This window comes from Parasphingorhabdus sp., assembly GCF_036963805.1.
Taxonomy (GTDB): Bacteria; Pseudomonadota; Alphaproteobacteria; order Sphingomonadales; family Sphingomonadaceae; genus Parasphingorhabdus.
In genome coordinates this window covers 1-115,343 of the sequence record NZ_JBALUN010000003.1, presented here as the reverse complement: position 1 = coordinate 115,343, position 115,343 = coordinate 1, and the positions used below count along the sequence as shown (strand labels likewise).

Below are 115,343 nucleotides of genomic sequence, written 5' to 3'. Positions count from 1 at the left end.
CCGGCGTCGATATGAAAGGCACTTGGGTGGTCAATCATGGCTTTGGTGCTGGTGGCCGTGTCGGTCTGGGCACAGCAGTTAGTCCGGCAGGAACCTATGGATGGGGTGGTGCAGCCGGGACATCTGCCTTTGTCGATACCAGTAATGGTTTTCGCGCAGGTGGTTACACGCAGTATATGCCGTCCAACAGCTATCCGTTTCAGGCGGATTTTCCGAAATATGTTTATGCCGATTTGATCCAGCAAATGTCAGCTGGCGGCGGAAAGACAAGCCTATGAGTGATCTAGTAAGCCCGATTATGACGACTGATCTCAGCGCCATTATCCCGACCTTTGCAGGCGGTACAATCGACCGAGCCGATCAGGTCCGTGTTAATCCAGAGCGGCTTAAAGAAGCGATGATGCGACCGAATGCGCGCTTGCTTAAGCTGGACGGATTGAGTCCGGTTTTTGATGAATTGGGTGATCTGGCTTGGGGATCGCTATATGAGGCGTCGCCCGATAATGATCTGCTGCTGCTGGGGATTGATGGCGATACGCCTTGCTTTGCCGAGCTTAATGGAGCGGGCAGTGCGATGCCAACCGCCGATCCGCGGTTGTGGCAATCTTTAGGTGTCTTGCCGCCGGATCAGGCGGCTATCTATGCCACCGCGCGCAGTTTGGTCGATTGGCATGCTCGCCACCGCTATTGTGCCAATTGCGGCCAGCCAACGGAATCTCGAAAAGGCGGGTGGGCGCGGTTATGTGATAAAGAAAAACAAGGCTGCGGAGCAGAACATTTTCCCCGCACCGACCCGGTTGCGATCATGCTGGCTGAATGTGACAGCAAAATACTGCTTGGCCGACAGCCTGGCTTTCCACCCAAAAGATATTCGGCGCTTGCCGGTTTTATCGAGCCGGGAGAAAGCATCGAAGGCGGCGTCGCGCGCGAACTGTGGGAAGAGGCTGGAATCAAGGTCCATAATGTCCGTTATATTGCCAGCCAACCGTGGCCTTTTCCCTCATCGCTCATGATGGCCTGTACGAGCCAGACTGATGATCCGACATTGACGTTGGACGAGGAAGAAATTGAAGAAGCCGCATGGTTCTCGCTGGATGAAGTGAAGTCAGCGATGAACGGCGATGCCGATGCGCTGTTTATAGCGCCGCCGCCATTCGCTATTGCCTATAATTTGCTTAAATATTGGGTGGATGAGCAGGAACGCTGAGCTTTGATCTGAGCGAGGGTTAAACCAGACCGAGTTTGGACAATTCGCCCAGCATCTCGGCGGGCATTTCCTCCGCCCCTTCCGCGCCTTCGCCAAGATCAGCGGGTGCGTCTTTCTCTTCGAGATAGCGCCAGCCTTGATGCGCGCGGCGAGGGATGGTCTGAACCGCAATAAGCTTCGGTTCCAGCCTGATCCATTGCCGGCCTTCGCCATTTTCCTGAAAGCCTATAATCGGACTGCGGCCGACTATTGTTTTTGCTGTGAATCCAATAAAGCGATCCACCGAACATTTCGGCATGTCTTTTTGGCAGATAGCGGGTGGTTAGTCGTGCTTCGCCATTGGTCGCCCGATTTCCAATATGGGATTCCAGCCACGCCCGCAACGTCGCGGGGCTTTCGCTGCGAAAAGCAATTTTTGTCATATTGAGCGGCATGGACTTTATGTGTGGGTCGGGGCCGGATTAGTCAAGCGGCGTTGCGTCAGCACTTCCTTTCTTAAGCAAGCATGGGTTCTTGCAATTCGGTTTTTCTGCATTTCAGCGACGTTTTTTATTGCAAATGATTATCAATAACATATTGTCGACCTTCGATTCTGGAAGAGGAGAACGATAAATGGGTATATGGTCTGGAAATCTCGCGAAGCTGGTGACGCCCTTGCCGGACTTGCTATCACTCGCATCCGCGGAGGCGCGGATCATCATGGCACTACGCGTCGCAGTGATGAGTCAGAAATGCTATCATGATGCGCGGCCTTATCTACAAGACCGATTGGGGAGTGATCTGGCGGCTAGCCGTTTTCTTATCTTGGTCGAAGCCATTGGCGGCGCTTGGCCGGAAACTGTTAAAATTGGCCGTGCTTGTTGTCCACACACCATGCCGGACGAAATATTGCTGATCAATATGTTGCGCTATGTGGTGCAGGGTGATCGGCCATGTTTTGATTCGCTGATCTGTGAAATGATTTCGCCTTGCGGCCGTGACCGAATTTATCTGGATATGGCCAATTTTGCCGCAGCCTATGCGGTAAAGTCGGAAGATAGTTTGCAGCGTTAGGGTTTATCGGCCGGGGCGCTGGAACATAACGACTTCGTTGTCCTTATAAATTCCCATCCCGCTTTTTTGATATCCCAGCTTGCCCGCAAGTCTGATCGACGGCGCATTTTCAGGATTGATGATACAAACGGTTTTTTCGGGAAAAAATTGCTTTTCCAGCCAAATATGCGCGGCGGACATAGCTTCAAAGGCATATCCTTTATTTTGGCCCGCCTGTGACATAACCCACGCAGCTTCGTGAAAAGGATCGAAATCTGTGCCGAGGCCCCGACGAAAATCGCCGAAACCGGCATTGCCGACCCATAGGCCGGTTTCCTTTTCAATGATCGAGAAAAGACCGTAATCCAATAGCTCCCATCGACCAAAATGTTCGAGAAACTTTAACCAAATCTCGTTGTCGGTAGATGGTTCCCCTTCAAAATATCGCATGACCACTGGATCTTGTAACATGGCCTTGAACGCAGGAAAATCATCGATGATATGGGGGCGGAGCAATAGCCGTTCTGTTTCGATCATGTGTTACCGCCTATAAGCTTACCAGTCCGCTCACCACTGCCAGGCTAAGAAACGCCAGAAAACCCATGGTGTCGGTGATCATTGTTACGAATACGGATGATGCCAGTGCCGGATCCTGATCCATGCGTTCGAGCATGACCGGGACAAATATCCCGGCAAATCCGGCAATAACAATATTGATCATCATCGCGGTCCCGATAACACCGCCCAATATCGGGTTGCCAAATGCAATCGCCGTGCCGATGCCGACCAGCACAGCAATGGTTGCTCCGTTAAGCAATGCCACCCGGAATTCGCGTCCGATAATTCTGCGGGTATTGGACCGTGTCAGTTCATTCATAGCGAGCGCGCGAACGGAAACGGCCATCGTCTGGGTGCCCGCATTGCCGCCTATGGAGGCAACAATCGGCATTAATACCGCTAGTGCTACCATCTGTTCTATCGCGGCGCCGAATATAGAAATTACGAAACTGGCAACCATCGCTGTCGCCAGATTGGCGATGAGCCAGCGCACACGTGCTTTATAGCTGTCGCGGATCGGTTCGTTAATATCGCCTTCACCGGCACCGGAAAGCAGCAGGACATCTTCGCTAGCCTCATCTTCGACAATGTGGAGAATGTCATCGACCGTGATCATACCGATCAGGCGGCCATCTTCATTGATCACAGCGGCAGAGATTAGATTATATTTCTGGAAACGCAGCGCTACTTCTTCCTGATCCATATCGACAGGGATCAACGTCTGTTCGCGCTTCATAATATCGGCAACGGCAATGTCGCGCGGAACCCGCAAAATCCAGCTTAGCTGGCAGGTGCCAACCGGCTTATGCGCCGGATCGACAACATAGACTTCCCAAAATTCGGTCGTTAGGTCGCCATGCTCGCGCAAATAGTCGATCAACTGTCCGACATTCATATGTTCAGGCACCGCGACCAGATCGCGCTGCATGATCCGTCCGGCGGATTCTTCAGGATAGGTGAGGGCGCTTTCTATCGCCGCGCGGTCTTCCGGTTCCAGCTCGGCAAGGACGGCCCGTTGTTCGTCTTCCTCCAGATCCTCGATAATCGCCACGGCGTCATCGGTATCCAGCTGCTCGGTGAAATCGGCTATCTGACTGGGATCAAGTCCTTCGAACAAATCGTCCCGGACGTGCTCGTTCATTTCTGCCAAGACGTCCGCGCTGACCAGATCGCCTAGTGCACTGGCCAGCGGCGCCCGTTCATTCGCGTCGATCAGTTCGAACAGATCGGCAATGTCGGCATTGTGCAGCGGATTGACCAATTCCTGAGCGAGGATGTCATCGCCCGCTTCGACTGCATCGGAAACCGATCGAACAAATTCGTTGGTTAGCCGGTTATCTTCGTCGAGGCTTGGCGCCGCGACATCTTCCATCTCGGGAGCGTTAGTCATATCCGCCATGTCGATGCTCCCTTTTTTCGATAATGGGCGTATTGTTCGTCTGGTTTGTAGTAGCTGTGAGGCCTGAATTGCAATCTTTTGTGACATTTATCGAAAGCAGCGGGTGATTTTTCTGAATAGCGACCCTATATGCAGCAGCAGAAGATTCATCGTCCAAAACACAAATTATAAGGAATAGCCTATGGCGCACGAAAAAATGACCCTCCACCTCGACACGGGTGATGTTGAAATTAAATTACGCCCTGATCTGGCCCCCGGCCATGTTGAGCGCATTACCGAACTGGCTGCGGACGGCTTTTATGACGGTGTTGTTTTCCACCGCGTGATTGACGGATTCATGGCGCAGGGCGGCGATCCAACCGGGACCGGTATGTCCGGTTCTGACAAACCAGATATTCCAGCAGAGTTCAGTAAAGAACCTCATGCACGCGGCGTATGTTCCATGGCCCGTACGCAGGACCCGAACAGCGCGAACAGCCAGTTTTTCATCTGTCTGGATGATGCAAGCTTTCTCGATGGGCAATATACCGTCTGGGGCGAAGTGACGAGCGGCATGGATGCGGTTGACGCTCTGCCTAAAGGCGAGCCGCCAGCGCAGCCCGGTGCGATCAAAAGCGTAACATTGGGCTAGTCCCGACGCAGCTATCTGTGAAAAGCATATTATATTCCGGCCTCATAGGAACCAGCTTGTTGCTGGCATCCTGTGCGGCCGGAGATGATTCAGCGGATAGTGCAGTAAATGAGGTGACGCCAAATAAGGTCACGGGCCCCATTGATCCGGCCGCTGCCCATATCGGTTATCTAGCAGAAATGCAGGGCCGATGGACGTCCAAAGAGGATGCCGCACAGACCATCGAGATAGAGGGCAGCGGCTTTCAAACTCTTCATGATGGCAAACCGCAAGATGATATGGCGATTATTTTCGTCGATAGCTGCCAGTCCCGCGCACGCGATATGAACGGTAAAGCATTCGTTTTGCGCGGCAAAGAAAAACAAACCTGCTATTTGCTCTACTCAGTGGCAAAAGAAAACCTAAGCTATATTGATGGCACCCGCGGGAGGACATCGCGTTTCACCCGGGAAAATTAGATTGATCTTGGAGACACGCAAAATGACCGATAATTTGTCCAAATACACACCGCCAAAAATCTGGAAATGGGATTCCGAAAGCGGCGGGCGTTTCGCCAAGATCAATCGTCCGATTGCAGGGGCTATCCATGACAAGGAATTGCCGGTCGGTAAACATCCGTTTCAGCTCTATTCGCTCGGCACGCCCAATGGCGTGAAAGTCACCATCATGTTCGAAGAGCTGTTGGAAGCTGGTGTCACAGCAGCGGAATATGATGCATGGCTGATCAATATTGGTGAAGGCGATCAATTTGGTAGCGGCTTTGTCGATATTAACCCGAACAGCAAAATCCCTGCGCTGCTGGACCATAGCACCACCCCGCCAACCCGGCTGTTCGAATCCGGTTCGATGCTGGTCTATCTGGCTGAGAAATTTAAGATGTTCATTCCAACCGATCACGCGAAGCGGACCGAGGCAATGAACTGGCTATTCTGGCAAATGGGCAGCGCGCCGTTCCTCGGCGGCGGCTTTGGGCATTTCTATGCTTATGCACCGGAAAAATTCGAATATCCGATCAACCGCTATGCAATGGAGGTGAAGCGGCAGATGGACGTGCTGGATCGCCATCTCGCGGACAATGAATATTTCGCGGGGGACGAATATAGCATCGCAGATATGGCGATATTCCCTTGGTATGGCGGTCTTGCGCGCGGTGTTCTTTATGAATCTGGTGAATTTCTGCAAGTGCAAGAATATAAAAACCTTCAGCGCTGGACAGCGCAAATAGGTGCTCGTCCGGCGGCTAAACGCGGTATGATGGTCAATCGCACTTTTGGCGAACCAGAGACGCAGCTTCGCGAACGACACGATGCCAGCGATTTTGAAAATAATAGACAGGATAAAAGGATCGCGCGCGGAGAGTTCGAGGCACCGGAATAATATATTCCGATCGGCGGCGCATCTGACGATATTTGGGAGCTATTTCCGGATTGGCCGCCGGAGACGGCAGGAAAATCTAATCCGGAATATATCCAAAGGGTACAATTTTATTCCCGACATCATGACCGATATCTGCGTCGCCAAGATAGGGGATGGCAAAGCGGGTACATAGGCGCTGAACGATTTCTTCGGCTTCTTCGCCAAATGGCCGGTTATTTTCTGGTATGTCGCTAACACGGCCTAGGCGAATTCCAGCTAGCCCTTTATCGGCCAAATGACTGGTGACGTTGAACAAAGCCCGGTCGAAAGCATAAAGATATTCTGCGATCTCCTCGATCATCAGCACATGGCCTTTGAGATCGGGAAGTAGCGGTGTGCCGACCATCATCGCCAAGGTCATCAGATTAAACGCGGCATATTTTTGACCGGCCTCGACGTGCTGTTCTAGCGCGGTTGGATCGCGGCGGACTAACCAATCAAGTCCCCGCCGGACAGCTACGTCGCCGCCGTCGCGCCGTATGTCCACTGGCATCGGCCCATGCACGTGCGTGCCGATTCCGGCCTTATAAAGCGCACCAAGCAGGTTTCCGCCGTCGCTATAGCCCATATATATTTTATTCTGCGCGGCTGTTTGTAACTGCGCCAAAATGGCATCTGCAATCCGCGCCGCACCATATCCGCCGCGGGCAAACCATATGGCATGAATAGTGGGATCATTGGCCAAAGATACGAACGCGGAAGAGCGTAGATCATCTGCGCCAGCAAAATGGCCCGCTATGGCAAAGCATTGATCGTGAAAGACGAGTTCCGCCTCAGGATGGCTTGCGTGGGCAAGACTGATCAGCTGTTCCGCTTCTTCTTCATATAGCGGCGTTGATGGTGCGCAAATGCCGATCCTGACCCGTTCCACAATATTTTTATCCCTCGACCTTATTTTTACACCAATGCAATTGCCAAAATGCTGTCGAGGCCATAGCTGGGGATTATGACTAATGACAAATCCTATTATTTTTGCGGCATAGGCGGTTCCGGCATGCTGCCTTTGGCGATGATTGTTCGGGAAAGCGGCGCTACGGTGTCGGGTTCCGACCGTGCGCTGGATCAGGGGCGGTTGGCGGCGAAGTTTAAATGGTTAAAAGCTAAAGGTGTCGGCCTGTTTGCACAGGATGGCAGCGGGCTTATATCTGGAGACCAGATTTTGATCGCCTCTGCTGCGATTGAAGATAGCGTGCCGGATGTGGCGAAGGCAAAAGCGCTTGGTTGCGCGCGAATGACGCGTGCGGAATTGTTGGCCCAGCAATTTAACGCCTCGCCGCGCAGCATCGCCATTGGCGGGACCAGCGGCAAGTCTACAGTGACCGGCATGATTGGCTGGATTTTGACCGAGGCGGATTTTGATCCGACGATCATGAACGGCGCAGTCATGAAGAACTTCGTTGCGGATGACGCGCCCTTTGCCAGCTCACGGGTTGGTGATGGCGGTATCATGGTTAGCGAAGTTGACGAGAGCGATGGCAGTATCGCTTTATTCAACCCCGAAATTGCGGTGCTGAATAATGTCAGTCTGGACCATAAGAGTCTTGAGGAACTGCGCCAGCTTTTCGGTGACTTCGCCAGCAAGGCGCAATATTGCGTCTGGAACAGGGACGACGCCGAAACCGCTGCATTGGTAAGCGGGCTTGATTTGGAAAATGCTATCAGTTTCGGCTTTTCGGAGGGTGCTGAACTGCGCGCGGTTAATATTGAAGAAGCGCCGCTTAGCTCAAGCTTCATATTGGAGGCCGAAGGCGCAGAATTTCTGGTCGAATTGCAGGTTCCCGGACGGCATAATATCGCCAATGCATTGGCCGCTATAGCTGCGTCCATTGCAGTGGGCGTTCCCATGACAATAGCGATTGCGGCCATTGCGAATTTCACTGGTCTGGCGCGTCGCTTTGATGTTGTCGGCACGGCGAATGAAATTAGTGTGATTGATGATTTCGGACATAACCCAGACAAGATTTCTGCAACCCTACAAACGATGAAAGCTTTCCCCGGGCGGATCATCGCTTTTTTCCAGCCTCATGGTTTTGGACCAATCCATAAGATGGGTGCGGAACTGGCTCAGGTTTTTGTGGATTTGTTAGATGGTGATGATCGCGTGATCCTGTGCGATCCCGTCTATTTCGGCGGTACCGTGGATCGCAGCATCGGCAGCGAATCTATTGTCGACGCCGTGAATGCAGCAGGCGGAACGGCTAAACATATAGCGGACCGTGCGGATTGCGGCGCTCACATGATTGATATTGCGCAGCCCGGAGATCGCATTGTGATCATGGGTGCGCGCGATGACACGTTAAGCCTGTTTGCATCCGATATTTTGGCAAAACTGGCGGCCAAGCAATAGACTGTTTTGAATTAAGCCGGGCTGACCGGTCACCTTAAAGTCCGGCCTTCAGAACCCAATCGTGGAAAATCCGCACGGCGCGGTTTTTCTTTTCCCGTTTGCGGCAGACGAACCAATAGGAATAGGGGCTGTCGATATCATAATCGAATAATCGGACGAGTCGCGGATCATTTGCACCTGAGAAATGGGTGTCATGCATGATTGCAACGCCCAGACCCTGCGCAGCAGCTTCCAGCATTAACGGGCCGCTATTCATTTGATCGACGTTGGTGGGGTCAAGGTCGGGCAAACCTACGGCTTCTTTCCAGCTATCAAAGGCTTTGGTCATATCGCTATGGATAAGGATATTATGGTCCTTCAAATCGTCCGGCGTAGTGATGGCATTGGGGCCACTGATAAGGTCAACCGAAGCAATCGCATAAACTTTGTTGGTATCAAGCTTTACGGCATAAAGATTGGGGTCAACATGATCGGAGATGATGATCGCTGCATCAATGGAATCGCCTAGCATATTCTCGGCATTGGAGGACGCGTCGACGTCAATATGGAGCTTGGGGAAAAGTTTCCGCAATTCCGTCAAGCGCGGCAATAATCGCGTGGCTCCAAAAAGCGGCGGGACGCCCAGACGTAAGCGCAAGTCGCCGCCGCTAACCGTCATCTGGTCAACCGCTTCACCGATAGTTTCCATGGCAGGTGCTATGGCGGCCAGCAATGTTTGACCATCTTCATTCAAAACCATGGACTGGTTACGGCGTTCGAATAGCGTTTTGCCAATATGCTCTTCCAACGACTTGATTCGGCGGCTTAGTGCCGGTGCCGATAATGCCAGTTCAGCCGCCGCGGCCTTTGACGAGCCCAGTCTGGCAACACGAATAAATGCTTCTAGAGCACGTAGGGGGGGAAGGCGTCTCATGATTATCTGTCATCCAGGCTAAATAATAATGGTGTGATGCAAAATTGTGTAAATATTTAATAGATCAGCTAAATTACGTAATCCCTATACATGGCTAGTTGTGAATTATGCAACTATCAATGTTTATTTCGCACTTGCAACATAATTGATTCTGGCCCAATTAGAACTCGCCTTTCAGGCATCCTCTCCTAAAAACTTTTACAGGCCAGTCCTTCGGGATTGGCCTTTTTTTTTGCCTGAAATCCGGTCCTGTTCCTTGCTCAGTATAAATTCGGGGTCGCATCTTGGTGGTTGTCTCCCTATCTTGATGGAAACAATAAAATGGCAGGAGTCCATACCGATGTCTGATCCCAAGTCCGAGCCAACGCCTGATCCGAAATCTGATTCACCGATGATAAAATTACAGGCCGCCAATGCGCGCCCCGAAGATAGCGGCCGGGGACTGGCTCGTCTGTCTCGCGATAATCTGAGTAAATTAGGCCTAATGGAAGGGGATGTTGTCGAGATATGCGGTAAGCAGGCAACGCCGGCCCGCGCGGTCTTGCCCTATCCGGAAGATGAGGGGTTGGATTTTGTCCGGCTTGACGGTTTGCAGCGCGCTAATGCCGGTGTCGGTTCGGGGGATTTTGTTGAAATACGCAAAGTCGAATCCAAACCGGCCAAAAAAGTAATTTTTGCGCCGGCACAGAAAGATTTGCGCTTGCAGGGCAGCGGGGCCGGTCTGAAACGCAGTTTCATGGGGCGGCCCTTAAATGCCGGTGATTTTGTCGCCACCCACGGTCAACAACAGGTCGATCGCAGTGATATGCCGCCGCAATTACAGCAGATGTTGGCGGCTCCCGCCTTTTCACTGACGCAGATCCGCCTGATGGTGGTGTCCACTATGCCAAAAGGCTTTGTGCATATTGACGAGAATACAGAAGTCGAATTGCGTCCGGAATATGAAGAATCAACCGAGCATCGGCGTGCGGATGTGACCTATGATGACGTCGGGGGTCTGCATGAAACCATCGATCAACTGCGTGAAATGGTTGAACTGCCGCTGCGCTACCCGCAATTATTCACCCGCCTTGGCGTTGATCCGCCACGCGGCGTGTTGCTCCATGGTCCTCCGGGTACAGGCAAGACCCGTCTGGCCCGCGCTGTGGCGAATGAGAGCGATGCAGAATTTTTCTTGATCAACGGCCCTGAAATCATGGGGTCCGCCTATGGCGAGTCGGAGAAAAAGCTTCGCGAGATTTTTGAGGCCGCGGCCAAGGCGGCGCCATCTATCCTGTTCATTGATGAAATCGATTCCATTGCCCCCAAGCGCGGCGAAGTGCAGGGCGAAACTGAAAAGCGTCTGGTAGCGCAATTATTGACCCTGATGGACGGTCTTGAATCGCGTCTCAATCTGGTAGTTATCGCTGCCACCAATCGTCCTGAGGCGATTGATGAGGCATTGCGCCGTCCGGGCCGGTTTGACCGCGAGATCATTGTTGGCGTTCCCGACATGCGCGGCCGCAAGGAAATTTTGGGCATCCACACCCGCGGCATGCCTCTGGAACCGGCAGTGGATCTGTCGGAACTGGCACGCACGACCTATGGGTTTGTTGGTGCCGACTTGGCTGCTTTGACCCGTGAGGCAGCGATTGAGGCGGTTCGCCGGATCATGCCCAAACTTGACCTGGAATCGGAAACCGTTCCGCCGGAAATTCTTGAAGAGCTAGTGGTACGCCGGGATGACTTTGTCGAGGCGCTGAAACGTGTGCAGCCCTCTGCCATGCGCGAAGTAATGGTACAGATGCCCGATGTGCGCTGGGAAGATATTGGCGGTCTGGATGATGCTCAGATACGTTTGAAAGAAGGCATAGAGCTGCCGATGAAAAATCCGGAAGCATTTATCCGATTGGGTATTAGGCCAGCCAAGGGGTTTTTGCTCTATGGGCCGCCGGGAACCGGTAAGACATTGCTTGCCAAGGCCGTCGCGCGAGAGGCGGAAGCCAATTTCATTGCGATCAAATCCAGTGATCTTTTGTCTAAATGGTATGGCGAGAGTGAGCAACAGATTGCGCGGCTATTTGCGCGCGCGCGGCAGGTCGCTCCCACTATCTTGTTCATCGATGAAATTGACAGTCTGGTCCCTGCGCGGGGACGCGGCATGGGCGAACCGCAAGTGACGGAACGTGTCGTCAATACGATTCTGGCTGAGATGGACGGATTGGAAGAAATGCAGTCGGTAATCGTCATCGGTGCAACCAACCGTCCTGGTCTGGTTGATCCGGCCTTGTTGCGGCCTGGCCGTTTTGATGAACTGGTCTATGTGCCGGTTCCCGGAAAAGATGGCCGCCGCCGCATCCTTGCTATCCACACGGCAAAAATGCCGATGGCCAAGGATGTCGATCTCGACGATATAGCCGATCGGGCGGAACGCTATTCTGGTGCTGATCTGGAAGATTTGGTGCGCCGTGCTGGGCTTTATGCCTTGCGTGAATTTGGTGGACTGGTTGAAACCGTGTCGATGAAGCATTTTGAGAAAGCGCTGAAAGACAGCCGTGCCTCGGTCACGCCGGAAATGGAGGACGAATATTCCAAAATGGAAGCGGAGCTGAAACAAAATGCCATGCGAGCGGAGCCAATCGGTTTTGTTTCCCCCGGTATGCTGACGCCCGTTCGCGGCAGTAAGCATGAATTCTAGTAATTATGAACTTTAATGATTTAGGTCAGGGGCTTCATCCAGTTTCAATGTTTTGAAGCCCCAGCCGAAGACGAACAAGCATAGGGTCACTGCAATCCAGAAGGGTAGAGCGCTGAAATAGGTGTATATTAAAACACCCAGTGCCGGTGAAGCAATGAATGCCATGCCGTTCACGGATGTGACTATGCCTGCGACGCCATTTTGTTCGGACCGGTCCACCGCCAATGAGGCTCCTGCAACAAAGCCTGGGCGGAATAAACCAAAGCCCAGCGAACTGACTGCAAACCCGATGATGATTCCGTAAAGATCGTCAGACATGCCGATGATGAAACAGCCTAATGCGGCGAGTAGCATGCCCCATAATACCGATGATCGTGGACCCATTTGCAGGAGGGGGATTAATCCCCATTGGGCAAGCAATGTTGCGGCGGCGCCTGACATCAGCACAATGCCGGTCATTTCAATTGCTGTTTCCGGATCGCTGCGTAGACCCAACCGGTCGAGCACCAGAAAGCCGATCACGCCCAATATGATAGCATGGGCATTGCCGCCCATGATTCCGGTAATGAGCCACGGCTTAATGCGATCATCGCTCCAAAGTAGCCGCGGTGGCAGGCTTTCGGTCGATTGTTCTCCGATGAGGTGATCTTCGTGGCCATCATCCTTCAAACTGTTAGAAGACGACGCTGCACTATAGGGCTCAGAGGTTACGACCCCCCGCGCTTCAAAGCCGGGGTCATCATTGGGCAGTTTGAGCGCCAATGCGATCATCACCATGATCCCGATAATTGCAAAAGCAAACATCGGGCTCGACAGACCTAGTACCGGCAGGATCAGCAACGGTGCGATGGCCGGTCCGACAATCGTACCGAGGCCGAAAGATGAAGAGATAAGCGAGAGGGCCTTTGTGCGTTCTGCACGCGGGGTGCGGGACGCTACATAGGCTTGCACCGCAGGCGGTGCGGCGGAGCCTAGTCCGCCGTAAAGGGTTCTGAATAGGGCGAATAATATGAACGTCCACAATGCGCTATACCATCCCAAAAGCCCTAGGAATAACGCCAAACCAGCCAAAGCCATGGATGTCGTAAAGCCGATCATCCCCAGCCGCATCAATGCTTTGCGTCCGCGATGATCGGACAGGCGCGCCCATTTGGGTGCGGTATAGACCCACAGCAAGGCGGACCAGCTAAATGCTGCGCTGACCCAGAAATCCGGAATATGCAATTGCGTACCTATTGTCGGCAGAATGGATTGCATGGCGGTATTGCCAGATGCAGTGACGAGCATGACAAGGAATAAAACCGTCATGCGTCCACTATCAATTGGTTTGTGCTTTTTCGCGGCAATCGCGGACGCGGGAGAATGAGCCATATCTATCCTATGGCACGCTATTTTTGCCAATCCTAGATTTTTTCCGGATTTTCAGTTTTTCCTGACTTCTCTGCTTTTTCCCACGCATAGCTGCGTTCGACGCGGGCGACGTGGAGCGTGTAGCTTTCATACCATTTCCCGCGTCCCTGCTCCCGAATAGCGCGGTGAACGGGATGATCGCGCCATGTTTTTGCGGCTGCGTCATCTTGCCAATAGCTAATCGTGATGCCCAGACCATCGGGTGAACGGCTGCTGTCCTGACCCAGATAGCCGGTTTGTTGGGTAGCCAGTTTACTCATAACGCCAGCGGCGGCTGTATAAGCGTCGTCATCGGCTTTAGTGCGCTGGGCGCAAAAGATTACGGCGATACAGCCGGTGTCGTGCAAGTCCATATTGTTCTTTTAAACCTCTGCTCGCCCCGGACAAGCGCGAAGATGTTTGAATATGACACTGTTATGACCTAATAGCACAGCTAGATGAAACTAGGAGATTAGGTTTGAATAACAGCCTCGCAAAAGCGCCATTCTGGGGCCGAATCAAATTGCGTGCGACCCGGACATTCGGTGCATCGGGCGTCTTTTTTAAGGGATTTTTGAAGCATCCGGTTATGGTTGGATCCATCATTCCATCCTCGGCAGTCACGATCAAGAAGATGTTGGAGCCGGTTAACTGGAACGAATGCGATCTGTTTGTCGAATATGGCCCCGGTGTAGGGACATTCTGTCGGCCAGTGTTGGAGCGGCTGAAACCGGATGCCACGCTGATCGTCATCGACCTCAACCCCGATTTCATCGATTATCTCAGCAAAAGCATCCACGACAGTCGTTTCTATGCGATTCACGGGTCTGCCGCGGATGTTCAGCAGATCATCCGTGATTTGGGGCATGAGAAGGCGGACTATATTTTGTCCGGCCTACCATTTTCTACATTGCCTGATCAGCTCGGTCCCAAAATAGCCAAAGAAACTTATGACGCCTTGCGTCCGGGCGGCGCATTTCTGGTCTATCAATTCGTAAAACGTGCACGCGATTTCATGGCGCCGCATTTTGATCATATCGATAACGGCTATTCGCCGTGGAACATATTGCCCTGCTATTTATTCTGGGGTTGGAAAAAATAATAGGCCCTACATTTGCATCGTTAGTCGGCACGGATGCTACGTTGATCGAAGACCAGACAGACCTTGCGCGACAAGTCCGCATGCGCATAATAGTTTCCGTATAAATAATATTTGAAAAGGAATAATGGATGTCACGTTTTTCCCGCACACTGGCGATCGCGCTGGGTTCTGTAGCATTTGGCTCTATGGCTATGGGTTTTACTACTCCCGCCTATGCCGAACACCACAGCAGCGCGAAACCTGCACCGGTGAGCGAACTGGTTAAGACTGTCGACATCCCTTATGAGCGTTTCACACTCGACAATGGTCTGAAGGTTCTGGTGCACACCGACCGTAAGGCCCCGATTGTCGCGGTATCTGTCTGGTATGGCGTCGGGTCGGCCAACGAGCCTAAGGGCAAGACTGGCTATGCTCATCTGTTCGAGCACATCATGTTCAATGGCTCTGAAAATGCACCGGGCGATTATTTTGAGCCGCTGCGGCAGATCGGCGCGACCGATTTAAACGGCACCACCTGGTTGGACCGGACCAACTATTTTCAGACGGTTCCAAAATCTGCGCTGGACGTCGCCTTGTTCCTCGAAAGCGACCGCATGGGCCATTTGCTTGGCGCGGTAACGCAAGAGAAGCTCGACAACCAAATTAGTGTTGTTTCCAATGAAAAGCGTCAGGGTGATAATCAGCCTTATGGACTGGTTGGCTATCGTCAGACCGAATTGCTCTTCCCCGATGCGGGGCACCCTTATGGTCATGACACAATCGGTTCACTCGAAGATTTGGAGGCGGCTTCGCTGGATGACATGAAGCAATGGTTTACTGACCATTACGGCCCGAACAACGCTATATTGGTGCTGGCCGGTGATATTGATGTGGCTGCTGCCAAACCGCTCGTACAAAAATGGTTTGGTGACATTCCAAAGGGCAAACCGATTGCGCAGTTAAATCCGCAATTACCGACATTGGAAAAGCCTGTATTCGAGGTGATGAAAGACAAGGTCGCGACCACACGCATCTATCGCAACTGGGTGGTGCCGGGTTTGAATGATGCCGATTATACACCACTGGATGTCGGCATGACTGTGCTTGGCGGTCTTGCCAGTTCGCGGCTGGACAATATCATGGTGCGTGAAGAGAAAAACGCGGTTGCAGTTTCCGCATTTGTTTTGCCCTTCGTCCATGGCAGCTTGGTCCAGATACAGGCAGATGTGAAACCCGGCGAAGATGCGGATATCGTTGCGAAGCGGCTCGACGAAATTGTCGCAGACTATATTCAAAATGGTCCGACCGAAGATGAAGTCCAGCGAGTGGCCACCCGTGATGCAGCCTCGCGGATCGCAGGGCTGGAACAGGTTGGCGGATTTAGCGGCAAAGCGACGGCGCTGGCGAAGGGTGAGCTTTATTCCGGCGATCCTGAATTTTATAAAAAGGAACTGGCCCGTCTCGCCTCCGCGACTCCCGCGTCAGTGACTGCAGCGATGAAAAAATGGCTAACTCGGCCCGTGCTCGGTATCCGTGTTGTCCCCGGTAAACGCGAAACCTATCAGGAAGTGGATTCCGGAAAAGGCGCACGGACGGGTACGCTGACATCCCCGGCCTTTTATACGCAAAGCGAGGGTGATGTCGTTACATCAGTGAAAGTCGACCGGTCATCGCTTCCGCCGGTTGGTGAAATTCCCAATGTTGATTTTCCGGATGTTGAAACTTCTACCTTGTCCAACGGGATCAAAGTCTATTTTGCCCGACGTGACGCGGTGCCAATGACCCGTGTGGCTTTATCCTTCGATGCTGGAGCGACCGCCGACCCCGCTGATAAAATCGGCCTGCAGAATTTTGTGACCTCCATGATGGAAGAAGGCACGACAAGCCTGACCTCCATACAAATTGCTGAGCAGCAAGAGCGTTTGGGTGCCAATGTCAGTGTTGGCGGTGGACGGGATCGCACCAGTGTCAGTTTGAGCGCGGTCAATCCCAATCTGGATGCGTCTTTGGATCTCATGGCGGATATTGTGAAAAATCCGGCGTTTAAAACCGATGATATCGAACGCATCCGGGTTCAGCAACTCACCGCGATTGATCGGGAAGAAACTGATCCGCAAAGTGTCGCGACCAACGCCTTGCCGCCGCTCTTATTTGGCGATGTTCATCCTTATGGACGGGGGCTTTCGGGGAATGGTACTAAAGAATCCGTTGCGGCAATTACCCGCAAGGATTTGGTCAAGTTTCACCAGAACTGGATGCGTCCGGAAAATGCGAGCCTTTTTGCTGTCGGACAAATTGACCGGCAAACTCTGCTCGATAAGTTGGAAATGCACTTTGGTCGGTGGAAAGCCTCTGGCAAAGCTGCGCCCGTCAAGAATTTCGATGCGGCCATTCCCGCAGCGCAAGGAAAAATTGTCGTTATCCACCGTGCTAATTCGCCGCAATCGATGATTCTCGCGGGGCAGGTCCTGCCTTTCAAGGGAACGGATGATCTGCTGACACTGGATGCTGCCAATGAAATATTGGGCGGTGATTTCCTATCCCGGATCAATATGGATCTGCGCGAAACCAAAGGGTGGAGCTATGGTACGCGCAACACGATTTTGCGCGGTGAGCATGCTGTTCCCTATATTATACGTGCGCCGGTACAGACCAACCAGACCGGTCCGGCTGTTGCCGCAATCAAGCAACAGATCGAGAGTTTCCTTGGCGATAACGGCGTAACCGACGCTGAACTGGAGCGTACGGTTAATGGTAATGTGCGGCAGTTGCCCGGGGAATTTGAACAGTCCAGCCGGGTATTGGGCCAGATGCAAGGGGATGTGATGTTCCATCGTCCCTCCAACTATGCTGAAACCGTGGCGGATCGTTATAAGGCTTTGACGAGGGATGATCTTAACAAAGTTATGGCCGGGGCGATTAATCCCGACAAGTTCATTTGGGTGATTGTCGGTGACGCGGACAAAATCAAAACCCAACTGGAAGCATTGAATATGCCAATAGAATATCGCGACTATGAAGCTGGTAACACCGATGTTAGTAAAGAAGATGGTTCGAATGATTCGGCAGTCAGCGAAGACTGAGCGCAGTGTCAGGGTTTTGATTTAAAAGGAGAATATATATGTCCCTAGATGGTTCTTATGATTGCGTAACCAAGTCCCCCATGGGTGACCAAGCCTCTGTTGTAACGATTGTCACTGATGGCGACACGTTCACCGGCATGAATGAAGGTGCCATGGGTTCTATGGCACTGGAAGATGGCAAGATTGACGGCAACACGCTGACATGGGTTATGAACATGACCGTGCCTATGCCAATGAAACTGGAGGGCAACGCAACTATTGTTGACGGCGTTCTGACCGGTTCTGTCAATGCTGGCGCTTTTGGTGAAATGGCGATGAGCGGCACCAAAAAATAGGCTTCGTCTCAGATATAAAAAAGGCCGCTACCCGATGAGGTTAGCGGCCTTTTTTTTGCCCTTCGTCCATTGGGTCGAAGAATAATCAGATTTTATCTAACCACTACGCTGACGGCGCGGCGGTTTTGGGCCCATGAGGATTCATCTGAACCCAATGCATCGGGGCGTTCTTTGCCATAGCTGACTGTGGTCATGCGGCTTGGGCTGACACCTAATGACGCGAGATAGTTTTTTGCGGCATTGGCGCGGCGTTCGCCAAGTGCAAGGTTATAGTCGCGCGTACCGCGTTCGTCGGCATGGCCTTCAATCGTGATCTGTGCGTTGGGATGCTGGGCCAGCCATTTGGCCTGACTTTGCAAGACAACCTGATCTTGCGAATCAACATTATAGCGGTCTGTATCAAACAAAATTCGGTCGGACATAGTGTTGGCTAGAAAATCGCCCTGAGATCCGCTTGTATAGCCCGGTCCTGTTGGTCCGGTCGGCCCTGTTTGAGTTGTTCCAACCGGCGGCGGTGGCAACTCTTCGGGTGCTTTTTTTGCACAGCCGGCGAGAACCAGTCCGGTGGTAATCAGGAGGGGGGTCGCATATTTCAACATATTTCTGCTCCTTAAATTTGCCCTTGGCGGGCTTGTTATAACCTGTTTTCAGTGACTTGTAATCTAATTTGAATCAGCTGCTAAACTATATATGTTGCCTTTCGTTTAGGGCAGTAAGGGACCCCACGCCGGGTCAGAACCGTTTACCGGCGTCGGTAACTCTCGTTCGTTCCGGCCGGTGAGATCGACCTGCCAGATGCCCGCATCGCCGCTGCCGCGCTTGGTACGGAAATATTGAATAACGCGGCCATTGGGGGCCCATGTCGGTGCTTCATCCTGCCAACTGTTGGTGAGCAAGCGCTCTCCGCCGCCACTTGGCGTCATGACACCAATGCGGAAGTTGCCAGCCATTTTCGTATAAGCGATCAAATCGCCGCGCGGGCTCCATTCGGGGGTAGCATAGCGGCCACCACCAAAGCTGATCCGCCGTTCACTGCCGCCATTGGCACCCATGATATAAAGTTGCTGGCTGCCTGAACGGTCGCTTTCGAAAACGATTTGGCTGCCGTCGGGTGAAAAGCTGCCGCCGATATCAATACCCGGGGCAAAGGTTAGACGCGTTGGTTGGCCGCCTTGCGATGATACTTTATATATATCGGTGTTACCCGCAATAGCCATCGAATAGAGTATCCACTTGCCATCGGGTGACCAGCGCGGCGCAAAAGTCGGGTTCGTGCTCTGGGTGATCAGCCGTTGGCTGCCTGTCCCGATTTCATAAACATAAATACGCGGGTTGCCGTCCAGAAAGCTTAAATAGACAATTTTCTTATAATCGGGTGAAAAGCGAGGAGTTAATGCTGTGGCCTGACCATTGGTGATGAACCGGTGGTTTGCACCATCACTGTCCATGATCGCGAGCCGCTTGCGCCGGTTACCTTTGGGTCCGGTTTCGGCAATATAGGCAATCCGGCTGTCAAAAAACGGCGATTCACCGGTTAAACGGGAATAGACAAGATCGGAACATTTATGCGCGGCGCGCCGCCAGTCACCGGGATCGACGACAAAGCCCAGACGGGTTAGTTCTGTTTGCAAGGCGACATCATAGAGATAACAGCCGACAGTCAGCTTTCCGTCACCATTGGCGCGCACAAAGCCCTGAATCAGTGCGGAAGCGCTTGTGCCGCTCCAGTAAGGAAATTGCGGCTCGGTCACTTCGTTGAAACTAATGCTGCGGACCTGATTACGACCAATCGGCTTGAATAGCCCGCTCGAGCGCAAATTGCTCACGATAACATCGCTGATCTTGTTGCCGAGTTCGGCAGTCGATCCGGCAGGCGTATCAACGCTTTGCTGGGTTGGAAAGCCGGGTACTGCAATTACCAGATCATCGGCCGCGCTGTTGTCGACATCGACGGTCAATTGAGCCTGTGCGGGTACGGCCAGTCCGACCGACAGGGCAAGGCCCATCATCCATGCGTGGAATTGTTTGCGGGAAATTCGTGAGATCATGTTTCGTCTCCTATATTCCGAGATAGAGTATCGGTTCAATCACCTGCCACTCATCATAAAATTTCTCGGGAAATGTTGTATATGGTGCGGCTAGCCGTACGGCGGCTATGGCGCGCTCTTTGTGGACATCGGCCTGCGATTGATTGCTGGCGGTGATGCCGGACGTTGTGGCGGACGGTGTGCCGACTATATTGCCGCTGCGGTCTAGCCGCGCTGTGACTTTAGTCCGCAGCAGTTCAGCATCAGCTCCGGTAGGCGGCTTCCAATGTTGTTTGACCTGACGGTATAATTCCCGCTGTAAGGAAGCCACGGCGCTCGCCGATACTTTTTCAGCAGTAATATTCTGGTTCCGGCTAACGGACGTCTCATCGGTCACGCCTTTGAGGAAATCTTTGCCAAGCCGCGATCCCTTGGGTTTTGCTTTGGGTTCTTCCTGCGGTTTGGCCTTTTCCGCCGGTTTGGCTTGGGGCGGGGCTTTTGGTTTGGGCTTCGCTGCGGTCTTTTCCCGCGGCGGGGTTGGTTTTACTTCGGGTGCCTTGGTCAGTTTGATAGGTTCTGGTTCACTCAGTTCCGGCTGCATTTGGTCCAATGGATCAGGATCACCAAGTTCGGGCGCTACGCTGGTTGCAGGAGGCACCATCGCAGGGTTGGGCGACGCGCTTTCCAATCCTACCTCGTCGGCAATCATGACTTCGATGGATTTGGGTTTATAAGCCTCATCCGGCTGGGAAATCAGGCTGAGCGAAAGCAAGCCCACCAGTGCAATATGCCCAGCAGCCGCTATTCCCAAGCCAATTTTTTCAGCCTTCTCCATAACAGCCTTTAATATCTAAATTCACTCAGATGAACCAGTTGTGACTAAGGACACACGGTTCAAACCTGCCCGGTTCAGTTCGCCCATCACACCCATCATAAGACCATAATCCAGCGTTTTATCGCCGCGCAGCATGATCTGGCGTGGGTCTTCGGCATTCTGGTTTTTGGCAATTTCGTCCAATCTCGCGGCCAAGCCATCGCGGCTCATTTCTTCATCATCAAGATAAATCACGCCCTGTTGATCGATCGATATTTGTACCGGTTCCTGATCCTGTTCCAGCGCATTGGCACGGCTTTCCGGCAGGTCCACCGGAACGCCGGTTACCAATAAGGGGGCAGTGACCATGAAGATGATCAGCAACACCAGCATAACATCGACAAAAGGTGTGACGTTAATCTCTGCCATCGGCGCGCGGCCCCGTTTGCGACGGCCATTTCCGGGAGCAAGGTTCATTGCCATGACTTATTTCCCCAATTCGAGTTCACGGCTCAATGTCGCGTGAAATCCATCGGCAAAGCGGCCCATGCGGGATTCAATCTTGTTCAACCGGTGAGAGAAGCGGTTATAAGCGATAACCGCCGGAATAGCGGCAAAGAGGCCGATGGCCGTAGCAAAAAGCGCCTCTGCGATACCGGGGGCAACCACGGCCAGCGAACTATTCTGTTCTGCCGCAATGGCCGAAAAACTGCGCATAATGCCCCAGACCGTACCGAACAGCCCAACAAAGGGAGCAACGCTGCCCACGGTGGCAAGGAAATTCAGGCGGTCAGCCATTTTATCGACTTCCTGCTCGATCGTTGCGTTCATCGCGGTGGCGAGGCGTTGGCGGGTGCCTTCCCGATCAATCGGTCCGCGTGCGGTCGAACGCCGCCATTCGCGCATGCCTGCGGCCAAAACCTTGGCCATGGGAAGGTTGGATTTGCCGTGATCATCGTAAAATTTGTCGACATTGTCAGCTTTGGAAAAAGACTGTTCAAACTTGTCTGATTTGCTCGCGATGCGGCCAATTTTTACTGCAAAGCTGACGATGATCGTCCATGTCCAGACACTGGCCAGAAGCAGTCCGATCATCACCAGTTTAACGATAATATCTGCTTGTAAAAACAGCGCTAGTGGCGAAAATCCACTGGATGCTGCGTGAATGGAAATACTGTCTAGCAAAGCTAAATCCTTTTAATTTTTTCGATCATTATCCAAAGTCGTCATTTATCGCTGTTCATTATTGCGGCAAACGCTTTTATCCATGCTTCCGGTTGCCGCCTTGGCCGTCCGGCGGGCGTAAGATAGGCTACCTGAATGTTGGCTGACGCGATTTTATCGTTTCCACGCAATATGTTCTGTTCGATTTCAACGCTGGCTTTACGCAACTTATGCACTTTACTTATGACAAGCAGATTATCCTGTAATTTTGCTGGCGCAATATATTTTATATGCAAATCGACCACTGCATAGGTGCCGTCCCCGGCTTCAAATGCAGCGCGCTGATCCATTTCAAGCTGATGGAGCATGTCGGAGCGGGCCCTCTCCATATATTTCAGATAATTTGCGTGATAGACGATACCGGAAAAGTCGGTGTCTTCGTAATAGACACGGCACGCAAAATAATGGCGTCCCTCTCGAAACGCGCCATCATGCGGGGTAATATCTAAGGGTAAATTGCTGATGGCATCCATCGGCAAGACTCCAGTCGTTCAATTGAACCGGCGATAGCGGGAAACGTTCCGTTCAGCGTAATTTTGAGTCTTTTTGACGGTTGTGCGGGGGGGGGGGGCATTTTTAACGGATTTACAATATTACCCGTGAAATAGTTTCCTACACGCGTTAGACAAGCTACTATAATCTCGCTTCTTTCTCATTCCGGAAATATTATATCATCTATTTTACACGCCAGAAAGCGGAGCAGAAAAACACGTGTGATTTGTGTGAACTTTGGAATGGATTTATGGAGTACAGGCGCCAGCATCTGTCTTATCGACAGTGCTGACGCGCAAGCGTGTATATCCGATCGCAGTTCTAACCCCCCATATTCATTTTGCAGATGCACAGCTTGTTGCCATCAAGATCACGGAAATAGGCACCATAAAACACATCAGGCATGCGCCAACCCGGTGCGCCTTCATCCACAGCACCCAGCTCCAGAGCCTTTGCATGAAGCGCATCAATTTGCTCGTTACTGTCAAAGGAAAGCGCGACCATTGTGCCATTGCCAAAACAAGCTTCGTTACCGTCATAGGGGCTGGTGATGCAGATCATCGGTTGTCCGGGCGTCTTTCCGTAAAATTGACCACCTAAGGGTGTTTCGAAAAGCCTTTTGACGTCTGTTCCTTCAAAAAGTTTATCATAAAATTTCAGGGCTTTGTCTTTGTCATTGGTGCCGAGCATTGTGTACGCAATCATTTGGTTCTCTCCTAGTGGGGGATAGTTGATTCGATTTCGGAGTGAAACCTATCACCCATCGCGCGAGATGCAATGATCAGAAGAGTATGAACCAGCCAAGGCAAAAGAAAACGGAGCAAAAGCGTGTGGCCTTTGCTCCGTTTTATGGTGTTTAGCTGGAGGTGATTAGCCAGCGGGGCAGTTGCCAATCCGCTTGCCGTTGCTTTTGGCAGAAATGTTCATTTTCATGCCGCCGGCTCCGCCGTTCATTTCCATTGTCATATCATAGCTGCTCGGACCATATTGGCCGTTCATGACCATCGTCATGTCACCGGGTGTTCCCGGAGTGGCACAGGACATTTCTGAGGCGATCGCGCCGCCGCTCATGTCAAATTTCTTGACCTTGCAGTTGGTTTTTTCCTGAGCCGCAAAGAATTCCGCGCCCGGGTTTTTGGCTTGTTCTTCCGTAATACAGCTCTTGCTGACCGTTGTTGTTTTCATGCGGTCCATCATATTGGCTGGCGCGCCTTTTGGGAGGCCGTCAATTTTGACGTCGGTGATTTCAACTGTGTTTTCCCACTCGCCGGGTTCCAGAGTGACTTCGTTCATCACCTTTGCGACTTCATCGGCGCTGATATTGCCATCACCGTCTGTATCTGCATGGTTGTTAGAGCAGCCTGCCAATAGCGCCACTGCAGCTACCGATATCAGTATTTTCTTCACGTATATTTCCCTCAATTATGTACTGCACCTCTCTTCGCCATAACGTGAATGTTCAATGTTGTAAATTTTCGAAGTGTAATGTCTTCTTCCTTCCAAGATTGGGGGTGACAATGGACCTGTTTTGTTCCATATCCTCATCATGGCGAAGCTGGTTATCAGAGAAGGTTTGGCGGAACCGCAGACGGATGAAAATTTCGTCCCCCATAAGCCCGTTCGCCCCGATAAATCGGAAGGCGGTAGAGCCTTCGAACTTGTCAGCGATTTTGAGCCATCTGGTGATCAGCCGCAGGCGATTAAGGAACTTGTTGCCGGAATTTATGAGGACGAACTGGATCAGGTGCTGCTGGGTGTCACCGGATCGGGCAAGACCTTCACCATGGCCAAAATTATTGAAGCGACCCAGCGCCCGGCTTTGATATTGGCACCAAATAAAATTCTTGCGGCACAATTATATGGCGAGTTTAAAAATTTCTTTCCCAATAATGCGGTCGAATATTTCGTCAGCTATTATGACTATTACCAGCCGGAAGCCTATGTCGCCCGATCAGATACATATATTGAAAAGGAAAGTTCGGTAAATGAAGCGATAGACCGGATGCGCCACAGTGCCACCCGTTCGCTGCTGGAACGGGATGATGTGATTATTGTCGCATCGGTATCCTGTCTCTATGGTATCGGTTCAGTCGAAACCTATTCTGCGATGATCTTTGATCTTAAAAAAGGGCAGTCGGTCGATCAGCGGGATATAATCCGTCAGCTGGTTTCTCTCCAATATAAGCGCAATGATCAGGCTTTCGCTCGGGGAACCTTCCGGGTGCGCGGCGATAATCTGGAAATTTTTCCGTCGCATTACGAAGATACGGCGTGGCGCATTTCCTTCTTTGGTGACGAGATTGAGGAAATTGTTGAATTTGATCCGCTGACCGGACGGAAAGCGGCGAGCCTTGATCGTGTACGGGTTTTTGCCAATTCCCACTATGTGACACCCGGGCCGACGATGAAGCAGGCTATGGAGGCTATTAAGCTGGAACTTGCCGTTCGCCTGAAAGAATTGGAGGCAGAGGGCAAGTTGCTGGAGCATCAACGGCTGGAACAGCGAACCAATTTCGATCTTGAAATGATTGCCGCTACTGGCAGCTGTGCTGGGATCGAAAATTACTCTCGCTTTCTAACCGGCCGCTTGCCTGGTGAACCGCCACCGACGCTGTTTGAATATCTACCGGATAACGCATTGCTATTTGTTGATGAAAGTCATCAGACCGTGCCGCAAATCGGAGCCATGTCAAAGGGGGATCATCGCCGCAAAATTACCTTGGCCGAATATGGGTTCCGGTTGCCAAGTTGTATCGACAACCGCCCACTCCGTTTCAATGAGTGGGATGTTATGCGCCCTCAGACCGTCAGTGTATCGGCCACTCCCGGAAAATGGGAAATGGAACAGACCAGCGGGGTCTTTGCCGAGCAGGTGATCCGTCCGACAGGACTTATCGATCCGCCGGTGGAGATTAAGCCGGTTGATGATCAAGTCGATGATTTGATCAATGAATGCAGGAAGGTGGCAGAACAAGGATACCGTACCTTGGTGACGACACTGACCAAACGCATGTCAGAAGATTTGACCGAATTCATGCATGAGTCAGGCCTGAAGGTTCGCTATATGCATAGCGATGTCGAGACGCTTGAACGGATTGAACTGATCAGGGATTTGCGCTTGGGCGTTTATGATGTTTTGGTCGGGATAAACCTGCTCCGCGAAGGTCTGGATATTCCGGAATGTGGATTGGTAGCCATATTGGATGCCGACAAGGAAGGTTTCCTGCGTTCCGAGACGTCGCTTATCCAAACCATCGGCCGTGCGGCTCGTAACGTGGATGGGCGCGTAATCCTTTATGCTGACCGCATCACCGGATCGATGGAACGCGCACTTAATGAAACCGGGCGGCGGCGCGAGAAGCAGGAAGCTTATAATAAGCTTCATGGAATCACTCCTGTTTCGATCAAGAAAAACATCGGTGATATTGTCGCTCATGTTGCAAGCAAAGACCAAGTCACGGTGCCAATCGATGACGACACCGCCCACCTCGTCGGTCACAATTTGCGCAGCCATATCGAGAGTCTGGAAAAACGTATGCGCGATGCGGCTGCTGATCTGGAATTTGAAGAAGCCGGACGTCTGCGTGATGAAATTCGCAAACTAGAAGCAGATGAATTGGGCTTACCGCCCGATTTGCAATTGGCAAAACCCAAAGGCCGCGCCACGGAGGGGAAGCCCGGAACTCGGAAAATGGGCTTTGGCCGCACGCAAAAGAAATTTTGATCTGAATATATTGATTTTTGGCGGGCATCGTAACCAAATTTTCAGCATCGTTCTCGATCAACGACATTCATCGATAGACGAACGGTTTCGGTCCGCCTTGAACATGCCAGCATAGGGGTTCATGCTGTTCATGATCATATTCGGGGATAGATGTTATGCGAGCAGTATTTTTGACGGCATTGGCAAGTTCCGCCATGGCGCTCAGCGCCTGTTCTTATGACAATGGCGATACCGCATCTGCTTCGTCCGAGGCGGCAATCAAAGCTGGCCCTGATTTTACTGCCGCTGTCGCTGCACCTGGCCGCGAGGAAACCGATCTGGCGTTGGATGCCAGCCGTCAGCCAGCCGAAATTTTGGCTTTTATGGGACTTGAAACTGGTGATGCGGTAGTCGATATCTTTGCGGGCGGCGGCTATTATAGCGAGATTATGGGTGCGGCAGTCGGTGCAGGCGGGTCAGTTGTCGCCGTGAATCCACCGCAATTTGTGTCGAGCGATGCGGCGAAGGGAAAATGGGCAGGCATAGTCACGCGGCAGCCCGGTGTGTCCCTGTTTCCTTCCCAATTGGACGATTTTACGCCTCAGCCTAGCAGCTATGATTTCGCCATGATGCATCTCATCTATCATGATCTCTATTGGGAAAGCGAAAAGTTCAAATTTGCCCGGATGGATCCAGCCGCCTTTCTGACCAAGCTATATGCCGGTATGAAGCCCGGCGGTATCGTGGCTGTGGTTGATCATGTTGGTAATGCTGGAGATACCAGAGCCGTGGTTGAAAAAAGCCATCGGATTGATCCCGCCACGGTGAAAGCCGACTTTGCGAAAGCGGGTTTTGTGCTGGAAGCACAGAGCGATATGTTTGCCAATCCCGATGATGATTTTGAGAAAAATGTCTTTGACCCGTTAGTGCGCGGAAAAACTAACCGTTTTGTTATGAAGTTTCGTAAACCCGCTTAGTTGTACGATTGATAATGTGGTCTGAAACGGTCTAAATTGCGGTTCGAAAACGCGGCGATCGCGAATCGATTTTTCGTCGATTTTTGTGCGACGCAGCATTTTTTAGTCTACGATCGACAAATGTGGATAAAGTTACAAAAAAATGTAATATAATTTCAAAACGTTACGCGAGTTTACTATAGTTTACAAGACAGTTCATGTCCCGTTCGGGTAAAGCATTCTATACAAGTTACATATCTACCAACTGACGCGGACCACCGTACTGGGTTCAGCGGTTCAGTTCTAAGAAGTGATATTTTTATGTCGCTTATTGTGGACGGTAAAAACAAACGAAGTCAACGAGTATAAGATTATCGCGGGTATCGTGTGGCCTTCTACCTAGTGGTTTATCAGTTTGTCCGGCGGCGGCTTAGGGTCGCAGGCCGTCGGAACGAAGAAGAGGGGCAGATTTCAGTTGTGTATTAAATCTGTCCCTCGTTTTGCTTAAGAGCCACGATATTGTTGTTGTTAGTTTATGTCCGGCATTCCTTTACGGGGCTTTCAGGGGGTTTGCGAGCCGCCGGACTTTAGGTGAGTAGGGCTGGCGCGCTCAGTTGAGTATCGCGCGACGGCTCTACTTATCCATTCTTCCCATATTTGCATCTACCCGGCATATTTGACCGAGCAACCATAAGGCCGGGATTGGGCAACACTAATGGCTTTACCTGCCTTAAGTTCAGCCAAGGCAGCGGTGACGTGATTGCGCGCATCCTTGATATCAGCTATATTTGCCGTGGGCTTATCATCAATGCCGCCTTGATAAACCAGCTTTCCTGAATCATCGATAATATACATATGGGGCGTCGTTCTGGCTGAATAGGCTTTGCCGACGACGCCTTTGCTATCGAGCAGATAATGATCCGAATTGATGCCCTGTTTCTTAACCAATGCCTGTGATTCTTTGCCATTCATGTAGCCCTGTTTGCCTTTGGCTCCGCTATTGATGGTGAGCCATATGACCCCCTGTTTACGGGCAGCGGCCTGGGTCGCTTGCATATTACCGCTGCTATAGTGTTTCGTCACAAACGGACAACCTGGGTTGTGCCATTCCAGAACCACAGTCTTTCCTCGGAATTGCGATAGTTGCACGGTTTTCCCGTATATATCTGTCAATTTGAAATCCTGAGCGACGGCACCAATTTTCTGCGCGGCGGCCAGCGGCATCGCAATGCCTAGAGCGGCAATGGCGGTAATTGATACCGCGGTGGATTTAAACAGCATTGCAACGTCCTTTTTGTTCAATCAATATTGAGCCCCGGGAAGTTATGCGACTAAATCGGTCAGTGTCCCGATGGTCAAAATCTGGGGCAATATAACAGGTTCTTTGCCGGGCGCATAATATAGATAGAGCGGTACACCGGCGCGGCCATGCTTTTCTAAAAATCTGCTGATTTCCGGATCAGGTCGGGTCCAGTCTCCCATCAACACTGTAACATTTGCTTTGGCAAACGCGTCGGCGGTCTCCTGACGCTGGACGGCAGCAACCTCATTGGCTTTACAAGTAATGCACCAGTCGGCGGTGAAATAGGCGAAGACCGGTTGATCGGTTGCGCGCAGTTCGGCTAACCGTTTCTCGCTAAATGGTTCACTCGGTAATGTTGCAGACGATGCGGTAGCCGTTTTCTGGCTTTCCATTGCCGTGTCATCAGGCAGGAGCAGCACGCCGCCAATAACCGAAGCAGCTAGGGCGGTTGTTGCGAGTGGGCCGCGCGAGAGGCCTTTTATTTGGCCGCCACCAAACCACCAAAGAACCAAGGCCACGAGCAGCAGGAAGACCAAGGATAGCGCCAATCCGTCTTCTCCGATTTGCCGCCCGAGCAGCCAGATGAGGCCGATGGCGGTGACAAACATCGGAATGGCCATGGCCTTGCGGAAACTGTTCAGCCAAGGCCCGGGTTTCGGCAAACGACTGCGGATCGCAGGGATGAAAGCGATGAGCAGGAAGGGCAGCGCGAGTCCGACGCCTAAGCCTGCAAAAATGACTAATGCGGCAATGGGGGGGAGTACGATGGTTGCGCCCAATGCGGCGGCCATGAAGGGGCCGGTGCAGGGGGTTGCGACAAAGGCAGCGAGCGCGCCGGTCCAAAAAGAACCCGCCGCCCCATTTTTCTGGGCGAGCTTGTCGCCGAAGTTGACATTAGGTAGCTCAAACAGGCCTGCAAGGTTGAACCCTATGGCAGTAACTAGTGCCAATAGTACGAAGATGATCCGTGGGTCTTGAAGCTGGAAGGCCCAGCCAACCGCTACCCCGCTTGCCCTGAGTGCTAGCAGCAATCCGCCTAAGGCCGTCGCGACCAGAACCACGCCTGCGGTATAGGCTAAGGCATCCCGGCGTACGACAATTTCATCGCCACCCGCTTTAGCAAGGCTGATCGCTTTCAAGCTCAGGATTGGAAAGACACAGGGCATCAGGTTGAGCAGCAAGCCGCCGATTATCGCACCGCCAAGGGCCAAAAATAGCAGAGACGTTTTAGACTGGTCGTCACCACTGATAAAATTTTCGTTGTCACCACCGCTGTTTAAAGGAACACCAGACATTTCCACGTTGCCGCTGGCGGCGTCTAAGGAAAACCCCATATGCGGCCCGATTTTGAGGACACCGGAAATATTCTGCAATGCATCGCCGCGGGCGCCTGTTTCGATGACCAGCATGTCGCCGTCACGGTTGACTTTTTGCGACGCGGCATAGTCCACAATCCCGTCTTGCAGAATGAAGAAATAGGGTGCGGCGACGTCGCTATCTGCCGGAAACGGAACGGAGATGCGGAACAGGTCATCCTTGACCATGAAGGTCGCCGCGCTGCCCAGCGGACGCGGTAAGGCTTTGCGATAGTCGTTAAAAGCTTTGTTCAGCTTAATCGCTGTGTCCTTACCAACGACTTCCAGAGTGATCGAGAGTCTATCTTGCTCGGGTACGCAAACTTCGTCGGTGCAAGCAAGCCAATCGGATTTTACCGAGATACTCAGCGGCCCCGGCTTTGTATTCTCAGGCACTTTCAAATCTACAAGAACGGCATAATCGCCCTTGTATATATAGTTCATAATACCGGAAATGAGTAATGTATCGGGAACCGGATATCGCGGCCCGCCAGCGGTTACGCCCTCGGGCAATTTCCACGCGAAACTCATGCCGATGCCGGCATCACCGGGATTTTCCCAATAGCCGTGCCATGTTGGCTTGGGTGTCATTACAAAAGCGAGCGTAACGCTTTGTCCGGCCTGTACCTGCTGTGATTCCGCGACCAGATGCGCGGGCACGTTTAATTCACGTTTATTCAGTTCTACCTGCGCCCGCGCGGGAGTGATGCTCAGCAGCGCCGCGAAAATAAAAGCGGTGAAAACCATCTGGATGATGGCGCTGATTTTTTGCCGAGACCAAATAGTTGTCGAAGAAATGTCAGATGTCATAAAAAATCACCAATTTCATTTTACGCTGCCCGTCTATCCGCGGTTCACTTGCCACAGCCGCTCTATACCATGGGGATTATTCGTGCACGCCATCAAATATGTTACAAGCTTCATAGCTTTTATCGCAATTTCCACCACAGCCAATGCCGAGCATCACACCGCGCCGAAATCGGGTAAGCCGCAACTGGTTGTTGCCATTTCTGTCGATCAATTTTCGGCCGACCTGTTTAGTGAATATCGTAGCAGTTTTACCGGCGGATTGAAGCGACTTTCTGATGGCGCGGTTTTCCCGTCTGGTTATCAATCCCATGCCGCGACGGAAACATGCCCGGGACATTCTACGATCATGACCGGTGTCCATCCCGGCCGGGCCGGAATTATCGCCAATAACTGGATCGACCTCAGTGTGAAGCGCGATGACAAGACCGTCTATTGCGCGGAAGACGAGCGGATTGAAGGAACCAGTTTTGGCAGCATCACGGCTGAAACCCAGGGTGATTATATCGCCTCGGCTTGGCATTTGTTGGTTCCGACCTTGGGCGAACGGTTAAAGAAAATCTCGCCGAAATCGCGCAATGTCGCGGTGTCGGGCAAGGACCGCGCGGCGCTGATGATGGCAGGTAAAGAAGTGGATGCCATATATTGGTGGAAGGGCGAGGGCTTCGTGACGCTGAAGGGGCGAGACATTGCCCCGGCTATAAGCGCGCTGAACACTAAAATTGGAGAGTCGATCGACAAGGCGAGCCCAGCGCTGAAAATTCCGGCCCAATGTGCGGCGCGGAACAACAAGATTGTGATTAACGATAAACAGTCCGTCGGCGATTATGCCTTTCAACGTCCGGAAGGAGCCAGCCGGATTTTCCGGGCGTCGCCCGGTTTTGATGGTGTGACTGTTGATGCTGCTCTGGCTTTGGTGAAATCAATGAAGTTGGGGCAGGGTGATGCAACGGATATTCTGTCCCTCGGCTTGTCCGCCACCGATTATATCGGACATTCTTTCGGTACGGCTGGTCTTGAAATGTGTATCCAGATGAGTGAACTGGACCGCAATCTGGATGTGTTTTTCAGCGATTTAGACGCGCAAAATATAGACTATGTGGTGATGTTGACCGCCGATCACGGGGGCCATGATTTGCCAGAGCGCCTGAAAACGCAGGGCGTTCCGGACGCGCAGCGGATTGATCCGAAATTGAACGCCAAGGATATTGGCGCGCAAATCAGGCAGTCTCTCTCTGTTTCAGGTGACGAGCCTTTGCTTTATGCCGATGGTCCATTTGGCGATTATTATCTGAGCCTGTCGCTTGACGCTAAAACCAAGGCAAAGGTCAAAGCCGAAGCCATGAGATTAATAGCGAGCCATCCGCAGGTACATGCGGTTCTGGATGGTGTTGATCTCGCGGCCATGGAAATGCCGCGCGGACCTGTTGAGGAGTGGAGTTTGGCGGAACGTGCGCGCGCATCCTATCATCCTGATCGGTCCGGAGATTTCATTGTGTTGCTGGACAAAGCGGTTACGCCCATTGCCGATACCGGCCGTGGCTATGTCGCCACCCATGGCAGCCCATGGGATTATGACCGGCGCGTGCCCATGTTATTTTGGCGCAAGGGCATGAGCCATTTTGAACAGCCTTTGTCGGTGGAGACCATCGATATAGCACCGACATTGGCAGCGCTCATCGGGGTGGATATTCCAGCGGATCAGAGGGACGGCCGCTGCCTTGATCTTGACGGCGGTGCTGGCGACACGTGTCAGTAATTTACGCGCGGCGCGGGAGACCGAAGAGCGTTTATCGTTTTTGGTAACGGGTTAAGCCCCGACCCAAACTGTTATTCGCAATCCGCATTTGATCGCCGCTCCAGTCCGCAACAAACCAAGTGTTGCGCTGCACGCCTTGGGCGAGAGATGCACTGTTGGAATGGATATTGAGGCCAGTGGAGCTATGGTTTTTACCTTCGGCGGCGATGGCAATGAAAGCGCTCCAATTTTCCTTGTTCTGGCCCTGAACAAAAACATTGCCGTTGATCACACCGGAGGCACCAGCGGGCAGGTCGATCATATAGTTGGTGGCGCGTCCTTGCGTGTCATCAAAACTGCTGTTTGTGACTGTCACCCGCGGTGCGCGGCTTTTGATATAGTGACCGCCATTACCCTTTTCAAAGCGGCTGTTGGTGACCCGCAAAGAACCATAATCACCAATATAGATACTATGTGCGCAGGAAAGACCCCGGTCACAGCGGCCCAGCCGCTGAAAGGTTGAACGATCAATGACAATACTGCCATTTGCATCATCAGCGGTTAGCAAGCCCTGTTCGCTATTACGGAACAAGGCATTACTGATAGTTAAATTGCCGCGTTCCAGCCGGATGCCGGCACCATTACCATCGGGCACGCGCTGGTTTTGAAAGATAATACCATCGACCACTGCGGATTGGCCGCGCAAAACCAAAGCGGCCTTGCCTTCGCAAACGCCCCCATCCAGTATCGCTTTGCCCGGAACCGCAGAGCGATAAGTAATCTGGCCTTCGGTCTGAACCGCACAATCACCATATGCGCCCGGTGCGATGATGATGGTGGCGCGGCGTGCCCCGATAGATTCTACCGCAGCCGACAGGCTGTGAAATGTCCGGCCATTTTCCGCAACCGTGAAGGGCGCATTTTTCTGGGCTAATGCTTCGGGACCAACCATGATGGCAAGGGTGACGGCGATAAGTGTCGGGACCGAAAATTTCACGTGTGAAACTCCTGAAAATAGGGGGTATCTCAGCTTTCTCTTAGAGGGATGCACTATTCAAAACAATATCAACGATCGCGCTGTCCCAGAGTGCATCATTCCCGGCGCTATAAGTTAATGGTCAGGAAAAATTCCTCGCCGAGAAAGCTATTCGTTCAAATTTGGTCTGAGCCATTGGCGTGCCTGATCAAGCGAAATATTACGCCGCGCGGCATAATCCTCGACCTGATCTTCGCCAATGCGCGCAACCCCGAAATAATCCGCTTGCGGGTGGCCGAAATAGAAACCGGAAACCGCAGCGGTCGGTGTCATTGCAAAATTGCTGGTTAGCTCCAGTCCGGTTTGGGCCGTTGCATCCAGCATATCGAATAATATCGGTTTTAAACTATGGTCAGGGCAAGCGGGATAGCCGGGTGCTGGCCGTATACCCTGATATTGTTCCTTGATCAGTGCTTTGCAGTCAAGTTGCTCGTTTGCAGCATATCCCCACAGGTCTTTGCGGACATGCTCATGCATGCGCTCTGCAAAGGCTTCAGCCAGGCGGTCGGCAAGGGCTTTTAGAAGGATGCTGTTATAGTCATCCTTATCCGCTTCGAAACGGGCGACATGTTCGTCAATGCCATGGCCTGCCGTGACAGCAAAGCCGCCTATCCAATCGTCTGATGTGTCGATAAAATCGGCAAGGCAATTATTGGTTTTGCCTGACCGTTTGCTGACTTGTTGCCGCAGCATCGGCAGGGCGATTTCCACATTATCGGGCGAAACCATAATGTCATCGCCATCACGCCGCGCGCGCCACAGGCCAGCGACGCCTTTTGCCGTCAGCCATTTTTCTGCAATGATCTGGTCAAGCATGGCCTGCGCATCTTTGAACAGATCGCTGGCGCTCTCGCCGACCACTTCGTCGGTCAAGATCGCGGGATATACGCCTGCCAATTCCCAAGCGCGGAAAAACGGTGTCCAATCAATATAGTCGCGCAGTTCCGCAAGATCCCAGTCTTCATAGACATGAAGGCCGGGTTTCTTCGGCGCGGGCGGCTTTTTGCTCATGTCGACGACGGCGCCATTGGCGCGTGCAGCTTCGAGCGAAGCCAGTTTCTTTGCGGTTTTGCCTGCACGGGCAATGCGGACTTGCTCATAATCAGCACGGGTGCTGGCGATAAAGCCCTCAGCCTGCGTATCGCTGACCAGTTGAGAGGCGACACCAACGGCGCGGCTGGCGTCCAGCACATAAATGGTCGGGCCGGAATAGGCGGGTTCAATACGCAAAGCGGTGTGGGTTTTTGACGTGGTCGCGCCGCCGATGAGCAGCGGCATTGTCATCTTGGCGCGCTCCATTTCTTCGGAGACCGTGACCATTTCATCAAGCGAGGGCGTAATGAGACCAGACAGGCCGATCATGTCGGCGTCATTTTCGTTCGCGGCCTTTATTATGTCCGGCCATGCAACCATTACGCCCAGATCGATGACTTCAAAGCCATTGCATTGCAGGACGACGCCGACGATATTTTTGCCAATATCATGCACATCGCCCTTCACGGTCGCCATGATGATCTTGCCCTTGCCCTTTGCACCTTCTTCTTTCTCCGCCTCGATATAGGGGAAGAGATGCGCGACGGCTTTTTTCATCACGCGGGCGGATTTAACGACCTGTGGCAGGAACATTTTGCCGGACCCAAACAGGTCACCGACGACATTCATGCCGTCCATCAATGGACCTTCAATCACCTCTATCGGACGCCCGCCTGCGTCTTTGACCGAGAGCCGCATTTCTTCGGTATCTTCGATAATATAGGCATCAATGCCTTTGACGAGCGCATGTTCTAGCCGTTTGGCAACTTCATAGCCGCGCCATTCGGCAGCGGCTTTTTCAGCCGCAACATCGGTTCCGCGGAATTTTTCGGCCAGCATGATCAAGCGGTCGGTCGCATCATCACGGCGGTCGAACACGACATCTTCGCAATGTTCCCGCAGTTCCGTATCGATATCGTCATAAATGTCGAGCTGACCCGCGTTGACAATGGCCATATCCATGCCGGCCGGAATCGCATGATAGAGGAACACACTGTGCATCGCACGGCGCACGGGTTCATTGCCGCGAAAACTGAACGACAGGTTGGAAAGTCCGCCGGAAATATGGACATGCGGACAGCGTTTCTTGATCTCCGCTGTGGCTTCGATAAAATCTAGCCCATAGCGGCGATGTTCGTCAATGCCGGTCGCAACGGCAAACACATTGGGGTCAAAGATAATATCTTCGGGCGGAAAGCCGATGCCCGTCAACAGCTTATAGGCGCGCTCGCAAATTTCGATTTTGCGCTGCTTGGTATCTGCCTGTCCGGTTTCATCGAACGCCATGACTACAACAGCCGCGCCATAAGCCATGCATTTGCGCGCATATTTCAGGAATTCCGCTTCGCCTTCTTTCATCGAGATGGAATTGACGATGGGTTTCCCGGACACACATTTCAAACCAGCTTCGATGACCGACCATTTGGAGCTATCGATCATCACGGGAACGCGCGCGATATCAGGCTCGGCAGAAATTAGTTTGAGGAAGGTCGTCATCGCCATTTCGGCATCGAGCAGACCTTCATCCATATTCACATCAATAATCTGCGCGCCGTTTTCGACTTGCTGCCGCGCGACTTCTACCGCTGCTTCATAGTCATCGTTGAGGATGAGTTTTTTGAACCGAGCGGAACCGGTAACATTGGTGCGCTCGCCAATATTGACGAATTGCGCGGAAGAAGGAGCTGTTGTCATTGTTTCTATTTTCTCGTCACCCGGAACTTGTTTCAGGGTCTTTGGATGTTATGGTCGAGATGCTGAAACATGTTCAGCATAGCGAAATTTTGGGATCAGGCCGCCATGGTAAAAGGTTCCAGCCCTGACAAGCGCGTCCGGACAATGGGAGAAGCAATCGCGCGGGGCTTTGCTCCGGCAACTGCTTTGGCAATGGCTGCAATATGTTCTGGCGTAGTGCCGCAGCAGCCCCCGACAATATTTACCAAACCGTCGTCCAGCCACTCGCCGATGAGCGCAGCGGTCTGATCCGGCAATTCGTCATATTCACCCAGTTCATTGGGCAGGCCAGCATTGGGATAAGCCATGATCAGCGTATCGGCTTCCTTGCTCAGCATCGCAAGATGTGGGCGCAACTGATCTGCACCAAAGGAGCAATTGAGGCCGATGGTGAGCGGCTTCAGGTGGCGTATTGCGTGCCAGAAAGCTTCGACCGTATGGCCCGATAAATTACGTCCCGACAGGTCAGTCAGAGTCATGGAGATCATCAATGGTACGTCGCGGCCACTTGCTTCCGCGGCTTCCTGTGCTGCCATCCCTGCGCATTTGGCGTTAAGCGTGTCAAAAATCGTCTCGATCAACAGAAAATCGACGCCACCTGCAATCAGCGCATCACATTGTTCGCGGTAAACATCTTTCAGATAATCAAAATCAATCTCGCGAAAGCCGGGATCGTTGACGTCTGGTGACATGGACAGGGTTTTATTGGTTGGCCCGATGGACCCTGCCACAAAGCGTTTTTTGCCGTCCTTGGCTTCTGCCTTATCGCATGCACGCCGCGCTATTTCTGCCGATTTGACGTTGAGGTCCCATACCAGATGTTCGCAGCTATAATCGGCCTGACTAATCTTGGTTGAGCTGAACGTATTGGTCTCGATAATATCTGCACCAGCGTCAAGATAGGCGGTGTGAATGCCTTCGATAATATCGGGCCGGGTCAGGCTGAGCAGATCGTTATTGCCCTTCTGATCATCGGTCAGCTCCAATGTGCCGCGATAATCGCGTTCACCCAAACCATGATTCTGGATTGCCGTTCCATAGCCACCGTCAAATACCAGAACGCGTTCTGCCGCTAATGCGCGGAGCTGTTTGCCCGGACCCGTCATGCTGCTATCTCCTGTTGACCGCTAACCGGACGCTTGCCCAACAAATGGCAGATCGCATAGCTGAGCTCTGCCCGATTGAGCGTGTAAAAATGGAACTGGCGAACGCCGCCGGCATAAAGCTTGCGGCACATTTCCGCCGCCACGGTGGCCGCGATCAATTGCCGGGCCGAAGGATGATCATCCAGCCCCTCGAACAGATCATTCATCCATGTGGGAATTTCTGCGCCGCACATACCCGCAAACTTCCGCGTCTGCGCCACATTCGAAACTGGTAAAATTCCCGGAACCAATTCGGCATCAATCCCTGCTGCTCCAGCCGCATCCCTGAACCGGAAAAAGGCCTCCGGTGAAAAGAAAAACTGCGTAATTGCGCGGCTGGCTCCGGCGTCCAGTTTGCGTTTCAGGTTATCGAGATCTGTCTGGGGGCAATTGGCCTCAGGGTGGGTCTCAGGATAGGCGGCTACGGAAATCTCGAATGGAGCAATATCTTTAAGCCCTGCGACCAGTTCGGCAGCACTTTGATATCCCTGGGGATGCGGCTCAAATGGCTCGCCCTCAGATGGCGGATCGCCGCGTAGAGCAACAATATGGCGTACGCCAGCATCCCAATAGGATTGGGCTACTTCGGCTATTTCCGCTTTGCTGGCACCCACGCAGGTTAAATGTGCGGCTGCCGGAATTTGTGTGTCCTTCACAATGCGCGCAACGGTGGCATGGGTCCGTTCCCGCGTTGAACCACCCGCACCATATGTTACCGAGAGGAAACGCGGATTGAGGGGTTCGAGCGTCAGCACGCTATCCCATAAGGTTTTTTCCATTTTTTCGGTTTTGGGCGGAAAAAATTCGAAGGAAACGTCAGCATCGCCGCTTAATCCGGCGAATAAAGGAGTGTCCAGCGCCCGCTTCGCTTCCTCCAATTCTTTTAAGCCTAAAGGTCTGGTCTGTTCGGTCATAAGGAAGCTCTTTTTTGCGAGATATTGTCGAGGGAAGCAGAAGCGCTGCCGGGGTGAATTTTGGACAGGCCAGACTTGCGCCCAACCCATATTTTGACGGTTAGCTTCCCGCCATCCAGCGTCCGGCATTGCACCAGATCAATTTGGGCAGCGGTAAACCAGCGCTTAATACTGTCATCAGAAAAGCCAAGCCGGGCATGGGCGTGAGCTGTTCGTAATTCTTCGTGGTCGTGCGGAGCGAAATCAGTGATCATCACCGTTCCCCCGCTGCGTAACACTCTTGAAACTTCTGCGAGAACGGCTTCGGGATGCTGGGCATAATGCAAAACCTGATGCAGTAAAACGCTATCCACCCGGTTATCGCCAATAGGGAGGTTGTTGAAATCACCGAGTTTTAGCTCGGTCTTTTTTGCCAAGGCCGCTTGATCGCCCTTATCAGCTTCATCACCCAATATTTTAGCGCGGGCGAGACGCAGCATTTCGGGGCTTTTATCGAGTGCTGTGATTTTTTCGGATTTTGGTCCGAATAGTTCAACCATCCGGCCCGTTCCCGTACCGATGTCGAGCATATGTCCCAGATTAATATCTTTGAACAAGGCTAGCATAGCCTGCTCCACATCATTTTCCGGAAGGTGGAGTGAACGGATCTCGTCCCATTCCTTTGCATGTGCCTCAAAATATCGTTCTGCCATTTCAGCCCGGGCTTTCCGGACGAGAGACAATTGGGCGTGATCATTAATTGCCTGTTCTGAGGAAATTACATTTTCTGCCCGGAAAAGTCGACGCAGTATTTCAAGCTCAGCCGCCTGACCGGGGCGCAGGAAGACCCAGCTTCCTTCTTTCCGGCGTTCTGCCAGACCTGTTTCGTCCAAAATGCGGATATGGCGGGATATCCGGGGTTGGCTTTGCCCCAATATCTGTGCCAACTCGCCTACGGCCAGCTCCATTTTGAGCAGCAATAACATGATTCGAATCCGGGTAGGATCAGCCAAGGCTCTAAATATGGTCAGGATTTCATTCATCTGATTAATGATATAAAGAATTCTTTATATGTAGTCAATCCATTAGATTTGCTTGCTTTGCACTCTCTTTTTTCTGAAATATTACGAAAAAAAGTCACTCTCGATCAAAGGGCATCATGTTCTTGATTGCTATCCTTTTTGCATAGCGGTAAAGGACCAAACCGTGGGCAGGTTAACGGAGAATATCCTCTGTTCGCGTGGTTTTTGAGGAAATGTAAAGGGTTTACCCAATGAAAAAAGTTACAACATCAATCGTTCTTGCTGCTGCGCTTGGCCTAGCTGCATGTTCAGGTGCTGCTGATAATGCAGAAGCTGGTGCAGAAGAAGCTGTAGAAGGCACAGAAGCAACTGCTGAAGAAGCTGCTGGCGAAGCAATGGATACTGCTGAAGGTTCTGCAGACGCCATGGGCGAAGCTGCTGCTGACGCAACTGCTGCTGCTGACGCAACAACTGCTGCTGCAGATGCGACAACTGAAGCTGCAACTGCTGCTAAAGATGCCGCTGAAGCTGCAAAGAAAGTAGCTGAATAAGTCTTTTCGACATATTTTGAAAAAGGGCTGCCCTACGGGTGGCCCTTTTTTTTGTTCTGCAAAATGCTTTAGATGATATTATTCTGCCAAGAGAAGTCGAGTGACGAAAGGTCATCATCATGAAGAGATTTAATTACGCCCTTGCAATGCCATTATTACTTGTAGCCTGCGGCCCTTCTCAAAATGATCCCGGACCGGGCGGCGTTACGGTCGGCGAAGCACAGGCGCTAGATGATGCGGCCGAAATGTTGGACGAACGCAATCGTCCGCTGGTAGATGTTTCGGAAGCAAGAGACGTTACGCCGCAGCCTTAATCAGGTTAGCAGTGGTTCGGAAAATTACCGACGGTGATAACGGCTGACGGCACGTGTTACCGATTGCATAAGACGCATGCGTTCGGGAATGGAAGCCGTTGTATCCCCTAGCATTACTGCCACTGCATATCGGCTGCCATCAGGGGCGGTCATGATACCGACATCATTATAGCCGGTTGAAACCGCTCCCAGAATTTGGCCCGTGCCTGTCTTGTGGAGAAACTCCCAATCCGAGGGCACTCCTGCTTTCAGGCGATTGGGTCCGCTGTGGGTCCGTTTTAAAATGGTTTGTAGCAATTGGCTCGAGTTTGCGGACAGCAATTCTCCACGGGCGAGCCGGTCCAATGCATTCACAATGGCTTCGGGGCTTGCGCCGTCGATGGGGTTGGCAAGATAATCGGCCAGCGCCTGTTTGCGGGTTTCAATCGGCAGGTTCGCGCGCGCGGTATAGAATTTCCGGCCTTCCGAAAGACTTTGGTTCCATTTTACACCGGCAATCTGGCTTTGCATCAATCTTTCACCGGGGCCGAATTTGATTTTTCCGAGGTGCGAGCGGCGAATAAAATCATTCACCGCATCCGGTCCTCCCGCATGACGCAGCAAAGCATCATTGGCGGTATTGTCACTATAGGCGAGGGCTCTTTCAAGCAGCGTATATACGCTTTTGACCACGCCGCCTTGGCTTTTTACTTCGGCAGCCAGCGGCTGATGGAAAAGCGTGAGGTCATTCGGACCGATACGGATAGAATCGGATAGGGAAATGCGGCCCTGATCGACTTTATCGAGCACTGTCATCGCAACCCAAAGTTTTGATACGCTCTGCTGGGGGAAATTCTGATCGGCGCGGTGACCTATGTTCCAGCCGCCGTCGATGCTCCTTACCGCTATGCCTGTTGTTCCCGGAAAGCTACGCCACAAGTCGGCTATTTCCTGCTCTAGCATAGGGTCGGGACGATTTTGTGTCTGTGTAGGGGATTGTGTCGGTGGGGGGTTATTATAGCGCGGACGCTCCGTTTTCCCTTGGTCGTTTGCGGATACCGGCCGCCCGTTAGAAGGGGCGACGCAGGCCGTCAAAATACTGACGCAAAAAAGGATGACTAGAAAGCGCAAAGATTGCATAAATTAAATACCGTTCCCTGTTTGAATGTCATCGGGCAGCAGAAACCCAGAATATCACGACATATTTCTATTTTACTTACTACTATATTTTACTTACTACTATAAGCCTGAACAGGGGCAGAACCGTTGTTTGCGATGAACGATTCTGCTTGTGCGACCAAATGCGGCGTTTATTTTTTGACACCAAAATTCAACCGGCGGGTTACAGTATAGTCCAACATGTTCACGACGAAATAGGATAAGATCCAGCGCAGGCGATTGAGTAGGCCAGCGCGGGACTTGTGTAGCTTTTTAGAGATGGGCAGAGCATTTGCGCTCATGTCATCCACAATCTTGCGGGCATGATCGGCAAAGGCCCGGTCTTCAATCCGCACCATCATTTCGACATTGATGAAGAGGCTGCGCAAATCAAAATTTGCAGAGCCAACATAGACCGCATCGTCGACTATTACTAACTTCATATGGAGTCGTTTGGGTTGATATTCAAATATCCGGGCGCCTCGTTTCAGCAAATAGGAATAGAGCAGACGACTTGCCCCGATGGTGGCAGGATTGTCGGTTTTCCCCGCAAGAATGACCCGGTTTTGGCCGCCACGTTTAGATAAGCGGGCAATCCGGCGCAACAGACCTTGCCCGGGAGAGAAATAGGCGCTCACCAGATCCAACCGTTGGCCGAACTCGAGATCCGATTTAATCGCCGCCGCCCACCGACTCAGCTGATTGCTAGGACCGCCAAGCAACCAACGAAAATTTCCATTACCGGCATCCCACCGACGTACCATTTTCTGCAGCATCCGGATATTGCCGTTATTATAACGCACCCAGTTTGAGAGCAGGGCGTAATAGTCGCTAAGCCTTATCACTTGAGGTCCGTCGACAATGATACCCAAATCTTCCCAGCAGGTTTCGTCATCCTCGCTTTCGGCGTTGGTCGCTTGCCGATCGAAATAATGGTCGGCAATATTGAAACCACCAATCATGGCTCGGCTGTTATCGGCAATGACCATCTTTTGATGATTACGGACAAAATAGCCGGTTGAAAATCGCGGACTAAATACCGCAAAACTGCCACCGGCGTCCTTGAGCGGATCGAAAAACCCTTTTGGCGCGCCGTTGGAACCAAAGCTGTCGACCATAAGCTCAACCGCCACCCCGCGGCTACAGGCGTCGATCAGCTTGTTCAGAACCATTTGTCCGATATCGTCGCCTTCGAACATATAAAAAAATAGCTTCAACGTTTCTTCGGCCTGTTCGATGAGATTGACCAGTGCCCGCAATCGATCGGCAGGGCGTTGGACCAGTTTCAATCTGTTGCTGTCGACCTCAAACCATTGGCTGTCATGGGCATCGCTAACAGATATATTGTCGGTATAGGGTACAGAAGCAGGGGGAAGCATATTTGGGGCATAGGTTATTCGCCTTGAGGCGACAATCACTTTACTTCCACTTACTTTACAAAGGACCGGCGGCATGATCCAATTTGTTGACAAAATGGCGCGACAGCCTTAGATGCAGGCCTCTTTCATGAATTTTAGAGAATCAGGAGCGCCTTATGGCTCGCGTAACCGTTGAAGATTGCGTTGATAAAGTTACCAATCGTTTTGATCTGGTCTTGTTTGCTGCGCAGCGTGCACGTGAAATTTCCGGCGGCGCTGAACTGACTATTGACCGCGACCGCGATAAAAATCCGGTTGTTTCGCTGCGTGAGATTGCAGAAGAAACAGTCAAACCAAAAGATTTGGAAGAAAGCCTCATCCAGTCACTGCAGAAAGTGCAGATTGACGATGATGATACGCCGGATGAGATTGGTTCGATCAGCCAGTCCGCTGAAGCACTTCGTTTGACGGCTGCCGCGCCACCGCGCAGTGCAGGTGTTTCGGGTGAGTATACCCGGCGTTAAACCGCTAGATATTTAATCTGATTTTAAAACCGGGCGGCGCTCTTTTGAGTTGCCGCCTGTTTTTATTTCGGCGCCATTCTTGCGAGAAAATGGTAAAAGCAGGCTCCAGATAAGATGGGCCGGTTTGCTATCTTGATATTCCGACAAGCCAATCACCATGCCATCATGCCCCTTTTCAGGTTGCGCGATATAGGTTCCGAAAACCCGGTCCCATAGCGTCAGGAAAAAGCTGTAGTTGCTGTTGGTTTCCCGTTTGATGACGGAGTGATGCACGCGGTGCATGTCAGGTGTGACGATAAACAGGCGGAGTAATCTATCAAACCCAAGCGGCAATCGCACATTGGCGTGATTGAACATGGACGCGGCGTTTAATATGACCTCAAATAGGAAAACTGCGAAAGCGGTTGGCCCGATTAGTATTATACAGATAAGTTTATAGGCCATAGAGAGTAGGCTTTCCACGGGGTGAAAGCGGGCTCCGCTAGTCACATCCAGATCGCGGTCGGCGTGATGAACCTTATGAAATCGCCAAAGGAGCGGGATTTTGTGAAAGGCAATATGCTGGGCGTAGATGAGCATGTCGAGTAGCAGGAACGCGATAATAGCCTCTATCCAAATGGGTAAGTCCACCCAGTTTAATAGACCCCAGCCCCGTTCGGCGGCATATCCAGCCATGGCGACAGCCAATATCGGCATGGCCAAACGCAGGGTCAGCGTATCGATAATGATTAGTGATATATTGGTGAACCATCGTGCACCCTTGGCGAGCACTGGCTTTTTGCGCGGCGTCGCAATTTCAAGCACAGCCATGAGCAAGAATATCCCGGCAAAGACACTAAGCCTTGCTATGGTTTCATATTGTTCCAGAAAGGACATTCATATTTGTCGCAGCTAAGCTCGTCCGACGCAAGGGATGGACGATATGATGCGTTATCAAAGATAGGCCTTGGTCAAAATGCAAAAAAAAGGCCTCCTCCAAATTCTGAAGAAGGCCCGGTGCCATTCATTCCATGAGCGGCATTTTAGTCGTGTTTCAAGCGCCTTGGGGCTTCGGGTCGCCAAATGGACCTTTCCGCTTCTTGCCTGCTTTAGGAATCGAGGTGCCAACTGTTGGAATGGAAGATGGCTTGATTACACCTCCATCAGGGCGTTCGAATTTCCCGTCTTCGATCAGCGCGTTAATTTCATCGCCGGACAAAGTCTCAAATTCCAGCAGCGCATTGGCAAGCAAGTGAAGTTGATCTTCATGCTTGGTCAGCAGACCTTTGGCCCGATTATAGCCGGCATCGACAATACCGCGAATTTCGCTGTCAATTTTCATGGCGGTTTCGTTGGACATATGCATGCGTTGGGATTGTGAATAGCCTAGGAAGGTTTCGCCTTGCTCCTCTTCATATTGCAACGGACCCATTTCATCCGACATGCCCCATTGTGTGACCATGTCACGGGCCAATTTGGTGGCATATTGAATGTCGCTCGATGCGCCGGATGACACTTTGTCATAGCCGAAGATAATTTCCTCGGCGACGCGGCCGCCCATAGAAACGGCGAGGTTCGCGTGCATTTTATCACGGTGATAGCTGTAGCTGTCGCGTTCCGGCAAGCGCATCACCATACCAAGAGCGCGGCCGCGCGGAATGATCGTCGCCTTATGGATCGGATCAGAAGCAGGCTCGTGAACTGCAACAATCGCGTGACCGGCTTCGTGATACGCGGTCATTTTCTTTTCATCCTCGGTCATAACCATGGATCTGCGCTCTGTGCCCATCATGACCTTGTCTTTGGCCGTCTCAAACTCATCCATAGCGACCAGACGTTTGCCGCGGCGGGCAGCCATCAGGGCGGCTTCGTTGACAAGGTTCGCGAGATCCGCACCGGAGAAACCGGGCGTTCCACGTGCAATGGTACGCGCGTCAACGTCGGGAGCCAGCGGCACTTTCTTCATATGGACCTGAAGGATTTTTTCACGGCCTTCAATATCGGGGCGCGGAACAACAACCTGACGATCAAAACGGCCTGGACGCAGCAGGGCAGGGTCAAGAACGTCTGGACGGTTGGTCGCAGCGATGATGATGATGCCTTCATTGGCTTCGAAACCATCCATCTCAACCAAAAGCTGGTTGAGCGTCTGTTCCCGTTCGTCATTGCCGTTGCCAAGGCCAGCACCACGGTGACGACCAACAGCGTCAATTTCATCAATAAACACGATACAAGGGGCGCTTTTCTTGGCTTGTTCAAACATATCGCGGACACGGCTGGCACCGACACCAACAAACATTTCAACAAAGTCGGAACCGGAAATAGAGAAAAACGGCACACCTGCTTCACCGGCAATGGCACGAGCCAAAAGGGTTTTACCAGTACCCGGTGAACCGACTAGCAATGCACCTTTGGGAATTTGCCCACCAAGCTTCGAAAAGCGTCCGGGGTTTTTCAGAAATTCTACGATTTCTTCTAATTCTTCGCGCGCTTCATCAATGCCGGCGACGTCACCAAATGTAACCTTGCCTTGCTTTTCGGTCAGCAATTTTGCTTTGGATTTGCCAAAGCCCATTGCGCCCGATCCACTGCCTTTTTGCATTTGACGCAAGACGAAAAATGCTATGCCGAGAATGAGCAGGAACGGGAGTGATTGGATCAACAGATATTGCCAAATACTAGGAGTTTCTTCGGCTTGGCCGCTATATTCAACGCCTTTTTCATCAAGCAGTTTGACGAGGGTTGGGTCATTGCCGACAGGTGTCGTACTGAATTTATCGCCATTGGTCAGTTGGCCGGTAATCCGGTCAGGAGCGATGGCGACAGTTTTGACGCTACCTTCGGCTATTTTTGCGCGAAAGGAGGAGTAGCTGATTGCACTATTGGCATCGGTATCCGTGCCTGCTCCAAAAATCGACACAGTCAGCAAGAGCGCGACGATGACGCCTGCCCAGATGAGCATGCTTTTCATCCACGGATTTTCCTTGGGATCCTGTTCGTCATTCATGATGTCTTGCGTCCTATGTTGGTGTCGCTTGAGATAATATTATGCCTTAAAGATAGGCGTTTTACGCGGGATGACAATATCAGCGGCAATGTTTTTGCCAATCAGTCTCATAGAATATGGACATATCGGAGCAAAAAGCTGATAAATTTAGCTAATGTTGCGTTTTGGTGCGGGGGAAAACGTCCAGACATTTCCACCTTTGCACAATATATTACCAATGGTCAGGGTCTCGCCGCTTGCGAGTCCGTTCATTATTGGTTCCAACTGACTGCCCCGAGGCGAGAGTGCTGGATCACAAATATGCAGGCATTTTAACAAAAGCCGCCGGACAATTTCGTTCGGAAAGTCGAATTTATCCAACGTACATCCATTTTCCGTCCGGCTGATGTGGCCCGTTGCAAGCTGATCCACTGTCCAGTGGATCGCTGCGCGGGCATCATCAAGCGCCGCCGCGCTCTGGCTGGCGAGACTGATATCAAAGCCCGTTAACTGGGCCAGCGCTTCGCGCACCCGCACCCGGTCATAGCTTTGATCTTTGTTGGATGGATCATACACTGGCTTGATGCCCTGTCCGGTGACATATTCTACGAGCATATTCTTTGAATAGGAAAGCAACGGGCGAATGATATGGCCCCGTTTGGCGCGGATTGCCGACATGCCGTCGATACCGCTGCCACGTAATATACGCATGATAAGGGTTTCCAACTGATCATCGGCATGATGGGCCGTGGCTAGCCAGGTGATGTTACGATTTTCCACCCAAGTGTTGAGCAAAGAATATCGCGCCTTGCGTGCCTCCGCCTGCATGCTACCGCGAATGGGGGTGGTGGGTGTTAAAATATGGTGCGGGATGCCGCGTTCCGCGCAAAGCGCCGCAACAAATTCGCATTCGGCGCTGGCTTCTGGCCGAAAACCATGATTGACGCTGGCGGCGCTAATTCGGTCAGGAAAGCAGTCATGGGCCAGCAATAGCAGGGCCAGACTGTCAGGTCCGCCGGACACGGCGAGGCCCAGTATAGCTTCGTTATTTTCAAAGCCGGGCACCAGCGCTGCCATGGCTTCGCGAAAGCGATCGGCAAGCGCGCTGAGTGTCATTGCCCTTGCGGCATCGTGTGCCGGCCTATTTGCAATTTGCCGCTGCCTTCCCGCGTGCCACCTGTCCGTTCAGACGGCCTGCCGCTTCGTCTGGATAAACATCCTGCAATTCGCCCAATACGCGGCAAGCATCAGTTTTTTTGTTGAGTTGGACTAGCGCGGTGCTGAGATAATAGAGGCTATCCGGTGCACGTTCCCCGCGCGGAAGTTCCTGATAATTTTCATAGAGTGCAACAGAGGCAAGGGCCGGTTTTTCATCATCAAGATAGGCGCGGCCTAACAGGTTTTTAGAGAAGCTTGCCCGGCGATGTTTGGGATAATTTGCGCTGGCCTTCTTTAGTTGGACCTGCGCTTCTGGATAATATCCTGCCTCCCATAGCCGGTACCCATAAATATAAGCATCTTCCCCAGCATCACCGCTATTTGGCATAACAATGGCCGCAACGCCCGATACGCGTTCCGGTGCGGGTTTCGCCGCAGGTGCTGGCGCCGCATTGCTGGTAGAACTTCCAGTGGTCGTGCTCGGCGGTGTGACGGGAGTGGTGCTAACCGCCGGCGTCGCAGCGGCCAGTTTATCCTCAATCTTTCGCAAGCGGAAACCATTTTGTTCGACCTGATCGGTGAGGGACGCGAGGCTGCGTTCCAAAGTGTCCACGCGGGCTATTAGATCGGAAACCGCGGAAGTGGTGTTGTTGGGCGTTATCGGCGCTGCTGCATCGGGTTTAATATCAGGCTCAAAATATTGCGACGAACCACCGGGAAATACTTTTCGTTGCACCGCCCGCATTTCTTTTTCCAGCCGATTTACCCGATTGTCGACATTATTGTCTTGAGCGGCAAGCGGCGTTGCGACCAACGTGCTGGCCGATAGGGTAGTGAAGAAAATTGAGAACAGGACGGATTTCATAGATAGCCTCCAAATATATGGATGGTGTTAACCATAAATACCGTAGGAAAGTAAATAGTATTACGGCAGATGATAGCGGCAACGAGCGGTCGAACGGTCCGTCTATTCTGGGACATCCTCATCACCTGCCGCGGTGCCGGCATTGTCGGTTGTCGATCCGCCGGGATTGCTCCGGGCGAGCAACGCGGCTGCGCTAATGCCAACATCTTTGATCGTGCGATCCGCGGCACCGAGCGGGGGAACCACTTCGCCGTCTATAGTGACAGTTAATGCATCAGGCCGACCAGTGAGGATTTGCGGTCCCTTGGCATCGGCGGGCACGGTATATTTCTCTCCGGTCGCCATTTCTTTTTCAAATAGCCGTTCGCCATCTTCGTCATATATTTTGAGCCAGACAGTTTCGGTTGCGGTCAAGATGACCGTGCCCGTGACAGATGGAGCCGGACCTACGGGCTCAATCGCCCCGTCGATCACGCCATCATTGGCGCTATTATCGACAAATTCCGTTTCTGACCCGGCATTAATGAAATCATCGGGTTCCAGAAATAATGTCCGCCATACCAAAAAGCCGATCAGCAAAACGGCGGCGATGCCAGCTGCGGTAAAAGCCAGATATTTGGGCGGCATATTGCTGGGGTTGGCAGGGGAATAGCCGCTGATTTCTGGTTCATAGGCGTTATGCCCTTGATCGTCCATTTCTTCGCGGATCAGGCTGCCTATCGTGACCTCGCTCAGGCCCACGGTACGGGCATAGGACTTTGCAAAACCGATGGCATATGTACGGCCGGGCAATGCACCGAAGTCACCGGATTCAATTGATTCTAAATGACGTTGCGGAATACGCGTGGTCTTTGCGATATCTTCGACGCTCAGGTTTTTCTGTTCCCGCGCATGACGCAGCATCTCTCCTGAACTGTGCAGGCTTAACTCGGCATTTTCGGCCTCTGTTTCTTCTACGTTATTGTCTTCGGCCACTATACTCTCCTCCGGCCGGTCCGCGGTGCGACCCCGATGTTACTGATAGCATAGAGAGCCATTGGATCGTTAAAAAGTCAATGATTATCACTAGTATAGCCCTAGCTTTCAAATAGTAATTACCGGACTGCGCGGGCTTTTGGAATAATCTGATACCAGTTGTTACACGCTTTGGTTAATCAAGGGCCACTTGTTGATCGTGGGCCCATTGAAGCAATACAACTCTGGGATCGTCCGGCGGAGAAGCTATCATGGCCTGAAGCTGCTCTTTGGCTGCGTCCAAGTTTAGGGAGCGGACCATTGCTTTGACCGGACCAACGGAAGCCGGCGTGATCGACAGGCGTTTGATGCCCAGCCCCAATAAAGCGAGCGCCTCAAGCGGGCGTCCTCCCATTTCACCGCATACGCTAAGCTGGATATCGAGTTCATCAGCCTGTTTGGAAACGCGGCCGATGAAGCGCAGGACGGCAGGGCTCAGCCAGTCGAAACGTTCGGCCAGTTTCGGATTGCTCCGATCGGCGGCAAACAAAAACTGGGTGAGATCATTGGTGCCAATAGACAGAAAATCGAGCCGCGGTGCCATCAGGTCCAGACATTCTGCCAAAGCTGGAACTTCAAGCATAGCGCCATAGCGGATCTCCAGCGGCAATTGCTTTTTTCGGCTGCGCAAATAATCAAGCTGCTTTTCGAACACGGCCTTGGCCTCGTCAAATTCCCAAGGTTCGGCAATCATCGGGAACATGACGTTGAGTTTCCGTCCGGCCGCTGCCAGAATAAGCGCGCGCGCCTGAACTTTCATTAGGGCATCACGCTCCAGCCCAATCCGCAACGCGCGCCAGCCCATCGCGGGATTTTCTTCCTTAACTTCGCTTGCCTGAAAATAGGGTAATGGCTTGTCACCGCCAATATCAATCGTGCGGAATATGACCGGTTTTTCGCCAGCGGCATCGAGGACATCGCGATAGAAACGCAGTTGTCCGGAACGGCCCGGCATATTTGCGGCGACGAGAAACTGAAACTCTGTACGGAACAAACCAATGCCATCTGCACCCGTTAGATTCAGCATGGCCATATCGTCGCGGAGGCCCGCGTTAATATTAAGCGTGACGCGCGTGCCGTCTTTTGTGACCGGTTCCTTATCTCTTAACTCAGTATAGGCCGCCCGCTTTTTCTGGGTCAGCTCAATCTGGGTCTCAAACGCATCTTGCATAGATTGGCTGGGACGGACGAACAGCGCATTATCATCGACATTCAGCAGTAAATGGTCATTTTCACGCACAACCTGATGCACATTTTTGACCTGGCCCAATATCGGGATGTCCATCGCCCGGGCAATGATTGTGACATGTGCGGTTAATGATCCGCCTTCCAGCACTACGCCTTTCAGGCGCCTGCGATCATATTCGAGCAATTCTGCTGGACCAAGGTTGCGGGCAACCAATATGGTGTCCTGACGAAGCCCCATGGTCGCGGCAGTACCCATCTGACCAGAGACAATCCGTAACAGCCGATTGGCAAGATCTTCCAGATCGTGCATCCGTTCTGCGAGCAATGGATCATCAATCTGGCGCATGCGCATACGGGTATGCTGCTGCACGCGCTCGATGGCCGCTTCGGCGGTCAGACCGCTGTCAATCGCTTCATTTATCCGGCGGCTCCAGCCTTCGTCATAGGCGAACATCTTATAGGTTTGCAAAACCTCTTCATGTTCGCCGCCCACACCGAATTCGGCCTGATTGGTCATTTGATCGATTTGATTGCGCATCTTGTCAAAGGCGGAATAGACTCTGTGGCGCTCAGCCTCCGTATCTTCAGCGACAGTATGTTCAATCTTCACGCGCGGCTGGTGGAAGACGACAAATCCACTGGCTTTGCCCTTCACCAGTTGCAACCCGCTGAGCCTATCCGCTCCGTCATTATAAGCCGTTGGATTCTCGGGGGAGTCGTCGTCGATCAGTTCGGCGTTGGAAATTAATTCAGAGAGCACCATGGCAGCGGTCTGGAAGGATTCGATCTCCGCTTCGGAATATTTGCGTGGATCCATATGTTGAACGCATAATACGCCCACTGCCTGTTGGTTCCGGATGATTGGGACGCCAGCAAAGCTATGGAATTTTTCTTCACCTGTTTCTGGACGATATTGGAAATCCGGATGGCTGGCGGCTTCGTCCAGATTCAAGGTTTCAACATTTTTCGCGATATAACCGGTTAGGCCTTCGCCAAAAGCCAATTTGGTGACATGGACAGCCTCCTGATTAAGTCCGTGTGTGGCGAATAGCTCCAGCACACCTTCACGGCGCAAATAGATGGAGCAGACCTCGCTGCTGACTGCCTCGGCAATGGTTTCCACTACATGATTAAGTTTTGTCTGCGCATTGCCGGGGGAGGCCATGATGGATCGCAGTCCAGCTAATATATTACGAGCGGTTGCAAGACTGGGGTTGGTTTTTATGTCCATGTTGATGATCTAGCAGAAACCGTGGGGAGGCGCGATATGCAAAACCGGCCAGGAGTTAGAAATATGGAAGGAGGTCTGTCCTGTTGTTTATTCCAGGTATTCAGGGCGATTCAGGCTGATACAGTTCCTAATGGCAAGCAAGCTTGTCCAAATTGGAGCATTTTTAGGGGTGTATGTCTTAGTGCTGTGCAAGCGGGACAATATATCCCGTTATGAGGCCGAAATCCCCGTCGGCTATTGTCCCGACGGGGCGTTTTCGTACCTATTAGTTCCCTTTTGAGGTCCAGAGATAGTCCTCTCCGATAAGCATGTCCAAGATTTTGGAAAACCGGTGAGTAAGTCAATGACCGGTATGATTTAGTTTAATTTGCGGGTGTCATTAGGCCCGATTAAATATCGGTCCAATTTTATACTAAATCAAAAACAGGGATTAGGCATCTGTTAGTAACTCGTCCTTCAATCGGAGCTTCTGTTTTTTCAGTTCATGGAGTCGAATAGTGTCTGGAACCGGTCGAGCCTCTTCGTCGTTGATTTTGCGGTCTAGGGCTTCGTGCTTTCCACGCAGGGCTGACACATAATTCTGATCCATAATATTCTCCTGATAATTATAGGGATACTGAGTTGAAAGTGGTTGCGATTGTCCCTTTCATCTTGTCTGGGCTTCTGATTAAGCCACAGACTATGTTCACGGATAAATTGTCTTGGTTTCGACATATACCGTGAATAGAGTGAAGATGACAAATTTGTTGCAAGCATGCAAGGGGCGAATGGATCCAATATGGCGATAAGCGATCAAGAGTTGCTAGAGCGGCTTGAACTGCTGAAATTGGAGCATCGGGACCTTGATGATGCGATCATGGCACTGGTCGAAGCAGGGGGGCACGATCAGCTGAGTGCGGCGCGCCTCAAAAAAAGAAAATTGCATTTACGCGACAGGATTATCCAAATTGAAAACCAGTTGATTCCGGATATTATTGCTTAAAGCCCCCTGCGTTTGGCGCATGTCCGCCATGTTAACTGTTTTTATGCATCAATTAACCCCTTGCCGTGGGACGTGTCACATTGAAACATCTAGCAAATTAACCCTGTCGCTTCCGAATTTTAACTGTCCTTGATCATATAAAATTTGCTACACATTGCTGATGGCTGACAACGAAACATTGATGACACCCAAATTACTGGATGCACTTTATACCGAGTCTATGGTGCTCGCGGATGAGGCGCGCTCCTATTTTGAATCCGGTCGGTTTAATGACGAATGTCAGAATGAAGCGACGCTATCAGTGGCATTTTCGTGTGAATCTCTGAAGGTAACCACACGGCTAATGCATTGTATTGCATGGTTGTTAAATCAAAAAGCACTTCATAGTGAAGAGCTTACTGATGGCGAGGCATGGAACCATGATCGGGAACTAGGCTATGCTGCCACCAGTGACGATTCGATGGTGAAGCTGTTCCCGGAAGAAGCCCGTCAGATTATTTACGCCAGTGAAGAGCTTTTTCTGCGGCTCGAACGTCTTTCGGATCGGCTGGAGTATCTGGAAATATCAGAGCCACCGGTCCATAATATGTTCCGGCGACTCCAAAGTTCATTTTGATTTTATAAGCTATTCGCCTCAAGCGGCTTCTTTATCCTGTTCCATTGTCGGATAATCCACATAGCCTTCAGCACCCTGACTATACCATGATGGCGTAAAGTCGATGGAGTTGAGCTCTGCGCCAACGCGGAAGCGTTCTGGTAGATCAGGGTTGGTCATGAATGTCCGGCCAAAGCTGATGGCATCGGCCTTGTCATTTGCCAAAGCCTCTGTCGCGTTATCGTAAAAATAATCGCTGTTGAGCACGAGTGGTCTGTGAAAAACCGGACGAATGTCGGGGCTAACCGCCGGTATGTCGGTATTGCCATAGGTGCCATGTGCCGGTGGTTCGCGCAGCTCTAGAAACGCAATGCCAATGCTGTCGAGCAATTTTGCCGCAGCGGTAAATGTTTCTATCGGCGTCGCATCGTCGGCCCCTTGTGAATCGCCATTGGGAGAAAGTCGGACGGCGACACGGTCGGGGGCCCAAATATCGACCAGCCGTTGCGTCACTTCCCCGAGCAAGCGGATGCGGTTTTCGATGGAGCCGCCATATTCATCGGTACGCAGATTGGTGCCAGAACGGATAAACTGGTCGATTAGATATCCATTGGCAGCATGCAATTGCACACCGTCAAAACCGGCCTTTTTCGCGTTTTCAGCAGCATTGGCATAATCATCGAGCAAGCCCGGAATTTCGTTCAACTCCAAGGGGCGGGCTTCTACATAATCACGCTTGCCCTGATATGTGCGCACGCTGCCGGGGGCAGTTGTTGCAGAAGCCGAAACGGGCTTTTCTCCGCCGATAAAATCGGAGTGGACGATCCGGCCCATATGCCAAAGCTGGCAAATGATCCTTCCGCCGGCTGCATGGACTTGTTCGATAATCGGTTTCCACGCTTCCGTTTGTTCGTTGTTCCAGATACCTGGCGCAAAGGGTGTGCCCAGCCCTTGTTGGCTGATACCGGTGGCTTCGGAGATTATTAGGCCGGCACCCGCACGCTGCGCATAATATTCGCCCATGATTGGAGTTGGCACATGTTCCATTGTCGCACGGCAACGGGTTAGGGGAGCCATGAGCATACGGTTGGGCGCTTCGATGGCACCCAGTGTGATAGGGTCGAATAATTTGCTCATATATCGGGCCTTTCGCTCTGTTTAATCGCGTGATGAATAGCTAATCAGGCCAGTGGCGCTTTGCAATGCAATGGTTTGAAAATCTTTTCTTTCAGCCTATATCGCTTTTGTTGATCGACCGACATGCAAGGAAAACATGACATGCTGCCCAAAAATCGAGAACCGTTACGCGAAGACGCGACTTTGGACGAGGTTCGCGATTATCTCGCGCCGCTTTTGGCATCACAAGCAGCCTTTGATGGCTGGAACGAGCAGGCGGTGACGGCAGCGGCACGGCAAGCCGGTGTTGATGTCGATATGGCGGGCTTGGCGTTTAATGACGGCCCTGTTGACATGATTGATGCGTGGTTTCAATCGGTTGACCAAGCTATGGCGGCAAGGTTTTCCGAAGAGCAACTTACTGCAATGAAAATTCGGGAGCGGATAACGGCGCTTGTCGCCGCGCGGTTGGAAATATTGAAACCGGAGCGTGAAGGGATGCGCAGGGCGTTGGCCATCCTCGCTGCACCGCCTAACCTGCGAAAGGCCGCCAAACTGGGCTGGCGAGCAGCAGACAAGATGTGGCGGCTCGCCGGGGATAGCGCGACCGACTTTAATTATTATACGAAGCGAACAACTTTATCGGCCGTGTATGGCAGCACAATCAGCGTGTTTCTTGACGATGAAAGTGATGATTATGCTGAAACCCTTGCGTTTCTTGACCGGCGGATAGAAAATATCATGCAGTTCGAGAAGGTGAAAGCCAAGATTATTCGGCCCGGCGGTGACCGTTTCAGCATGGCCCGTTTCGTCGGGCGGCTGCGCTATCGCGGGGCATGATCGTTGGCCTATAATGGCTGGATCTATTAAGAGGATCGACAAAATATCGGGAATTAAAAAACAAAAGACTCGCCATAGACAATCAATATTGATAATCAGTCGCAACTGAGGTTATTGAGTTTGTTTATGAATGCACCCGTGACATTTGCAATTACGCTGGATCGCCTGTCGATGCACCAGCCAGCCGAGATTCTATCCGTCGATTGGGAATCCATGTCAGAGAATGAAGGCGCGCGGCTCCGTGCCTTGGGCATTGATGAAGGAGTCTCGGTGGAAAAGCTGCATAAAGGTATGTTCGGTTTTAATGATCCTATTGCTCTTAAAGTCGGAAGAATGATGATTGCTATTCGCAAATCCCATGCGTCGGCCATATCGGTGGTCATTCCGGCCTAATATATGAGTGAATCAGAGCCTCTTATTGTCCTCGCGGGCAACCCCAATGCCGGTAAAAGCGCTTTGTTCAACGCGCTAACCGGTGCGCGTCAGAAAATCGCAAATTATCCCGGTGTTACGGTCGAACGTAAATCCGGCCACTTCAAATTGCCCGGTGGCCAGCATGTCGAGCTGGTTGATTTACCCGGCAGCTATAGCCTTGATCCGACTAGCCCTGACGAAGCGGTAACGCGCAGTGTCGTCATGGGCGAACAAAAAGGGGAGCGAAAACCGGATGCGATTATTATCGTGCTGGATGCCGCCAATCTCGACAATCATTTGCGTTTTGCGCTGGAAGTCATCGCACTGGGCCGACCGGTCATCGTTGCGCTCAACATGATAGATCTCGCCGAACGGGATGGATTGACGCTTGATGCCGAGAAGCTGGAAGCGGCGCTGGGCGTTCCGGTTGTACCCACGGTTGCTGTGCGTCGCCGCGGCCTTGACGAATTATCTGCTGCGATCGAAGAACGGCTTGCTCAGAAAACTGACCAGCAGAATATCGTAATTTCCAAAGAACGCGATCACGGTCTACGCGCACAGGCCAAGAAAATAGCCAATTCGGTAGTGATTTCGGAAACGGCCGGTCGCCGATGGTCCGAGCGCGCCGATGCTTTGCTCCTGAATCCAGTTGCTGGCCCTATCATTTTGATCGCGATTATGTTCGTGATGTTTCAGGCTGTATTCGCTTGGTCCGACGCGCCGATTGGCTGGATCGAACAGGCAAGCGAATGGGTCGCTGCCGCTGTCGAAGCTAATCTGCCAGAGGGCTTCTTGCGCGATTTCATCATCGAGGGCGCAATTGGCGGCGTTGGATCGGTGGTGGTCTTTTTACCGCAGATTTTAATCCTGTTCCTGTTCATATTATTGTTGGAAGCCAGCGGTTATATGACCCGTGCGGCCTTTATCATGGATCGCTTAATGGCCAGTGTGGGCCTGTCAGGGCGCAGCTTCATCCCTCTACTTTCCTCATTTGCCTGCGCCATTCCGGGCATCATGGCAACGCGCAGCATCGCGGATCCTAGAGACCGGTTGACCACCATATTGGTCGCGCCGCTGATGACGTGTTCGGCGCGGTTGCCGGTTTACGCGATCATCATCGGCGCGTTCATCCCTGCACGCGACGTGGGTGCGGGGATCGGATTGCAGGGATTGGTTCTGTTTGGACTTTATATATTTGGCATTATCGGCGCGATGATTGTCGCGCTGGTACTGCGCAGCACCGTGACCAAGGGACCCAATAGCGGTTTCCTGATGGAAATGCCGAAATATCAATTACCGCGTTTGCGCGATGTATTACTAGGCCTTTGGCAGCGGGCGTGGATCTTCCTGCGCCGTGCGGGTACGATTATTTTCGCGGCAACAGTGGTGTTGTGGGTGATGCTAAGCTATCCGAAAGTTCCGATTGATAATCCGATGAGTCAGGTGGATTATTCCGCTGCGGGCCGGATTGCCAATGTGATCGAACCGGTAGTCGCGCCAATTGGCTTTAGCCGCGATATTGCTCTCGCTTTGATTCCCGCCATGGCAGCGCGTGAAGTGGCTGTTGCGGCTCTCGCGACAACATATGCGATTGATGCACCCGATGAGGAAGCCGAAGCCAAATCGCTGACTGAACGACTGCAAAGCCGCTGGTCGCTGCCAACGGCGCTGGCTTTCTTGGCATGGTTTGTATTTGCCCCGCAATGCATCTCGACCATTGCTGTGACCCGCCGAGAAACCAACGGATGGAAATGGCCCATTTTCATGCTCGCTTATCTTTTTGCGCTGGCATATGTTGCGGCAGGTATTACATACTGGACTGCGGTCGCACTGGGCTTGTAAAGACCCCCAAGAGACTCGCAAACATCACAAAAATTCCAAGGGGAAAAGCATATGGCTGGCGGCATTAACAAGGTTATTATTGTAGGAAATCTGGGTGCCGACCCTGAAGTGCGTACGTTTAGTAATGGTGGCAAGGTCTGCAATCTGCGCATCGCGACTTCCGAAAGCTGGAAAGATAAAAATACCGGCGAGCGTAAGGAAAAGACGGAATGGCACAGTGTTGCTATTTTTCAAGAAGGCTTAGCGGGTGTCGCTGAGAAGTATCTGCGTAAGGGCAGCAAGGTCTATATTGAAGGCAAGCTACAAACCCGCAAATGGCAAGACCAGTCTGGCAATGACCGTTACTCGACCGAGATTGTTTTGCAGGGCTTTGACGGCAAGCTTGAAATGCTCGATTCTCGTCCCGGCGGCGGCATGGGTGGATCAGGCGGCGGCCAAGGTGGCGGTGGCAACGACGGTTGGAGCGGCGGCGGTTCGGGCGGCGGATCAGGTGGTGGTTCCAACGATGGTTGGGGCAGCACAGGCGGTGGCGGCGCGCCAAGTGGTCAAGGCGGCGGGGCTTTTGACAGCGATCTGGATGATGACGTACCGTTCTAGAGGTCAGCACTTGTCGGATTTGAACCGGCAACTTGGCACCTAATCGGCGAATAGTGGAAGGGCTTGCCCTGACAACCGACGAAGGCTACTGATCCATGATGACAAGTTGCGATCAATGCGTTGTAAAAAATAAGGCGATTTGTTCGGCACTGGACCCGGATGAATTGATCGCGATTAACCGACTCTCCCGTAAAGTTTCGATAAAGGCTGGCCAAGCGCTGATATGGGAAGGGGACGATTCCCTGATCGTAGCCAATGTCGTCGAAGGTGCTTTCAAGCTGACCTCGTCATTAGAGGACGGGCGGGAACAGATTATCGGTTTGCTCTATCCATCTGATTTCGTTGGGCGGCCTTTCGGAGATAAAAATGAATTTTCTGTCACCGCACTGGCCGATTCCAAAGTTTGTATTTTTTCTCGCTCCGACTTTGATCATTTTGTGCGCGAACATCCGGATCTAGAGCATAAGCTTTTGCAACGCACTTTGGCGGAGCTCGACCGGGTTCGGCGCTCGATGTTGATGCTGGGCCGGAAAACTGCGGCCGAACGGGTAGCTTCTTTTCTTTTGGAAATGTCAGAACGGCTTGCTGACGCGAGCTGTAGTGTAGTGGGCGGCAATGTGAGTAATTTTGCCCTGCCATTCGGGCGGCAGCAGGTGGCGGACATATTGGGCCTGACTATTGAAACAGTCAGTCGGCAAATGACCCAGTTGAAAAAAAACGAGGTGATAGCGTTGCCAGATCACCGAAATGTACAGATTCTCGATACGCCGCGTTTGCTGAATATCGCTAATACCGGCTCTGCCTAAGCCCCTTTTAGCTGGCGCCAGGCGTTATATTCTCTGCCGTAAAAGCCGAGTGGCTTTAGCGTTACCACTATCCGGTCATTTCATCGCTTTGATCTAGATCAATGTGAATGACAGGGCGTCCTGCCATGCCCCACCTGTTGAAGACGGTTTTACACTGTCGACACAGGGAAGGACATTATGGATACGCTCTTATTAAAGGCTGGCGGCTGGCTGGTCGTGGTATTTTTTGCATTTATTGCGATGGTTATGGCCGCGGATGCTGGCTTTGCCGTGCATATGGGGATTATCGCGATTGCGGCGGGGATTGTCCTTTGGGTGACGATCAACAAGGCCGATTATGCAGCAATTGGTCGCGGCATATTAAAAGCGCCTGAAGATCCTGGTATCTACGATGATGACCCGATTCGCTGGGGTGTGATCGCGACAATTTTCTGGTGTATCGCCGGCCTATCGGTTGGACTGATAATCGCCCTGCAACTGGCGTTCCCGGTTCTCAATCTCAATTCGGAATTTACGACATTCGGTCGATTACGGCCGCTTCATACATCGGCAGTAATTTTTGCATTTGGAGGCAATGCGCTGATTGCGACAAGCTTTTATGTCGTGCAGCGCACGTGCCGGGCGAGGTTGGCCTTCCCTGGTCTCGCCCGTTTCGTCTTCTGGGGTTATCAGCTTTTCATCGTGCTGGCGGCCACGGGTTATCTGATGGGTGTCACACAGTCCAAGGAATATGCCGAACCGGAATGGTATGTTGATTTATGGCTGACCATTGTCTGGCTTTGTTATGCAGCGGTATTCATCGGCACTATCGTACGCCGGTCGGAACCGCATATATATGTTGCCAACTGGTTTTACCTTTCCTTTATTTTGACCATCGCGATGCTGCATGTTGTCAACGGCCTGTCCATGCCGGTCAGCCTGTTGGGATCAAAAAGCTATTCCGCATTTGCGGGTGTACAAGATGCACTGACCCAATGGTGGTATGGCCATAATGCGGTCGGATTTTTCCTGACCGCCGGTTTCCTCGCGATGATGTATTATTTCGTTCCAAAACAGGCGGAGCGGCCGGTTTATAGCTATCGTTTGTCGATCATCCACTTCTGGTCGCTGATCTTTCTCTATATCTGGGCAGGACCACACCATCTGCACTATACGGCGCTGCCTGATTGGGCGCAGACGCTGGGCATGGTGTTCTCGATCGTGTTGTGGATGCCAAGCTGGGGCGGGATGATAAACGGCCTGATGACGCTGAACGGCGCTTGGGACAAAATACGTACCGATCCGATCATCCGGATGATGGTCCTTGCGCTTGCTTTTTATGGCATGAGTACCTTTGAAGGGCCGATGATGTCGATCAAGGCAGTCAACAGTCTGTCCCATTATACTGATTGGACGATTGGCCATGTGCACAGCGGCGCGTTGGGTTGGAATGGCATGATTACCTTTGCCGCACTTTATTATCTGGTCCCGCGTCTGTGGGGCAAGGAACGGCTTTATTCTTTGCGGATGGTGAACTGGCATTTCTGGCTCGCGACGCTCGGTATCGTACTCTACGCCGCGTCCATGTGGGTTGCTGGTATCATGCAAGGCCTGATGTGGCGCGAATATGGTGAAGATGGATATCTGGTCTACGCATTTTCCGAGGTCGTCTCGGCGATGTGGCCTATGTATGTAATCCGGGCGACGGGCGGTCTGCTCTATCTCGCCGGTGCTATCGTGCTGGTCTACAATGTCTGGATGACGATTGCGGGCAAACAACGTGTCGAAAAATCCATGACCGAAACGCCTTATGACGAGGCCGCAGACAAGCCAATTGTGGATCAGCCCGCAATTGCGCCAGCAGAATAAGGAGGTCGAACATGTCCGGTTTTGCTCAAAAGCATAAGAAACTTGAACGTAATGTCACTTTGCTCGCTGTGGCTGCTTTCGTCACCGTCGCTATTGGTGGGATCGTTGAAATTGCGCCGTTATTCTGGTTGGATAACACGATTGAGAAAGTCGAAGGCGTGCGGCCTTATACCCCGCTTGAACTGGCTGGCCGCAACATCTATGTGCGTGAAGGCTGTTATAGTTGCCACAGTCAGATGATCCGGCCCTTCCGCGATGAAGTGGAACGCTATGGCCATTATAGTCTGGCGGCGGAAAGCATGTATGACCATCCTTTCCAATGGGGATCGAAGAGAACCGGTCCAGATCTAGCCCGTGTTGGCGGCCGATATTCCGATGAATGGCATGTCCAGCATCTGACCGACCCGCGCTCTGTTGTGCCAGAATCGGTTATGCCGCCTTATGCGTTTCTGGCTGAAAAAGACCTGAAGGCGGGTGATATGGTTCAGCATTTGACAGCACAGCGGCGTGTTGGCGTTCCGTATACTGCCGAGGCAATAGCCGCTGCCAATGAAGACCTGATGGCGCAGGCCGATCCCGAAGCGGTGACAACTGATCTGGTCAAGCGCTATCCCAAGGCACAGGCCCGTGATTTTGACGGTAATCCGGACCGGCTGACGGAGATGGATGCTTTGGTAGCCTATCTTCAAATGATCGGCACATTGGTCAATTTCGAAGCCGGCGAAGCGCAGGAGGAACCGCGATGACCTATGAGGAATTCAGGCATTTTGCGGATAGTTGGGGATTGCTGTTTCTGGGAATGATATTCCTGACGTTTGTCGGCTGGTCCTTTCGGCCCGGATCACGGCAGAAAAATGAAGAAGCGGCGCATATGATCTTTGAAGAGGATCAGGACGATGGGTAATAAACCGAAAATTGACAAAGCTACGGGCACCAAGACAGTTGGGCATGAATGGGATGGTATCGAAGAACTCGATACGCCCATGCCGCGCTGGTGGTTGATGAGCCTATACGCATGCATTATCTGGGCACTTGTCTATGTGGTGCTATATCCCGCTTGGCCGATGCTCAACAGTGCAACTGAAGGTGTGCTGGGTTGGTCGAGCCGCGGCGAATATCAAAAAGAAGTGGACGCGCGCGAGGCTGAGTTGGAGCCGATCCGGCAGGCGCTCGTTAATATCGATATCCATAAATTGGCTGATAATCCTGAATTGCTCAATGAAGCCATCCAGGGCGGGCGCTCTGCTTTCAAGGTTCATTGCGTCCAATGTCATGGCGCCGGTGCAGCCGGTTTCAAAGGCTATCCCAATCTCAATGATGATGAGTGGCTGTGGGGCGGCGATATGGAGGCGATTGAATATACGGTGACCAATGGGATTCGTAACCCGGACCATGCTGAAACCCGCTTTTCTCAAATGCCGGCCTTTGGTCGCGACGGGATTTTGCAAGCCAAAGAGATACAGGATCTTGTCTCTCATGTGCGCGTGATGAGCGGGCGAGAGAAACTGAGCGGGTCAGCAAAACGGGGTGCTGTGCTTTTCGAAACAAATTGTGCCGTTTGTCATGGCAGCGATGCCAAAGGCAACCGGACGCAGGGCGCTCCTAATTTGACAGACGCGATCAGCCTCTATGGTCTCGACCGTGCAGAGCTCACCGATACGATCACCAACAGCCGCTATGGCGTGATGCCGCGCTGGGGCCACCGGCTGGATGCGGCAACGATCAGGATGTTGACCGCTTATGTCCATTCGCTTGGCGGCGGGGAAGCGGCGCCAACTATGGACGCGCCAGCTAATGATGAGGCAGTAACAGGCGTGAAGGCGGGGTCTCCGGTCGATGAGCAATCCTGAAGAGATTCTTGATCCGGGGCTAAAGCTCTACGAAAAGCGCAAGGGTGTTTATCCCAAGGCCGTGACCGGGACGTTCCGGCGGCTGAAATGGCTGATCATGGCGGTGACGCTAAGTGTCTATTATATAACGCCGTGGATCAGATGGGATCGCGGTCCTTATGCGCCGGATCAGGCCGTGTTGGTAGATCTGGCACACCGGCGCTTTTACATGTTTGGCATAGAAATCTGGCCACATGAATTTTACTATGTTGCCGGGATGTTGGTCATGGCTGGAATTGGCCTTTTTCTGGTCACTTCTGCTGTTGGGCGGGCATGGTGCGGTTATTCATGCCCTCAGACCGTGTGGACAGATCTTTTCCAGCATGTCGAGCGCGCGATTGATGGTGACCGCAATGCCCAATTCCGGTTGCAGGATGCTCCCTGGGGACCGAAGAAGATCGGAAAGCGCCTTTCGAAATGGTCGGTCTGGCTGTTTATTGCGTTCTGGACCGGCGGCGCATGGATCATGTATTTTGCCGATGCACCTACTTTAGTGGTGGATTTTTGGACTGGTCAGGCCGCCTTTGTTGCTTATGCCACGGTTGGCGTGCTGACCGCGACGACCTTTGTCTTTGGTGGTTTCATGCGGGAACAAGTGTGCATCTATATGTGCCCTTGGCCGCGTATACAGGCCGCTATGATGGACGAAAAATCGCTGACTGTAACCTATCGGGATTGGCGAGGGGAGCCGCGCGGCAGTGTCAAAAAGGCGGAGGCTCAGCCCGGCAGCTTTGGCGATTGTATCGATTGTAACCAATGTGTTGCGGTCTGTCCGACCGGCATTGATATTCGCGAGGGGCCGCAAATCGGGTGCATCACTTGCGCTTTGTGCATTGATGCCTGTGACAAGGTTATGGACCAAGTTGGTAGGCCACGGGGACTGATCGACTATGTGACGGAAGAAGATGCCGAATTGGACAAGGCCGGTAAGCCTCATATGCCGGTTCTCAAAACACTGTTCCGCCCGCGCACGATCCTTTACTTCTCGGTATGGGGCACCATTGGTCTGGCGATGCTGTTTGCCGTGGGCAACCGCACACGCATTGATATTAGCGCCAATCATGATCGCAACCCGCTTTATGTGCAGCTTGCAGACGGAGATGTACGCAACGCCTATACGGTCAACCTGCGCAATATGGAAAACCGCCCCCGTACGATGGAAATATCCATGACCGGACTGGGTCAGGCTGTATTATGGTCCGGTGATGGATCACGGGACGGGGCGAACCAGTCGGTCAAGGTCAAAGTGCCCGCCGATAGTGTCGCCAGGGCGCGGCTATTTGTTGCAGCGCCTGGGGAGGGTGCCCAGCGGGAAGATTTCAAGCTGACTGTTCGCGCCGAAGATGACCCCAGCGCGCAGGACAGCCATGAAGTATTTTTCGAACGTCCGGAGATTGCCCGATGACTAGTAAACCCCAGCCTAAAAAAATCACAGGTTATCACGCGGCCGCGATGATCATTGCCTTTTTTGCGGTGGTAGTTTGCGTCAATTTGGTGATGGCGCGCTTCGCCGTTTCGACCTTCGGAGGTACGGTGGTCGACAATAGCTATGTTGCGAGTCAGAAATATAACAAATGGCTAGAACAAGCTCGTAGCCAAGCATCCCATGGATGGAGTGTATCGCCAATAAAGCGGGTCGAGGACAAAGCTGTGATGACGTTGGCCCAAGCCGATGGCACGGCGCTTCGCGGAGCCGATATATCGGCGGTAGCAGAACATCCTGTTGGCCGAACGGACCCGATTTCTCTTCGCTTTCAAAATATCGGGGATGGAATTTATGCCAGCATTGGTAGTCTTCCTGCCGGACGCTGGAAGCTGAAAATTAACATTAGTTATGAAGGCAAGAAAATGACATTGGCACAGGATATCCGTTGAACGCCCATACGGATATTACGCCCAGAAAGGCAGAAGGCACGGACAATATTGTCTCCCGTTTCGCTGTGCCTGCTATCCGCTGCGCCGGATGTATTTCGAAAATTGAAAATGGTCTGTCTTCTGAACAGGATATAGTGTCGGCCCGTGTGAATTTTTCGACTAAACAGGTCGCTGTATCCCATCTGCCCTCTCTTCGTGAAGACGAGATAAAAGCCAAGATTGAGCGACTGGGATTTGACGTGCAAATATTGGTCGACAACCCATTGGCGGAAGAAAAAGGCGGCACCGACAAGCTGATCCGTGCTCTGGCGGTTGCAGGATTTGGTATGATGAACATCATGCTGCTGTCAGTGAGTGTCTGGTCCGGAGCGATGGGCCCCACCCGCGATTTGTTTCACTGGATATCGGCGCTAATCGCTATACCCGTGATCCTCTATTCCGGGCGGCCATTTTTTAGTTCGGCCTTTATGGCGCTACGATATGGGCGCACCAACATGGATGTGCCGATTACGATAGGTATTATTCTCACCACCGGTCTCAGCATTTTTGAGGCGATGACTGGCGGCGCCCACGCCTATTTTGAAAGCGTTGTCATGCTGATCTTCTTCCTGCTCGCAGGGCGGGTGCTTGACGGAATGATGCGGGACCGCGCGCGTGAAGGCATATCGGCTTTGCTTAAACAGACTGCGCCCGGGGCTATGGTCCTGAATGATGATGGCACAACCGCATGGGTTGCGGCCAAAGAACTGCGCCCCGATATGCGGATGGTAGTTGCTGCTGGTGATAATCTGGCCGCAGATGGCGTAATTGAACAAGGCTCTAGCAATTTTGATTTTGCGCTGATGACCGGCGAGAGCGAGCCGCAACCGAAGGGTTCCGGAGACCTTGTTTTGGCGGGAACGCTCAACCTCACGGCGCCGGTCACGGTGCGGATTACCGCCGCTGGTGAAGATACCAGCTTGTCGGACATTGCGCGATTAATGGATGAAGCGGGGCAACAGCGGTCCTTTTATGTGCGGGTCGCGGACAAGGCTGCGCGCTTCTATGCCCCCGCTGTGCATAGTCTCGCCTTATTGGCTTTCGTGTTCTGGATGTTTGCCGGGGCTGGTTGGCATCAGTCATTGCTGATTTCGGTGGCCGTCCTGATCATCACCTGTCCCTGCGCATTGGGGCTGGCGGTTCCGGCCGCACAGGTAGTGGCTTCCGGCGCGTTGCTCCGCAAGGGCGTGATGATAAAGGACGGCAGCGCGTTGGAGCGGCTTGCAGAAGCCGACCGCGCATTGTTTGATAAGACCGGCACATTGACGTTGGGCCGGCCGGTTCCAGTTGATGTGGATCACCTTTCTTTACAGCAAAAGCAGGTTGCATTGGCTTTGGCACAAGCCAGCAGCCACCCGGTAAGTAAGGGCATACGCGCGGCGCTGCTCGCACAAAATATTGCGCCAGTACAAATTGATGCATTGGAGGAAACTCCCGGCGAGGGCATGTCCGGTTGCTGGGATGGTGTAACTGTGGCTCTGGGTAAACCCGTTAAATCGGGTGATCATCTCTCCTGCCAGCTACGTGTTGGCGAAGAAAGCGTAGATATTGAACTGGAGGATGAACTCCGTCCTGATGTTCGGGAAGCTATTGACCGGTTAAATGCGTTGGGCGTGCCCGCGACCATTATATCAGGTGACAATGCGCCATCGGTTGCGAAAATATCTGGTGCAGTTGGTCTGACGGCGCAGACCGGTGCCAGCCCACAAGAAAAATTACAAGCTATTGCGCGGTTTCATGCAGCCGGGTTGAAAGTGCTGATGGTCGGGGATGGGCTGAATGACGGTCCGGCGCTGGCCGCAGCGCATGTGTCTATTGCCCCCGGTTCGGCCAGTGATGTCGGACAACAAGCGTCAGACGCGGTATTTACCAGCGATTCCTTCCTGCCCGTCGCATTGGCGGTTCAGACGGCCCAGCGGACCATGCAAATCGTCCGGCAGAATTTCGCGCTCGCTATAGGATATAATGTGCTGGCAGTGCCTTTGGCCTTGACGGGAATGGTAACGCCGCTGGTTGCCGCTATCGCGATGTCATTGTCATCCCTGATCGTGGTGGGCAATGCTTTGCGCCTAAACGGGGCAGCGAAATGAGCGGATTGGCGATTTTAATCCCAGTGGCGCTCCTGATGGGGCTGGCCGGGCTGGTCTTTTTCTTTTGGGCCATGCGCAACGGCCAGTTTGATGATTTGGATGGCGCAGCGCAACGGGTGTTGATTGACGAAGAAGAAATGAGTGATGATGATAAAGAGCCATAAGCCATGCGGCGCAGTGATGTTCTCAGCTCTCGCCATATTGATGTTAGCGATCACCCCGCTCGCGCCCGCCAGTGCTATGATGGTCTTGTCTATCTGCGGTGGAGATGGCGTCAACCGAACCATCTCTGTGCCGATGGATCCTAATCAGCAAGAGCCCGACAATTGCGTTAAAGGCTGTCACGGATTCTGCTCACGCAAACAGACTCCGGAGCGGGGCGATGAGGCAGATGATTAACCAACCGCATTGGCCCGCAACCAAAATTACGGGGTAAAGATAGAGCTGTGCCCTAAAGAATTGGCGCTGAGGTCATTAGCGGGAGCCGCTTTCTCAATGACCCATCAACAATGGAATATCTGCATCGTTGAGCAGGTTTTTCGTGACACCTCCAAATAATGTTTCACGCAAACGGCTATGACCATAAGCGCCCATGACCAGCGCGGATGCCTTTTGTTCAGTCGCAAATTCTGCGATAATATGAGAAGCCTCCTTACCTTTGCCTTTCAGTTCGTGAAGGACGGTAGAAACTCCGTGACGGGCCAGATAAATAGAGGCTGCACTATGGGGAAAGCCTTCCCCCTCTTCGCCAACTGTGACCAAATGGACGGTGTTTGCCATTTTCAGTATCGGTAATGCCAATCGCAATGCTTTGGCGGCTTCGGCCGATCCGTTCCACGCCACGACTATTGGCGCATCGCAGTCAAAAGAATTGGTTTCGATTGGGACAACCAAAACAGCGCAATGGGCATGGACCGCGACATCACCGGCAATAGGCAGGGGCTCATCGCCAGCATTGCGTTTGCCAAAAGACTGGCTTAAAATCGCGAGATCGGCGAGGCGGCTGCGCTCGGTTAATAATGTGGCGGGGTCGCCAAGACCTGTTTGCCAGTCCCAGGACACATCTTCCGATTTCAACCTGTTTTCGATTTTTTCGCGGTGCGCGCGTTCGGCAACATTCATATCTTCAAAATTAATGCCAGTGACAAAGTCGCCGCCTAATGGTCCGAATGACATCGGGGCAAATTGTGTGGTTGGCTGCACACAGGTCAAGTGAGCGCTATGGCACCGCGCAATATCCAGCCCGACCTGCAAGCGCGATTCAAAGCCGCAATCTTCGAACACATGTAATAATATCGTTTTCAAGGCATTTCTCCCGCAAGTCCCTGTTAGGACCAGCCGACATTATTGCATCTAGATCCGATCCGCTTTGATCTAGCGCAAAAAATGACGGGGCAATTTATGTGGCTTCAGGACTCCAGGCTGTTTATGTGATTTCCATAGTATCACTGGGCGTCAGCTTTGTAAGCAAAGCGTCCATATCTGCGCGAGCAATCGCGACGCAGCCCTCGGTTGCTTTATCTTTGTCGCTGATATGAAAGAAAATCGCACTGCCGTTGCCAGGCACTGGCGGTGCGTCGTTATGGCCGAGAATGATAATAATATCGTACAGCAGGTCGTTGCGGATAAGAGTTTCGGCGCTAAACAGGTGAGGCAGATTTACGGGACGGTTATAGGATGGATCTGCGGGATCATCTGACCAACCATCATCTTCAGCAATCCAGCGCCAGGGCAATTTCAGCTGAGGTGATGGCGCACTTCGGCCCGGGCGAAATAGGACGCCTCGGATGGGCCATCGCCCCAACGGAGTGTAGCCATCGCCTTCTCGTTTGCTGTCTGCCGGACAGGTACCGGAACGCCCGATCGCGCATCTCATTAACCGATTTTCAAAACTGAGCGTCCGCGCATTGGCATCGACCCGAATGATGCTCAAAGCTGATGCCCCGTTCGATCCCGTTTGGTATCAAGGTAAAATTCATTATGCGGATTGGCGGCAATCTTTACCGAAAGACGTTCCTCGACTGAAATGCCGCAGCCTTCCAGCCCGTCCACTTTTTCCGGGTTGTTGGTCATTAATTTAATCTGTGGAATGGCGAGTAACTCCAGCATGCGCGCGGCGATTGAGAAATCCCGTGCATCAATTGCAAAACCCAACCGCTGATTGGCATCAACTGTATCAAAACCCTGATCTTGCAGGGCATAGGCACGAAGCTTGTTGATTAGCCCGATGCCGCGCCCTTCCTGCCGTAAATAGAGCAACACACCCCAATTGGCTTCACCCATCTGGGCAAGAGCTGCGTGAAGTTGTGGTCCGCAATCACATTTCAGGCTACCGAGTACGTCGCCAGTCAGACATTCGCTATGTAGCCGAACTACCGGTGTGGTGTCATCCCGCTTACCAACGACCAGCGCAATATGATCGGTCGAATCCGCTTCGCTGCGAAATCCGTAGATATGGGCCAGCGCATTTGCGGCGACGGGCAATTTGGCATGAGCGCTAATGACCAGTGCATTGGAATCAGCATAAGCAGCCGCGTCTGCGGTCTGAAGCCGGTCTTCTGCGGGCTCATCAACAATCAGAAACGCCGGAAGCAGACCACCATGGCGTACCAATTCCATAGCCGCTTTGGCAGCCTCTGGATGGCTGAGCGTTTCGCTACGAAACGGCCCTTTCATCGGGTACTGCATATCCAGAACCGGATCGACAATAGCAATAATCTCTGCAGCACTAACCGGTCCAGGTAAGCTGAGCTGTACTGGTAATGCCGGATCGGCGGCAGCGCGCTGGTTCAAGAGTTTCAGCGTGTCGGCCCGGCTTGATGATATAAGCAGGGTGACATGGGATAATTGCGATAAGTGACTGCCCAAATCTGTTGTCTCGACAGGCAATAGGTTCAACGCAGCGCCATCGTCTTCCACGCTGATTGGCCACCCACGACGCAACGCATCAATGGCCCTTGCGGCGCGCCGTGCGCCTTTGGAGTCAAGGGCAGCTGGCGTCTTCATTCAAAATTTGAATTCCGTAATGAGCGGGGCATGATCAGACGGTTTGGTCCAACCCCGCGCGTCTTCATGAACAACGTGGCTGGTCGCTTTTTTGGCCAGCTCGGGACTGACCCAGACGTGATCCAGACGACGGCCTTTGTCGGCAACCTTCCAATCATGGGCGCGATAGCTCCACCATGTAAAAAGCCGCTCAGGATCCGGAATAAACTGGCGACCAATGTCGACCCATCCATGCGCAGCCTGCAGCTTAGCCATGATATCGATTTCAATCTTGGTATGGCTGACCACATTGATCAGCTTTTTGTGGCTCCAGACATCGGATTCAAGCGGCGCGATGTTGAAGTCACCGAGCAGGATCGTTGGTGTTTCCAATGCCGCAGACCATTCCGTCATGCGCGCATAGTAATCAAGCTTTTGCCCGAATTTCGGATTTACCTCACGGTCAGGAATTTCTCCTCCTGCCGGAATATAGACATTTTCGATGCGTATGCCATTTTCCAGGCGCGCACCAACATGTCTGGCTTCGCCATTGGCCTGCCAATCGAACCGTTCATCTTTGTGAAGGGGCACGCGGCTAATTATCGCAACCCCGTGATGCATCGGCTGGCCATTTAATATCAGGTGATTATACCCCAATTGCCGGAAAATTCCTTCCGGAAACTGGTCATCACGCACCTTGGTTTCCTGCAAGCACAGCACATCCGGTGCTTCTTCTCTCAGGAATCGCTCGACAATGTCGAGTCGGGCGCGGACGCTGTTAATATTCCAGCTGACGACTTTCAGGGTATCACTCATGGCTCAACTCCTAGCCATGAATAACGTGAAACCCAAGTCAAAAAGTCGAACAAGAGTTTCGCAAAATGTCATATTTTTTGATAGCTTAGAGGCGAAAAACCCTCACCTCCGGGGGCATTTAGGAGGTGAGGGCTAACTCGCGTTCGTCACGCATAGGATGGTATAAAGTTTGTAAGATCAGGTAACAGGGGGAAAACCTGATCGCTTCGTCTCATCCTGTAACCCTTATACGACCGTGTTTCTGTCGCTTAGATGAACGAAACTTGTCCGCGCTTCCGCTGGTCGATTCCGCGCCTCCGTTCATCGCCCACCGCGACGATTTGGCCGCGGATCGGTCCAATTAAATGTGCTGTTAGCAACCGGGACCCCAAATTTCTGGTTTGAAAGGCGAATAGATGTCCGATTATTTTTCGAGTCGAGAGATACCCAGCCATCCAGACGTAGCCCCGCAGGCGCACCCGCAACTTTCGTGAAAATCATTGTAATCACGCCATATTCCGGTCGTTTGGGATCACTCACTTCGACGCTAACAACATTGGGATTGCGAGTCGGAATTATTTTTCCATATTTTGACAAATCCTGAGCCGGATTCAGCAATGCGCTTAAAGGACTATTATTGATCGGCCAGCGTTGGACCTGATTTACATCATAATCGATCATTGTCAGTGCCTTGCCGTCGCCAACAATCAGCAAATTGGCGTCCTTGCCATATTGAAAGCGGATCCGGCCAGGTTGCTTCAGTGTCAATTTCCCGGGTAAAAGCTGCCCACTGCGGTCGGATTGGGTGAAATTGGCGGTCATTGTCGTCATAGCGCGCAAATGAGCTGAAATGGCACTGATATTATCTGCGGGGCTTCGCTGGGCCGTCGCCGGAACGGAGGCCGTCAACGCTAGAGGCGCTGCAACGAGGGCAAATGCATATCTCAACATATTGAAAACTCCTGAAAAATAATATCAATGCTTAGCGGAAAGCGATTGAACATCACCTGAATTTCGGCAGGGCTACATTATTTCGCCATTTTGATCCCGCAGCACTTCGCGTCGGCCAATATGGTTGGGTGGGCTGATAAACTGGTCATCTTCCATCCGGTCGATAATCCGCGCGGCCGTATTATAGCCGATTCTAAGCTGCCGCTGGAGCCAGCTAGTGGATACTTTCTGGCTTTCAAAGACGATTTGACAAGCTTGGGCATATTGCCGATCTTCTTTACTATCTGACAGATCGGCTCCATCCAAAGCATAGCTGCCATCTTCCGGTTCTTCAGTCACAGCCTGAATATAATCAGGTGTCCCTTGCGCGCGCCAATGATCGGCGATCAGGCGGACCTCGTCATCGGAAACAAACGGCCCGTGAACGCGGGTAAGTTGCTTTCCGCCGGGCATATAAAGCATATCGCCTTTACCGAGTAGTTGTTCTGCACCCTGTTCGCCAAGGATGGTCCGAGAATCGATCTTGGATGTCACATGGAAGCTGATCCGTGTGGGTAGATTCGCCTTAATCACACCCGTAATAACATCAACTGATGGCCGCTGGGTGGCCATGATGAGGTGGATTCCCGCTGCCCGAGCTTTCTGAGCGAGCCTCTGGATCAGGAATTCAACCTCTTTACCGGCTGTCATCATGAGGTCGGCCAACTCGTCCACAATGATAACAATTTGCGGCAGGACTTCGAAATCCAGCTGTTCTTCTTCATAGATGGGCCGTGATGTGTCTGGGTCATAGCCGGTCTGAACCTTGCGGCCTAGCGGCTCCCCCTTGGCTTTGGCGGCTTTCACCTTCTCGTTATAATTGGCGAGATTTCTTACCGAGATGGACGACATCATCCGGTAGCGTTCCTCCATCTGTTCGACTGCCCATTTAAGTGCGCGGATCGCTTTGGCAGGCTCAGTCACAACCGGAGACAGAAGGTGCGGGATATCGTCGTAGGTGCTGAGTTCCAGCATCTTCGGATCGATCATGATCATCCGGCACTGATCCGGTGTCAGCCGGTACAAAAGAGATACGATCATGCAGTTGAGACCAACTGATTTACCCGAACCGGTGGTGCCTGCAATTAAAAGATGCGGCATCGGGGCCAGATCGGCGATTACCGGATCACCGGAAATGTTTTTGCCGAGAATGATCGGGAGCTGTCCAGTCTGTTCCTGAAAACTGTCACTGCCGATCATCTCATGCAGAACGACAGATTCACGCTGCGCATTGGGCAGTTCGATACCCATAACCGTCCGCCCTGGTATGGCCGCGACGCGGGCGGAAAGGGCGGACATGTTCCGGGCTATGTCTTCCGCTAGCTGGATTACGCGGCTGGCTTTTATGCCCGGAGCGGGTTCCAGTTCATACATAGTCACGACTGGTCCGGGGCGCACTGCGTTGATCGTGCCCTTTACATGGAAATCATCAAGCACGGATTCCAGTAAGCGCGCATTCCGCTCCAATCCGGCTTTGTCGATGACATTATTCGCTTCTTCCGGACGGGGAGTCAGTAGATCAATTGAGGGCAAGGAATAGGGGCCAAAGAAATCGCCCTGCGTGCCGCTCGACAGGCGTGCTTTTTTGGGAGGTAGGGCGCGGTCGCTAATCTCTGGCGGCGGCCGGTTATCCGGTTTAACCTCTTTACGCGGAGCAGGCGCCGTTTTGGTTTTTCGCGCCGCTGCAATTTCCGGTTCGATCACCAGGCCATTATCTTCTTCACCGGATTTCAGTCTCGGCAATTTGATCTGCGGTATCGAGAATAGCGGCCTGTCCAGTCGCAGACTAAAATAGCCAAGCACGAGACCGCTGCTCACCGTTATCGCAGTCACTATGCCTGATCCAATGCCGCTCCAGCTCTCCGAGATCCCGTTTAAGCTGGCACCAATGGCTTTGGCGGACAATAAACCGGCAAGTCCACCCCACCCGGACGGTAAGTCTGCCTGACTATCAGGAAACCATAAAGACAGGCCGGTCCCCATTAAAAAGACTGCGATGAGGCACCACAGAAGCTGCTTTTTCCATTCGGTTTGCTGCATATTACGCCACAAGCGATGAGCAAATATCAGCAACAGCGGCAGGAATAAAATTACGGGTACTCCCATCAGCGATAAGAGAAAGTCAGAGCTGTAAGAGCCGACAGCACCCATCCAATTATGTTCTACACTGCCAGCGGCGGTGTTCAACGACGGATCACTGGGCGAATAGCTTGCCAATGCCAGGATCAGGAAGGCCGCGCCAAGGCCGAGAGCGACCGCACCGATCAACGCACCACTGCGCAATAGGCTAAGACGCATCACTTCACGCCAATTTGCTTCTTTTGCTCTTCCGGCCATATTCTGCTCCCGGGGCCCGACTGTTCCCCCGTCTGTTTCGGTGCAAACGCCCGAACCCATATTAACTATCACTTCCTTTGCGCGAATCCGTGACTCCGCGTCAAGTTATGTTGGTGATTGTTTACCGGAACATACTTTCTTTTCAGCCCGGCGCGGCCTATCTTACCCGCATCATACAGGAAGACAGAGGCCCGCAGATGACCAAATATGGAATAGAGAGCGATGCGATCATATTGGGGGCGGGCTTAATCGGGCTGACTCAGGCGTTGGCTTTCGCTGCTCATGGATTACGGGTCGTGGTAATTGACCGCGCTGACCCGGCCGATTTGAAAGACCCAAAGAATGACGGGCGAGTGTCATCGATTAACAGTGCGAGTTGGAGTTTATTTGCGGCTATTGGCCTGTCCGAAAAGCTAGCACCATATGGCTGCGATATTGATCGAATTGTGATTAATGACGGACTAAAGCCAGGAAAGCTCGACTTTACGCCCGATGAAAATGATGGGCCGCTTGGCGTGATGGTTGAAAATGGATTGTTACAACAGACGCTGTTTGAGGCCGCGCAGGCACATGATGGGATTGATATGTACATGCCAAAGCAGGTGCAACAAACCGATAGGGGAGATCATCAAGCTTCTGTATTTTTAGAGAGCGGAGAGCAGTTAACTGCTCCGTTGTTGATCGCTGCTGATGGCCGGGGTAGCGTGATGCGCGATGAAGCCGGCATTGTGATGACGAAATGGCAATATGACCATAGCGCGATTACCTGCACCGTGACGCATGAGCAGCCGCATGGAAATACGGCTTATGAAATTTTCTATCCGTCTGGGCCCTTTGCAGTTTTGCCGATGCGTGATGATGAGCAGGGGCGGCATCGTTCCGCTATTGTCTGGACTGTTGCGCGCAAAGATGGGCCGGTTCTCGCCAAGATTAACGCGCGGGCTTTTCAAGTAGAATTGATGAAGAAAACCGGTGGATTTTTAGGCCAGATGGAGTTGCATTCTGACCGCGCAAACTATCCACTCGGCTTTCATCACAGTGCCAGTCTAACAGCGGAGCGGCTCGCGTTGGTTGGCGATGCAGGTCACGGTATCCACCCGATTGCCGGACAGGGTTTGAACCTTGGCTTGCGTGATGTCGCGGCACTGACCGAGTGTGTCGTGGATGGCGCACGCACAGGTCTGGATCTGGGTGATGCGCAGATATTGGCGCGCTATGACCGTTGGCGCGGGCTTGATAATCTCATGATGTCGGCGGCGACCGACATTTTGACGCGGCTATTTGGACTGCCGGGTGAATCGTCGTCTGCAATCCGCCGGTTTGGCATCAGTCTAGTGCAGCGCATCCCGCCACTAAAGAACCAGTTTATGGCCGAAGCGCGCGGGGAAAGTGGAGATCTGCCCAAATTACTGATGGGCGATCTTGTTTAGGATCGCATGTTTGCGTTTCGGATGTGGCGAGCAGCGAAATTAATCCCCACCCAATTCTTCGGACGCCCTTTTTTGAGAACAAGAAAAGGGCGTCCGAAAGTTGATCATGTTGGTAAGTGGTTAGTACAGGATTTTAGGTTCTGAACTTAAAGGTCCTGTTCACGAATAGGTACAATCTTAAGCTCTACCCGGCGGTTGGCGGAGCGGCCCTCTTCGGTGCTGTTGCTTGCGATTGGCTGACTCTCACCATAGCCACGGGTTTCGATCCGGGCCCGCTGCACACCGCCATTGGCGAGGAAGTTGGCGACCGACGAAGCGCGCCGTTCCGACAATGATTGGTTATAACTATCCGTACCAGTGCTGTCTGTGTGGCCATAAATGTCAATATAGCTTTTTTCATATTGTGACAGGGTATTGGCGACTTCATTCAATGTTTGCTGAAACTGAGGTTGAATGGCCGCGCTATCGACCGGAAAAGTAACGTTAGACGGCATGTTAAGGATCAGATTGTCGCCATCACGTGTCACATCAATCCCGGTTCCGGCTGTTTGTTGGCGGAGCTTCTTCTCTTGCTCATCCATATAATAGCCTACGCCTGCTCCAGCGAGACCGCCAAGGCCGGCACCGATAATTTTTTCTGTGCGATCGCTTTTCCCGCCAATGAGATCACCGAGCAAATAGCCGCCTAATGCGCCGCCAAGGCCGCCAATAGCCGCCTTTGAGATCACACGGTTCCCGGTTTCCGGATTTGTGGTGCAGCCGCTGGCCAATGCCACGGCGCTTAAAGACAGGGCCGCGATGAAAGTTTGATTGGTACGCATTATTATTTTCCCTCAAAAAAATCGTTAGAGCTATAAAGACTATATTCTTTCGTAGCTTGATGGTTCCATCTAGATATATCATAGATGGACCGAGAATTATGAATGGTAACTGACAGCGCATTTGATATTTTGTAAAACATGTGGCTATAAGCATGCTTTGGCGCTCATTCCTTTTCTATTGGACAATATGACAACTTTTCCCTGGTTTGATGTTGCAATCATCGTAGTGCTAATCCTGATAAATGGCGTTTTCGCTATGTCGGAACTGGCGATTGTTTCTGCGCGTAAGGCGCACCTCCATTCTTCAGCAGATCAAGGGAGCAAAGGAGCGCGGGTTGCTTTGCGGCTGGCCAGCGATCCCGGCAGGTTTCTGTCCACAGTCCAAATCGGCATCACATTAATCGGCATTATTGCGGGTGCTTTTTCAGGGGCGAGTCTGGGCGGTCCTGTCGCAGAGCGGCTTGTTGCATTGGGTATGCCGGAAGATTGGTCGGCGACGTTTGGTTTCGCGCTGGTCATAGGGCTTACGACTTATGCGTCGTTGGTAATCGGCGAACTGGTACCGAAACAATTTGCGCTGCGCTCTGCTGAAAAAGTGGCGATCATCATGGCACCGTCAATGGATTTGCTAGCGAGAGTAGCGGCTCCATTGGTTTGGCTGCTCGACGGGACCAGTGCTCTGGTTTTTCGCATATTAGGCCTCAAGCGGGATCAGACCAGCCACGTTACGGCGGATGAACTGCAAATGGTCTTTGCCGAGGCAACTCGTTCCGGTGTGATCGAGGAGCATGAGCGGGCTGTTATTTCTGGCGTTGTGCGTATGGCGGATCGGCCCATCCGCGAAGTGATGACGCCCCGTACCGAAGTCGACTGGCTTGATATCAATGCTACAACCGAAGAAATTCATGCGATGCTTATCGGATCACCGCATAGCCGGCTTCCTGTGGCGGAAGGCTCTGTCGATGAAATCAGGGGGGTCGTTCAGGCCCGTGATATCGCCGCAGTCCAATTTAGCGGAAAGCCGCTTGATTTGCACGAACTTGTGCGGCCGCTGGAGAAAGTCCCGGATCAGTTGGATGCGCTGGATGCGTTGGATATTTTGCGAGAGGCCGATGTCCCGATGATCCTTGTCCATGATGAATATGGACATTTTGAAGGCATTGTGACGCCCAATGACCTGCTCAGTTCTATTGCTGGCGAGTTTGTGTCTGATCGCAATGAAAAAACCAAACGCAGCGTGATCGAGCGTGCGGACGGCAGCCTGCTGGTGTCCGGTGCAATGTCGATAGATGCGCTCGCTGATCGTTTGGGTATCAGATTACCGGACGACCGGGATTATGCCACTGTTGCAGGTCATGCGTTGAGCCAGTTACGCCATTTGCCTGAAGAGGGCGAGAGTTTTGAAGATCAGGATTGGGTTTTTGAAATTGTCGATATGGACGGCCGCAGAATCGACAAGCTTATCGTACGTGCTGCTGATCCTGACCGTGACTGAATAGCCGGTAAATAGAAAAGCATCGGCTTTCCTGACTGCACAGCTATTCTCTAATGACCGTCGATTTAATGATCTTAAGCAATGATATCAGAGCTTACCATATTTCTTTTCGAAGCCAGCAATATCATCTTTGGCGAGATATTTTGCCTGATCAATCCAGGAATCACGGGTAATCCGGCCGCTAAAGCTTTCCAGATACTGGTCGACTTCCTGAATCTCAGCTTCGCGCCATTCCGCAATTTGATCATAGCGTGTGATACCAAGATTATTGAGCAGGGTATTTAATTTGGGGCCTACACCCTTGATCAAACGCAAATTGTCCGGATCACCCGTTGCCGGTGCGATTTTGGGCTTGCCTGTTGGTGGTGGAGCCGGTGTGTCGGCAACAACCGGCCGCTTGCGTGGGCGTGGTGTGGGTTCTGCTATAGGAGCGCTAGCGGCAGCCACCGGTGCTGCTGCGGGAGTTTCCGGTACCAGCTTTGGAGCGGGTTCTGGCTTCGGTGCCGGTGGCGGCGTAGGAGTAGGTGCCGGAACAATCGGTACCGGTTCTGGTGCAACGGCATCACCCGCTTTGTTCAACAAGCCATCATCGGCATTGAAACGCCGCGTAGTGCCTTCACGGCCTGATGCTGCCCATGTCCAGAATGCTGTGACTATGCCAATCACCAATGCGATCAGGAATAGCAGCCAATTTGCAGAAATCAGCGATATCATTATATTAAACCCCTATATTCAAAACTATATGGTCGGCTGAGCGGCATCATTTGCGCTGCAAACCGTTTCCATTCAAAAGCTACAATCAAATCTCGTCACGATCGCGGCCCCAGATGAGCCAGCCAATCCCGAGGCCAATTGCAAAAGTCACGAGAAGGAGCAACAAATTTTCTAATAATAGTGGCATGATTCATTCCCCCTGTTGCGAATTCTCATTATTTGAAGTTTTTGCATCTGCGGTTCGCGCTTTTAATTCTATGCGTCGGTTTTGTGCATCGGCTTCTGCACCACGGCCCTTGGCCAGCGGCCGTTCAGCACCATAGCCGGTGGAAGTGACTAGATTTTCGGCTATTCCGCGCTCAATAAGACCGGCACGTACCCGGTCGGCACGTTCCTGAGACAATATTTTATTTACCTCTGCATTACCGGCGCCGTCGGTGTGGCCACCTACGTCAATTGTTAGACCAGAGCAGGGTTTTAGGGCTGCGGCCACTTCATCGAGCAGTTTGTTCGATGCTGGGGAAACATAGGCGCTGCCAGATCGGAAGCTCAGTTTTTTACCTTCCATGGCTTTGTCGACGCTAGCTTGGCATTTTTTAACAACGGTCTGGGCCGCAGGATCAAGAGCTTTGCCTCCATCGCCAGCTTTTATACTTGTTTCAGTATCGGCGAGCACGCCGTTCCCTACCCAAACGGCGCTGGACACGCCGGATATTTCTGAAACCGCATTCAGTGCTTTTTGTTTCACCTCATCAGAGACATCGCCATCCAATACAGCTTTACGGGACAAGGGAGAGTGCGCGAACGAAACGTTAACGCTGTCCATGCCTTGTGCGGTCAATTCGGTTTTCACCGTATTTTCCAGACCAGAGATATATTTATCACCCGTGCCATAATGTCCGACCAACGCCAAAAGCGCTGTTGCGGCTATGCCGGTTAATATCTTGCCCTCAACTTCCATTACGGAATCCCTCACTTAATTAGCGTCAATTTGGTTTATCCTTTAAAATGAAGGATAAATAGGGATGAGTCCAGTTCGGCTATTTGGTACAACTGTCAAATATCCGATGAGCCGGGCTGTAATTGTCCCTATTTGAGACAATTAACTACCAAAGATGGTTAACAGGTTAACGCTCTTCGGGAATATATTGGGCTTTTCGCGAATCAGAGATCAGCTTTGATTGCGCGCTAAATCATTTAATTTGCGGAATTCCTGTCGCCAAAAATCACCACCATTTCCCGATAATATTTGAATATTGCGGAAATCAAAATCACCGATATATTTGTCGCCGCGCAGTTTTTGACCAAAAGCGGCGACCGCGACAGCAAAGGCCATGTCGCCGCGCGGCGTTGATGCGTTACGCAATTCACTCGCTGCGATCTGCCGCTGGATAAGGCGTGATTTGTCGCTGCCTGGCAATTTATAGCGTAATTTTACCTGCGCCATTTCGCCGTTAAAGTTCGGTTGCCGTTTCACCACGCGATTGGCGGGATAGCGGCGTTCTGGAAGCCAGCCTGATGATTTGGCGGGCATGATTTCATAAAGCGCCGTGACCTGATGGCCCGCACCAATATCACCGGCATCAATTTTATCATTGTCGAAATCCTCCTCGGCAAGCAGGCGGTTTTCATAGCCGATTAGCCGATATTCTTTCACATGTTCCGGGTTAAACTCGATCTGGATTTTGACGTCCTTGGCGATGGTGAAAAGCGTCGAGCTGAGCTCATCCCCCAACACTTTTTGAGCTTCCATCGCACTGTCGATATAGGCGTAATTACCATTACCAACATTGGCGATACCCTCCATTAATTCATCTCGTATATTGCCGGTGCCATAGCCAAGCATCGTTAGGTTGACACCGGATTCCCGCTCTTTCCCAACAATTTTCTTAAGCTCATCCGTGTTGGATGTACCGACATTAAAGTCGCCATCAGTGGCCATGATGATACGATTAATCCCGCCCTTCAGAAAATTCCGACGCGCAGTGGAATATGCTAGCTTGAGCGCATCACCACCAGCCGTAGAACCATTGGCATAAAGGCAATCGACCGCTTCCTTAATGTGATCCTTGTTCGAGGTTGGTGACAGCAGCAGACCGACTGTGCCGGAATAGACGACAATCGATACGCGGTCATCACTGCGCAGTTCATTGGCAAGAGATGTTAGTGTGGATTTGACGAGGGGTAGCTTGTCCTTGCTGCTCATCGATCCGGAGACATCAACTAAAAAGACTAAGTTAGCGCGCGGCCGCTCGTCGCTATTTACGTCGTAACCGCGCAAACCGATGCGGAGCAGACGACTAGCGTCGTTCCACGGCGTGGTGGAAATATCCGTAGTGACGCTGAAGGGCGCTTCCCGGCTCGATGGCTTGGGATAATCATAGCGGAAATAATTGATCATCTCTTCGGTACGGACGGCCGCTTCCGGAGGCATTCTTCCGTCATTGAGAAAACGGCGCACGTTCGAATAGCTGCCGGTATCGACGTCTACGGCGAAGGTGGAGACTGGTTCGTCGGCTACTCTTTTGATGCTAGCAACCTCTTTACCAGCGTATTTTTCGTGATCTTGCGACTGCGGTGGACGAGGAAGCGGATAGGGATAAGGTTGGGGCCGCTGAATTCGGCGATGGTGAACTATAGATCCACTCGCAATGGCTTTGCTTACAGATGATGCCGTTGGCGGAGGCGGCGGTGGTGGGCTCGGGGGTATGGCTTGCTGCATTCCGCCGGGACGAACGCTCCTCGTGCTGGTCACCTGAATACTGCCATTATCCCGCCGCGAAAAGATACTGCAATTGACGGGGTGATGCCCTGGCCGCTGGACGAGGTCAGGCTGGCCCCCCTTGTTTTTGGACTTGCATAGATTGGGCTTCCAAGGGCACAACTCCGGGCACACAGATTAGGCTTATTGCCGCAATTCCGCATAAAGTTTTGGAAAGTTTTGAATAATGCCGCATGATTGTCCGCTCCCGTTATATCCGACCTGGGACAGAAGGTGGTGCAAGCAAGCTGACTGGATTATGAACAATTGATATGTTGTCACATGTTGCGTCGGATCTAAGGCTTACACATTATTGGTCGAATCGGGTATCCGGCGGATTTTGAAGCGCCAACTATAATCGCGATACAGGGACTGAAATTCGACCCTGATCGGAAGCTCCGTTTCCAGTTTTTCTAAATAGGCAGGAAGATCGCGGCGTGGTGCGACGTGAAACTTCGCGAGCCACCCCATTAATAGTCGGCGGAACAAGTTTGGCAATTTTGCGGATTGACCAAAATCCACAATATGGAGTTCGCCATTGTTTCGTAAGAGCCCAATCGACTGTTGGATAACAGCTTGCCAGTCCGGTATCATTGAAAGGCAGAAGGACAGAAAAATTCGGTCAAATTTCTTATCATCGGCGCCTGAATAGATCACGGGATGCTCGGCATCGCCTTCGGATAGGGTGATCCTGTCATTAAGCTGGCTTTCAGCAACCTTGTTGCGCGCGATATTTAACATGGTCGATGAAATGTCGAGGCCGTAAAATTCTGCATGTGGCCATATTTCGGCAGCTTTCAACAAGTTCCGCGCGGTCCCGCATCCTAATTCCAATATATGCGCACTTTGCGGCGGATTGAGGTCCGCGATCAGCTCATCGCGCCCCAGCAGATAATATTTGCGGGTCGCATCATAAATATGTTTCTGGCTACGATAGACGCGGTTCATCAGTGCAGCGTGACGTGCGCTTTTCCGTGATTCCGTAATGTCGTTCATCAGGCTCATTTGAGCCAATAGAGATGGACGCCGCCATATATGGCCGAACGGTCTTTTCGCGTATATTCTAGTGATTCTTGTTCCGCATAATGCCATTGGTCGAGAAGTTCGCCGTTGACCCGCCCCGGCAATAATGTTGGTTTGTCAGCAGTGCGGAATAATACGCGGGCACCCGGCTTGGCCGTGCGGGTAATTTCACCCCATAGGCGGTTGAGCTGCGTGTCTGTCATCCAGTCTTGGGCATCCAAGAGAACATAGCGGTCCAGAGACCCGGCATCCTGACTGGCGAGATAGTCGACAAAATTCTGATGCTTTATCTCGACGCAACCGGCGCGTTCTTTCACCCAGCCAAAGCTATTCTCTTCCAGATAAGGAGGAACTGACCCTGGTTGCGGCCCATTATAGCTACGGCCAAAAGCCTGTTGCGCAAAATAATTGTCTTTGAGATCGAAATCGCAGGCCAGTTTGCGGGTACGCTCATAGAGCACATCGGCCATATGGCGATCCCCGGCCAGCGCACGATATTGTGCGGGCGGAATGCCAAGGCCAAATAGGGACGCAGGGTTAGAACATAGGAATCGCAACATTCTCCCCTGAAAAAGCGGACCGATATGCCGGTCGAATAATGTAATTTGTTCCTCATGGGTTTTGGCCGTCATCAACAGTCTAGGCCGCGCGCCGCCGAGGCGCCCCACCAGATGTACCAGACCGATAAAATTACCCAGCAGCCCTTTGCGATAAAAGCCGGTGGCGAAGCCATTTATTCGTTTTCGCCCCAAACCATCACGATTATCCCAATATTTCCGACTTTCCTCATCCAGCACCGGCCGGATTTTAGTTCGATAAAGTGCGATATTGTCGCGGTGACGCGCATTTCCGAAGAAACGGTAGAAATCATCATGGGAATCCAGATTCTGCGCCGCCACATATTTTAGTCGATTAAGCGCAATATGCGCGCGGTTCAGATCAACGGCGGTGATTTTCGCCGGATTGTCGCGCAAATAGGACAAAACGTTACAGCCACCGCTGGCGATGGTGACAATGTGGGAATCGGGCTGGATCTGTAAGGCCTCCATATCGACAACCGGATCTTCCCAGATTTGCGGATAAACGAGCCCGCGGAACAGCAAAGAGAAAAACCGTTCCAGTACACCGGTTCGGCTGGCCCGCCGGTTCTGAAGAATCGCATCGTTTAAAATAGTGGATTGTTTTACCTGACCGACCAGCTCGTTCATGAGGCCTCCGAGAATATGTTTATGATCTTTTGCAGTTACGCCCCGGAGTTGACGTTGGTATTACGGTCAGATGACAGGATTAAGACGCAGCTTATCGGCGGAATAATCCCCAATGACCATTTGCAGGGAAGCACGCTTGTATTATAGTGTCCGCAACTAGGATTTATCTTATGAAAGCGGTGATTGCAGGGGGGGGTATTGGCGGATTAAATGCCGCGCTATGTTTCCATAAATTGGGCTGGGATGTCGAGATATGCGAACAAGCAGCAGAATTAGGGGAAGTCGGCGCCGGCATTCAAATTAGTCCAAACGGCATGAAGGTGATGCGCGCGCTCGGCATCGATGGGCAAATTGAAGCCGCTGGTTTTCGTCCAAGAGCTACCCAGTTTCGGATGGGCCAGTCCGGTCAGCCTATTTTTACCGCTTCGACAGCGGAATATGAAGCGACATTCGGTGCACCCTATTTGCATATTCACCGGGCTGATTTGTTAGATATATTGAAAGAGGCTCTGGCTGACCGGATATCCGGCGGGATCAGAACCGGTGTGACAGTCACTGGCTATGGACAAAATAAAGACGAGGCATGGGCGTTTTTGGCGGATGGATCGAAAGTGGCAGGCGATGTCCTTGTGGGGGCGGATGGCATCCGGTCGGTCATTCGGTCGCAAATGATCGGTGCCGAGGCACCTGTTTTTACCGGAAATGTGGCTTGGCGTGCCGTCGTTCCCGTTGAAAAACTAGGCCGGAATGCTCCGCTCCCTGTTTCTAGTGCATGGTTTGGCGAGGGCAAGCATGCGGTCACTTATTTGTTACGCGGCGGAAAGCTAGCCAATTTTGTCGGGGTGGTCGAGCGGGATGACTGGAAGAATGAAAGCTGGACCGAACAAGGCAGCCGTGCCGATGCGCTGGCCGATTTTGCCGGTTGGCATCCGACTATCACGACTCTGTTGGAACAGGCCGATAGCTTTTACCGCTGGGCTTTATTTGACCGCGCACCCCTGAACCAGTGGGTTGATGGCCGGGTTACCCTATTGGGAGATGCCTGCCACCCAATGCTGCCCTTCATGGCGCAAGGGGCGGTTCAGGCAATTGAAGATGGCTATGTTCTGGCCCGCTGTCTGGCGAAAAAGGAAGGCATTGATGCTGCGCTGAGCGCCTATTTTGAGGCCCGGCACGACCGCACCGCCAAAGTGCAAGCCGCTGCCCGGACGAATATGGAGATGTTTCATCAGCGCACGGCGAGGGGAAAGCTAACCACCTATGGTCCGATGTGGCTCGCGAACAAGATTAAGCCCGACCTGGCAAACCAGAAACTGGCGTGGCTCTATGGCCATGACGTGACAGCCTAAATTTAGGCTGACGCTTCGCGGGCAACCTCTCTCCAGCCGATATCACGGCGGCAAAATCCGCTTTTAAAATCAATCTGATCTACCGCAGCATAGGCTTTAGCCTGAGCTTCGGTGGCATTGTCGCCCATTGCAGTGACGGTTAGCACGCGGCCGCCACTGGCTACTAGATTGCCATCTACTTCTGCGGTTCCCGCGTGGAAGATTTTCGCACCTTCCTGTTCGGCGCTCGTGATATTGCGGATTTCTCCGCCTTTCTCAGGGTCGGCTGGATAGCCTTTGGCTGCCATTACGACGGTTAACGCCGTTTGTGATTCAAAAGTCGGGGTGCTTGCTTGGTCGAGCTCACACTTGGCGGTCGCGAGCATGATTGCGGCTAGATCGGATTTGAGCCGCATCATCAGCACCTGACATTCGGGATCACCAAAACGGGCATTATATTCGATGAGCTGCGGACCTGTGTCGGTTAGCATCAGGCCGGCAAATAGAACGCCGCTATAAGGCGTGCCTTCCGCAGCTAGTGTGTCGACCGTGGGTTGGATGATTTCGTCCATCACCTGTTTTTGCAAAGCGGGCGTGAGGACAGGGGCCGGGCTATAAGCGCCCATGCCGCCGGTATTTGGGCCAACATCACCTTCTCCAACGCGTTTATGATCTTGCGCCGTGCCAAAGGGAATGACGTTTTTCCCGTCGGTAATAGCAAAGAAACTCGCTTCCTCTCCGGTTAGAAATTCTTCGATCACCACTTCTGCACCGGCATCGCCGAATCCGCCATCGAACATCATTGTGATTGCTTCTTGTGCCTGCTCGCCGGTTTCTGCGATGATGACGCCTTTACCGGCGGCCAGTCCGTCGGCTTTAATCACGACGGGAATCGAGAAATTTTCGAGTGCGGTCAGTGCATCCGGCAGGTTAGTGGTGCGAACATAGCCCGCAGTTGGAATATTGGCGCGGGTGCAAAGATCTTTGGTAAAACCTTTCGAACCTTCCAATCGAGCAGGGGCTTTGTCCGGTCCGAATACCCATATGTCTGCGGTTCGCAGGCTTTCGGCCAGTCCATCGACCAGCGGAGCTTCCGGTCCGATAATGACCAGATCTATCTCATGGAGGCCGCAAAATAATATCACCGCGGCATGATTCAGAACATCCAGTTTCACGCATTCTGCATGATCGGCGATACCGGGATTTCCGGGGCTGGCGAAAAATTTCTCCACCGACGGGGATTGCGCCAGCTTCCATGCCAAGGCATGTTCACGGCCACCGGACCCGAGCAACAGGATATTCATGGACGATTCCCTCTCTTTAGACGAAAAATTATTGGGTGGGGGGCTGTTAGCGGAGAGCGGCGCTGGCGACAATGCTGCTCCTTTATCTGTGTCAGAAATTTCTGGATCATTGAAGCGGGTGGTCGAGGACCGTTTTGGCTATGTACGCATTCGGGGCGAGATTTCGGGTTATAAACGTGCGGCTTCAGGGCATGTCTATTTGGCGCTTAAAGATGACAAAGCCTTGCTTGATGGCGTGATGTGGAAGGGCAATGCTGGACGGTTGCCATTTCAACCAGAGGACGGGATTGAAGTTGTCGTCTCTGGCAAACTCACCACTTATCCTGGGCGGTCCAAATATCAGGTTGTGATCGAAAAGATGGAATTGGCGGGCGAAGGCGCGCTGATGCAATTGTTCGAAAAGCTGAAGGCGAAGCTGCAGGGCGAGGGACTCTTTGATCAAGACCGCAAACGCCCTATTCCGTTTTTGCCAAAAACCATTGGCGTGGTGACGTCACCGACCGGATCAGTCATCCGCGACATATTACACCGGCTGGCCGACCGTTGCCCCAGTCATGTGATTGTGTGGCCGGTATTGGTACAAGGTGAAGGGGCGGCGAAGCAGATTGCAGCGGCCATTAACGGTTTTTCGAATATGGAAGATGGCGGCGCATTGGTGCGGCCTGATCTAGTCATCGTTGCGCGTGGTGGTGGTTCTATCGAAGATTTGTGGAGCTTTAACGAGGAAGAAGTAGTGCGCGCTGTCGCGAATTGTTCGATTCCCGTAATTTCCGCAGTTGGCCACGAAACAGATACGACGCTTTGCGATTTTGCCGCTGATTTGCGTGCGCCCACTCCAACCGCTGCAGCGGAAATGGCGGTTCCGGTACGTGCCGAATGGCTAGCATCGCTGAGCGAAACCAAGGCGCGGATGGCGCGTTCGGTGCAGCGCGGATTTGCAACAGCGCAAGAGCGGTTGGAAGCACAGCGCCGCCTGATGCCCGCTCTCACGGATTTACTGCGCCCGCATCAACAGCGGGTGGATGAACTGTCGGATGGAATGAAATATGCGATGGGCCAAAATGTTGCTCAGGCGCGCAGCCGTTTTTCGGCGTCGGAAGGGGCGTTAAGGCCCGCTATGCTGCGGCAACGGCTGGATGCAGCCCAGGGTCGTCTGGACCGGTTGGATTTGCCGGTAACATTGGTGAAACGTCCGTTGGAAGATGCACGGCAGCGGCTCGATAGTCTCTGGCGGCTGGCGCAACAAGTGTCACCAGATGGCCCGCTGAAGCGCGGTTATGCGAGGGTTTCTGCGTTGGATCATAGTTTCATAGGTAGCCGTGAAGCGGCGATAGCTGCTGGCGCCGTGAACCTACATTTTTATGATGGTAAGGTCGCTGCGCAGATCACTGATGAACCGGTTGCAAGCCCCAAGGTGACCCCCAAAACAACCATGCCCACAGCGAAGTCATCGGCCACCGGTATCAAAAAACCGCCGGATGACAGGCAACAGGATTTGTTCTAGCTATTTTATTTGTTATGAAAGTCGTAAATAATTACCTGTAAATCGCTGGTAAATGCTACGGAGAGTAAGGTTTACTTATGTTAATGTCTAATCGCAACAAAGTGGCAAAGCTCCACTATATGCCCAATGGTTTTCGGCCGATTTCGTCCGGCGACCATGTCTTATGCTCGGTTTCAGGCGAACAGATACCGTTGGATGAGCTTCGCTATTGGAGCGTGGAGAAACAGGAACCTTATGCCACGGCACAGATTTCCGCTCAGGCTCATTTACCAGCAGGGGAATGATCATGCGGAGGAAAAATAGCATTATTCTGGGTTCACTGGCTTTGGCTGCGGTTGTTGCGGTGTCTTTGCCTTTGTCGTCGACATTGGCGGAATCGTTAGATGTGGAAGAATCTGCTTTTCGCAAAGCCGTAAAATTTGGTTTTACCGGACAAGAAATTCAGGGCGGTGTGATGCTCGGTGATGCGCCGGCCGGTACGCGCAGTCTGTCTTTTGACGGCCAGCCGGTTCCGGTGGATGAGGACGGTAAGTTTATTATCGCTTTCAACCGCGACGCCGAGCAATCCGCGCAAATGATTGCGACGCTGGAAAATGGACAGACGATCAAGAAATTTTTCAACATCGCCCCTCGCGAGTGGAAAATTGAGCATATCAACATAGCCAAGCGCAGCGGCGGCCCCAGTGCAGCCTTTATGGAACTGCGGCGGCCAGAGTTGGAACAGATTAACGCCGCGCGTCAGATTAAAAGCGAAAGCAAAGGCTGGCGTCAGACTTTTATATGGCCAGCCAAAGGCCGTATCTCCGGCATGTTCGGATCACAGCGTGTCTATAAAGGGGAACCGGGTAGCTATCATAGCGGTGTAGATATTGCAGGCAGCACCGGCGCCTATTTTGTCGCACCTGCAGATGGTGTCGTAACGCTGGCAGCAGATAAACCCTTCTCGCTGGAAGGCAATTTGCTGATGATCGATCATGGCATGGGGCTGAACAGTGCGTTTCTCCACGCGTCCGAGATTCTAGTCACGGAAGGCCAAAAAGTGAAACGCGGGGAACCTATTGGCCGTATCGGCGCAACCGGCCGTGCGACCGGCCCGCATCTGCACTGGTCCATGAAATGGAATGACGCTCGAATCGATCCGTTCTTGCTGACGGGGCCAATGCAGTAGGTCAGATGTGGTAGGAGCGATTTTCTAATGACTTACTTTATTTGTTTGACCCGGATCGCTCGTTGGCCATTAATATTAGCCATATAGCTTCCAATAGCGCCCGTCTTTATGGTTACGGGATCTCCGGGACGTGGATCTCTAATTAATCGCACACTGTCTGTTTGTTGCCAAGTGCCACCTTCGGCAAGTGTGATAACCCATTTGCCAAATCCAAACTTGCTCGCTGAGATTACGGTTGTTTCCAGCCGTTCGATACGTTCCTCTTTAATTTGTCCTTTATCGGCTAGTATAATCTCTTTGTTATCGTTCGCCACGGCCAAAGTTTCTACTTTCTCATCAAAACAGGCAAGACGTGTCATCGACTCAATGACTTCCCTACAATCTAGAACCGCCTGAAAAATTGCGAGAGGTGCTGTCATTTCATCATTGTCTTTGGCAAGCAGGACCGACGGCGCGAGAGTAAATATGGCGGTGCAGCCATAAAGTACTGTAGGGGCGATAGTATTCTTCATGTCGTTGGCCTTCCTATTCTGATATCCGTTTCGACGATGATCTGCGCCACTAAAGCAGATGGGGTAAACACTAGCATAAAAACTCACAACCAATATTCGTCGAAATACTCCGTAGCGCTTATGTTACAAAACTGTGGCAAAATAGTTACATTCGCTACAAAATCTGCGCGTGAACCTGAACGGGTCCTTTACAGAACCGCCATCCATGCTGCATCTGAGTTGCAACTCGGTGGAAGTATCAATGCGTTTGGGGCGTATTGATTTCCGCCGATCAACAATCGGAATAAGCCATGGTGGCTTATTTCTCCAGAATAAGGGACTGGAATATAATGAGAAAATTTACGAAGCTGAAAGCGTCTGTGGCACCCATGGTGCTTGGACTCGCAATGGTTTCCACGCCTGCCTTCGCGCAGGATGCAGAAACCGCTGACAAAGAACCGGGCGACATGATTGTTGTTACTGGCTCGCGTATCGTGGGCGCAGCAGCAATTTCAACTGCGCCGGTTCAAGTCCTTTCTAGCGAAGCTATTGAGTCTTCGGGCGTTACGAATATTCAAGAAGAATTATTGAAAAATCCGGTATTTGGTACACCAACTTTCTCTCGCACGAACACCTCGTTCAGCGTTTCTGGTTCAGGCCTTTCTACCGTAGATTTGCGTAACCTTGGTGTTGATCGTACTCTGGTACTTGTAAATGGCCGTCGCTTTGTATCGGGTATTCCAGGTTCAGGCGCAGTTGACCTTAACGCTATTCCTACGAGCTTTATCGAGCGGGTCGAAGTTTTGACCAGCGGTAGCGCCTCGGCTGTTTATGGTTCAGACGCCGTTGCCGGTGTTGTAAACTTCATTTACAAGAAAGACTTTCAAGGCGTCCAGCTTGACGGCCAAGTAGGTATTACCGAAGAAGGTGATAGCTTCGAATATTCAACTGGTGTTACTTTGGGTGGAAATTTTGCGGATGACCGTGGTAACGTAGTCGCTTATTTTGGTTATACAAACGAAGGTAAGGCTTTTAAATCAGGTCACAAAACAGAATCCGGTCGTTCGGGAACTGATAGCATCAGCTTGGGCCTCTTAAACGGCAATGATGCTGACCTGTTTACGCGTGCCGGACCGTTCTACTCGTCTTATTCACCACAAGGCCGCTATTTTACCGATAATTCTGAGTTTACTTACGCAAACAACGGAACGGGAGCGTTGCGCCCATGCTTTTCAACTAACGGCGGTACGGCTCCTGCTAGTTGTGGTGCATTTGCTGGACAGCAGATCGGACCAGATGGTTTCAACCGTGATGCTTTCCGTTATTTGGCTATTCCTACCGAACGTTTTCTCTTTGCAACGCGCGCAAATTACGAAGTATCAGATTCCATCAATCTGTTTATGGAGGGCACCTTTTCAAGCACGCGTGCTACATCAAATATTGAGCCTTTCGCTTTCGCGACCGACGATGCCTATGATGATGGCCAAATGCCCATCGAAACACTTGTTGGTGGCGTAGCGACACGCAACCCGTTTGTGCCAGATGCTATTTATAATGATTCATCTGATACAAATGGCGATGGATTACGCGATATTTTTGTTACGAAGCGTTTGCTGGACTTTGGTCCGCGAGCTTCCACTGCAAAACGCGAAACATTCCGTATCGTTGTTGGCGCAGAAGGAGAATTTACCGAAGGCTGGAATTATGAAGTTTTTGCCAATTATGGTCAAACCGACTCTGCACAAAATGGTACGGGTCAAATTAACGTCCAGAATTTTCGTAATTCTATGCAAGTCGAACCAGATGGCAGCGGCGGTTTTCAATGTGCCGACGTAAATGCGCGCAATGAAGGATGTGTTCCATCAAACTTCTTTGGTTTGGGATCACTCTCACCTGAATCAGTGGCTTATTTGCAAGCACCAGCTTCATTTAATTCAACCATTAAGCAAACCCAGATTGGTGCAAATGTTGGGGGAGAGCTTTTTTCTCTGACAGCAAATGCTAACCCGATTGCGGTTACTGTTGGTGGTGAATATCGCCGGGAATCTTCTGTCGAGATTCCTGACGCCCTTACGCAACTTGGTTTAAATGCCGGTAATGCTATTCCACAAACTTCAGGTCAATTCGATGTTTATGAGTTCTACGGAGAAGTATTGGTACCGCTCATCGCCGATACACCATTTTTCCATGACCTTTCGGTTCGTGGTGCCGCGCGCTACTCTAAATACTCCACTATCGGTTCAACTTATAGCTACAACTTTGGTGGTGAATGGGCTCCTGTAGAAGATATTCGCTTCCGTGCAATGTATGCTCAGACGGTACGTGCGCCAAATATCGGTGAACTATTCTCCGGTGTAAGCCAAACGTTCCCGACTGTTCAGGATCCATGCGAAGGCATTATGGCGACTGGCGGTGGCGCACTGGGTGATAATTGCCGCGCTGCTGTGGGCGTGAATGCTAATATTGCCGCTAATGGTGGAGTGTTCACCGTTAACCAGTCCGACCGCCAAGGCGTGACGGGTTTTGACGGAGGCAATCTTTTTTTGCAGGAAGAAAAGGGTAAAACATTTACAGCCGGTGTTGTAATTAATCCTCGTTCGATTGATGCGCTACGGAACCTAACACTCAGCGTTGATTATTTTGACGTAAAAATCGATGATGCTATCGTGAGTACTCCGCGCCAGTTCATTCTGGATCAGTGCTATGGTGGCAGTGTGCAATCATTTTGTGACGCATTTATCGTTCGCCGCCCTGCTGTTTCCGGCCCAAATAGTGCCGGTTCTTTGGATGAAGTGAATAGTGGTTCATCAAATAGTGGTGGCTATCGTACACGCGGTATCGATGTGGTGTTCAACTATGTTCAAGATTTCAATCTTTTTAGCGCGCCCGTATCGGCAAGCTTGAACGTAGCTTATACGCACCTCATATCCGGTTACTTGGTTCCTCTTCCTGGAGCAGAGAAAGATCCATTCGCTGGTGAAGTCGGTGCTTCAAAAGATCGCTTTACCTCACGCTTGGTATTTGCCACGGACGATGTTCGCTGGTCATTCACCGGTACATATATCGGTGAAGCTTATCTTGATAATGCATTTACGGGCGTACTTGCGGGCGAAAACCCTGATTATCGTTTACACCCAGAGTTTTATCTCGATACGCAAATCCGTTTTATGGTTGCCGATCAAGCCGAGTTCTTTGTAGGCGTTGATAATGTCTTGAATAACAGCCCGATCTATACGGCAAGCATCCCTGGAGCTTCTGTTACGGGAATGGACGCGGATACGGGAACTTATGATGCTTTGGGGCGTCGTTTTTACTCCGGTGTTAAATTAAAGTTCTAAGATTTTAGTTTTTGAATTTTGAAGAAAAGGCGGGCTAAATAGCCCGCCTTTTTATGTCTAAGTGAAAGTTCAGATCAACTTCGGGAACCCAATAAGTTTATCCGCTCTGTGCTTCCATTTTCAACGCGCCATCACCTTCATCAATCTGAACCGTGCTGTTGTCTGGTACATTACCGCGCAGGATCATGTCCGCCAGTGGGTCTTGCAGATATTTCTGGATTGCCCGTTTCAGCGGCCTTGCGCCATAGACGGGATCGTAACCGACCCGGCCCAACCAACGTTTGGCGGCATCACTAAGTTCGAGGACAATCTTGCGATCCTTCAGCAGTTTTTGGACCCGGCCAACCTGAATTTCGACTATCGGTGCCATATGTTCTTCGCCCAATCTATGGAACAGAATGATTTCGTCTAACCGGTTCAGAAATTCCGGACGGAAATGGGCGCGAACAACTTCCATTACCTGCGGTTCAACATCCTGTACGGTCTGGTCGTCCGTCATGTTGGCCATATATTGGCTACCGAGATTGGACGTCAGGATGATGAGCGTGTTGGAAAAATCAACCACGCGGCCCTGACCGTCGGTCAGTCGGCCGTCATCAAGAACTTGCAGCAAGACGTTGAACACGTCGCCATGCGCCTTTTCGACTTCGTCAAACAGGATCACCTGATAAGGCCGCCGCCGTACCGCCTCCGTCAGCACGCCGCCTTCCTCATAGCCGACATAGCCCGGAGGTGCGCCGATTAAGCGGGAGACACTATGCTTTTCCATAAATTCGGACATGTCGATGCGGACCATGGCCTGATCATCATCGAACAGGAAGCCTGCGAGCGCTTTTGTCAATTCGGTCTTGCCGACGCCGGTAGGGCCGAGGAAGAGAAAGCTGCCCAGTGGACGATTGGGATCTTGCAAACCTGCTCGAGACCGCCGGACGGCAGCGGACACGGCTTTTATCGCGTCTGTCTGTCCAATGACGCGTTTGCCAATCAGCTCTTCCATGGCGAGCAGTTTTTCGCGCTCGCCCTCGAGCATCCTGTCGACCGGGATGCCGGTCCATTTGGAGACCACTGCTGCAATATCTTCGGGAGTGACTTCTTCGCGCAGCATCGCGCCCTCGGTTGCCCCAACGGCTTGTTCGAGCGCCTTTTCCAGATTGGGTATTGTGCCGTAGCTCAACTCCCCTGCCTTGGCGAGGTCGCCGGCACGTTCGGCCTGCTCCAGTTCAAGACGGGCATGGTCTAGCTGTTCCTTGAGTTGGGCCTCGGCGTGAATTTTATCCTTCTCGCCTTGCCAGCGGGTGGTTAGCTCGGAGGAATGTTGTTCGAGCTCCGCGAGTTCTTTTTCCAATGTTTCGAGACGGCTTTTTGAAGCATCATCGGTTTCCCTAGATAAGGCTTCGCGTTCGATCTTGAGCTGGATAATCCGGCGATCGAGTGTTTCGATTTCCTCCGGCTTTGACTCTACTTCCATGCGAATACGCGATGCCGCTTCGTCCATCAGGTCGATAGCTTTATCGGGCAGAAAGCGATCGGAAATATAACGATGGGATAGCGTTGCTGCGCTCACCAAAGCACCGTCGGTAATCCGCACACCATGATGCAGTTCATATTTCTCTTTCAGGCCGCGCAGGATTGAAATCGTGTCCTCCACGGTCGGCTCGCCAATAACGACAGGTTGAAAACGCCGCTGCAGCGCTGGGTCTTTTTCAACATATTTTTGATATTCATCCAATGTCGTGGCACCGATGCAATGCAGCTCCCCACGGGCCAAAGCCGGTTTCAGGAGGTTGCTGGCATCCATTGAACCTTCGGATGCACCAGCGCCGATAAGAGTGTGCATTTCATCGATGAACAGGATGATTTCACCTTCCGCTCCGCGCACCTCATCGAGTACAGCTTTGAGGCGTTCCTCGAACTCACCGCGATATTTCGCACCGGCGATCAGTGAGCCCATATCAAGCGCCATCAATCTGCGGTCTTTCAAGCTGTCCGGTACATCACCATTGGCTATCCGCAGTGCCAAACCTTCGGCAATTGCGGTTTTACCGACGCCGGGTTCACCGATCAGAACGGGGTTATTCTTGGTACGTCTAGCCAAAATCTGAATGGTACGGCGGATTTCCTCATCCCGGCCGATGACCGGATCCATCTTGCCTTCACGCGCCGCTTCGGTGAGGTCGCGGGCGTATTTTTTCATCGCTTCATAGCTATCTTCAGCCGACGCCGTATTTGCAGAACGTCCGCCGCGCAGATCGTTGATCGCGCTGTTCAGAGCATCCGGCGTGACGCCTGCATCGGTAAGTGCTTTTCCTGCCGCTGTATCCTTGGACAAAGTGAGGGCAAGTAGCAGGCGTTCCACCGTAACGTAGTTATCACCTGCCTTTTCGGCAATTTGTTCTGCCTGATCAAGTACCCGCACGGTGTCGTTATTCAACCCCGGTTTCTGCTGCGCACCGCTACCTGATACCGCCGGAATTTTATCCAGCGCTGTATCAACTTCAGCATGCGCTTGCTTGGCATTGCCGCCGGCCTTTGCGATCAGACCGGATGCCATGCCTTGATCATCTTCAAGTAGCGCCTTGAGCAGATGCGCAGCCGTAATTTGCTGATGGTTCATCCGGATGGCCACGGTCTGTGCTGATTGCAAAAATCCTTTGGCGCGATCTGTAAATTTTTCGAGGTTCATATGCTCGTCCTGTCATGCAATTATTACGTCTAATCGATATGGTGTTGTATTTATGTAACACAACCATGAATCGTGACTTTTTATCTGATAGCTATATGGTAAGTCAGTCGTTGAGTAAAAGAGGGTGCTAGTATCGTGCAGCCTTTCATAAGGAAATATACGTGAAGTTACTGAAGCGTTTGGCGCTGGTTTTGGTCGCTTTGCTGGCCATCGTTGCGTTTGGCTTGATTATCTGGGAGCCGCTTTCTGTAAGCCAGGCGGTCCCGCCATCACTACGGCAATATGAAGCGCGTATCGTGCGCGATAATTTCGGCGTCCCGCATATTTTTGGAAAAACAGATGCCGATGTGGCCTATGGGGTCGCTTATGCCCATGCAGAGGATGATTTTGCGACGTTGCAAGAGGTGACCGCAATGACACGCGGACGTATGGCCACGCTAAATGGCGAGGCAGGTGCCCCGATCGACTATGTTGCGGCCTTGTTGGATGTGGACGGCACGGTGAAGCGCAAATATGATGATTTACCAAAAGATGTCCGGGCCGTGTTGGATGGATATGCCTCCGGTCTAAATTCTTATGCGGACGAGCATTCCGAAGAGGTTATGCTGTCGAAGCTGTTCCCGATCAATGGCCGCGACATAGCTTCAGGCTTTGTTCTGCGCTCGCCCTTTTTCTTTGGGCTCGACGGACCGATCGAGGCGTTGTCGAACAATCAACCTTTGAAGCGAGAGGGTGGCCCTAGCCTGTCGGTTCCTGTTGAAAGTCCCACCGTTCACCCTTTGAGTGAGGATAAGATTGTGACCCCTGTGGGCACCGATCCTGATGAAAATGGCTCCAACGGTTATGCGATTGTACCCGACCGGTCATCGGATGGTAAGACCCGTCTGATATCCAATTCCCACCAGCCGTTGCGGGGCAATGTCGCTTGGTATGAACTGGTCGTCCATAGCGAGGAAGGCTGGGATTTCGCCGGAGCTAATTTTCCCGGATCGCCTTTCCCATTTCTGGGCCATAATAAATTTCTAGGTTGGACAAACACCGTCAACCGGCCAGATTTGATCGATATTTATAAGCTAACGCTTAACGAAAAGAAAAATGCCTATAGGTTCGATGGCGAGTGGTTGCCGTTAGAGAAAAAGCGCATCTGGTTAAAAATAAAATATGGGCCATTTGTCATTCCCTATCCGAAAATGGCTTATAGGTCTGTTCACGGACCGGTAATCCTGAACGACAGTGGCGGTTATGCGCTTCGCTATGCCGGCATGGATCAACTCGACATGCTCACGCAATATTACCGTATTAACAAGGCTCGTAATTTTGAGGAGTGGCAGGCGGCGATGGCGGGGCAGGGTGTTCCGGCTACAAACTTCATTTATGCTGATGCCAGTGGCAATATCGGAATGTTTTATAACGCCATGTTCCCGGACCGTGCACCCGGCTTTGATTGGCGGACGATATTGCCCGGTGATACCTCCAAGGCGGTATGGCAGAATAGCTTGCCGTTCACACGTGTTCCGGCATTGATTAATCCACGATCTGGCTATGTGATGAACTCGAATAATACGCCCTATGTCGCAGCGGGACCGGGCGATGAATTGAATCGCAGCACATTTTCTCCGCTTATGGGAATAGAAGATGACGAGACCAACCGTTCCCGGCGATCAATTCAATTGCTGGAAGCCGCCATCGCCTCGGGCAAGAAAATTGGGGAAGCGGATATCCGCCGGATCAAATATGACACGGCTTATGTGCAGGCTGGCTATGCGAAGGATTGGCTCGACAAAATTGCCGCACTCGACTTGAAAGATGATCCGCAATTGGTCAAAGCACAAAAGCTGTTAGGCAATTGGGATTGGAACCTCGATGGTAAAGGCGCAGCCGATGCATTGGCGCTCATGGTGCTTCGTCCGGCAAATAAATCCCATTACCAGCGCGACAAATTGCCCGATCCCCGGAAGATATTACAGGAAACGGTGGATCATCTCACCCAATATTTTGGCAAGATTGATCCGCCGATGCTGAAGGTGCTACGCCTGCGTCAGGGAAAAGTCGATCTTCCTATTGATGGCGGAAATGATACGATACGTGCATCAACTTTATGGAATGTTGAGGACGATGGCCGATTGTCCGTCCGTCACGGGGATAGCTTCATCATGTTTATCGATTGGGATAAAGCGGGCAAAGTGCATTCGCGCTCGATACAGCCATTTGGTTCCGCCACCACAAGGCCTGATAGTCCGCATTATACGGACCAGATGCAGCTATTTGTGGACAAAAAGCTGAAACCCGTTTGGTTCGATCCGGCCGAACTGGAAAAAAACAAGGCGAGTGAAAAACGTGTCGGATCAGCTAGCCGCACAGCGAAATAACTCTGCCGACAGAGTAGTTGCCCAGGGGACGGGTAACAGCGACCCAAGGCTAGCGATTAGCCCACAAATGCGCGTTCGATGACATATTGACCCGGCTTGGCGTTAGATCCTTCAGTAAATTCCAGCGCGCCAAAATAGTCCGAAAAATCCCGGATCATGCCCATGCTGCCACAGAGCATGATCCGGTCGGTTGCAGGGTCAAAGCAATGTTTATGGGACAGGGTGCCCGTAAACAGTTCGCCTGATTCAATTAAGCTGCGTATTCGGCCCGTCGTACGAAACTTTTCGCGTGTGACGGTGGGGATATAGTGAAGCTGAACTAGTGCCTCATCCTGCACCAGAGGGTCTCCAGCCAGTTGCGCCTCCAATTCGTCGCGATAGGCGAGGTCGCTCGTTCGCCTTACGCTGTGGACTAAAATGATTTCTTCGAACCGGGCATAGATATCGGGGTCTTTGATGACGCTCAGAAAAGGCGCTAAGCCGGTGCCGGTGGACAGCAAAAATAATCGCTTACCGGGCAATAGCGCATCCGCAATTAACGTGCCGGTGGGTTTACGCCCCAGATAGATTTGATCATTCTGTTTGATCCGTTGGAGCTTTGACGTCAGCGGACCATAGGGAACCTTGATCGAAAGAAATTCCAGTTCGTCGGCATAGGACGGGCTTGCGATGGAATAAGCCCGCATGATCGGCTTGCCTTCGCCGGGAAGGCCGATCATTATAAATTCGCCGGACCGGAAGCGGAAACTTGGTGGTCGTTCCACTGCAAAGCTGAACAGATGTTCGTTCCAGTGCTTGACCCAGCGCACACTTGTGCGTTCAAAGGCTGGTATTTCAGAAACAGTTGCCGGTGGGCGGCTTTCCATATTCATTTATTTTTGAGGCCTTGATTGTGAAGCACTTGTGGGAAGTTGAAAATGTGCAAGCGGCGAACTGAGCAGGTGATGGCAATAGCGTTCCATGGCGATCAGAAATGCCGATGGTGATTGCGGAGCAAAGAGCTGCTGTGCGGTCGCTTTTGCTGTATTGGTGTCGCCGTGCCATATTTGCTGATGAATGGTCAGCAACACGGCCTCGATCTCATGGACCTGTCCGCAGCACGGCTGACCAAAGACGAGTTGCTGCGTTGCCGACGCATTGAGATGGGCCATTGCCATAGTAAAATCGGGCAGCGCATCCATCATCTGCCATTTCAAAAAGACCGGACCCAATGTACCACAGGGGCAGCGTCCAAGGCTACTTGCCGACACCCATCCGCGCATGGCCCAGATGAAAAACCGGCTGGCATAGTCCAGTGACGGGACGGGTCGATCGACAAATTGGTACATTTTCTCTCCTTGGTGATGGTGCGGACGGACAGCCTTCTGTTAGAATTTAGTACGCAGTATCGGATGGATTAGCGGATTTGGTTTCCGCTGGCGGCGCTCTATTTGTCGTCTCGGCAATCAATGATTTTGCTTCTGCAATCGCTGCTTTTTGTTTGAGCTTGCCCTCCGAAATTGCGGTCCCCATTTCGAGCAGTCGGCCGCTAATAACGGTACCGGTCTGTGCTTCCTCTTCCACGTTTACGCCGCCATTTTTTGAGATGGTATCGGTCCATCCCTTACGCACGGCCGCCCAATAGCCCTGTGTTTTTGTCCAATAATTATCAGCGGCCTTAACGTTATAGCCATCAAATTTTTGATAGGTGTTGAGCACGCTTTCCTGCACAAAGGGAACGACTTCACCGTCCACCACACCCATTTTTGTGTTGTCCTGCCAGTGAATCCAACCGCCCGGCGTGGGTTGATGGCGGTTGATTGCGATGTAGCGATCATAGACTGGATTGCGCACGGCATCGCGGCGAGCCAAAGGCCGCGCGGTCCAGTTGCTGCGCCAGCGGCGCACGCCATTGGTGGTGGTCCATTCGCCCCAGCCGCCATAGCGCGGGCTGTCATCCACCTGCCACACGGTTTGTGACCAACGGCCTTTGCGCATGCGTTCGGGTACGTCCTCTAAGGTCCATTGGTTCGGGCCGGAATAGACCAGCACGGTTTCGGGTTCATAGACCCAGTCCTGTCGCCAATGTTTGACGATGAAGGTTTTTCCGTCCACTTCGCCGACCAATATGTGTTGGAGTATGATTTTACGGTCAGTATCTTCTATTACACGGATGCTTTCATGGCCCCCGGAAATTTTTGCTTCAATAGGGGCATAGTCGGCTCGCCACGCCGTTGTTTCCTTCATATCGAAAGTGACTTTATAATTGCCCGCCATCGCTAATATGTCGGCGCGGTCTTGTTCAAAACTAGCTTTTTCTTGCGCTGCGCTGGCTGTGGCAACGGGTTTGTCAGCCAGTGCCGGTGATGTTGCCAGCGCCAATGTCATTAATGCGGCACCGAGTTTATATTTGAATTTGGTTGTCATTTTATCTTTTCCCTAAATAATTAAAATGCTGCGCTAAGCGAGATGCTCGCATTGCGTCCGGGCTGGGTATAAGCATCTGTAATATTTGAGCTTTCGCTGAGACCTCGAACATCGTTCCAATAAGCGTATTTTTCGTCCGTAATATTGAATATGCCCGCACGAACAGTGATACGCTCGCCAAGGCGGGCAAAGGCGGTCGCATCCAATATGGTGAAGGCGTCGGGGCGATAGCCACCGGTTGACCGGCTCTGTTCCTTACGCGCATGATGCGTTGCGATAAGCTCTCCGCCAAAGCGTTTGTCGGGCGCATGGTAGCCAAGGCCGAGAACGAGATTGAGCGGATCGATGGAATCCAGTGGCTCGCTGCCGCCACTGCCCAATTTGGTGTCGCCCTTGGCATAAGCAACGCCCAAGCGGGCGCGTAAGCCATTTTGGGCCTGAAACGCCGCTTTGGCTTCGACGCCTTTGATTTTGAGTTTGTCCAGATTGACGAATTGAAAAACAGCGGGGTCCGTTGGCGTAAAGGAACCTGATACCGCCTGCTGGTCTATGAAATTATCATAATCGGCGTGGAAGGCGGTGACAGACAGGCTGATCGCTTCGGTTGTAAACCGCACGCCACCTTCTAAGCTTTCGCTTGTTTCCGGCCCGAGATCGGGATTTGGTAAGGAGGTGTAGCCAAAGGCAAGGTTTTCGAAGAAATTATTAACCTGACTTGGCGTTGGCGCGCGAAATCCGCGGGCATAATTCCCGAACAGCCGAACCTCGTCATTCAGCTTGGCGACGGCGCCGATTTTGGGCGATAATTTGGAATCGCTCTGGCCGGATGCTGAGAAATTAGGCAGCAGGGGATCGTCGGTTGGATCAAGCTTGTAATAATCAAACCGAAGCGCCGGAAAAACCGTTACCGCGCCTTCTACTAAACTGATTTCGTCACCGACAAATAGTCCGCCCAAGGTAAAATCTGTTACCGGAAATGCGCGGGTCGGAAAGACTTCTCCAGTTGGCGGTTCCACTCCGTCACGCAGACCCTTTTGCCGGGTCCAGCTTATATCTCCGCCAAAGGCGATACGGTGGCTGATCGCACCGGTGTCAAAACTGCGGCGCATTTCGGCCACCGCGCCAAAGACGCGGTTGTCAAATGTGTTTAGTCGTTCACGGTCGGGCCGCGGCGTCGCGGTCGCGGGAGAACGGTCTTCGTCGGAAAATTGCCGGTCTTCGCCTTTTTGCCAATAGGCTGCGACATGGGCGTAATCAATGATGCCGCCGCTATCCGCGTCTGGCTCCCAAGTCCAGTCAGCCGAAGCCCGCATGCGCTTTGTCTTGTCATTGGCGGTCAGGCTATCGACGATCCAACTAGGGGAGGGGCCTAAAAATACTGGCCCTTGCCCGGACAATATGTCGGAGAAAAGCTTGCGCTCAAGATACTCGCCGGTCAGGCGGAGCTTGTGATCGCCATTCTCCCAGACAAGCTTGCCGAGCAGCGCGTTGGATTGCCCGTCTTGCGGATTGGGCAGGGTTCTATCCTCTCCCGTGCCGCCAGCAGTTCCCTGATTATCCAGTTCCTTGAAATCGCGGCGGGTATAGGCCAGCATCGCGGATATATCGTCAAATGTACCAGAAAGCGCGATGCTTTCGGAAAATTCCTCATCGGCAGAGCTATATTGTGCGCGCGCAAAGCCGCCAAACTGATTGCCATCCTTGATCAGGTCTTGCGGGTCGGATGTGGTAAAACTCACCGCGCCTGATAACCCGTCACTGCCATAAAGCGCCGAGGCGGGGCCGCGTAAAATCTCGACCGATTTGACCAGCCCGATATCGGTATAATCACCGCGTCCGGCATCCTGCGCACCAAAAGAAAAACCTTGCGGGGAACGGATGCCATCAACCTGCACAAGCACGCGGTTGCCGCCAATGCCGCGAATGTTAAAACCTTCATTGCCTGCGCGTCCTGTGGTGCTTTGGGCGGCCCCAAATCGTGCCGGTGCACGGCGCACCGATACACCGGGTTCAAACCGCACCAGATCTTTGATGTCGGTTGCCATCTCATCGGCAATATCTTCATCGGTGATGACCGTTATTGTCGCAGGCGCATCTTCAATTTCTATCGGTGTCCGCGTCGCTGATACGACTATAGTATCGTCTGCATCCGCCGCCGCATAAGCATTAGCATTGGCTGTTAAAGCAATTAGGCAAACGCCCGCGCATAATATTTTATTGTTCATAATATCCCCGAAAAGCATGTTAATTGATAATGATATTGATTCGCATTATCTAGTTATTAAGATAAGTATCAGGGGTCAACAGGATTCTTCGTGGGCAATGATAGGAACGAAAAAAGGAGCAAGTTTATGGGAATGCTCAGTAGCACTCCTGCATCCACCGCATTACACCGCCGTGCAGGGTCGGATCATCACGGCAATCCACATCGGCGTGATCATGCACAGCTAAAAGCGAGGAAGCAGACCACTTGCTGCTGCTAACGACGTTATTTAGATTTCAAATTGTTCTTGAGGGAAAGAATTAAATCGGCTGCAAGCTCTGTCTCCAGGTCACGTCGCCAGCATATAAAGGCCGGATAGTCAAAGTCCGGAACGTCAGCCACCAATCTCAATGCACCGCTATCCAGATTAGATTGTACAAGTCTCTTTGGCATGAAGCCGCACATTTTTTGATTTATAAGCCAGCGCGCTGATTGGTTTCCGAGGTCTAGTACAAGCCCAGCAGCAGGAGTGATATTGAGCCGCGAAGTAATTTCAACACCTAGTGATTGTCCCCATTCAATGCGGACATAATGCTCTCGCCAGTTATCATCTGACGACCCGGACACTAATACCAGCTTATCATCGAATAGTTTTTCCGAACTGATATCCCTCCTAAACACCGGGTCATAAAGAACGGCCATATCGAGAAATCCGTCTGCCAGATCGCGATTTAATCTGGCAGAGGCGCCCGCCGATGCCCGGAATGCCAGATGCGGCAGCGTAGTGCGCGCTTCGAATAACCATTCTGTTAGCATTGTGCGCCAGAGGGCATATTGCCCACCAAATGCCACACTATGCGTAAATTCTTCAGGCAGCGACACGTCATGTTGCGCAATTTCCCACGCGCGAACTGACTGGCGTGCCGGGGACATAAACTTCCGGCCTGCAGCCGTGAGGCGGCAGCCGCGTTTATCCCGTTCAAAAAGCTTAGCGCCTAATCGGTGCTCCAGCTGCTTTATCCGCTCTGTGACGCTAGATGGACTGGCGTTCACCCGCTTTGCTGCGCCAGAAAAGCTGCCAGTCGATGCTGCGGCCAAAAAGGTTCGGAATGATGTGATATCCATTTAATTCGTATATTCCGAATCTAAGCTTCAAACAATCCCGTTATGCGAAAATTAGAAGAGCGACTAATAATCTCCCATCAAGTTTAACGGAGAGACTTTAATGACCAAATTTTTTGCAACTACTTTTGCATGTGTACTGATGGCTACGGCATCAACATCGACTGCTGTGTATGCACAGTCAAATTCTACCCAGAATGAGATCATCGTAAACGGCAAATATCAGCAGCTTTGGGATAAGGGCACGAAGCTGGAAGCCAAGGGCTTGGATAGCTTTGCAAATGCGCAAAAGGATTTGACGGAAGCGAGCCGCAACGTCCTGAATGCGAAGTCCAAACATGACACGGCTCAGGCAAAAGTTGCAAACGCATCTCAAGATTTTCGTCAACTAACCTCTAGTGTTCCTTATTTCAGCGATGCCTCTGATGCCGCGAAATGGGCTGACAAAGTCAATAATGCAGCCCGTAGTTGGGCTAAAAATGACAATCGTCAAGACAATGGCCAAAGCGATTTGTCAAAAGCGATTAAGCAGCAATCCAAAGCGCAAAAATATGTCGAAAAGGCTCAGGCCGATATTGATAAAGGTCGTGCGTTGAAAGCCGAGGCACAACAAAAAAGCACAGCTAGCTGATAGTCGCAATTTGGTCCAAAACGGGGAACGGACATGGTAACGGATAACATTGGGATTAGTGCTGCGTTGAGCGGCGCATCGCAAAAGGCGAAACGGAGTGTCGTGGACAATATTGCCACTTTCTCAGGCGGTATAATCATGATTTTCGGGGTTGCCCAGCTTGCTGGACCGGCTCCACTTCACCTCTTCATCGGGATGGGTTCTGAAGCAGGCGCGTATATTGTCGGAGCCCAATGGACTGTGTTCGGGATACTCTTGATATTGGGCGGTGCGCTTCCGATCCGGCCACTTGCGACCTATGCTGCGGAATTCCTGCTTCTGGGTAGCATATGTGCGGTTGCCATATTGTTTTTTCAGCAAACCGGTTTTCTTGCAATTGCGGTGCAAGTGATCATCGGTGGACTTGCCTTTGCTAGCAGCAGTTCGGTGCGGCTTGCCGACCGGGCTCAAATGAAACACCAACTAAAATATATCTCAGCGAATTCTAATCAGCATCAAAAAACAAAAGAAAATTCTGATGAAGGAATATTGAATGCCAAATGATCTGTTGAAACTGGCGGGTTTAGGTCTGATGGTCATCATGCTCTCCGCTCCGGCGATGGCCGCGCAAGGCGAGCGCAAAAAAGGTGCTTTGGGCAACGCGGCCGATGCCGCAACCCAGCCTTTGAATGATCTTAATCTAAAGTCCGCTTATATACCTGCCGAACTAGTGAAAATTCAGGATGAACCATATTCGTTGAACGGACTTTCGGATTGTGCGGTACTGCTCAAGGAAATTTCGACCCTTGAAGATGTGCTTGGTGCCGATGCCGACGCCCCTGCTGAGAAAACAGGCGTAGTAAATAAAGCGCTTAAGACCGGTGGTAGTTTTTTGGGAGGGTTTATTCCATTTCGCGGCGTTGTGCGTGAAGTATCAGGAGCCAACGCTAACAGGCGGAAAATGGAACGTGCGATATATGCAGGCGTTGCTCGCCGCGGTTTCCTAAAAGGCTATGCGGAAGCCAAGCAATGCAAAAATTCTGAAGAGTTAGCGATAGAGGCGGCTGAGGTCCGGATGGGATTGCGAGTTCCTACTGTCACTGAGGAACCGGCAAAAGATATGAATGTTCAGTCGGTAGGAGCAATTTTAGAAGTGAATCTTCCGCCGTCCGACGCCGCGCTCCAATCGGATAATGATGATTATTAGGTTTTGTTGAATAAAATCTCAATGCGACGCTTCATTGAACCCACCAAGCAAAGCAGACGTTTGATATTGGTCAAGCAACGTTCGGTAGAATTGAAATTTCGCAAGGATTAATTAGAACCAGAAACGCACGCCAACCACATAATTGGTGATGCTGGGGTCTTCGCCCGCAAGCCGAGAAAAATCTTTGCTTCCGTCGAATTTCCATTCTTGTTCGATTCCGATATAGGGCGCAAATTCGCGTTTGATTTCATACCGCAGTCGTAAGCCAAGTTCGACATTGTTGACTCCGGAACCAATGCCCAGTTGAGGGATGTTTTGTGCCGAAAGATTTATTTCTGCGCGCGGTTGCAATATCAGTCTGTCCGAAATTCGCTGATCATATTCCGCTTCAATGCGCGCCGTGAGATCGCCGTTATCAGAGAGGAATGCAGCTGCGTCGATTTCGAACATATAGGGGGCAAGCCCTTGTATGCCGATGACAGCATGGGTCCGGTCTGATCCAGAAAAGTCATGTCTTATACCTGCCTGAAGATCAAAGAAGGGCGCTATTGCACGGCTGTAAAGGGCTTGAACTTCGGCCTGTTCGATCGTTTCGCCAAAGGCTCCTTCCCCTTCGCTTTTGAACCAAAGTTTATCACGGTCGCCGCCATAATAGCCCTGTACATCCCAAAGATATCCATCGCTGTTTTCTCGTGCCCGGTATTCCAAGCGGTCGCCCTGAAACCAAAATAGCTGCATATCGCCATGCTCATTATAAAGAGCTTCACGCGGCGCGCGCATAGCATCTGCGCCCCAAATTGCATCTGCGGCGTTAATGCCTCCGGTCTCCATGTTCGGCACAGTTGTTCGCCGTGCGGTCGGCTGGTGTCCGGAATGATCCATTGGCGCCGCTTGATCCTTTGCGGGAGCAATCTGGCTGTGATCCATCGTGCTATGACTTTCATGCTGTGCCAGCACCGGGGTTGCCGCGATCGATGCGGCCAATGTTGCTACAAAAATCACGCGCATCAGCTATTCTCCGGAAAGGCGACGCTAACGGTCTGCATCATCCCCGCATGCATATGGTATAGTAAGTGACAGTGAAAAGCCCAGTCACCAGGTTCATCGGTAGTTACGTCAAAGGTCGCGCTGCTTCCAGGCTGCACAATGACTGTGTGCTTTTTAGGCTGATGATGTCCCTGTCCATTTACGACCTCGAAAAACACACCGTGCAAATGGATAGGATGCGCCATCATCGTATCATTTACCAGCTTCACGCGTGCACGTTCATTGTAGCCAAAGCGAATAGGTTGATCACCAACGGCGCTGAATTTCTTGCCGTCGAACGACCACATATAGCGTTCCATATTGCCCGTAAGGTGCAGTTCCATTTCACGGTCCGGTTCGCGCTTTTCATGGTCGATTTCGAGAGATTTGAGCATGCGGTAGTTAAGTACGCGGTGCGGAACATCGTCCAGTCCAAGGCCCGGATAGCCGGTACGATCCTGCGCATTCATCGCGACCATATCTAAGCCGGGTCCGACCTTCACATCGGGCGGCAGCATCGACGTATCCCGCATTTTCATGCCGCTCATATCCATATCGCCATCCATAGTAGCCGCAGCACCTGCATTACCATTGGGTGAACCGGCTGTGTCGCCGTGGTTCATCTTGCTATGATCCATCCCGCCCATGTTGCGATGATCCATTCCCATGTCGGTCATAGTCAACAAGGGTGGATTGCGAAGCACGGGAAAATTAGCTTTGCGACCGGGCAGGGAAGTCAGTGTTGCCTGCGCCATGCCGGAGCGATCCATTGATTCAGCTGCCAGAGCAAAGACGCCATCAGCCGTTGGCGTGACAATTACATCATAAGTTTCAGCAACGCCGATTTGCAGTTCATCAACTTCAACCGGCTGTACATTTTGTCCATCGGCCTGGACCACTGTCATTGGCAAACCCGGGAGGCGAACATTGAAAAAGGTCATCGCGCTGCCATTGATGATGCGCAGCCTGACTCGCTCGCCAGGCCGATAAGGCAATTCCAGGTCATCATCTGGTCCATGGCCGTTAATCAGATAAGTGTAAGTTGGTGCGGATACGTCGGCAATATCGGTTGGCATCATCCGCATTCGGCCCCACATCAGTCTTTCCTCGGCACTCAAATCAAAATCATCGGTGGCGGTTGTTTTTTGCCGGTTGAAATAACCTTCCGCCACTTTGAGTCTTTTCATGATCTGGTGCGGATGCATGGGAGTAAATTCACTCAGTAATATGATATGCTCTCGGTCATATTGCACAGGGTCTGGGCCCGCCGGATCAATAATAATAGGGCCATAAAGTCCCGACTGTTCTTGCAGTCCTGAGTGACTATGCCACCAATAGGTGCCGGATTGCCGAGGGGTCAAAGGAACCTGAAAACTTCCATAGGGCTTGATGCCAGGAAAGCTGATCCCCGGTACACCGTCAAACTGAAATGGCAAAAGCAGTCCATGCCAGTGGATCGAACTATCTACTTCTAACATATTGTGAATGTTCAGTAGTGTTTCCTGCCCTTCTTTCAGCCGTATCAGTGGTCCGGGCACGGTGCCGTTGACTGCGATAGCATGACCGGAGCGGCCGCCGGTGGTAAAGTTCCCTTTGGCAATATGAAGGTCGATTTCGGCGCCTGAAACTTCATCAATACCCTTGCGGACAGAACCGCTTATTTCGCCGTTCATTTTCCCCATAGCCCAAGCGGGAATGGGCAGCGCGGCGGCACTCGATAGGGCCGCAAGGCTGGTGATCATATGACGGCGGGACAAATTCATATTGGCTATTCCTTTGAAATACTATATACCCCTATACGGTATCGTATCAAGAGGGAAGTCATGGCTAAAGGCGCGGTGGATCAGAAAATCAACAGGCTTCGGCGTATCGAAGGGCAGGTTCGTGGAATCGCCCAGATGGTAACCGACGACCGCTATTGCATGGATATTTTGCACCAAGTGCAGGCGGTGAAATCAGCTCTTGCCAAGGTGGAAAGCCAGATATTGAAGGACCATGCCGCCTGTTGTGTTCAAGAAGCCATTTCGTCGGGCGACGCTGCGCAGCAAAAGGAGAAGTTTGACGAGCTCGTTGATCTTTTTGAGAAAGTGAAGCGTTGAACAGGTTCTTCGCCATATTCCTGGCATCCTTGTTTATGAGTTTCGCTGCTTCTGCAGCTCAATCCCATGAAGCGCATCGCCTGAATATGAGTGAGGCTGAAATGGCGGCGGCAATGAAGCTGGAGGCCGGCAAGCGAGCATTGCCAGCTGAACTTGATGGGCAGAACGTCGTTCGTACGACAGTTGCGTCGGAACGAGGCCGAATTGTTCCGCCGAACATGATTGATGAGCATCACGCCCATCAATCATTTGACTTAACCGAGTTTCTTGGTCGCCTACATCCCGCACTTGTGCATTTTCCAATAGCTTTGTTTCTTGCCGCGGCATTGGCCGAGATTATTCTGGTCTTGCGTCCCGCGTCAGGGCTGGAGCCAACTGTTCGTTTTCTTGTCTTTACCGGAGCGGCAAGCGGAATTGTCGCCACAACATTAGGTTGGATCGCTGGCGGTATCCGGACGTCAGATCGGTCCGAAACGCTGGGGCTTCACCGTTGGACCGGCACGAGTATCGCCGCCGCAGGCCTAATCGCCGTGCTGCTTATCGTAAGTGCTAAAGAAAAGCGTGGCCTTTTACGGCTCGTTCTTGCCGCAATCGCCGTTGCATTGATTTTTCAGGGATTCTGGGGAGCAGAAATGTCTCTTGGTCCTGACCATATGGGTATGAAAGGATTTTGATATGATTGGAAAAATAGCAAATGCTCTGAAAGAGGCTTCTGGCGCGGGCCTTCTACTGGCATCTCTCGCCGCCTGTTCAACGGCGGCGCAAGCAGCCAGCTATACAATGTACCGTGATGCAGGTTGCGGCTGCTGTGAAAAATGGGCGGAGCATGCCGAAGCTGGACTCAACGCGGCAGTCAAAACCGAGGATGCACCTGATATACAAGCTGTGAAAGACCTACACGGCGTTCCTATGGAATTACGCGCCTGCCACACTATGATTGTTGAAGGCTATGTAATTGAAGGGCATGTTCCCGCAGAGGCAATTCAGAAACTGCTGCGTGAAAAACCTGACGATATTATAGGAATTGCAGTTCCCGGCATGCCGGTTGGTTCTCCAGGAATGGAGCAACAGGATATGAAGCAGCCCTATCAGGTGATAGCTTTTGGCCCCAAAGGACAGCGCATATTTGCAGCTTATAATTAATCACGACTTACTAACCGAAGGAAATGAACATGAAGAAACATCTAGTCGCACTTACAGCAGCAGCTTTTGTTCTTGGCGCACCGAGTGCCGTCCTCGCCGAACATCATGTTGGTTGCCATGACGGACATAAATGCGAGAAAATGGACGATGGCAAAATGAAATGCTGCAAGAAGGACAAGGACGGCAAAATGGCTTGCGAGATGATGGATGCTGGAAAAATGGATCACAGTACGATGGATCATTCAAACATGGATACCACCCATGAAGACCCTGATAGCGACAATCCGAATTGAGCCGAAATGCTCGGGTAAAAGCCATGATTTCGTATCATTAGATTGCCCTTCTTATAAGCGAATGGATTAATATCGAGAATATCCGCAAAATGGCAAGGCAAAGGCTGATGCTGATGCTGCGGCGCAGATGCGTCAGGCTTGGCTCCGTCGTTGCCGGGATTTGAATGGCCGAGCTTTCCGGGTTTCGTCGCAGGCGGGATCGGTAGCTTTGCCTATAGATGGTACATTGCGATTATCAGTGTTCCACTAAAGCGCTGGGTTGCCAAAAGATTTGGAGTTTCGTCAAATGACTGAGCATGGCATTGGACCGCATGACTGCCTCGGCCGCGAAGGCAGTTGTCATCATGATGTTACAGACCCTGTCTGCGGAATGTCGGTTGATCCGGCCATAGCAGAGTATCACAGCAATCACGAGGGCAGGGAATATCATTTTTGCTCGGCTGGCTGCAAAAGCAAGTTTGTCGCATATCCTGACCGATATTTGTCAGATTACCAACAAGAGACCGCGCAGGAAAATATTCCCGCTGGCGCTATCTACACCTGTCCTATGCATCCGGAAATCCGTCAGGAAGGCCCCGGCTTATGTCCGATCTGCGGGATGGCGTTGGAGCCTGAAACATTCTCGCTCGAAACTGGACCGGACCCAGAATATACTGATATGCGCCGCCGTTTATGGGTGAGCGCGCTGTTCTCCATCCCACTGTTCATTTATGCGATGGGGGATATGATACCGGGGAGGCCGTTGCATGTGCTGTTCTCTCCCGATGTCTCGCAGTGGGTACAATTGCTTCTCGCAATTCCGGTTGTCGGTTGGGGCGCGAAGCCATTTTTTGTCCGTGCATTCCAATCCGTAAAAACGCTCAATCTTAATATGTTTACGCTGATTGGCATTGGCGTAGGCGTGGCGTTTTTATTCAGCTTGGCCGCCACATTATTCCCTGCCCTATTCCCCGAATCTTTCAGGGGACATGATGGCAATGTTGCGGTCTATTATGAAGCCGCCGCGGTTATCACCACTCTCGTTTTATTGGGTCAGGTGCTGGAACTCAAAGCGAGGGGGCAAACATCAAACGCCTTAAGGGCGTTACTTGAACTCGCGCCGCCTGTGGCTTTGCGCATCAAGAGTGATGGCACTGACGAAGAAATAGCGCTGGAGCAGGTTCTCACGGGTGACCGTCTGCGTGTTAGGCCAGGCGACAAGATACCGGTTGATGGAACCATTGCCAAGGGCTCTAGTACAATCGACCAGTCGATGATCACGGGAGAGCCGATCCCGGTCAGCAAAGCGCAAGGAGACGATGTAACTGCCGGGACAGTCAATCAGACCGGCAGCTTTGAAATGAGCGCTGAGCGCGTTGGCAATGAAACGCTACTGGCGAAAATCGTAAAAATGGTCGCGGAAGCGCAGCGCAGCCGTGCTCCGATTCAAAAGCTTGCCGATACGGTTGCTGGCTATTTCGTTCCTGCCGTTGTTGCGGTCTCTGTCATAACTTTCATCATTTGGGCAGTTTGGGGACCATCGCCTGCACTGGCCTATGGTCTCGTTAACGCGGTTGCGGTTCTGATCATTGCCTGTCCCTGCGCACTCGGATTGGCAACACCCATGTCGATCATGGTCGGTACCGGGAAAGGTGCGCAGAATGGGATTTTGATCAAAAATGCCGAGGTCCTCGAAACATTTGAAAAAGTCGATACCATTGTAGTTGATAAAACCGGGACCCTGACCGAAGGCAAGCCTAAATTGGTATCGGTAGAACCAGCAACCGGAATGGATGAAAATGAAATTCTGAACCTAGTCGCAGCCATCGAGATAGCAAGCGAACATCCTCTGGCGGCCGCAATTGTCGCGGGCGCAAAAGAACGTGGCTTGCTATTCGATGCAGCAACTGATTTTCAGTCGGTCACCGGTGAAGGTGTGGAGGCTACTGCCGCAAACAAGCGTGTAGCCATTGGCAATGAAAAGATGATGGAACGGCTAGGCGCCTCAAGTCCCGATCTGGTTGCAAAAGCACAAAATGGCCGTTCGCAAGGGCAAACCGTCATGTTTGTAGCAGTAGATGGCAAACCTGCGGGGCTTATCGGTGTTGCGGACCCAATTAAGCCCACCACAGCTCAAGCAATTAAAGACCTGCACCGCGCGCATATTCGTGTGGTTATGCTCACAGGTGACGCCGAGGTGACGGCCCAAGCTGTCGGTCGCGAGGTTGGTATCGATGAAATACACGCCAATGTGTCGCCGGAAGATAAGCATCGCGTAGTCAGTGAATTGCAGGCCTCGGGAAAAATTGTCGCTATGGCAGGAGACGGGATCAATGACGCCCCCGCTTTAGCCAAGGCGGATGTTGGTATCGCTATGGGCACAGGCACAGATGTCGCGATGGAAAGTGCGGGCATCACTCTTGTAAAAGGTGATTTGGGCGGTATCGTTAAAGCGCGCCATCTTAGCCAACTGACAATGGGCAACATCCGCCAAAACTTATTTTTTGCATTTGTCTACAACGGGCTAGGCATCCCCGTCGCCGCCGGTATTCTTTATCCGTGGTTCGGCATATTATTGAGTCCAATGATTGCGGCAGCGGCGATGAGCCTGTCGTCCGTTTCGGTGATCGGCAATGCTTTACGATTACGCCGCAAGGAACTTTAGCTTAGGAGAAGTGTCGGCAATAAGGAGCTGCGAACGACCGGGTGCGATAGTGCTCGGTCTACGTAGGCGGCGGAGAATTTTATGGGCACCAAAACTCATTCCCGTGTCCGAAGTGCGGGCTATTGCAAGCTCGGGATGGATTGACAGTACCGCTGAGATTAAGTCAATAAAACAGATTAATTCGGGCTTCGTCGGGTATCACAGGCGCCCTGCCATCCTTATAATTTTTTCTGTTCGCTTCTATATTATGAATCAGCAGAATCACGAAAATTTCAATAGTTGATTGCTAATCGGCTTTGCCATTGGCGGCGGATTGAGGGCCGTTTAGGGATTGGTGCCGCTTCTTAATGGTTCGTCTTTACGATTTTCGGGCGATTGTGAGTAGGATTATGCACGATAGTTATCGGCAGGCGTTAAAGGATGAATACCCTGAAGTTTGGGTAATGGGTCAACTCTAATACCTGAGCAACATCCGCGCCTCACACATCATCCATAACCTATTGAAATAATGGTGAGGCCTGCTGGGTTCCCACCAGCGACCTACTGATTAAAAGCTTGCCTTGAGGTCTTGGCAAGTCATTATAAATAGGTGTATATTATCCGTAACTCATTGGATTGGAATGTCTTCGGGATATTAAGCTGTCGTAGGCTCTTTCAAGTCAGGCCATGCAAGTGCAGGCGTCTGATAGATATCGAAGATGCCTTAACACTTGCCGAGAAAACCGAAATTTAATGGATAGCCAGCCCGATGGGGTTGGCGTCTCCTATTGGGTGGGAAGCAGTCATTGGATTCTGGGTGTTGGTCTTGGTTCTGTTACATTAAGCGCAGGCGTGATCCCAATCTGGTTCCATCGCTTTACGCGGACGAAGAGCCCCAACCCACTTTCCGAAGACCGTCAATTTTCTTCGCTCTTAAAGCGACATTTCGATGCCGAGTGGGCCATTCGATGCCAAATGGCCAAAGGAGCGGTTTGCCAGAGACTGGAAAATTCTGACAATATCGAAAGGACGTTTTCCCGTTGTTCTGATGGCTCCAAAGATCACATATTTTTCTAGGCTTATTAAGCACCTGACAACTTCTATTTACTAGGGAATAACTTCTATTCACCAAGTGGCAGAAATCGCCAGAATGCTGAAGGAACATTTTACGATGCAAATGGGAATCGAGCAGGAGCGAAAACGGACGTGGATACATGGCACCGCCATGTCGACGATCTGGTGGCCTGTCTTGGCTTTCGTTTGCCTGTCGATCTATTCCCGCATCCAGACCAAGTATTTTGACGGCCTCTTGGTTTCTTCGGGAATAACCGGCAGTCCGTCTATTCGCGATATCTTGTTTCTATACCGGCAAGACCTGATCATTTTTGGCGTGATTTTGCCCATGCTGACGGCATGGTGCTTTGTCAAATTGCGCTTCTCTATCGCCGCGATGATTTCGTTCATTCTGGTGTTGCTGCTTCAGGTGCTACTATATGCGAACCTCCAGACCTGGGGGCAAGTTGGCAGCTTCCTGAGCTGGCAAGCCCTGGAAAACGGAATCTCCTTCGGGCTCTCGAACCCGGAATATGTCGGCGAGTATATCTCCGTCGATGGTATGGTGAAACTCACAGCTCTTATCGCGTTTTCCGCTGGCGTTCTCATTGCAGGGCGACTTCTTTGGCGAAGAGGTTCGCTTATCCGCATGTGGGGGATAGCCGGTTTGGTCTCGGTAGCCTTCTGCGCAATATTGTCATTGATCGGATACGCTTCGAGCATGAAAACGGCACCGATATCGGGCAGCTTTGTTTTAAATGCAGTGGCTGCTCTTAAAGACGAGAGCCCAGGCTCTGCTGCGCCGCCGCCCGCCGACGAATTGAACGAGCGATACGCACAATTGGCCCGTATTTCCCAATCGGCATATCAGGGGCCTAACTTCGGCGTTCAGAAAGGCTCGAACCTACTTATATTCGTCTTAGAGACGGCCTCGATCGAGTTTCTCGATACTCGCAAGGCGCTGCCTGATCATCCGGTGCTGGATGAACTGAAAAGCAAGTTGTTCGTTGCGAACAATCACTTTACGACTTTTCCTGCATCAGCAGAGGGCAACTTGTCAGTCCTGACCGGAACATATCCGCCGAGGGCGATTTACGGCACCTGTCTGATCGATGTTCCGCGAGCGGGCGGCAGATTGCCCGGGCCCATCGATCAACTGCGCGAGGCAAATTACAAGACCGGCATTTATGCTCCATACCAAAGCCAAGTTCCAGCAGACAAAGTCGTATTCGAGAGTACCGGGTTCGAGAAGGTGGTCTATGGCGACATGCTTCCCGGTTCGGGTGACGCCGACAAACGTACGGTTGAGCGGCTTACCAGCGATATTGCCGGCTGGACGCGCGCCAAGCAGCCCTTTGCCGTGGCTATCCTTCCACAGATTGGTCACGGGCCCTGGTCGCAGTCTCTTGGTGCAACTGTTCAGGAACGCGGCGCCAAGCTCGCCCGCATCCAGCTCGATTGGCTCGAGGAAATTGTTGAGACTCTGCGCGCAGCCGATCAACTGGACAACACGGTTATTCTATTGACGGGAGACCATGGCGTGCGGACTTCGGTGGAGGATCAGCGCGTCAAGGTTGGCATGATTGACTGGTATTCATTTCATGTCCCCCTCTTGCTGTATGCGCCACGCGCCGATTATTCGACGGTGGATTCCTCCATGCCGTCATCGCATGTGGATATTTCTGCCGAGCTGGGCGAACTGTTTGGCTTGGCTCCGCTGCCATCATACCAAGGGCTTGCGTTTCACAACCCTGAGCGGGCCAGACGGCGCAGCTTCCTGATGGCGGGATGGTACTTTGGTGCGAACGGGTATCGAGATTCGGACGAATCTGCGATGTACTCCGATCTGCTGGGGGCCGTCTACGCCCGATCGGATGGCAAGGTCGATTTCAGCACCAAGCAACTCGTAGCTGAGGAGAGGCGCCGTGCTGTAATTCAGGATCAACTATCAACCATGGCATCCCTTCAGGAAGTCTGGATTGCAACTCGCCTTTGCGGTGACGAAGCATCTTGAGCGGACTGCCAAGGCTGTCTTTTTCCGGGATAAGAAGTGCACGCACGATTAAAGAGCAGCGTGAGAGACTGGCGAGATCGCGGGCGAATCAAGACGGCGCAAAGCGGCAGTAGCAGTGAACTCCCACAGTTGGGTGGATTGTGTTGAAAAACTCGGCTGATGAGCGGTTTGATATTGCTTCCGGTATCGAGACGAGCGGGATTTGATCTGGTT

The 115,343-nt window shown here is 52.0% G+C and carries 103 protein-coding genes and 1 pseudogene (1 of these 104 running past the window's edge); 50 read left to right on the top strand and 54 right to left on the bottom strand.

From position 1 onward, the window contains the following. Both V7676_RS10490 and nudC read left to right on the top strand, forming a co-directional pair. A protein-coding gene (locus V7676_RS10490; protein WP_335659659.1) for a serine hydrolase domain-containing protein crosses the window boundary here: on the top strand, positions 1–278 show its final stretch. The gene continues 1,054 nt to the left of window position 1, outside the view; the window shows 278 of its 1,332 coding nt (coding positions 1,055–1,332); its start codon lies off the left edge, out of view; its stop codon occupies positions 276–278. Continuing rightward, entirely contained in the window at positions 275–1,207 is a 933-nt protein-coding gene (gene nudC, locus V7676_RS10485; RefSeq protein ID WP_335659658.1) for an NAD(+) diphosphatase, read from the top strand. Before V7676_RS10490 ends, nudC begins: the two co-directional genes overlap by 4 nt. A 19-nt stretch (positions 1,208–1,226) precedes the next feature. On the opposite strand, the pseudogene V7676_RS10480 reads toward nudC, so the two are convergent. After that, a pseudogene (locus tag V7676_RS10480) lies at positions 1,227–1,641 on the bottom strand (DUF1489 family protein). Between the two features lie 178 nt (positions 1,642–1,819). Between V7676_RS10480 and V7676_RS10475 the strand changes: the two are divergent. Further along, positions 1,820–2,260 carry a hypothetical protein gene (locus V7676_RS10475; RefSeq protein WP_335659657.1) on the top strand — a complete coding sequence of 147 codons (441 nt, stop codon included), beginning with the start codon at positions 1,820–1,822 and terminating at the stop codon, positions 2,258–2,260. A gap of 3 nt (positions 2,261–2,263) precedes the next feature. On the opposite strand, the gene V7676_RS10470 is transcribed toward V7676_RS10475, so the two are convergent. Beyond that, entirely contained in the window at positions 2,264–2,776 is a 513-nt protein-coding gene (locus tag V7676_RS10470; protein WP_335659656.1) for a GNAT family N-acetyltransferase, read from the bottom strand. Between the two features lie 10 nt (positions 2,777–2,786). Further along, positions 2,787–4,196, bottom strand: a complete 1,410-nt coding sequence (gene mgtE, locus V7676_RS10465) for a magnesium transporter (RefSeq protein WP_335659655.1) — start codon at positions 4,194–4,196, stop codon at positions 2,787–2,789. Positions 4,197–4,377: 181 nt separating this feature from the next. Here mgtE and V7676_RS10460 point away from each other — a divergent pair, with 181 nt between their 5' ends. The 3 genes from V7676_RS10460 to yghU are packed head-to-tail and all read left to right on the top strand — an operon-like array spanning position 4,378 to position 6,204. Then, complete coding sequence (locus V7676_RS10460; protein WP_335659654.1) at positions 4,378–4,827, top strand: peptidylprolyl isomerase; 450 nt, start codon at positions 4,378–4,380, stop codon at positions 4,825–4,827. A 17-nt stretch (positions 4,828–4,844) separates the two neighbouring features. Continuing rightward, the gene (locus V7676_RS10455) at positions 4,845–5,285 is read left to right on the top strand and encodes a hypothetical protein (RefSeq protein ID WP_335659653.1); all 441 of its coding nucleotides are present in this window, start codon (positions 4,845–4,847) and stop codon (positions 5,283–5,285) included. Between the two features lie 22 nt (positions 5,286–5,307). Beyond that, the gene (gene yghU / locus V7676_RS10450; protein WP_335659652.1) at positions 5,308–6,204 is read left to right on the top strand and encodes a glutathione-dependent disulfide-bond oxidoreductase; all 897 of its coding nucleotides are present in this window, start codon (positions 5,308–5,310) and stop codon (positions 6,202–6,204) included. 76 nt (positions 6,205–6,280) lie between these two features. Here yghU and V7676_RS10445 read toward each other — a convergent pair whose 3' ends face one another. Continuing rightward, complete coding sequence (locus tag V7676_RS10445; protein WP_335659651.1) at positions 6,281–7,114, bottom strand: LD-carboxypeptidase; 834 nt, start codon at positions 7,112–7,114, stop codon at positions 6,281–6,283. 75 nt (positions 7,115–7,189) lie between these two features. On the opposite strand from V7676_RS10445, the gene V7676_RS10440 reads away from it, so the two are divergent. Further along, entirely contained in the window at positions 7,190–8,590 is a 1,401-nt protein-coding gene (locus V7676_RS10440; RefSeq protein ID WP_335659650.1) for a glutamate ligase domain-containing protein, read from the top strand. A 34-nt stretch (positions 8,591–8,624) separates the two neighbouring features. Here the strand turns inward: V7676_RS10440 and V7676_RS10435 are convergent, their stop codons facing one another. Next, positions 8,625–9,503: a LysR substrate-binding domain-containing protein gene (locus tag V7676_RS10435; protein ID WP_335659649.1), complete on the bottom strand. Its 879-nt coding sequence runs from the start codon at positions 9,501–9,503 to the stop codon at positions 8,625–8,627. 340 nt (positions 9,504–9,843) lie between these two features. Between V7676_RS10435 and V7676_RS10430 the strand changes: the two genes are divergently transcribed. After that, positions 9,844–12,180 (top strand): CDC48 family AAA ATPase, encoded by a 2,337-nt coding sequence (locus tag V7676_RS10430; protein WP_442955430.1) that lies wholly within the window; start codon positions 9,844–9,846, stop codon positions 12,178–12,180. Positions 12,181–12,192: 12 nt separating this feature from the next. Here the strand turns inward: V7676_RS10430 and V7676_RS10425 are convergent, their stop codons facing one another. Both V7676_RS10425 and V7676_RS10420 read right to left on the bottom strand, forming a co-directional pair. Next, on the bottom strand, positions 12,193–13,551 hold the full coding sequence (locus V7676_RS10425) for an MFS transporter (RefSeq protein WP_335659648.1): 1,359 nt from the start codon (positions 13,549–13,551) through the stop codon (positions 12,193–12,195). Between the two features lie 32 nt (positions 13,552–13,583). Continuing rightward, positions 13,584–13,943: an antibiotic biosynthesis monooxygenase family protein gene (locus tag V7676_RS10420; RefSeq protein WP_335659647.1), complete on the bottom strand. Its 360-nt coding sequence runs from the start codon at positions 13,941–13,943 to the stop codon at positions 13,584–13,586. A gap of 104 nt (positions 13,944–14,047) precedes the next feature. Here V7676_RS10420 and V7676_RS10415 point away from each other — a divergent pair, with 104 nt between their 5' ends. The 3 genes from V7676_RS10415 to V7676_RS10405 all read left to right on the top strand — a co-directional run bounded on the left by V7676_RS10415 (position 14,048) and on the right by V7676_RS10405 (position 18,068). Continuing rightward, entirely contained in the window at positions 14,048–14,671 is a 624-nt protein-coding gene (locus tag V7676_RS10415; protein ID WP_335659646.1) for a class I SAM-dependent methyltransferase, read from the top strand. Positions 14,672–14,799: 128 nt separating this feature from the next. Then, positions 14,800–17,733 carry a M16 family metallopeptidase gene (locus V7676_RS10410; RefSeq protein WP_335659645.1) on the top strand — a complete coding sequence of 978 codons (2,934 nt, stop codon included), beginning with the start codon at positions 14,800–14,802 and terminating at the stop codon, positions 17,731–17,733. 38 nt (positions 17,734–17,771) lie between these two features. After that, on the top strand, positions 17,772–18,068 hold the full coding sequence (locus V7676_RS10405) for a hypothetical protein (RefSeq protein WP_335659644.1): 297 nt from the start codon (positions 17,772–17,774) through the stop codon (positions 18,066–18,068). Positions 18,069–18,160: 92 nt separating this feature from the next. On the opposite strand, the gene pal is transcribed toward V7676_RS10405, so the two are convergent. From pal to V7676_RS10365, 8 genes are all read right to left on the bottom strand, one after another. Continuing rightward, positions 18,161–18,664 carry a peptidoglycan-associated lipoprotein Pal gene (gene pal, locus V7676_RS10400; protein WP_335659878.1) on the bottom strand — a complete coding sequence of 168 codons (504 nt, stop codon included), beginning with the start codon at positions 18,662–18,664 and terminating at the stop codon, positions 18,161–18,163. Positions 18,665–18,772: 108 nt separating this feature from the next. After that, positions 18,773–20,116, bottom strand: a complete 1,344-nt coding sequence (gene tolB / locus V7676_RS10395) for a Tol-Pal system beta propeller repeat protein TolB (protein ID WP_442955429.1) — start codon at positions 20,114–20,116, stop codon at positions 18,773–18,775. A 10-nt stretch (positions 20,117–20,126) separates the two neighbouring features. Further along, the gene (locus V7676_RS10390; protein ID WP_335659643.1) at positions 20,127–20,930 is read right to left on the bottom strand and encodes a cell envelope biogenesis protein TolA; all 804 of its coding nucleotides are present in this window, start codon (positions 20,928–20,930) and stop codon (positions 20,127–20,129) included. 21 nt (positions 20,931–20,951) lie between these two features. Next, positions 20,952–21,392: a protein TolR gene (gene tolR / locus V7676_RS10385; RefSeq protein ID WP_335659642.1), complete on the bottom strand. Its 441-nt coding sequence runs from the start codon at positions 21,390–21,392 to the stop codon at positions 20,952–20,954. Between the two features lie 3 nt (positions 21,393–21,395). Continuing rightward, on the bottom strand, positions 21,396–22,094 hold the full coding sequence (gene tolQ, locus V7676_RS10380) for a protein TolQ (protein WP_335659641.1): 699 nt from the start codon (positions 22,092–22,094) through the stop codon (positions 21,396–21,398). 41 nt (positions 22,095–22,135) lie between these two features. Continuing rightward, entirely contained in the window at positions 22,136–22,606 is a 471-nt protein-coding gene (locus V7676_RS10375) for a YbgC/FadM family acyl-CoA thioesterase (protein WP_335659640.1), read from the bottom strand. Between the two features lie 340 nt (positions 22,607–22,946). After that, positions 22,947–23,330, bottom strand: a complete 384-nt coding sequence (locus tag V7676_RS10370) for a VOC family protein (RefSeq protein WP_335659639.1) — start codon at positions 23,328–23,330, stop codon at positions 22,947–22,949. A gap of 165 nt (positions 23,331–23,495) precedes the next feature. After that, a complete protein-coding gene (locus V7676_RS10365) occupies positions 23,496–24,032 on the bottom strand; it encodes a DUF3617 domain-containing protein (protein WP_335659638.1) in 537 nt (178 codons plus the stop codon). Positions 24,033–24,171: 139 nt separating this feature from the next. Here V7676_RS10365 and uvrB point away from each other — a divergent pair, with 139 nt between their 5' ends. Continuing rightward, on the top strand, positions 24,172–26,349 hold the full coding sequence (uvrB, locus tag V7676_RS10360; protein ID WP_335659876.1) for an excinuclease ABC subunit UvrB: 2,178 nt from the start codon (positions 24,172–24,174) through the stop codon (positions 26,347–26,349). A gap of 155 nt (positions 26,350–26,504) precedes the next feature. Beyond that, on the top strand, positions 26,505–27,305 hold the full coding sequence (locus V7676_RS10355) for a class I SAM-dependent methyltransferase (protein ID WP_335659637.1): 801 nt from the start codon (positions 26,505–26,507) through the stop codon (positions 27,303–27,305). Between the two features lie 642 nt (positions 27,306–27,947). Here the strand turns inward: V7676_RS10355 and V7676_RS10350 are convergent. Continuing rightward, positions 27,948–28,565, bottom strand: coding sequence for a thioredoxin family protein (locus V7676_RS10350; RefSeq protein ID WP_335659636.1), 618 nt, complete (start codon positions 28,563–28,565; stop codon positions 27,948–27,950). A 42-nt stretch (positions 28,566–28,607) separates the two neighbouring features. Then, entirely contained in the window at positions 28,608–30,752 is a 2,145-nt protein-coding gene (locus V7676_RS10345) for a protein-disulfide reductase DsbD family protein (protein WP_335659635.1), read from the bottom strand. Between the two features lie 82 nt (positions 30,753–30,834). Between V7676_RS10345 and V7676_RS10340 the strand changes: the two genes are divergently transcribed. Continuing rightward, positions 30,835–32,508, top strand: coding sequence for an alkaline phosphatase family protein (locus V7676_RS10340; RefSeq protein ID WP_335659634.1), 1,674 nt, complete (start codon positions 30,835–30,837; stop codon positions 32,506–32,508). Between the two features lie 31 nt (positions 32,509–32,539). Here V7676_RS10340 and V7676_RS10335 read toward each other — a convergent pair whose 3' ends face one another. From V7676_RS10335 to V7676_RS10315, 5 genes are all read right to left on the bottom strand, one after another. Beyond that, positions 32,540–33,439, bottom strand: a complete 900-nt coding sequence (locus V7676_RS10335) for a right-handed parallel beta-helix repeat-containing protein (RefSeq protein ID WP_335659875.1) — start codon at positions 33,437–33,439, stop codon at positions 32,540–32,542. A gap of 192 nt (positions 33,440–33,631) precedes the next feature. Continuing rightward, positions 33,632–36,250 (bottom strand): methionine synthase, encoded by a 2,619-nt coding sequence (gene metH / locus V7676_RS10330; RefSeq protein ID WP_335659633.1) that lies wholly within the window; start codon positions 36,248–36,250, stop codon positions 33,632–33,634. A gap of 95 nt (positions 36,251–36,345) precedes the next feature. Continuing rightward, positions 36,346–37,395: a homocysteine S-methyltransferase family protein gene (locus V7676_RS10325; RefSeq protein WP_335659632.1), complete on the bottom strand. Its 1,050-nt coding sequence runs from the start codon at positions 37,393–37,395 to the stop codon at positions 36,346–36,348. Further along, the gene (metF, locus tag V7676_RS10320) at positions 37,392–38,348 is read right to left on the bottom strand and encodes a methylenetetrahydrofolate reductase (RefSeq protein ID WP_335659631.1); all 957 of its coding nucleotides are present in this window, start codon (positions 38,346–38,348) and stop codon (positions 37,392–37,394) included. Before metF ends, V7676_RS10325 begins: the two co-directional genes overlap by 4 nt. Next, positions 38,345–39,370: an ArsR/SmtB family transcription factor gene (locus V7676_RS10315; RefSeq protein ID WP_335659630.1), complete on the bottom strand. Its 1,026-nt coding sequence runs from the start codon at positions 39,368–39,370 to the stop codon at positions 38,345–38,347. The genes metF and V7676_RS10315 overlap by 4 nt, the downstream gene beginning before the upstream one ends. Positions 39,371–39,600: 230 nt before the next feature. Between V7676_RS10315 and V7676_RS10310 the strand changes: the two genes are divergently transcribed. Beyond that, entirely contained in the window at positions 39,601–39,900 is a 300-nt protein-coding gene (locus V7676_RS10310) for a circumsporozoite protein (protein ID WP_335659629.1), read from the top strand. 119 nt (positions 39,901–40,019) lie between these two features. Then, positions 40,020–40,214 carry a hypothetical protein gene (locus V7676_RS10305; RefSeq protein ID WP_335659628.1) on the top strand — a complete coding sequence of 65 codons (195 nt, stop codon included), beginning with the start codon at positions 40,020–40,022 and terminating at the stop codon, positions 40,212–40,214. A 24-nt stretch (positions 40,215–40,238) separates the two neighbouring features. On the opposite strand, the gene V7676_RS10300 is transcribed toward V7676_RS10305, so the two are convergent. Both V7676_RS10300 and V7676_RS10295 read right to left on the bottom strand, forming a co-directional pair. Further along, positions 40,239–41,132: a serine hydrolase gene (locus V7676_RS10300; protein ID WP_335659627.1), complete on the bottom strand. Its 894-nt coding sequence runs from the start codon at positions 41,130–41,132 to the stop codon at positions 40,239–40,241. A gap of 371 nt (positions 41,133–41,503) precedes the next feature. Then, on the bottom strand, positions 41,504–42,730 hold the full coding sequence (locus tag V7676_RS10295) for a phospholipase D-like domain-containing protein (RefSeq protein ID WP_335659626.1): 1,227 nt from the start codon (positions 42,728–42,730) through the stop codon (positions 41,504–41,506). A gap of 155 nt (positions 42,731–42,885) precedes the next feature. Here V7676_RS10295 and rpoZ point away from each other — a divergent pair, with 155 nt between their 5' ends. Further along, positions 42,886–43,233 (top strand): DNA-directed RNA polymerase subunit omega, encoded by a 348-nt coding sequence (rpoZ, locus tag V7676_RS10290; RefSeq protein ID WP_335659625.1) that lies wholly within the window; start codon positions 42,886–42,888, stop codon positions 43,231–43,233. 12 nt (positions 43,234–43,245) lie between these two features. On the opposite strand, the gene V7676_RS10285 is transcribed toward rpoZ, so the two are convergent. The 7 genes from V7676_RS10285 to V7676_RS10255 form a co-directional block, all read right to left on the bottom strand. Continuing rightward, positions 43,246–44,109 (bottom strand): sterol desaturase family protein, encoded by an 864-nt coding sequence (locus V7676_RS10285; RefSeq protein WP_335659624.1) that lies wholly within the window; start codon positions 44,107–44,109, stop codon positions 43,246–43,248. Positions 44,110–44,266: 157 nt separating this feature from the next. Continuing rightward, on the bottom strand, positions 44,267–46,219 hold the full coding sequence (ftsH, locus tag V7676_RS10280) for an ATP-dependent zinc metalloprotease FtsH (protein WP_335659623.1): 1,953 nt from the start codon (positions 46,217–46,219) through the stop codon (positions 44,267–44,269). A 147-nt stretch (positions 46,220–46,366) separates the two neighbouring features. Further along, positions 46,367–47,314, bottom strand: a complete 948-nt coding sequence (tilS, locus tag V7676_RS10275) for a tRNA lysidine(34) synthetase TilS (protein ID WP_335659622.1) — start codon at positions 47,312–47,314, stop codon at positions 46,367–46,369. A 25-nt stretch (positions 47,315–47,339) separates the two neighbouring features. After that, complete coding sequence (locus tag V7676_RS10270) at positions 47,340–48,221, bottom strand: tetratricopeptide repeat protein (protein ID WP_335659621.1); 882 nt, start codon at positions 48,219–48,221, stop codon at positions 47,340–47,342. A 102-nt stretch (positions 48,222–48,323) separates the two neighbouring features. Continuing rightward, positions 48,324–49,196: a helix-turn-helix domain-containing protein gene (locus V7676_RS10265; protein ID WP_335659620.1), complete on the bottom strand. Its 873-nt coding sequence runs from the start codon at positions 49,194–49,196 to the stop codon at positions 48,324–48,326. Between the two features lie 175 nt (positions 49,197–49,371). Continuing rightward, complete coding sequence (ptsP, locus tag V7676_RS10260) at positions 49,372–51,654, bottom strand: phosphoenolpyruvate--protein phosphotransferase (RefSeq protein ID WP_335659619.1); 2,283 nt, start codon at positions 51,652–51,654, stop codon at positions 49,372–49,374. Between the two features lie 430 nt (positions 51,655–52,084). Continuing rightward, the gene (locus V7676_RS10255) at positions 52,085–52,243 is read right to left on the bottom strand and encodes a YdcH family protein (RefSeq protein ID WP_335659618.1); all 159 of its coding nucleotides are present in this window, start codon (positions 52,241–52,243) and stop codon (positions 52,085–52,087) included. A gap of 189 nt (positions 52,244–52,432) precedes the next feature. Between V7676_RS10255 and V7676_RS10250 the strand changes: the two genes are divergently transcribed. Then, entirely contained in the window at positions 52,433–52,636 is a 204-nt protein-coding gene (locus tag V7676_RS10250) for a YdcH family protein (RefSeq protein WP_442955428.1), read from the top strand. A gap of 160 nt (positions 52,637–52,796) precedes the next feature. Then, on the top strand, positions 52,797–53,252 hold the full coding sequence (locus V7676_RS10245; RefSeq protein WP_335659617.1) for a DUF1465 family protein: 456 nt from the start codon (positions 52,797–52,799) through the stop codon (positions 53,250–53,252). An 18-nt stretch (positions 53,253–53,270) separates the two neighbouring features. On the opposite strand, the gene V7676_RS10240 is transcribed toward V7676_RS10245, so the two are convergent. Further along, the gene (locus tag V7676_RS10240; protein ID WP_335659616.1) at positions 53,271–54,368 is read right to left on the bottom strand and encodes an alkene reductase; all 1,098 of its coding nucleotides are present in this window, start codon (positions 54,366–54,368) and stop codon (positions 53,271–53,273) included. A 141-nt stretch (positions 54,369–54,509) separates the two neighbouring features. Between V7676_RS10240 and V7676_RS10235 the strand changes: the two genes are divergently transcribed. From V7676_RS10235 to V7676_RS10170, 14 genes are all read left to right on the top strand, one after another. Then, positions 54,510–55,187 (top strand): COQ9 family protein, encoded by a 678-nt coding sequence (locus tag V7676_RS10235; RefSeq protein WP_335659615.1) that lies wholly within the window; start codon positions 54,510–54,512, stop codon positions 55,185–55,187. A gap of 126 nt (positions 55,188–55,313) precedes the next feature. Continuing rightward, positions 55,314–55,580, top strand: coding sequence for a FeoA family protein (locus V7676_RS10230; RefSeq protein ID WP_335659614.1), 267 nt, complete (start codon positions 55,314–55,316; stop codon positions 55,578–55,580). A gap of 3 nt (positions 55,581–55,583) precedes the next feature. Continuing rightward, positions 55,584–57,443 carry a ferrous iron transporter B gene (gene feoB, locus V7676_RS10225; protein ID WP_335659613.1) on the top strand — a complete coding sequence of 620 codons (1,860 nt, stop codon included), beginning with the start codon at positions 55,584–55,586 and terminating at the stop codon, positions 57,441–57,443. 51 nt (positions 57,444–57,494) lie between these two features. After that, positions 57,495–58,040, top strand: coding sequence for a single-stranded DNA-binding protein (gene ssb / locus V7676_RS10220; protein WP_335659612.1), 546 nt, complete (start codon positions 57,495–57,497; stop codon positions 58,038–58,040). A gap of 95 nt (positions 58,041–58,135) precedes the next feature. Continuing rightward, on the top strand, positions 58,136–58,846 hold the full coding sequence (locus tag V7676_RS10215; RefSeq protein ID WP_335659611.1) for a Crp/Fnr family transcriptional regulator: 711 nt from the start codon (positions 58,136–58,138) through the stop codon (positions 58,844–58,846). A gap of 177 nt (positions 58,847–59,023) precedes the next feature. Then, positions 59,024–60,694, top strand: coding sequence for a cytochrome-c oxidase, cbb3-type subunit I (gene ccoN / locus V7676_RS10210; protein ID WP_335659610.1), 1,671 nt, complete (start codon positions 59,024–59,026; stop codon positions 60,692–60,694). 11 nt (positions 60,695–60,705) lie between these two features. Beyond that, positions 60,706–61,440, top strand: a complete 735-nt coding sequence (gene ccoO / locus V7676_RS10205; protein WP_335659609.1) for a cytochrome-c oxidase, cbb3-type subunit II — start codon at positions 60,706–60,708, stop codon at positions 61,438–61,440. Then, positions 61,437–61,598, top strand: coding sequence for a cbb3-type cytochrome c oxidase subunit 3 (locus V7676_RS10200; RefSeq protein ID WP_335659608.1), 162 nt, complete (start codon positions 61,437–61,439; stop codon positions 61,596–61,598). The genes ccoO and V7676_RS10200 overlap by 4 nt, the downstream gene beginning before the upstream one ends. Next, positions 61,591–62,544, top strand: coding sequence for a cytochrome-c oxidase, cbb3-type subunit III (gene ccoP, locus V7676_RS10195; RefSeq protein ID WP_335659607.1), 954 nt, complete (start codon positions 61,591–61,593; stop codon positions 62,542–62,544). Before V7676_RS10200 ends, ccoP begins: the two co-directional genes overlap by 8 nt. Further along, the gene (gene ccoG, locus V7676_RS10190; protein WP_335659606.1) at positions 62,531–63,988 is read left to right on the top strand and encodes a cytochrome c oxidase accessory protein CcoG; all 1,458 of its coding nucleotides are present in this window, start codon (positions 62,531–62,533) and stop codon (positions 63,986–63,988) included. Before ccoP ends, ccoG begins: the two co-directional genes overlap by 14 nt. Next, the gene (locus tag V7676_RS10185; protein WP_335659605.1) at positions 63,985–64,458 is read left to right on the top strand and encodes a FixH family protein; all 474 of its coding nucleotides are present in this window, start codon (positions 63,985–63,987) and stop codon (positions 64,456–64,458) included. The genes ccoG and V7676_RS10185 overlap by 4 nt, the downstream gene beginning before the upstream one ends. Beyond that, on the top strand, positions 64,455–66,587 hold the full coding sequence (locus V7676_RS10180; protein WP_335659604.1) for a heavy metal translocating P-type ATPase: 2,133 nt from the start codon (positions 64,455–64,457) through the stop codon (positions 66,585–66,587). The genes V7676_RS10185 and V7676_RS10180 overlap by 4 nt, the downstream gene beginning before the upstream one ends. Next, positions 66,584–66,751, top strand: a complete 168-nt coding sequence (gene ccoS / locus V7676_RS10175) for a cbb3-type cytochrome oxidase assembly protein CcoS (RefSeq protein WP_335659603.1) — start codon at positions 66,584–66,586, stop codon at positions 66,749–66,751. The genes V7676_RS10180 and ccoS overlap by 4 nt, the downstream gene beginning before the upstream one ends. Continuing rightward, a complete protein-coding gene (locus V7676_RS10170) occupies positions 66,732–66,986 on the top strand; it encodes a hypothetical protein (RefSeq protein ID WP_335659602.1) in 255 nt (84 codons plus the stop codon). The genes ccoS and V7676_RS10170 overlap by 20 nt, the downstream gene beginning before the upstream one ends. 93 nt (positions 66,987–67,079) lie before the next feature. Here V7676_RS10170 and V7676_RS10165 read toward each other — a convergent pair whose 3' ends face one another. From V7676_RS10165 to V7676_RS10140, 6 genes are all read right to left on the bottom strand, one after another. Continuing rightward, complete coding sequence (locus V7676_RS10165) at positions 67,080–67,892, bottom strand: universal stress protein (protein ID WP_335659601.1); 813 nt, start codon at positions 67,890–67,892, stop codon at positions 67,080–67,082. A gap of 121 nt (positions 67,893–68,013) precedes the next feature. Continuing rightward, positions 68,014–68,520, bottom strand: coding sequence for a L,D-transpeptidase family protein (locus V7676_RS10160; RefSeq protein WP_335659600.1), 507 nt, complete (start codon positions 68,518–68,520; stop codon positions 68,014–68,016). Then, positions 68,517–69,593, bottom strand: a complete 1,077-nt coding sequence (gene ribA / locus V7676_RS10155) for a GTP cyclohydrolase II (protein ID WP_335659599.1) — start codon at positions 69,591–69,593, stop codon at positions 68,517–68,519. Before ribA ends, V7676_RS10160 begins: the two co-directional genes overlap by 4 nt. Next, positions 69,594–70,388: an exodeoxyribonuclease III gene (xth, locus tag V7676_RS10150; RefSeq protein ID WP_335659598.1), complete on the bottom strand. Its 795-nt coding sequence runs from the start codon at positions 70,386–70,388 to the stop codon at positions 69,594–69,596. Between the two features lie 300 nt (positions 70,389–70,688). Beyond that, entirely contained in the window at positions 70,689–71,318 is a 630-nt protein-coding gene (locus tag V7676_RS10145) for a LolA family protein (RefSeq protein WP_335659597.1), read from the bottom strand. Positions 71,319–71,390: 72 nt separating this feature from the next. Continuing rightward, positions 71,391–73,694, bottom strand: a complete 2,304-nt coding sequence (locus V7676_RS10140; protein ID WP_335659596.1) for a DNA translocase FtsK — start codon at positions 73,692–73,694, stop codon at positions 71,391–71,393. A 197-nt stretch (positions 73,695–73,891) separates the two neighbouring features. On the opposite strand from V7676_RS10140, the gene V7676_RS10135 reads away from it, so the two are divergent. After that, a complete protein-coding gene (locus V7676_RS10135; RefSeq protein WP_335659595.1) occupies positions 73,892–75,124 on the top strand; it encodes a UbiH/UbiF/VisC/COQ6 family ubiquinone biosynthesis hydroxylase in 1,233 nt (410 codons plus the stop codon). A 146-nt stretch (positions 75,125–75,270) separates the two neighbouring features. Here the strand turns inward: V7676_RS10135 and V7676_RS10130 are convergent, their stop codons facing one another. Beyond that, positions 75,271–75,945: an OmpA family protein gene (locus tag V7676_RS10130; RefSeq protein WP_335659594.1), complete on the bottom strand. Its 675-nt coding sequence runs from the start codon at positions 75,943–75,945 to the stop codon at positions 75,271–75,273. Positions 75,946–76,132: 187 nt separating this feature from the next. On the opposite strand from V7676_RS10130, the gene V7676_RS10125 reads away from it, so the two are divergent. Further along, the gene (locus V7676_RS10125; RefSeq protein WP_335659593.1) at positions 76,133–77,440 is read left to right on the top strand and encodes a hemolysin family protein; all 1,308 of its coding nucleotides are present in this window, start codon (positions 76,133–76,135) and stop codon (positions 77,438–77,440) included. Positions 77,441–77,527: 87 nt separating this feature from the next. Here the strand turns inward: V7676_RS10125 and V7676_RS10120 are convergent, their stop codons facing one another. From V7676_RS10120 to V7676_RS10100, 5 genes are all read right to left on the bottom strand, one after another. After that, positions 77,528–78,154 (bottom strand): hypothetical protein, encoded by a 627-nt coding sequence (locus V7676_RS10120; protein WP_335659592.1) that lies wholly within the window; start codon positions 78,152–78,154, stop codon positions 77,528–77,530. 190 nt (positions 78,155–78,344) lie between these two features. Further along, the gene (locus tag V7676_RS10115; RefSeq protein ID WP_335659591.1) at positions 78,345–79,130 is read right to left on the bottom strand and encodes an OmpA family protein; all 786 of its coding nucleotides are present in this window, start codon (positions 79,128–79,130) and stop codon (positions 78,345–78,347) included. 195 nt (positions 79,131–79,325) lie between these two features. Then, a complete protein-coding gene (locus V7676_RS10110; RefSeq protein WP_335659590.1) occupies positions 79,326–80,909 on the bottom strand; it encodes a vWA domain-containing protein in 1,584 nt (527 codons plus the stop codon). Positions 80,910–81,218: 309 nt separating this feature from the next. Continuing rightward, positions 81,219–81,911: a class I SAM-dependent methyltransferase gene (locus V7676_RS10105; RefSeq protein ID WP_335659589.1), complete on the bottom strand. Its 693-nt coding sequence runs from the start codon at positions 81,909–81,911 to the stop codon at positions 81,219–81,221. A gap of 5 nt (positions 81,912–81,916) precedes the next feature. Beyond that, positions 81,917–83,146: a DUF3419 family protein gene (locus V7676_RS10100; protein WP_335659588.1), complete on the bottom strand. Its 1,230-nt coding sequence runs from the start codon at positions 83,144–83,146 to the stop codon at positions 81,917–81,919. Between the two features lie 170 nt (positions 83,147–83,316). Between V7676_RS10100 and V7676_RS10095 the strand changes: the two genes are divergently transcribed. Next, entirely contained in the window at positions 83,317–84,495 is a 1,179-nt protein-coding gene (locus tag V7676_RS10095; protein ID WP_335659587.1) for an FAD-dependent monooxygenase, read from the top strand. 2 nt (positions 84,496–84,497) lie between these two features. On the opposite strand, the gene purD is transcribed toward V7676_RS10095, so the two are convergent. Next, entirely contained in the window at positions 84,498–85,778 is a 1,281-nt protein-coding gene (gene purD, locus V7676_RS10090) for a phosphoribosylamine--glycine ligase (protein ID WP_335659586.1), read from the bottom strand. Between purD and xseA the strand changes: the two genes are divergently transcribed. The 3 genes from xseA to V7676_RS10075 all read left to right on the top strand — a co-directional run bounded on the left by xseA (position 85,777) and on the right by V7676_RS10075 (position 88,450). After that, a complete protein-coding gene (xseA, locus tag V7676_RS10085) occupies positions 85,777–87,282 on the top strand; it encodes an exodeoxyribonuclease VII large subunit (protein ID WP_335659585.1) in 1,506 nt (501 codons plus the stop codon). The genes purD and xseA overlap by 2 nt on opposite strands. Positions 87,283–87,359: 77 nt before the next feature. After that, positions 87,360–87,566: a DUF2093 domain-containing protein gene (locus V7676_RS10080; RefSeq protein WP_335659584.1), complete on the top strand. Its 207-nt coding sequence runs from the start codon at positions 87,360–87,362 to the stop codon at positions 87,564–87,566. Positions 87,567–87,568: 2 nt separating this feature from the next. Then, positions 87,569–88,450 (top strand): M23 family metallopeptidase, encoded by an 882-nt coding sequence (locus tag V7676_RS10075; protein ID WP_335659583.1) that lies wholly within the window; start codon positions 87,569–87,571, stop codon positions 88,448–88,450. A 32-nt stretch (positions 88,451–88,482) separates the two neighbouring features. Here V7676_RS10075 and V7676_RS10070 read toward each other — a convergent pair whose 3' ends face one another. Further along, positions 88,483–88,962, bottom strand: a complete 480-nt coding sequence (locus V7676_RS10070) for a hypothetical protein (protein ID WP_335659582.1) — start codon at positions 88,960–88,962, stop codon at positions 88,483–88,485. A 329-nt stretch (positions 88,963–89,291) separates the two neighbouring features. Between V7676_RS10070 and V7676_RS10065 the strand changes: the two genes are divergently transcribed. Beyond that, positions 89,292–92,279 (top strand): TonB-dependent receptor domain-containing protein, encoded by a 2,988-nt coding sequence (locus V7676_RS10065; protein WP_335659581.1) that lies wholly within the window; start codon positions 89,292–89,294, stop codon positions 92,277–92,279. 97 nt (positions 92,280–92,376) lie between these two features. On the opposite strand, the gene clpB is transcribed toward V7676_RS10065, so the two are convergent. Further along, the gene (clpB, locus tag V7676_RS10060) at positions 92,377–94,962 is read right to left on the bottom strand and encodes an ATP-dependent chaperone ClpB (protein WP_335659580.1); all 2,586 of its coding nucleotides are present in this window, start codon (positions 94,960–94,962) and stop codon (positions 92,377–92,379) included. 161 nt (positions 94,963–95,123) lie between these two features. On the opposite strand from clpB, the gene V7676_RS10055 reads away from it, so the two are divergent. Continuing rightward, positions 95,124–97,331 (top strand): penicillin acylase family protein, encoded by a 2,208-nt coding sequence (locus tag V7676_RS10055; RefSeq protein WP_335659579.1) that lies wholly within the window; start codon positions 95,124–95,126, stop codon positions 97,329–97,331. A gap of 56 nt (positions 97,332–97,387) precedes the next feature. On the opposite strand, the gene V7676_RS10050 is transcribed toward V7676_RS10055, so the two are convergent. The 5 genes from V7676_RS10050 to V7676_RS10030 all read right to left on the bottom strand — a co-directional run bounded on the left by V7676_RS10050 (position 97,388) and on the right by V7676_RS10030 (position 103,065). Next, entirely contained in the window at positions 97,388–98,197 is an 810-nt protein-coding gene (locus tag V7676_RS10050; RefSeq protein WP_335659873.1) for a ferredoxin--NADP reductase, read from the bottom strand. A 6-nt stretch (positions 98,198–98,203) separates the two neighbouring features. Beyond that, a complete protein-coding gene (locus tag V7676_RS10045; RefSeq protein ID WP_335659578.1) occupies positions 98,204–98,659 on the bottom strand; it encodes a hypothetical protein in 456 nt (151 codons plus the stop codon). 46 nt (positions 98,660–98,705) lie between these two features. Further along, positions 98,706–99,737, bottom strand: a complete 1,032-nt coding sequence (locus V7676_RS10040; protein WP_335659577.1) for a DUF6607 family protein — start codon at positions 99,735–99,737, stop codon at positions 98,706–98,708. A 20-nt stretch (positions 99,738–99,757) separates the two neighbouring features. After that, a complete protein-coding gene (locus tag V7676_RS10035) occupies positions 99,758–101,962 on the bottom strand; it encodes a TonB-dependent hemoglobin/transferrin/lactoferrin family receptor (RefSeq protein WP_335659576.1) in 2,205 nt (734 codons plus the stop codon). A gap of 263 nt (positions 101,963–102,225) precedes the next feature. After that, on the bottom strand, positions 102,226–103,065 hold the full coding sequence (locus V7676_RS10030; RefSeq protein ID WP_335659575.1) for a LysR family transcriptional regulator: 840 nt from the start codon (positions 103,063–103,065) through the stop codon (positions 102,226–102,228). A 100-nt stretch (positions 103,066–103,165) separates the two neighbouring features. On the opposite strand from V7676_RS10030, the gene V7676_RS10025 reads away from it, so the two are divergent. Genes V7676_RS10025 through V7676_RS10015 form a run of 3 tightly spaced genes read left to right on the top strand, consistent with a single transcriptional unit; the run spans position 103,166 to position 104,879 of the window. Then, the gene (locus V7676_RS10025; RefSeq protein WP_335659574.1) at positions 103,166–103,693 is read left to right on the top strand and encodes a hypothetical protein; all 528 of its coding nucleotides are present in this window, start codon (positions 103,166–103,168) and stop codon (positions 103,691–103,693) included. A 33-nt stretch (positions 103,694–103,726) separates the two neighbouring features. Next, positions 103,727–104,236, top strand: a complete 510-nt coding sequence (locus V7676_RS10020) for a hypothetical protein (RefSeq protein WP_335659573.1) — start codon at positions 103,727–103,729, stop codon at positions 104,234–104,236. Further along, complete coding sequence (locus V7676_RS10015; RefSeq protein WP_335659572.1) at positions 104,226–104,879, top strand: hypothetical protein; 654 nt, start codon at positions 104,226–104,228, stop codon at positions 104,877–104,879. The genes V7676_RS10020 and V7676_RS10015 overlap by 11 nt, the downstream gene beginning before the upstream one ends. A gap of 111 nt (positions 104,880–104,990) precedes the next feature. On the opposite strand, the gene V7676_RS10010 is transcribed toward V7676_RS10015, so the two are convergent. Both V7676_RS10010 and V7676_RS10005 read right to left on the bottom strand, forming a co-directional pair. Further along, entirely contained in the window at positions 104,991–105,887 is an 897-nt protein-coding gene (locus V7676_RS10010; RefSeq protein ID WP_335659571.1) for a copper resistance protein B, read from the bottom strand. Next, complete coding sequence (locus V7676_RS10005; RefSeq protein ID WP_335659570.1) at positions 105,887–107,668, bottom strand: copper resistance system multicopper oxidase; 1,782 nt, start codon at positions 107,666–107,668, stop codon at positions 105,887–105,889. Before V7676_RS10005 ends, V7676_RS10010 begins: the two co-directional genes overlap by 1 nt. A 60-nt stretch (positions 107,669–107,728) precedes the next feature. On the opposite strand from V7676_RS10005, the gene V7676_RS10000 reads away from it, so the two are divergent. The 6 genes from V7676_RS10000 (at position 107,729) to V7676_RS09975 (ending at position 115,130) form a co-directional block, all read left to right on the top strand. Further along, positions 107,729–108,004, top strand: coding sequence for a metal-sensitive transcriptional regulator (locus tag V7676_RS10000; RefSeq protein WP_335659569.1), 276 nt, complete (start codon positions 107,729–107,731; stop codon positions 108,002–108,004). 35 nt (positions 108,005–108,039) lie between these two features. Next, a complete protein-coding gene (locus V7676_RS09995) occupies positions 108,040–108,678 on the top strand; it encodes a DUF2231 domain-containing protein (RefSeq protein WP_335659568.1) in 639 nt (212 codons plus the stop codon). 1 nt (position 108,679) lies between these two features. Continuing rightward, positions 108,680–109,147, top strand: a complete 468-nt coding sequence (locus V7676_RS09990) for a DUF411 domain-containing protein (RefSeq protein ID WP_335659567.1) — start codon at positions 108,680–108,682, stop codon at positions 109,145–109,147. A gap of 29 nt (positions 109,148–109,176) precedes the next feature. Continuing rightward, entirely contained in the window at positions 109,177–109,440 is a 264-nt protein-coding gene (locus tag V7676_RS09985; RefSeq protein WP_335659566.1) for a hypothetical protein, read from the top strand. Positions 109,441–109,726: 286 nt separating this feature from the next. After that, positions 109,727–112,084, top strand: coding sequence for a heavy metal translocating P-type ATPase (locus V7676_RS09980; RefSeq protein WP_335659565.1), 2,358 nt, complete (start codon positions 109,727–109,729; stop codon positions 112,082–112,084). 1,111 nt (positions 112,085–113,195) lie between these two features. Continuing rightward, positions 113,196–115,130 carry a sulfatase-like hydrolase/transferase gene (locus V7676_RS09975; protein ID WP_335659564.1) on the top strand — a complete coding sequence of 645 codons (1,935 nt, stop codon included), beginning with the start codon at positions 113,196–113,198 and terminating at the stop codon, positions 115,128–115,130. The last annotated feature ends 213 nt before the right edge of the window (positions 115,131–115,343 follow it).

Excerpts from the sequence above, each read along its gene's own strand:
- V7676_RS10295 (WP_335659626.1), bottom strand. The coding sequence starts at position 42,730 with ATGCTTCCCCCTGCTTCTGTACCCTATACCGACAATATATCTGTTAGC.
- ccoN (WP_335659610.1), top strand. The coding sequence starts at position 59,024 with ATGGATACGCTCTTATTAAAGGCTGGCGGCTGGCTGGTCGTGGTATTT.
- V7676_RS10010 (WP_335659571.1), bottom strand. The coding sequence starts at position 105,887 with ATGCGCGTGATTTTTGTAGCAACATTGGCCGCATCGATCGCGGCAACC.
- V7676_RS10020 (WP_335659573.1), top strand. The coding sequence starts at position 103,727 with ATGGTAACGGATAACATTGGGATTAGTGCTGCGTTGAGCGGCGCATCG.
- V7676_RS10080 (WP_335659584.1), top strand. The coding sequence starts at position 87,360 with ATGTTAATGTCTAATCGCAACAAAGTGGCAAAGCTCCACTATATGCCC.
- nudC (WP_335659658.1), top strand. The coding sequence starts at position 275 with ATGAGTGATCTAGTAAGCCCGATTATGACGACTGATCTCAGCGCCATT.
- V7676_RS10440 (WP_335659650.1), top strand. The coding sequence starts at position 7,190 with ATGACTAATGACAAATCCTATTATTTTTGCGGCATAGGCGGTTCCGGC.
- V7676_RS10460 (WP_335659654.1), top strand. The coding sequence starts at position 4,378 with ATGGCGCACGAAAAAATGACCCTCCACCTCGACACGGGTGATGTTGAA.
- V7676_RS10245 (WP_335659617.1), top strand. The coding sequence starts at position 52,797 with ATGGCTGACAACGAAACATTGATGACACCCAAATTACTGGATGCACTT.
- V7676_RS10390 (WP_335659643.1), bottom strand. The coding sequence starts at position 20,930 with ATGGAGAAGGCTGAAAAAATTGGCTTGGGAATAGCGGCTGCTGGGCAT.
- V7676_RS10145 (WP_335659597.1), bottom strand. The coding sequence starts at position 71,318 with ATGTTGAGATATGCATTTGCCCTCGTTGCAGCGCCTCTAGCGTTGACG.
- V7676_RS10065 (WP_335659581.1), top strand. The coding sequence starts at position 89,292 with ATGAGAAAATTTACGAAGCTGAAAGCGTCTGTGGCACCCATGGTGCTT.
- V7676_RS10075 (WP_335659583.1), top strand. The coding sequence starts at position 87,569 with ATGCGGAGGAAAAATAGCATTATTCTGGGTTCACTGGCTTTGGCTGCG.
- V7676_RS10435 (WP_335659649.1), bottom strand. The coding sequence starts at position 9,503 with ATGAGACGCCTTCCCCCCCTACGTGCTCTAGAAGCATTTATTCGTGTT.
- xseA (WP_335659585.1), top strand. The coding sequence starts at position 85,777 with ATGGACGATTCCCTCTCTTTAGACGAAAAATTATTGGGTGGGGGGCTG.
- tolB (WP_442955429.1), bottom strand. The coding sequence starts at position 20,116 with ATGATCTCACGAATTTCCCGCAAACAATTCCACGCATGGATGATGGGC.
- ssb (WP_335659612.1), top strand. The coding sequence starts at position 57,495 with ATGGCTGGCGGCATTAACAAGGTTATTATTGTAGGAAATCTGGGTGCC.
- V7676_RS10310 (WP_335659629.1), top strand. The coding sequence starts at position 39,601 with ATGAAAAAAGTTACAACATCAATCGTTCTTGCTGCTGCGCTTGGCCTA.
- V7676_RS10025 (WP_335659574.1), top strand. The coding sequence starts at position 103,166 with ATGACCAAATTTTTTGCAACTACTTTTGCATGTGTACTGATGGCTACG.
- ribA (WP_335659599.1), bottom strand. The coding sequence starts at position 69,593 with ATGAAGACGCCAGCTGCCCTTGACTCCAAAGGCGCACGGCGCGCCGCA.
- ftsH (WP_335659623.1), bottom strand. The coding sequence starts at position 46,219 with ATGAATGACGAACAGGATCCCAAGGAAAATCCGTGGATGAAAAGCATG.
- V7676_RS10030 (WP_335659575.1), bottom strand. The coding sequence starts at position 103,065 with ATGGATATCACATCATTCCGAACCTTTTTGGCCGCAGCATCGACTGGC.
- V7676_RS10100 (WP_335659588.1), bottom strand. The coding sequence starts at position 83,146 with ATGAACGAGCTGGTCGGTCAGGTAAAACAATCCACTATTTTAAACGAT.
- V7676_RS10305 (WP_335659628.1), top strand. The coding sequence starts at position 40,020 with ATGAAGAGATTTAATTACGCCCTTGCAATGCCATTATTACTTGTAGCC.
- V7676_RS10375 (WP_335659640.1), bottom strand. The coding sequence starts at position 22,606 with ATGGATGCCATCAGCAATTTACCCTTAGATATTACCCCGCATGATGGC.
- V7676_RS10040 (WP_335659577.1), bottom strand. The coding sequence starts at position 99,737 with ATGACAACCAAATTCAAATATAAACTCGGTGCCGCATTAATGACATTG.
- V7676_RS10200 (WP_335659608.1), top strand. The coding sequence starts at position 61,437 with ATGACCTATGAGGAATTCAGGCATTTTGCGGATAGTTGGGGATTGCTG.
- V7676_RS10170 (WP_335659602.1), top strand. The coding sequence starts at position 66,732 with ATGATGATAAAGAGCCATAAGCCATGCGGCGCAGTGATGTTCTCAGCT.
- V7676_RS10120 (WP_335659592.1), bottom strand. The coding sequence starts at position 78,154 with ATGATATCGCTGATTTCTGCAAATTGGCTGCTATTCCTGATCGCATTG.
- uvrB (WP_335659876.1), top strand. The coding sequence starts at position 24,172 with ATGGCGAAGCTGGTTATCAGAGAAGGTTTGGCGGAACCGCAGACGGAT.
- V7676_RS10315 (WP_335659630.1), bottom strand. The coding sequence starts at position 39,370 with ATGAATGAAATCCTGACCATATTTAGAGCCTTGGCTGATCCTACCCGG.
- ccoS (WP_335659603.1), top strand. The coding sequence starts at position 66,584 with ATGAGCGGATTGGCGATTTTAATCCCAGTGGCGCTCCTGATGGGGCTG.
- V7676_RS10430 (WP_442955430.1), top strand. The coding sequence starts at position 9,844 with ATGTCTGATCCCAAGTCCGAGCCAACGCCTGATCCGAAATCTGATTCA.
- V7676_RS10470 (WP_335659656.1), bottom strand. The coding sequence starts at position 2,776 with ATGATCGAAACAGAACGGCTATTGCTCCGCCCCCATATCATCGATGAT.
- metF (WP_335659631.1), bottom strand. The coding sequence starts at position 38,348 with ATGACCGAACAGACCAGACCTTTAGGCTTAAAAGAATTGGAGGAAGCG.
- V7676_RS10045 (WP_335659578.1), bottom strand. The coding sequence starts at position 98,659 with ATGTACCAATTTGTCGATCGACCCGTCCCGTCACTGGACTATGCCAGC.
- rpoZ (WP_335659625.1), top strand. The coding sequence starts at position 42,886 with ATGGCTCGCGTAACCGTTGAAGATTGCGTTGATAAAGTTACCAATCGT.
- V7676_RS10135 (WP_335659595.1), top strand. The coding sequence starts at position 73,892 with ATGACCAAATATGGAATAGAGAGCGATGCGATCATATTGGGGGCGGGC.
- ccoO (WP_335659609.1), top strand. The coding sequence starts at position 60,706 with ATGTCCGGTTTTGCTCAAAAGCATAAGAAACTTGAACGTAATGTCACT.
- V7676_RS09990 (WP_335659567.1), top strand. The coding sequence starts at position 108,680 with ATGATTGGAAAAATAGCAAATGCTCTGAAAGAGGCTTCTGGCGCGGGC.
- purD (WP_335659586.1), bottom strand. The coding sequence starts at position 85,778 with ATGAATATCCTGTTGCTCGGGTCCGGTGGCCGTGAACATGCCTTGGCA.
- mgtE (WP_335659655.1), bottom strand. The coding sequence starts at position 4,196 with ATGGCGGATATGACTAACGCTCCCGAGATGGAAGATGTCGCGGCGCCA.
- V7676_RS10240 (WP_335659616.1), bottom strand. The coding sequence starts at position 54,368 with ATGAGCAAATTATTCGACCCTATCACACTGGGTGCCATCGAAGCGCCC.
- V7676_RS10405 (WP_335659644.1), top strand. The coding sequence starts at position 17,772 with ATGTCCCTAGATGGTTCTTATGATTGCGTAACCAAGTCCCCCATGGGT.
- V7676_RS10215 (WP_335659611.1), top strand. The coding sequence starts at position 58,136 with ATGATGACAAGTTGCGATCAATGCGTTGTAAAAAATAAGGCGATTTGT.
- V7676_RS10325 (WP_335659632.1), bottom strand. The coding sequence starts at position 37,395 with ATGACGGGTCCGGGCAAACAGCTCCGCGCATTAGCGGCAGAACGCGTT.
- V7676_RS10185 (WP_335659605.1), top strand. The coding sequence starts at position 63,985 with ATGACTAGTAAACCCCAGCCTAAAAAAATCACAGGTTATCACGCGGCC.
- V7676_RS10070 (WP_335659582.1), bottom strand. The coding sequence starts at position 88,962 with ATGAAGAATACTATCGCCCCTACAGTACTTTATGGCTGCACCGCCATA.
- V7676_RS10410 (WP_335659645.1), top strand. The coding sequence starts at position 14,800 with ATGTCACGTTTTTCCCGCACACTGGCGATCGCGCTGGGTTCTGTAGCA.
- V7676_RS10235 (WP_335659615.1), top strand. The coding sequence starts at position 54,510 with ATGCTGCCCAAAAATCGAGAACCGTTACGCGAAGACGCGACTTTGGAC.
- V7676_RS10230 (WP_335659614.1), top strand. The coding sequence starts at position 55,314 with ATGAATGCACCCGTGACATTTGCAATTACGCTGGATCGCCTGTCGATG.
- V7676_RS10125 (WP_335659593.1), top strand. The coding sequence starts at position 76,133 with ATGACAACTTTTCCCTGGTTTGATGTTGCAATCATCGTAGTGCTAATC.
- V7676_RS09995 (WP_335659568.1), top strand. The coding sequence starts at position 108,040 with ATGAGTTTCGCTGCTTCTGCAGCTCAATCCCATGAAGCGCATCGCCTG.
- yghU (WP_335659652.1), top strand. The coding sequence starts at position 5,308 with ATGACCGATAATTTGTCCAAATACACACCGCCAAAAATCTGGAAATGG.
- V7676_RS10475 (WP_335659657.1), top strand. The coding sequence starts at position 1,820 with ATGGGTATATGGTCTGGAAATCTCGCGAAGCTGGTGACGCCCTTGCCG.
- ccoG (WP_335659606.1), top strand. The coding sequence starts at position 62,531 with ATGAGCAATCCTGAAGAGATTCTTGATCCGGGGCTAAAGCTCTACGAA.
- V7676_RS10015 (WP_335659572.1), top strand. The coding sequence starts at position 104,226 with ATGCCAAATGATCTGTTGAAACTGGCGGGTTTAGGTCTGATGGTCATC.
- V7676_RS10250 (WP_442955428.1), top strand. The coding sequence starts at position 52,433 with ATGGCGATAAGCGATCAAGAGTTGCTAGAGCGGCTTGAACTGCTGAAA.
- V7676_RS10270 (WP_335659621.1), bottom strand. The coding sequence starts at position 48,221 with ATGAAATCCGTCCTGTTCTCAATTTTCTTCACTACCCTATCGGCCAGC.
- V7676_RS10370 (WP_335659639.1), bottom strand. The coding sequence starts at position 23,330 with ATGATTGCGTACACAATGCTCGGCACCAATGACAAAGACAAAGCCCTG.
- V7676_RS10130 (WP_335659594.1), bottom strand. The coding sequence starts at position 75,945 with ATGCGTACCAATCAAACTTTCATCGCGGCCCTGTCTTTAAGCGCCGTG.
- V7676_RS10350 (WP_335659636.1), bottom strand. The coding sequence starts at position 28,565 with ATGCTGTTTAAATCCACCGCGGTATCAATTACCGCCATTGCCGCTCTA.
- tolR (WP_335659642.1), bottom strand. The coding sequence starts at position 21,392 with ATGGCAATGAACCTTGCTCCCGGAAATGGCCGTCGCAAACGGGGCCGC.
- V7676_RS10425 (WP_335659648.1), bottom strand. The coding sequence starts at position 13,551 with ATGGCTCATTCTCCCGCGTCCGCGATTGCCGCGAAAAAGCACAAACCA.
- V7676_RS10095 (WP_335659587.1), top strand. The coding sequence starts at position 83,317 with ATGAAAGCGGTGATTGCAGGGGGGGGTATTGGCGGATTAAATGCCGCG.
- metH (WP_335659633.1), bottom strand. The coding sequence starts at position 36,250 with ATGACAACAGCTCCTTCTTCCGCGCAATTCGTCAATATTGGCGAGCGC.
- tilS (WP_335659622.1), bottom strand. The coding sequence starts at position 47,314 with ATGACACTCAGCGCGCTTGCCGATCGCTTTCGCGAAGCCATGGCAGCG.
- V7676_RS10420 (WP_335659647.1), bottom strand. The coding sequence starts at position 13,943 with ATGGACTTGCACGACACCGGCTGTATCGCCGTAATCTTTTGCGCCCAG.
- xth (WP_335659598.1), bottom strand. The coding sequence starts at position 70,388 with ATGAGTGATACCCTGAAAGTCGTCAGCTGGAATATTAACAGCGTCCGC.
- V7676_RS10000 (WP_335659569.1), top strand. The coding sequence starts at position 107,729 with ATGGCTAAAGGCGCGGTGGATCAGAAAATCAACAGGCTTCGGCGTATC.
- V7676_RS10285 (WP_335659624.1), bottom strand. The coding sequence starts at position 44,109 with ATGTCCTTTCTGGAACAATATGAAACCATAGCAAGGCTTAGTGTCTTT.
- clpB (WP_335659580.1), bottom strand. The coding sequence starts at position 94,962 with ATGAACCTCGAAAAATTTACAGATCGCGCCAAAGGATTTTTGCAATCA.
- V7676_RS10140 (WP_335659596.1), bottom strand. The coding sequence starts at position 73,694 with ATGGCCGGAAGAGCAAAAGAAGCAAATTGGCGTGAAGTGATGCGTCTT.
- V7676_RS10035 (WP_335659576.1), bottom strand. The coding sequence starts at position 101,962 with ATGAACAATAAAATATTATGCGCGGGCGTTTGCCTAATTGCTTTAACA.
- V7676_RS10105 (WP_335659589.1), bottom strand. The coding sequence starts at position 81,911 with ATGAACGACATTACGGAATCACGGAAAAGCGCACGTCACGCTGCACTG.
- V7676_RS09985 (WP_335659566.1), top strand. The coding sequence starts at position 109,177 with ATGAAGAAACATCTAGTCGCACTTACAGCAGCAGCTTTTGTTCTTGGC.
- ccoP (WP_335659607.1), top strand. The coding sequence starts at position 61,591 with ATGGGTAATAAACCGAAAATTGACAAAGCTACGGGCACCAAGACAGTT.
- V7676_RS10355 (WP_335659637.1), top strand. The coding sequence starts at position 26,505 with ATGCGAGCAGTATTTTTGACGGCATTGGCAAGTTCCGCCATGGCGCTC.
- V7676_RS10255 (WP_335659618.1), bottom strand. The coding sequence starts at position 52,243 with ATGGATCAGAATTATGTGTCAGCCCTGCGTGGAAAGCACGAAGCCCTA.
- V7676_RS10345 (WP_335659635.1), bottom strand. The coding sequence starts at position 30,752 with ATGACATCTGACATTTCTTCGACAACTATTTGGTCTCGGCAAAAAATC.
- ptsP (WP_335659619.1), bottom strand. The coding sequence starts at position 51,654 with ATGGACATAAAAACCAACCCCAGTCTTGCAACCGCTCGTAATATATTA.
- V7676_RS10005 (WP_335659570.1), bottom strand. The coding sequence starts at position 107,668 with ATGAATTTGTCCCGCCGTCATATGATCACCAGCCTTGCGGCCCTATCG.
- V7676_RS10335 (WP_335659875.1), bottom strand. The coding sequence starts at position 33,439 with ATGGTTGGTCCCGAAGCATTAGCCCAGAAAAATGCGCCCTTCACGGTT.
- V7676_RS09980 (WP_335659565.1), top strand. The coding sequence starts at position 109,727 with ATGACTGAGCATGGCATTGGACCGCATGACTGCCTCGGCCGCGAAGGC.
- V7676_RS10050 (WP_335659873.1), bottom strand. The coding sequence starts at position 98,197 with ATGGAAAGCCGCCCACCGGCAACTGTTTCTGAAATACCAGCCTTTGAA.
- feoB (WP_335659613.1), top strand. The coding sequence starts at position 55,584 with ATGAGTGAATCAGAGCCTCTTATTGTCCTCGCGGGCAACCCCAATGCC.